The organism is Roseiconus nitratireducens, assembly GCF_008629675.1.
In the GTDB taxonomy this organism is placed as follows: Bacteria; Planctomycetota; Planctomycetia; order Pirellulales; family Pirellulaceae; genus Stieleria; species Stieleria nitratireducens.
In genome coordinates this window covers 57,672-173,014 of sequence record NZ_VWOX01000008.1, presented here as the reverse complement: position 1 = coordinate 173,014, position 115,343 = coordinate 57,672, and the positions used below count along the sequence as shown (strand labels likewise).

At 58.8% G+C, this 115,343-nt stretch carries 62 protein-coding genes and 1 tRNA gene (2 of these 63 cut by a window edge); 29 read left to right on the top strand and 34 right to left on the bottom strand.

Annotated features, from left to right (window positions below; translation table 11 throughout):
- A protein-coding gene (locus tag FYK55_RS15350) for an arylsulfatase (protein WP_150077321.1) crosses the window boundary here: on the top strand, positions 1 to 1,115 show its 3' portion. Its footprint begins 454 nt before the window's first position; only the last 1,115 of its 1,569 coding nucleotides appear in the window; its start codon lies beyond the left edge, outside the window; its stop codon occupies positions 1,113 to 1,115.
- Positions 1,116 to 1,289: 174 nt separating this feature from the next.
- On the opposite strand, the gene FYK55_RS15345 is transcribed toward FYK55_RS15350, so the two are convergent.
- Positions 1,290 to 2,069, bottom strand: a complete 780-nt coding sequence (locus FYK55_RS15345) for a helix-turn-helix domain-containing protein (protein ID WP_235908718.1) — start codon at positions 2,067 to 2,069, stop codon at positions 1,290 to 1,292.
- On the opposite strand from FYK55_RS15345, the gene tdh reads away from it, so the two are divergent.
- Positions 2,053 to 3,084, top strand: coding sequence for an L-threonine 3-dehydrogenase (gene tdh / locus FYK55_RS15340; RefSeq protein ID WP_150077319.1), 1,032 nt, complete (start codon positions 2,053 to 2,055; stop codon positions 3,082 to 3,084). The genes FYK55_RS15345 and tdh overlap by 17 nt on opposite strands.
- 63 nt (positions 3,085 to 3,147) lie before the next feature.
- The gene (gene kbl / locus FYK55_RS15335) at positions 3,148 to 4,332 is read left to right on the top strand and encodes a glycine C-acetyltransferase (RefSeq protein WP_150077318.1); all 1,185 of its coding nucleotides are present in this window, start codon (positions 3,148 to 3,150) and stop codon (positions 4,330 to 4,332) included.
- A gap of 121 nt (positions 4,333 to 4,453) precedes the next feature.
- Here the strand turns inward: kbl and FYK55_RS15330 are convergent, their stop codons facing one another.
- On the bottom strand, positions 4,454 to 7,990 hold the full coding sequence (locus FYK55_RS15330) for an efflux RND transporter permease subunit (RefSeq protein ID WP_150077317.1): 3,537 nt from the start codon (positions 7,988 to 7,990) through the stop codon (positions 4,454 to 4,456).
- A 14-nt stretch (positions 7,991 to 8,004) separates the two neighbouring features.
- Positions 8,005 to 9,312 carry an efflux RND transporter periplasmic adaptor subunit gene (locus FYK55_RS15325; RefSeq protein ID WP_150077316.1) on the bottom strand — a complete coding sequence of 436 codons (1,308 nt, stop codon included), beginning with the start codon at positions 9,310 to 9,312 and terminating at the stop codon, positions 8,005 to 8,007.
- A gap of 250 nt (positions 9,313 to 9,562) precedes the next feature.
- Between FYK55_RS15325 and FYK55_RS15320 the strand changes: the two genes are divergently transcribed.
- The 3 genes from FYK55_RS15320 to FYK55_RS15310 all read left to right on the top strand — a co-directional run bounded on the left by FYK55_RS15320 (position 9,563) and on the right by FYK55_RS15310 (position 15,001).
- Positions 9,563 to 11,143: a family 16 glycoside hydrolase gene (locus FYK55_RS15320; RefSeq protein ID WP_235908716.1), complete on the top strand. Its 1,581-nt coding sequence runs from the start codon at positions 9,563 to 9,565 to the stop codon at positions 11,141 to 11,143.
- Between the two features lie 1,191 nt (positions 11,144 to 12,334).
- A complete protein-coding gene (locus tag FYK55_RS15315; protein WP_150077315.1) occupies positions 12,335 to 14,686 on the top strand; it encodes an alpha/beta hydrolase family protein in 2,352 nt (783 codons plus the stop codon).
- Between the two features lie 241 nt (positions 14,687 to 14,927).
- Positions 14,928 to 15,001, top strand: a tRNA-Arg gene (locus FYK55_RS15310).
- 196 nt (positions 15,002 to 15,197) lie between these two features.
- Here FYK55_RS15310 and FYK55_RS15305 read toward each other — a convergent pair.
- The 3 genes from FYK55_RS15305 to FYK55_RS15295 form a co-directional block, all read right to left on the bottom strand.
- Positions 15,198 to 17,423: an HTTM domain-containing protein gene (locus FYK55_RS15305; protein WP_150077314.1), complete on the bottom strand. Its 2,226-nt coding sequence runs from the start codon at positions 17,421 to 17,423 to the stop codon at positions 15,198 to 15,200.
- A 350-nt stretch (positions 17,424 to 17,773) separates the two neighbouring features.
- Positions 17,774 to 18,826 (bottom strand): Lpg1974 family pore-forming outer membrane protein, encoded by a 1,053-nt coding sequence (locus FYK55_RS15300; protein ID WP_150077313.1) that lies wholly within the window; start codon positions 18,824 to 18,826, stop codon positions 17,774 to 17,776.
- 396 nt (positions 18,827 to 19,222) lie between these two features.
- The gene (locus FYK55_RS15295; protein ID WP_150077312.1) at positions 19,223 to 19,534 is read right to left on the bottom strand and encodes a transposase; all 312 of its coding nucleotides are present in this window, start codon (positions 19,532 to 19,534) and stop codon (positions 19,223 to 19,225) included.
- A gap of 505 nt (positions 19,535 to 20,039) precedes the next feature.
- Here FYK55_RS15295 and rfbF point away from each other — a divergent pair.
- The 4 genes from rfbF to FYK55_RS15275 are packed head-to-tail and all read left to right on the top strand — an operon-like array spanning position 20,040 to position 24,387.
- Positions 20,040 to 20,816, top strand: coding sequence for a glucose-1-phosphate cytidylyltransferase (rfbF, locus tag FYK55_RS15290; protein ID WP_150077311.1), 777 nt, complete (start codon positions 20,040 to 20,042; stop codon positions 20,814 to 20,816).
- On the top strand, positions 20,817 to 21,914 hold the full coding sequence (gene rfbG, locus FYK55_RS15285) for a CDP-glucose 4,6-dehydratase (protein ID WP_201743724.1): 1,098 nt from the start codon (positions 20,817 to 20,819) through the stop codon (positions 21,912 to 21,914). It begins immediately after the preceding gene.
- Positions 21,915 to 21,970: 56 nt separating this feature from the next.
- Positions 21,971 to 23,248 carry a class I SAM-dependent methyltransferase gene (locus FYK55_RS15280; RefSeq protein ID WP_150077310.1) on the top strand — a complete coding sequence of 426 codons (1,278 nt, stop codon included), beginning with the start codon at positions 21,971 to 21,973 and terminating at the stop codon, positions 23,246 to 23,248.
- A 17-nt stretch (positions 23,249 to 23,265) separates the two neighbouring features.
- Complete coding sequence (locus tag FYK55_RS15275; protein ID WP_150077309.1) at positions 23,266 to 24,387, top strand: Gfo/Idh/MocA family oxidoreductase; 1,122 nt, start codon at positions 23,266 to 23,268, stop codon at positions 24,385 to 24,387.
- On the opposite strand, the gene FYK55_RS15270 is transcribed toward FYK55_RS15275, so the two are convergent.
- A complete protein-coding gene (locus tag FYK55_RS15270) occupies positions 24,363 to 25,484 on the bottom strand; it encodes a glycosyltransferase family 2 protein (protein ID WP_150077308.1) in 1,122 nt (373 codons plus the stop codon). The two genes, FYK55_RS15275 and FYK55_RS15270, sit on opposite strands and share 25 nt — an antisense overlap.
- A gap of 434 nt (positions 25,485 to 25,918) precedes the next feature.
- Here FYK55_RS15270 and pap point away from each other — a divergent pair, with 434 nt between their 5' ends.
- On the top strand, positions 25,919 to 27,397 hold the full coding sequence (pap, locus tag FYK55_RS15265) for a polyphosphate:AMP phosphotransferase (RefSeq protein WP_150077307.1): 1,479 nt from the start codon (positions 25,919 to 25,921) through the stop codon (positions 27,395 to 27,397).
- A 127-nt stretch (positions 27,398 to 27,524) separates the two neighbouring features.
- On the opposite strand, the gene FYK55_RS15260 is transcribed toward pap, so the two are convergent.
- From FYK55_RS15260 to FYK55_RS15220, 9 genes are all read right to left on the bottom strand, one after another.
- Positions 27,525 to 27,974 carry a VOC family protein gene (locus FYK55_RS15260; protein WP_150077306.1) on the bottom strand — a complete coding sequence of 150 codons (450 nt, stop codon included), beginning with the start codon at positions 27,972 to 27,974 and terminating at the stop codon, positions 27,525 to 27,527.
- A 174-nt stretch (positions 27,975 to 28,148) separates the two neighbouring features.
- A complete protein-coding gene (locus FYK55_RS15255) occupies positions 28,149 to 28,769 on the bottom strand; it encodes a YdeI/OmpD-associated family protein (RefSeq protein WP_150077305.1) in 621 nt (206 codons plus the stop codon).
- Between the two features lie 365 nt (positions 28,770 to 29,134).
- A complete protein-coding gene (locus FYK55_RS15250; protein WP_150077304.1) occupies positions 29,135 to 29,554 on the bottom strand; it encodes a hypothetical protein in 420 nt (139 codons plus the stop codon).
- A 124-nt stretch (positions 29,555 to 29,678) separates the two neighbouring features.
- Positions 29,679 to 31,694 (bottom strand): multiheme c-type cytochrome, encoded by a 2,016-nt coding sequence (locus FYK55_RS15245; RefSeq protein ID WP_150077303.1) that lies wholly within the window; start codon positions 31,692 to 31,694, stop codon positions 29,679 to 29,681.
- A gap of 198 nt (positions 31,695 to 31,892) precedes the next feature.
- A complete protein-coding gene (locus tag FYK55_RS15240) occupies positions 31,893 to 32,891 on the bottom strand; it encodes an SGNH/GDSL hydrolase family protein (protein ID WP_161604527.1) in 999 nt (332 codons plus the stop codon).
- 543 nt (positions 32,892 to 33,434) lie between these two features.
- Entirely contained in the window at positions 33,435 to 34,706 is a 1,272-nt protein-coding gene (locus FYK55_RS15235) for a DUF1559 domain-containing protein (protein WP_150077301.1), read from the bottom strand.
- Positions 34,707 to 35,124: 418 nt separating this feature from the next.
- The gene (locus FYK55_RS15230; protein WP_150077300.1) at positions 35,125 to 36,396 is read right to left on the bottom strand and encodes a DUF1559 domain-containing protein; all 1,272 of its coding nucleotides are present in this window, start codon (positions 36,394 to 36,396) and stop codon (positions 35,125 to 35,127) included.
- 219 nt (positions 36,397 to 36,615) lie between these two features.
- Positions 36,616 to 38,220, bottom strand: coding sequence for a tetratricopeptide repeat protein (locus FYK55_RS15225; RefSeq protein ID WP_235908715.1), 1,605 nt, complete (start codon positions 38,218 to 38,220; stop codon positions 36,616 to 36,618).
- Positions 38,221 to 38,417: 197 nt separating this feature from the next.
- Entirely contained in the window at positions 38,418 to 38,597 is a 180-nt protein-coding gene (locus FYK55_RS15220; RefSeq protein WP_150077298.1) for a hypothetical protein, read from the bottom strand.
- Between the two features lie 433 nt (positions 38,598 to 39,030).
- Between FYK55_RS15220 and FYK55_RS15215 the strand changes: the two genes are divergently transcribed.
- The gene (locus FYK55_RS15215) at positions 39,031 to 39,768 is read left to right on the top strand and encodes a class I SAM-dependent methyltransferase (protein WP_161604526.1); all 738 of its coding nucleotides are present in this window, start codon (positions 39,031 to 39,033) and stop codon (positions 39,766 to 39,768) included.
- A 250-nt stretch (positions 39,769 to 40,018) separates the two neighbouring features.
- Here the strand turns inward: FYK55_RS15215 and FYK55_RS15210 are convergent, their stop codons facing one another.
- From FYK55_RS15210 to FYK55_RS15185, 6 genes are all read right to left on the bottom strand, one after another.
- Positions 40,019 to 41,419: a sialidase family protein gene (locus tag FYK55_RS15210; protein WP_150077296.1), complete on the bottom strand. Its 1,401-nt coding sequence runs from the start codon at positions 41,417 to 41,419 to the stop codon at positions 40,019 to 40,021.
- 100 nt (positions 41,420 to 41,519) lie between these two features.
- Positions 41,520 to 42,983 carry a PQQ-binding-like beta-propeller repeat protein gene (locus FYK55_RS15205; protein WP_161604525.1) on the bottom strand — a complete coding sequence of 488 codons (1,464 nt, stop codon included), beginning with the start codon at positions 42,981 to 42,983 and terminating at the stop codon, positions 41,520 to 41,522.
- A 415-nt stretch (positions 42,984 to 43,398) separates the two neighbouring features.
- Entirely contained in the window at positions 43,399 to 44,334 is a 936-nt protein-coding gene (locus FYK55_RS15200) for a hypothetical protein (protein ID WP_150077294.1), read from the bottom strand.
- Between the two features lie 415 nt (positions 44,335 to 44,749).
- Positions 44,750 to 45,271, bottom strand: a complete 522-nt coding sequence (locus FYK55_RS15195; protein ID WP_150077293.1) for a transposase — start codon at positions 45,269 to 45,271, stop codon at positions 44,750 to 44,752.
- A 191-nt stretch (positions 45,272 to 45,462) separates the two neighbouring features.
- Positions 45,463 to 46,803: a carbon-nitrogen hydrolase family protein gene (locus FYK55_RS15190; protein ID WP_150077292.1), complete on the bottom strand. Its 1,341-nt coding sequence runs from the start codon at positions 46,801 to 46,803 to the stop codon at positions 45,463 to 45,465.
- Between the two features lie 109 nt (positions 46,804 to 46,912).
- The gene (locus FYK55_RS15185) at positions 46,913 to 47,719 is read right to left on the bottom strand and encodes a hydroxypyruvate isomerase family protein (RefSeq protein ID WP_235908714.1); all 807 of its coding nucleotides are present in this window, start codon (positions 47,717 to 47,719) and stop codon (positions 46,913 to 46,915) included.
- Positions 47,720 to 48,194: 475 nt separating this feature from the next.
- Between FYK55_RS15185 and FYK55_RS15180 the strand changes: the two genes are divergently transcribed.
- The gene (locus tag FYK55_RS15180; RefSeq protein WP_150077290.1) at positions 48,195 to 50,195 is read left to right on the top strand and encodes a DUF1592 domain-containing protein; all 2,001 of its coding nucleotides are present in this window, start codon (positions 48,195 to 48,197) and stop codon (positions 50,193 to 50,195) included.
- Between the two features lie 120 nt (positions 50,196 to 50,315).
- On the top strand, positions 50,316 to 51,707 hold the full coding sequence (locus FYK55_RS15175; RefSeq protein ID WP_150077289.1) for a DUF1552 domain-containing protein: 1,392 nt from the start codon (positions 50,316 to 50,318) through the stop codon (positions 51,705 to 51,707).
- A gap of 55 nt (positions 51,708 to 51,762) precedes the next feature.
- On the opposite strand, the gene FYK55_RS15170 is transcribed toward FYK55_RS15175, so the two are convergent.
- Positions 51,763 to 52,218, bottom strand: a complete 456-nt coding sequence (locus FYK55_RS15170) for a TfoX/Sxy family protein (RefSeq protein WP_150077288.1) — start codon at positions 52,216 to 52,218, stop codon at positions 51,763 to 51,765.
- A gap of 529 nt (positions 52,219 to 52,747) precedes the next feature.
- On the opposite strand from FYK55_RS15170, the gene FYK55_RS15165 reads away from it, so the two are divergent.
- Positions 52,748 to 84,193 carry a CARDB domain-containing protein gene (locus FYK55_RS15165; protein WP_161604524.1) on the top strand — a complete coding sequence of 10,482 codons (31,446 nt, stop codon included), beginning with the start codon at positions 52,748 to 52,750 and terminating at the stop codon, positions 84,191 to 84,193.
- Between the two features lie 145 nt (positions 84,194 to 84,338).
- Here FYK55_RS15165 and FYK55_RS15160 read toward each other — a convergent pair whose 3' ends face one another.
- Positions 84,339 to 84,530 carry a hypothetical protein gene (locus FYK55_RS15160; protein ID WP_150077286.1) on the bottom strand — a complete coding sequence of 64 codons (192 nt, stop codon included), beginning with the start codon at positions 84,528 to 84,530 and terminating at the stop codon, positions 84,339 to 84,341.
- A gap of 217 nt (positions 84,531 to 84,747) precedes the next feature.
- On the opposite strand from FYK55_RS15160, the gene FYK55_RS15155 reads away from it, so the two are divergent.
- The 3 genes from FYK55_RS15155 to FYK55_RS15145 all read left to right on the top strand — a co-directional run bounded on the left by FYK55_RS15155 (position 84,748) and on the right by FYK55_RS15145 (position 87,665).
- On the top strand, positions 84,748 to 84,969 hold the full coding sequence (locus FYK55_RS15155; protein ID WP_150077285.1) for a hypothetical protein: 222 nt from the start codon (positions 84,748 to 84,750) through the stop codon (positions 84,967 to 84,969).
- Between the two features lie 3 nt (positions 84,970 to 84,972).
- A complete protein-coding gene (locus FYK55_RS15150; RefSeq protein WP_150077284.1) occupies positions 84,973 to 87,303 on the top strand; it encodes an arylsulfatase in 2,331 nt (776 codons plus the stop codon).
- Between the two features lie 155 nt (positions 87,304 to 87,458).
- Entirely contained in the window at positions 87,459 to 87,665 is a 207-nt protein-coding gene (locus FYK55_RS15145; protein WP_150077283.1) for a DUF1049 domain-containing protein, read from the top strand.
- Positions 87,666 to 87,739: 74 nt separating this feature from the next.
- On the opposite strand, the gene FYK55_RS15140 is transcribed toward FYK55_RS15145, so the two are convergent.
- From FYK55_RS15140 to FYK55_RS15120, 5 genes are all read right to left on the bottom strand, one after another.
- Positions 87,740 to 90,403 (bottom strand): DEAD/DEAH box helicase, encoded by a 2,664-nt coding sequence (locus FYK55_RS15140; RefSeq protein WP_235908713.1) that lies wholly within the window; start codon positions 90,401 to 90,403, stop codon positions 87,740 to 87,742.
- A 907-nt stretch (positions 90,404 to 91,310) separates the two neighbouring features.
- Complete coding sequence (locus tag FYK55_RS15135) at positions 91,311 to 93,788, bottom strand: patatin-like phospholipase family protein (RefSeq protein ID WP_150077281.1); 2,478 nt, start codon at positions 93,786 to 93,788, stop codon at positions 91,311 to 91,313.
- 285 nt (positions 93,789 to 94,073) lie between these two features.
- Positions 94,074 to 95,528 carry a basic secretory protein-like protein gene (locus FYK55_RS15130; protein ID WP_150077280.1) on the bottom strand — a complete coding sequence of 485 codons (1,455 nt, stop codon included), beginning with the start codon at positions 95,526 to 95,528 and terminating at the stop codon, positions 94,074 to 94,076.
- 53 nt (positions 95,529 to 95,581) lie between these two features.
- Positions 95,582 to 96,463, bottom strand: coding sequence for an alpha/beta hydrolase (locus FYK55_RS15125; RefSeq protein WP_150077279.1), 882 nt, complete (start codon positions 96,461 to 96,463; stop codon positions 95,582 to 95,584).
- Between the two features lie 98 nt (positions 96,464 to 96,561).
- Entirely contained in the window at positions 96,562 to 97,842 is a 1,281-nt protein-coding gene (locus tag FYK55_RS15120) for a polysaccharide pyruvyl transferase family protein (RefSeq protein WP_150077278.1), read from the bottom strand.
- A gap of 378 nt (positions 97,843 to 98,220) precedes the next feature.
- Between FYK55_RS15120 and FYK55_RS15115 the strand changes: the two genes are divergently transcribed.
- Complete coding sequence (locus tag FYK55_RS15115; RefSeq protein ID WP_150077277.1) at positions 98,221 to 99,495, top strand: NAD(P)/FAD-dependent oxidoreductase; 1,275 nt, start codon at positions 98,221 to 98,223, stop codon at positions 99,493 to 99,495.
- Between the two features lie 69 nt (positions 99,496 to 99,564).
- Here FYK55_RS15115 and FYK55_RS15110 read toward each other — a convergent pair whose 3' ends face one another.
- Entirely contained in the window at positions 99,565 to 100,380 is an 816-nt protein-coding gene (locus tag FYK55_RS15110) for a hypothetical protein (RefSeq protein ID WP_150077276.1), read from the bottom strand.
- Positions 100,381 to 100,678: 298 nt separating this feature from the next.
- Here FYK55_RS15110 and FYK55_RS15105 point away from each other — a divergent pair, with 298 nt between their 5' ends.
- The 4 genes from FYK55_RS15105 to FYK55_RS15090 all read left to right on the top strand — a co-directional run bounded on the left by FYK55_RS15105 (position 100,679) and on the right by FYK55_RS15090 (position 105,179).
- Positions 100,679 to 101,665: an NAD(P)H-quinone oxidoreductase gene (locus FYK55_RS15105; RefSeq protein WP_150077275.1), complete on the top strand. Its 987-nt coding sequence runs from the start codon at positions 100,679 to 100,681 to the stop codon at positions 101,663 to 101,665.
- Between the two features lie 90 nt (positions 101,666 to 101,755).
- Positions 101,756 to 103,270, top strand: coding sequence for a sulfatase family protein (locus tag FYK55_RS15100; RefSeq protein ID WP_150077274.1), 1,515 nt, complete (start codon positions 101,756 to 101,758; stop codon positions 103,268 to 103,270).
- A gap of 68 nt (positions 103,271 to 103,338) precedes the next feature.
- On the top strand, positions 103,339 to 103,860 hold the full coding sequence (locus FYK55_RS15095; protein WP_150077273.1) for a hypothetical protein: 522 nt from the start codon (positions 103,339 to 103,341) through the stop codon (positions 103,858 to 103,860).
- A gap of 257 nt (positions 103,861 to 104,117) precedes the next feature.
- Positions 104,118 to 105,179, top strand: a complete 1,062-nt coding sequence (locus FYK55_RS15090) for a YheT family hydrolase (RefSeq protein WP_161604523.1) — start codon at positions 104,118 to 104,120, stop codon at positions 105,177 to 105,179.
- A 9-nt stretch (positions 105,180 to 105,188) separates the two neighbouring features.
- Here FYK55_RS15090 and FYK55_RS30055 read toward each other — a convergent pair whose 3' ends face one another.
- Entirely contained in the window at positions 105,189 to 105,704 is a 516-nt protein-coding gene (locus FYK55_RS30055) for a serine O-acetyltransferase (RefSeq protein WP_150077271.1), read from the bottom strand.
- 344 nt (positions 105,705 to 106,048) lie between these two features.
- Here FYK55_RS30055 and FYK55_RS15080 point away from each other — a divergent pair, with 344 nt between their 5' ends.
- The 3 genes from FYK55_RS15080 to FYK55_RS15070 all read left to right on the top strand — a co-directional run bounded on the left by FYK55_RS15080 (position 106,049) and on the right by FYK55_RS15070 (position 108,828).
- Entirely contained in the window at positions 106,049 to 106,594 is a 546-nt protein-coding gene (locus FYK55_RS15080; RefSeq protein WP_150077270.1) for a hypothetical protein, read from the top strand.
- A gap of 98 nt (positions 106,595 to 106,692) precedes the next feature.
- On the top strand, positions 106,693 to 107,805 hold the full coding sequence (locus FYK55_RS15075; RefSeq protein ID WP_150077269.1) for a hypothetical protein: 1,113 nt from the start codon (positions 106,693 to 106,695) through the stop codon (positions 107,803 to 107,805).
- A gap of 21 nt (positions 107,806 to 107,826) precedes the next feature.
- Positions 107,827 to 108,828: a hypothetical protein gene (locus FYK55_RS15070; RefSeq protein ID WP_150077268.1), complete on the top strand. Its 1,002-nt coding sequence runs from the start codon at positions 107,827 to 107,829 to the stop codon at positions 108,826 to 108,828.
- 128 nt (positions 108,829 to 108,956) lie between these two features.
- Here FYK55_RS15070 and FYK55_RS15065 read toward each other — a convergent pair whose 3' ends face one another.
- A complete protein-coding gene (locus tag FYK55_RS15065; protein WP_150077267.1) occupies positions 108,957 to 110,093 on the bottom strand; it encodes a hypothetical protein in 1,137 nt (378 codons plus the stop codon).
- A 643-nt stretch (positions 110,094 to 110,736) separates the two neighbouring features.
- On the opposite strand from FYK55_RS15065, the gene FYK55_RS15060 reads away from it, so the two are divergent.
- Both FYK55_RS15060 and FYK55_RS15055 read left to right on the top strand, forming a co-directional pair.
- Positions 110,737 to 111,828 (top strand): hypothetical protein, encoded by a 1,092-nt coding sequence (locus FYK55_RS15060; RefSeq protein WP_150077266.1) that lies wholly within the window; start codon positions 110,737 to 110,739, stop codon positions 111,826 to 111,828.
- A 57-nt stretch (positions 111,829 to 111,885) separates the two neighbouring features.
- Positions 111,886 to 112,518, top strand: coding sequence for an NfeD family protein (locus FYK55_RS15055; RefSeq protein WP_150077265.1), 633 nt, complete (start codon positions 111,886 to 111,888; stop codon positions 112,516 to 112,518).
- Between the two features lie 31 nt (positions 112,519 to 112,549).
- Here FYK55_RS15055 and FYK55_RS15050 read toward each other — a convergent pair whose 3' ends face one another.
- Together FYK55_RS15050 and FYK55_RS15045 are read right to left on the bottom strand one after the other, a co-directional pair.
- Positions 112,550 to 112,927, bottom strand: coding sequence for a PH domain-containing protein (locus tag FYK55_RS15050; RefSeq protein ID WP_150077264.1), 378 nt, complete (start codon positions 112,925 to 112,927; stop codon positions 112,550 to 112,552).
- A 120-nt stretch (positions 112,928 to 113,047) separates the two neighbouring features.
- The gene (locus FYK55_RS15045; RefSeq protein ID WP_150077263.1) at positions 113,048 to 114,445 is read right to left on the bottom strand and encodes a sulfatase; all 1,398 of its coding nucleotides are present in this window, start codon (positions 114,443 to 114,445) and stop codon (positions 113,048 to 113,050) included.
- 360 nt (positions 114,446 to 114,805) lie between these two features.
- On the opposite strand from FYK55_RS15045, the gene FYK55_RS15040 reads away from it, so the two are divergent.
- Positions 114,806 to 115,343, top strand: partial view of a TlpA family protein disulfide reductase gene (locus FYK55_RS15040; RefSeq protein WP_161604522.1) — the 5' end (the start) only. The gene runs 677 nt beyond the window's last position; 538 of the gene's 1,215 nt are visible here — the first part of the coding sequence; its start codon is at positions 114,806 to 114,808; the stop codon falls past the right edge of the window.

Genomic DNA, 115,343 nt, shown 5'->3' with positions numbered 1-115,343 from the left:
GTTATGCCACGGGGGCGTTCGGCAAATGGGGATTGGGGCCTTCCAACACGACCGGCTCACCGATCAAGCAGGGGTTCGACCGGTACTTCGGCTACAACTGTCAACGCAACGCACACAGCTATTACCCGCTGTTCTTGGACAGCAATGAACGCGAGGTGATGATCAACAAGTACCCGATCCCCGGTCACGACCAAAAGCCCGAAGGCCAAGTGCGCGCCGAAGACTATCGGGCGGAAAACTACGGTCCGGACCTGATCCTTGATGAAGCCGTCAAGTTTCTGAAGCAGAACGGCAACCGGCCCTTCTTTCTGTACCTGCCGTTTGTCGAACCGCACGTCGCCATGCAGCCGCCGCAGGAGTGGATCGACCGTTATCCCAAGGAATGGGACGACGACCATGGTCCTTACCGCGGTGAGAACGGCTACCTGCCGCATCCACGTCCCCGCGCCGCCTATGCGGCGATGATCTCCGACTTGGACGAACACGTTGGCACCATCCTGCAACAATTGGACGCACAAGGTTTGACCGACAACACGTTGGTCGTGTTCACCTCTGACAACGGTCCCACCCATGGAAGCCGCAATCCGGAATTCCACGTCGGGGGTGCGGCATGCAAGTTCTTTGATTCCAACGCGGGGCTGAACGGCTACAAGGGCAGTTGTTACGAGGGCGGTATTCGGGTGCCCTGCATCGTCCGTTGGCCCGGCAAAGTGGCCGAGGGTAGCAGCACGGATTTCCCGTCGTATTTTCCGGACTGGTTCCCCACCTTGACCTCTGTCGCCGGCGGCGCGCTGCCGTCATCGCAGACCATCGACGGTGTCGACCTCAGCGGGCTGATTGTCGGGCAAGACCCGCCGCAGCGGGATCAGCCGTTGATCTGGAGCTTTGCCGGTTACGGAGGGATCATCGCGGTCCGGCAGGGCGACTGGAAAGCCATCCGTCGAGACGTCAATCGAAAGTCGCCCCAGCCCTGGGAGCTGTATCAGTTGGCCGACGATCCGGCGGAGTCGAAGGACTTGGCCGCGGACCATCCGGAGATCGTCCAGCGATTGGAACAAGCCTTTCGCCAGCAGCGAACTTCCGAGCCAGATTTCCCGATGCCGTTGTACGATTGAGCCACGCGGGGTCGAACGGATCGGCTTTGACTAACAATCGTCGCGACGCTCGCCAGAGCTTGGCGTTCCACCGTCGGCCGACAGTGGCTACATCGACTTTGTGATCCACGGGCGTCCCGCTACAAGCGTCGCTGTCGATCGAAACGATTGACCGAGTCAGTCCGTTCGTTCTCGTCATTGATAAACGACCACCAGGTAGATCGTGGCCTCGCCTTTGCCGCGGTTGACGATCGCGTGCGGTTGATCGGCAAAATAATTGGCCGAATCGCCGGCCCTCAACGTTTCGGTGGACGCGTCCGATTCGACTTGGACGTTGCCCTTGATCACCGTCAGGAACTCACGCGTTCCCTCGAAGTGGGCGGAACTGCGAAGTGCACCACCGCGAGCGAGCTTCACCTCATAGATTTCGACATCCTTCTCCCGCTGCAGCGGCGAGAGCGTTCGCACCTCGCATTCCTCGTCGCGGCGGAATTGATAGTGGGGATCGTTCCCTCGAATGACTTCGATTCGCGATCGTGGCGAATCGGAATCGACCAGTTCGTCCAAGGTGATTTCGAAGGCTTGGGCAATCCGTAACGCGACCGCCAGCGTGGGATTGGCTCGCCCGCGTTCAATCTCGCTCAACATCGATCGACTGACCCGACAGCGGCTGGAAAGTTCATCCAACGACCAGTCACGCTGGGCACGCAGTTGGCGGACGCGTCGGCACGCATTGGCGGTCAGGTCTTCGATCGAGGACACGGCAGGGTGGTCGGGCTGGAGGGGCGAAATCCGCGTGATTCGGCGGGCCGTGCGGCGACGGTTGCGTCCCGGCGGCGTGTCTACTATAACGGAAATGAGTTCAGAATACAGGATTTCGCGGGCTTGCCGGTCGGCCGTGTCGGTGAGCCGCGAGGTCGATTCCGCTGCCGCGTTTGGGACGAGGTCTCCGCCGTTGATGAAGGCATTGGTCAAACAGTACGACCGACCCGGGCTGTGGTTGCAGGACGTTCCCGTTCCGGACATCGGCATCAATGACGTGTTGATCCGGGTCGAGCGGACGGGGATCTGCGGCACCGACGTCCACATCTACCAGTGGGACGCGTGGGCGCAGAAAACCATTCCCGTGCCCATGGTCGTCGGTCACGAGTTTGTCGGATCGGTCGTCAAAGTCGGGTCCAACGTTTCCGATTTCCGGCCGGGTGACCTGGTCAGCGGCGAAGGACACGTCGTCTGTGGGCGTTGCCGGAACTGTTTTGCCGGCCGCCGGCACTACTGCGCCGACACGAAAGGCGTCGGTGTCAATCGCCCGGGTGCGTTTGCTGAATACGTCGCTTTGCCGATGACGAATGTGTGGATCCACGACGAAGGGATCGACCACGACGTCGCCGCAATTTTTGACCCGTTCGGCAATGCCGTCCACACCGCACTGACCTTCCCGGTGCTGGGGGAGGATGTGTTGATCACCGGTGCCGGTCCGATCGGTTGCATGGCGGCATCGGTGGTGCGTCACGCCGGCGCCCGTCACGTGGTGGTGACCGACGTGAACCCCTGGCGGTTGGATCTGGCAAAGCAGATGGGCGCGACCCGAGTCGTCGATGTCCGGAACACCGATCTGGCCGATGTTCAGCATGAGTTGGACATGCACGAGGGGTTCGATGTCGGGTTGGAAATGTCAGGCAATCCGGCCGCGCTGCGTCAAATGATCGCCAGCATGTGTCACGGCGGAAAGATTGCCATGCTGGGGATCCCCAGTGAAAACATCGCCATCGATTGGAACAAAGTCGTGTTCAACATGCTGACCATCAAGGGAGTTTACGGGCGCGAAATGTACGAAACCTGGTACAAGATGGCCGTGTTGGTGCAAAGCGGTCTGGATCTCAATCCGGTCATCACACACCGGTTTCATTACACCGAATTTGAACAGGGATTCGACGTCATGATGTCGGGGCAATCGGGAAAAGTGATCCTGAATTGGCAACAAGATTGACGTCCCGTGCGGTTCGCGCCGCACGGCCAGCGTTCAACCACTTCCCACCAACCATAGCGATCGATGTACGGAAAGTTTCAAAACCATCTGGCAACACAATTGGACGAGATTCGCCAAGCCGGTCTGTACAAGACCGAGCGGATCATCACGACGCCGCAGGATGCGATGATCGGCGTTCGTGACGGCGGTTCGGTGTTGAACATGTGCGCCAACAATTACCTGGGTCTGTCGGAGAATCCCGAGATCGTGCAAGCGGCGGCGGAGGGCCTGCAGAAATGGGGATTCGGTCTGTCCTCGGTGCGATTCATTTGCGGGACCCAGGCGATTCATCGTGACTTGGAGATGCGGCTCAGCGAGTTTCTGCAAACCGAAGAGACGATCCTTTATTCGTCGTGCTTTGACGCCAACGGAGGGCTGTTCGAAACACTGCTGACGGCGGACGATGCGATCATCAGCGATGAACTCAACCACGCCTCGATCATCGACGGCATTCGGCTTTGCAAGGCGAAGCGTTTTCGTTATCGCAACAACGACATGTCCGATCTGGAGGACAAGCTGAAGGAGGCTTCGTCGGCGCGCTTTCGAATGATCGCGACCGACGGCGTGTTCTCGATGGACGGGACGATTGCCGATCTCGCCGGGATCTGCGAGTTGGCCGACAAGTACGACGCGCTGTTGATGGTCGACGACTGTCACGCCACCGGATTCCTGGGGCCACAGGGACGCGGCACCCACGAGTACCGGGATGTGATGGGGCGGATCGACATTCTGACCGGAACGCTTGGCAAAGCTTTGGGTGGCGCCAGCGGTGGCTACACCAGTGGTCGCAAGGAGATCGTGGAAATGTTGCGCCAGCGGTCGCGGCCTTACCTGTTTTCCAATTCGATCGCGCCACCGATCGTGACCGCGGCCATTCGGGCACTGGAACTGTTGACCGCATCAACCGAACTGCGAGACCGGTTGGAAGCCAACACGCGATTCTTCCGCGAAGGGATGACCCGGCTGGGATTCGACCTCCTGCCCGGGGAACACCCGATCGTCCCGATCATGTTGGGCGATGCCACGCTGGCTGGGAAGTTCGCCGATCTGATGCTGGAAAAAGGCGTCTACGTCGTCGGCTTTTCCTACCCGGTGGTCCCCCAAGGAAAAGCCCGGATTCGAACCCAAATCTCGGCCGCCCACACCCGGGACAACCTGCAATTCGCAATCGACCGGTTCGCCGAGGCAAAACAGGAACTCGGCCTGTAGCTGCGTTGGTGTGGAGGCTTCAGCCGACCGAACGCTGATGTTGGTGTGGAGGCTTTAGCCGACCGATCGCATGTCAGCGAGCCGCAATCCAGGTCGGCTGAAGCCTCCACACCAACCGCGATCAATGCGTTTCGCTGATGAACCGCGTTTTCAGGTCCATGAACAGACGGAACAGCGTGGGCACAAACACCAGCGTGAAAATGGTTGAAACCAGCAGTCCGCCCAGCAGCACGCTTCCCAGCCCTCGGTACAACTCGCTTCCCGAGCCGGGGAACAGCACCAGCGGACACAGGCCCAACACCGTCGTGGCGGTGGTCATCAGGATCGGCCGCACTCGGGTTCGCACACTTTCCAGAATGGCGTCGTTCGCCGTGTAGCCTTCGTCGCGGATCAGGTTCAACGCCTGGTGGACAATCAAAATCGCGTTGTTCACCACCGTCCCGATCAGGATCACGAAGCCCAGCATCGTCAACACGTCCAACGGTTGCGGAGGCCGGTTCTGCATCTCCAGGTAGATTCCCAAGGCCCGCAAACCCAGGATTCCGCCCACCGCTCCCAGCGGCACGCTCATGATGATCACGAACGGATAGCTCCAGCTCTCGAACAGGGCGGCCATCAACAGGTACGTGATCATCAACGCCAGCAGGACGTTCCAACGCAACGCCAGCCAAGTGTCGCGGAGTTTGTCGGCGGTGCCCGAAAGGCTGATCCGGTATCCGCCGTCCAATTGACCGGATTCCTCCAGCGGCGTGACGACTTGTTCGTCGATCAACGTCAACGCCTCCTCCAAGGGCATCGTTTCCGGCGGCGAAACTTCGATGGTCACCGCGCGTTGGCGCTCGCGGTGATTGACCTGTTCGGGGCCGCTGGAAATCTTGATCCGGGCCAGCCCTTCCAGCGGCACCAGTTGTCCACCGGGCGTGGCGATCGGCAGTGCCGCCAGGTCTTGCGAGTAGGAAACGGTATTGGGATCGCCGATGATCGTCAGGTCGATCTTGTCGCCTTCCAGGTAGTAGTCGCTCGCATAGGCTCCATCGACCAACGCATTGACCGCGTAGCCCAGCGACGTCGCATCCACACCCATTTGTTCGTTCTTGAGCACCAGCGGTGTGACGTGCACCTCCGGGTTGATCAGGTCCAGGCTGGGCACGGGCCGGGCCTGGGCGTTTGCGATCAGCGGTGCTTTTCCGCCGCCCATGATCTGGCCCATGATTTGGCCGCCGATCTGAGTCAGCTTTTGCAATTCCGGCCCGGTGATCTCGATGTCGATGGTCCGCCCCGCGGTCAGTCCCTGTTCGAACAGGCTGGATTGCTTCGCCACGATGATCGTCCCCGGCAACTGGGATCCGACCTGTTGAATCAGCGGGATCAGCTCACCGCTGCGCGTCGGATCGACGCTGCGAACACCCAGAAACACGGAACGCCCGCGGGCGACAAAGAAGAAGTCGTAGATCGCGGGGAATTCCAGTGCGGCCGCTTCGGGGCTGTCCGGGTCAACGTCCCAGTACGGCTTCAAATGCTCCTCGACCACTTCGCCCATTCGCGTCAGTTCGTTCATGTTGTAGCCCGGCGGGGGCAACACGATTCCGAACACCAGGTTGCGGTTCCCGGTGGGCAGGTACTCGACCTTGGGCCAAAGTGCGTACGCGATTGCGAAGGTGGCGGTCAAAAGCACCGCGACCAATCCGATTTGACGCAGTCGGCTGGACTGGACCCAACGGTTCAGCGCCACCACACCCAAGACAAACCGTTTGGACACATTGAACAGCGGCGCGACGATGCTTCGGGCCGCACCCGCCAGGCGTCCCGGGGGCGGGTTGGGCGACGGAGGCGACGTCGCTGCGGACGGGTCACCGTACGCCAATTGGCCCTCGACCGGGTTCCGAGCGTCCGCCTCGTTGCGTTTGGGCAGCAAGCGGGCGGTCAGTGTCGGGATCAGCGTGATACTGACCAGCAAGGACAATCCGACCGCGGCACTGATCGCCAACGCGATGTCGCGAAACAGTTGTCCGGCCTCCTCCTCGACAAACAGCACCGGCAGGAACACCGCCAGAGTTGTCAGGGTCGATGCCAGCACGGCTCCCCAGACTTCCTTGGTTCCCCGCACCGCTGCCTCAAACCGAGGTTCGCCGTTTTGGTAGTGGCGGAAGATGTTCTCCAGCACAACCACCGCATTGTCGACCAGCATGCCGACGGCAAAGGCCATCCCGGCCAGGCTGACGACGTTCAGCGAACGTCCCCACAGGTTCAACATCAAGAACGTGCCGATGATGCTGATCGGGATGGCCAAACCGACCACCAGCGCACCTCGGGCAAACCAGAATCCGGCGATCACGATCAGCACCAGGGTGATCACGAAGAACCAGGGATTGATGAGCGCCGCGGCGATTGACGATGCAATCACCAAAGGCACGAACAGGATCGTGCGGACCTGCAAGTGAAGGAACAGCATCAGCACCAACATCGTCAGCGTTCCGCCCACCATGATGTTCTGGTTGACCAGACTGACCGATGCGTTGATGTATTCCGATTCGTCGTAGACCTGCGTCAGTTGCAGACCCCGCTTGTTCAGGATCTCCTCATTCAATTCCTTGAGCGCGGTTTTCAGATCGTCCATCACATCCAGCACGTTCGTGCCGGTTTCGCGGATCACGTTGCAAGCGATCGAGGAGTCGCCAAAGCGTCGGACGACCCCGTCGGGCTTCTTGAATCCCAAGCTGATGTCGGCAACGTCGCTCAACAGGACGGGAGCGTTGTTGCGGGTGGCCAGAACTTGCTGTCCCACCTGCTCGGGCGTCTCGAACTGGCTGAGGGTCCGCACCACGTAACGGCGTTTGGATTCCCAGAAATCCCCTGCCGAAGTGTCCTGGTTCTGATTGCGGAGGACGCGCCGGACGTCGTCGATTGTCAGTTGTCGCGCGGCCAGTCGTTGCGGGTCGATGATGACCTGCATTTCTTCTTCCAATCCGCCCAGCACGTTGGAGTTGGAAACGCCGGAGACTCGCTCGAATCGCGATTCGATGGTGTCTTCGGCGAAGCGTCGCATCCCGGGGACGTTCAGGTCCGGCGGCAACAGGTCGGCCAGCTCCGGGTGCTTCTTGGCGGCGTTGCGTAGCCGGTACAGCCGCAGTCCGGGGTTGTCCGTTCGCAGCGTCGGCTCCAAGGCCTCCGACAGTTCGGGATGCTGCTGGGCGAAGTCGACGATCGCTTCTCGCGACGGTTGAATCGCGCTCAGGATGAACCAGGCGATCGGACGGTCCGAAGCGCTGCTGGTCGCAATCACCGGCTCGTCCGAATCCTCCGGGTATTCGGGGACCTGTTGCAGCCGGCTATTGACCTTCAACAGCGCCTCTTCCATGTTCGTCCCAACCAGGAACTCCAGCGTGATGCGACCGGTCGAGTCCATCGACTCGCTGGTCATCTTGCGGACGCCTTCGACGCTTTGCAGTTGTTCTTCCTGTTCCTGGACGATCTCGCGTTCCACTTCCTGCGGGCTGGCACCGGGCCACCGCGTTTCCACGGTGATCACCGGGGTTTGCACCTCCGGGATCAATTGCATCGGCATGCGGAACAGGGCGATAAAACCGAACAGGACCAGCAAGATCGCTCCAACGGCGACCTTCACGGGATTCCGGACACAAGCTTCGATGGGGTGCATAGGGCTGTTGGGATTCAGCGCGAATGAGAGGGTTGCTTCGGCGGTTCGTCTTCGCCGATGACCTTGACCGGTTGGCCGGGGCGCAGACGTTCGTTGCCTTGCGTGACGACCTTGTCGGCGGTCGACAGGGAACCGGGTTCGACCGGGGTGACCGCGATCCAGCTGCCCATCGCGGGTCCCAGGTTGACCGCAACCTGTTGCGTCCCCTCACCGCTGAGCTTGAAGACCATCGAAGCGCTGGCCGTGGAAATCACGGCATCCTTGGCAACCAGCAGCTGCGACTCCGGATCTCCGGTCGGCAACGAAACTCGAGCCAGCATGCCCGGCAGCAGCCGACGATTGATCGCTTCCGCATCGTTGGGCACCGTGACGCGGACCGGGAACGTTCGCGAACGGTTGTCCGCTTGGGGAATGATTTGATCGACGGTCCCGTCAAAGGATTCACCGGGCAGTCCTTCCGCGATGACCTGGCACGACGTCCCGGTCTTGACGAATCGAATGCTGGATTCGGGCACGTAGACTTCCACTTCCACCGGATCGATTTCGATCACCTCGGCCACCAGGTCACCCTGGCTCAGCCAGGCACCGACCTCGGTCAGCTCGTCGGTCACGTATCCGGCGAACGGCGACTTGATCGTGTACTTCTCTTTGCGGTCTTTCAGCTCTTCAACGATCTTCTCCTGCATCACCAGTTTTGCCCGTGCTTGAGCAATCCGTTCCTGACGCGGCCCTTCTTCCACCAGGTTCAGGGAACTTTGCGCTTCTTGCAACCTCGCGAGAGTCGTCAACGCTTCGCTGTTGGCTGCTTCAAATTCATCCTGTGAGAACCCGGCCGAGGAGCGGTACAGGCGTTCGGCCCGTTTGAGCTTGGCTTTGGCATAATCGTTGGCGGCCTTGGCGGCCGACAGTGTCGCCTGGGCAAGTTCGATCTCCGCCTTCCGCGACCCGTTCTCAAGTTCTTCCAACTCGGCGCGACGCAGTTCCAACTCGGCCTCGGCACCACCGATCTGGATGTCGATCGTGGCAATCCTCAAATCGGCCAACGCCTCACCCTTGTCGACCCATTGGCCGGCATCGACGTTGAACGATTCGACGCGGCCATCGACGGCACTGCCGATCACGCTCTTGCGGTGCGGACGGACGGTTGCCACAAAGGCTTGGCTCGGTGACACCTCGTCTTGGATCACCGGAGCGACGACGACGGGCGCCGGCCCGCGGCCCTGCGCTGCCGCCGGCGACGCGTGCAGGAGGAGCCCCAGGGTGGACAGCAGGACAGACAGACAGGTGCCCGCGCGGTCACGGGGAATGGCGTTTGAAAGCATGGAGGTAGGCAGGCATTCAGGTGGGAAGCGGTCGCTGGTCACAGAGTATAGCTCAGGAAAGAATCTTGACTTCCCGGCGCCGAGGACACCGCCGTCTGAACGGAAAGATCCCGGTGACTCGCGGCGGTGGATCGGCGGCACAACCCGCGGTCGTCCGGGGGAGCGGTTTGTCAGGTTCGGATTGGAGCGGTTTTGTCTGCTATGCTGCTAGGTTGTGCTGCCGACCGTCGCCGCGCCCGATCCCGTTGTCGTGTGTCCAGCATTCGTCGTTCTGGCGTTCGCCTGTCCGACTCTTGCGTTCCGGTTCGCCGTGCAGACCTCCCTGTCCCCGCTTGATCCCGCCTTCGTCGACTCCTTCCTCTCGACCACCATGCGCTACCCTCTCCGCTACCGAGTGAAAGCCCCGATCGTACGCATCCTCGTGGGCATCTTGCTGGTCCTGGCCGCCAGCAATGTTGCTCAGTCAGAAGATGACTTTCAACCGCTGTTGACCGACAGTCCGCTTACAGGATGGGTTCGGACCAATACCCCGGACAGCACCTGGAAATTCGAAGACGGGGTGCTGTACTGCACAGGGAAGCCGATTGGAGAGATCCGTACCGCCAAGATGTATCAAAACTTTGTGATGGAACTCCAGTGGCGGCACATGGTTCCTCGCGGCAACGCCGGAATCTTTGTTTGGGCAGATGACATCACCTCGCGCGGCGTGCCGTTTCATCGTGGGATTGAAGTCCAGGTGTTGGAAAACGACTACGGGAATAACCAAAGCCACACCACGCATGGTGACATCTTTCCGATCCACGGGGCGACGATGACGCCTTTCAACGGTCGCGGCGGCAGTCGGGCTTTCCCGACCGAGTTCCGTTCCAAGCCGGCCGGGCAATGGAATCACTATCGGATCGAATGTCGTGACGGAGAAGTCTCGCTCGCGGTCAACGGCAAGGTCGTGACTCGAGGCAAGGACTGCGTGCCCCGCAAAGGTTACATCTGTCTGGAATCCGAAGGCGGCGTCGTCGAGTATCGAGACGTGAAGATTCGCGAGTTGCCGGCGACCGAAATCGCCCCGGAACACATCGCCATCGCCGATCGTGGGTATGAATCGCTGTACTCGGGGCTGGACCTGGAGGGCTGGTCAGCAGAACAACCGCAAGCTTGGCAAAGCAACGATTGGGTGCTGGCGTATCAGGGGACCGCTGGACAGCGAGGAAAACTGACGTCGGCGCAATCGTTCGGCGACCTCAGCTTTGTCGTCGACGTCCGTTTGAAGGATCCTGCCAGCACGGTCGCCATCCACGCCGGACCCGTGTTTCAAATCGACTTGCAGGATCCGCGGTGGCGTTCCCAATTGCAACCCGAAGGGCGTTGGAATCGGATCGAAGCCGTTTCCCGAGGTGGCAAGCACAGCGTGGTGATCAACGGACATGAGACGCCGTTCGACGGCGGCGCAAGCGGCGAATCCGCGCCATTGGTTTTGATGCCCACCGGACCGGTGGACTTTTGCAACGTCTACGCTTCCACCCGGCAACCACCCGACCCCGAGGGGCAACGATGCCCGATGAAATCAGTTTCTTCCCCGTTCCCGATTCTCACCGGAGTCAATCATGAGACACACGCGATCGATTCTGTACCTGATACCCCTGCTGGTCGCTACCACGGTGGCCTCCGCCTCGGAAATCGACGATCTGCGCAAGCAGGCCCTGCAGATGCAGCGGCAGTCGCAGGAGCTTGCCGCGAAGGGGCAAAAACTGGAGGCTGTCAATCTGAAGAAAGCGGCGGCCGCCATGTTGGAGGAAGCCAAGCGTTTGTCTCAGCGGGCCCAGCAGCGTCCTGAACGGGAGGCGGCCACGGTCCGCACGGGCAACGCTAGCGAACCGTCGGCAAAGGTGGCGTTGCAAGCCATCGAAGAACGGCTGGTCCAGCAGCAACGCGACCGCGAACAGCTCAAACGTGAAGTCGCCATGCAGATCGAAGCGATCCAGCGGGCCGTCCGAGAGCAGTTTGAACGCGTCCAAAAGGAGCAGATCGAGCAAGCGAAACGCGAACAGCTGCAACGCGAGCAGGCCGAACGCGAACGGGTCGAACAGGAAGCCCGAGAGCGTGCCGATCGGGAACGAAGGGAACGCCAAGAACGCGAAGAAATGGAGCGGCGGGAACGTCAGGAAATGCAGCAGCGGGAAGAAATCGAACGCCGCGAGCGCGAGGAATTGGAACGCCGAGAAGAGATGGAACGACGCGAGCGTGAGCGGATGGAGCGTGAAGGAAGGGATCGCGGCGAACGACGCCGCATCGATCGGGAAGGTTTGGAAGGCCCCGGACGGGGTCGATCCGCGCGAGCTTTCCGACGTCCGTCCGGACCGCCGCGCGGCAACGAGGACCGTCGAGGGCCGCAACCGCCCCGCCGGCCCGGCCCGCCGCCGCACCCACCGAACGCTCCCGCGGCACCCGGCCCAGAACATCACGGTCCAGAACATCACGGTCCAGAACATCACGGTCCAGAACATCACGGCCCAGAACATCACGGCCCAGAACATCGCGGCATGGAACCCCATCACCCGCCACACCCCGGTCCGCCTGGCCGCCCGCCGCACGAACCGCATGACGGCATCGGTCAGCGGTTGGAGCATCTTCGCGCTGCTGAAGAACACCTGCGCGCGGCCGGTCTTCACGACATGGCCGAACAGATCGCCGATCAGGCCCGCGCGACCGAGCAGGAGATGCACGGACATCAGCCTCCGCGGGAACTGCAAACGCAGATCGAAGACCTGCGGCGGCAGCTCGATGAATTGCGTCGAGAAATGCACGAGCGTCGGTAGCACTCAATTCGCCGTTCTGAAATTCAACGGCATGACCTCCAGTCGCAATGCGACGGCAGCGCGCTGCCGTCGGCGTCAGCCGACGGAAACGGCTGCCCAAAATACGCACCAGCCGCGAAGTGGCGACAGCAACGTCTCCTCCACGAGAAGAGAGTCAAGCCTCCCCTCCCTGACGTACGCCCTCTCCCGCCTCACCCGTACCTCCCGCCATGCCCCGTCCTGCTCTCGCCGTACTGGCAATCGTCTTCCTCCCTCGGCTATCCTTCGCCGACTCGCCCGAGTTGTCCTACACCATCGACCGCACGGTGGCGCACCAAGGTTTTGACGGCCAGAAGTGTTGGGTACATGCCCGTGCCGGCGCAATTCCGCCAGGCATGCCGGGCAACGCGACCGAGACGCCGCGGGTGATCCTGACGATGCAAAAGCTGCTGCTCACCGGATCCGACGTGTTCTATGCCCTGCATCAAACTCGGTCGGACGATGGAGGGAATACGTGGAGCGATCCGGTGCAGCTGGATCCCTTCGTCCGCCAAACCTTTTCCGGCAAGGGCAATCCCCCGACCGGCGCCTCGATCGCACCAGATTTGCTTCAGCCGGGCGATCAGACGACGGTCTGTGACTTCACGCCGAAGTGGCACGCTGCTAGCCAACGATTGCTGGGGACCGGACAAACGGTTTGGTACCGCGACAATCATGTGATGAAGGTGCGGCCACGCGGCGTCGCCTATTCGGTGTACGAACCAGGCCGGGAGCGGTGGCGGGATTGGAAGACGTTGGAGTTGCCCGACGAGCCCAAGTTTCGCTCGGCCGGGTCGGGAAGTGTTCAGCGGGTGGATCTGTTGGGCGGCGACGTGTTGCTACCGATCTACTTCAAGCGGCCCGAATCAACACAATATTCGGTCACCGTGTGTCGCTGTCGTTTTGACGGTCGCGATTTGTATTACCTGCGGCATGGAACCGAGTTGTCCGTTCCGGTGAAACGCGGATTGTACGAGCCGTCGCTGACGCATTTCCGCGGACGTTATTACTTGACGATGCGCAACGACGATCACGGGTATGTCAGCGTCAGCGACGACGGGCTGCACTTCGATCCGCCGCGACGCTGGACGTTTGACGACGGCAGCGATTTGGGGAACTACAACACCCAGCAACACTGGGTCACGCATCGCGACGGGTTGTACCTGGTCTACACGCGCCGGGGTGCTGACAACGATCACGTCTTCCGGCATCGTGCCCCGCTGTTCATGGCCCGTGTCGATCCGGACACCTTGCAGGTTCGCCGATCGACCGAGCAGGTCTTGGTGCCCGAACGCGGAGCGCGTCTGGGGAACTTCGGTGTCGTCGATGTTTCGCCGGAAGAGACCTGGGTGACGGTGACCGAATGGATGCAGCCGGCGGGAGTGGAAAAGTATGGAAGCGACAATCGCGTTCATGTCGCGCGACTGCGATGGAGCAAGCCCAACGGGCCGGCGCAAGCAGTGTCGCCGCGGACGTCCGATCTTTCGGACCCGCAGCGGTGGGAATCGATCGCCGACTACTTTCAACCGCCACGCGTGTATCAAGACGACCTGGGCGAATACCGATCGCCTTTGCAGTTCGATGACGGGCGGCAGGTGAAAACAGCGGGCGACTGGCAACGGCGCCGTCGTGAAATCCTTCAAACGTGGGAGCAGGCGTTGGGGCCGTGGCCGGAATTGATCACCGAACCGCAGGTGGAGATCCTGCAGACCGAGTCGCGCGACGGTTTCACGCAGCATCGCATTCGATTCGATTGGACGCCGAACGAGTCCACGACGGGATATTTACTGGTGCCCGAAAGCCCGGGGCCGCACCCGGCGGTGGTGACGGTCTACTACGAACCGGAGACCGCAATCGGACAGGGAAAATCTTATCGGGACTTTGCGCTGCAACTGGCCCGCCGCGGATTCGTCACGCTTTCGATCGGAACCACCGAGGCGACCGAAGCAAAGTCCTATTCGCTTTACTATCCCAGTCTGGCGGATGCGAAGGTCCAGCCGCTTTCGATGTTGGCGTGTGCCGCGGCCAACGCCTGGCACGTGTTGGCCGCGCGTCCGGAAGTGGATTCCAAACGCATCGGCATCGTGGGTCATTCCTTCGGTGGCAAGTGGGCGATGTTTTCTGCGTGCCTGTTTGACAAATTCGCCTGCGGGGCCTGGTCGGACCCGGGGATCGTGTTTGATGAAACGCGTCCGAACGTCAATTACTGGGAGCCCTGGTACTTGGGGTACCATCCCAAACCATGGCGAAAGCGGGGCGTGATCACCGTCGACAATCCGGCGCGGGGGCTATACCCGCGTTGGCGTGCGGCGGGACATGACTTGCACGAGTTGCACGCGTTGATGGCGCCGCGGCCGTTTTTGGTTTCCGGCGGAGCGGAGGATCCGCCCAGTCGCTGGCAGGCACTCAACCATTCGGTTCAAGTCAATCGCATCCTGGGCCACGAAGACCGGGTCGCGATGACGAACCGCCCGGACCATGGACCGAACGCGGATTCCAACGAAGTGATCTATCGATTCTTCGAACACTTCCTGCGTCCCTGAGCGGGCCCCGGGGCTCCCGGGCCACCCTGGTTCCAAGGCTCCCGCCTTGGAACCCACTGTCTTCCAGGCTCCGCCTGTCCCCGTCCACACACGCTCCAGGCACTTTGCCAGCAACGGCCCAAGCTCGCATCCTCCGCCCGCACAGCGACCAGCGAAGCCGCAAATTCCGGCATTCACCTCACGAAGCAAGCGTCTTGCAAAACCGCGTCGGTGGCGACATACTCTCCGCACCAACAGCCAAGCACCCGTAGCTCAACTGGATAGAGCATCGGTCTTCGGAACCGAGGGTTGGGGGTTCGAATCCCTCCGGGTGTACTTTTGCAAGTCATTGCCATTGCGTCACTTGCAACTTCTTATGCGTCTCCGACTCGCTATGAGTCGATGTGCTGGCAGCGAGCGAACTCGCTTGAGTTCGGTGCGAGATGCGCGGCCCGGTTGCATTGCGTTTTTCTGGGTGCCCGGAGATTCGCCAGGCACGACCACACCCCAAGACTGACTCGGCAAGTCCGCGTTACCGACGCATGCCGTTGCTCGGTGTTTGGATTTTGCTGACGTTGATTCGTTCGGTCGATCGCGGCAAGATCCACTGGTTGTGCTTGAATGGCAGGTACGTCACCGCTGCCAGATCGACCTGCGGATCGACCAGCGGACGAGGAAAGTGATAATTCAACATGATGTAGCTGGTGGCTCGAACCTCGGGGCGCCGGCCCGTGGCCGTCTGCCACTGGTCTGCAACATGTCGAGCGTATTGCTGGATGAGCCTCGGCCGGACCGTGAATTGTTCTAACTGGTGAGAATTCATTTCGTGAAAGTGGTTCCACATCACGTGCAGGTTTCGATCTTCGAAAGTAACGAATGACCGCGGCAAACCTCGCCAATCCACAGGTCTCAAACGCGAAAAATCAACCCAAACGACATACGGTTCGCCACCGGATAGCTTCAACAAGGATGACCGATCCAAGCTGGTCTTTGACTCGGAGTCACTCAGCACCAAAAAACGCTCGCCGGTAAAGTCGGCACCCTGCAGCAGGAACGGGTGCAATCGACCAAAGATCGGTTGCAGGTCGGGGAACAACAAAGATTGGTAAAGTTGATGCAGTCGGTTTGTCAGGGCAACTTGCGTCACTTCCGATGGCTTCGACGATTGGTCTCGTTCGACGAGCATTTGCTCGAGCTCGGAGACCAATGAGAGCACCGCCTCGACCGACGATTTGCCAAAACGCTCTGCAGTGTCGGCTTCACGCACGCGCTCGCGAGTCGACTGCAATGCTTCGGCAAGAGAGATGGTCTGCTCGATTTCCGGTTCCCGTCCGAACGCGGATCGCCAGAGTTTCGACAGACTCTCTCGTTCGGTACTCAGCGATTGTTCATTCGCTTCGCTGGTGTTCGGTGAATTGTAGACGACACGTGTGCCGAGCGAGGGCTCATAGGTGACGGCAAGTCCCGGATGATGATCCCATCGAAAAAGGTGACTGTCGATCGATGTGTACACCGCTTTGGGAACATCATCGGAGCATGCTTGCCAATCCACCTGGGATCGTCCCCGCCCGTCGATGATCTGCACCTCGGGATCCACCACGCGATACGTCAAGTAACCCGCTGCTTTGGAACGCAGCATCATTCGCCAACTGAAATCTTGCGCTTCCTCTGTCCAATTCGCGTCACCCGAGATGAAATGGTGTCGCAGCGGCCAAACACTCTGCCATGTTAAGAACAGACAGACCAGTGCGAAGGCATAGCCGGGCATTGGGAATGCATGGGGAGTCACCTTTGCGGAGTCCGAGGGCTCTCTCGCCCGCCACGCAAAGCCCCCAAGTCGTTTGGTCAATCGCAGCGGCCAATCGGGTGAAAAGTAGATCAGGGATGCCGTGAACGCCATCGTTGGAAACACACCGATGGGGAACATGAAATGGTTGTGAAAGTGAAACAAAAACGTCAGTGTGATTGCCAGCCAGCGGGTGCGTTTCCAGAGCAGCAGGAATCCAATCGCCAAATCAAAGATCAGCCCCCCCCAGGCCAACAGCAAACAAAAATGGATGGTCTGCACGTTGTCGGGTAAGCCGACCAGGCGATCCGCCGTCAATCGAAGCTGATCGCCGATGGCAAATAACGGTTCTCCCGTCAGCCAATCGGTATTGAGTTTTGCGAGCCCACCAAAGAAATACACAATGAAGATCTGGAATCGCAGCAGGAACACCGGCCAAAATGGAATCATGCCCTCTGCCCACTCGCTGGCAGGTGCCTGGTTCCCTCGCGGATGAAAACCAATCAAGTTGTCGATTGAAAAACGCGTCGCAGCCGGCATGCAGAGGAGCAGGAATGCCAGCAAACACATCAGATAGTAGTGATTGTTGTAGTTGGTCGCTTCCAGCAGGAAGATGTAGCCGTAGCTGAGAAACAAAGTCGTCGCTGCAGCCCGATAGAAAAGCCCCGCTGCGACCAGCAAAGCCGAAATCACCGCGACACCGAAATGGATCGACAACCAGGGTTCGGCCCAGGGGCGGACCCATTCGAACCCGAGGTAAGTGAAATGCCAGGGCGGATTGACGTAGTACAGATCCAGTGGACGTACGCCATCGGTGGGGATCAGGAACTTGCCAATGTGCCACGCCATGACGAGGCCAAAGCAAATTCGGAATGCCGCGAGAGAAGCTCCATCGACGGGGGTGCTGAGCAGTGCCTTGAACTCCGCCACATAGTCTCGAGCACGCTTTTGTGGGGCACGTTTACGGGGCATTGCGGAGGAGCGTCGATCGAAAGGCTAGCTGTGGGGCAATACAAATCCTGCCACGTTCCAACTATCAGGCCCGGAGATGCACGTCAAGGTAAATCTCCATCGAACACGCGGCCGCGCAGCTGCGTCTCGCGGTGTTTGATCATCGGCGCTCCGTTGGACGCTCACTGGACAGCGTCCACTTTCAATCAAAACACCGGGATTTGAAGTGCGACGGGCGGCATGGCGCTAGCCTCCGATCGATGCGAGAGAACCCGCGGATAGCGCCACGCGGCTCACCCAAAGTGGCGCTTTCCAGCAAAGCCCGATCCTCTCGCATTCCTGACTTCCGTAGCCACCAAGGCTCTCCCAGGTCAGAACACAAACCCTGCTTCCAGCATCAGGCCGATGAAACCCAAGTCCTCATTCCGCGGGTCATCCGAGTTTGCTTCGTCGGAGTCGTCCGTGTAGATGGCGGACGGATTGGGACTGCCGACATTCGCCCAGTACTGAGTTTCCACTCCAGTTCGGAAATAGAGCCCCTTGGCGAATCGGTATTCACCTCCCAGTTGAAGCTCGAGCGAGGTGGCGAGATGACCATCACTTTCGATCAGCAGAATCTCTCCTCCGTCATCGTCGGTGGCACGAAAGTTCTGGTTGCCGAACAAGAGCGATCCACGACTGTTGCAAAAGAGCGCAAAACCCGACTTGCGAACCGGCATGACGAGCTCGCTTGCAAGGGTCGGACCGACGCCTTCAAACTCGATGTCGCCAATCGCGATGCCTGCATCCGTCTCTGCAAGGAATCCTTGTGAGATTTTGGCGTACCTCACCCCGCCGCTAATCTTCAGCGGTTTGGCAAGTTGGCGTTGCAGTTCCAAATCAAAGACATCCGTCTCGATGCTTTGAGTCATTGTCGCCGTATCCACATCCACCAAGCCAATGATGGTGTCGCCGTCGTCCGTTGAAGTCCAGATGATAGCGCCTTCATCTTGGACCAGTCCAGCATTTGAGTCGACGTCAAACGACGTGCTGCTGTCGAACTGCCAGTATCGAGCACGCCAGCCAAAACCGTCGGTTCCGCCAAGGTATCCGACTTCGACACGATAAGAATCTTCCAGATCCCATTCAAAATCTAAATGCTCGATGACGGGATCGTTTTGTGCAATGATCCCGGTCGAATTGGTCTGAAAGGGCGCGACAAACACGAGCTCGCCCATGCCGTAGAATCCCTTTTGGCCGGTATCACAGCAACACGTTCTGGGCGCAGTTCGATGAACGGGAGCTGATGCGTTCTGTTCCAGTCTTTCAACGCGATCCAGCAGGTTGTCGTAGGAGCCGAGCTCAATCTCTTGTGCGTAGCTGGCGGAGTGACTGCCGATTGTGAAGGCGATGACAGCGCCTAGCAAGATATGTTTTGGACCCATCCCTGGTCTCCATTGCGAGAGAGTTGAAATTGATTGGAAACCGGACGCTGGCGCTTTCCAGGTGTTCTCGATTCTCCTGATCTCGTTGCTGTATCGGATTTAGACCCCCCGGAGGCGAATTTCCTCGCCGCGACATCGCACACCCAATGCCACCGATCAAATCCTCATGTGCAAACGAACCCCTACAACCGGCACAGATTGACTACACGGCATCCGAGCACGGTTTGATGCACGGCAGTGAACTCGACACGAAGGACGCTCCGAACGATATTCGAGGGAAATCTTGATCAGCGAGACGTGTTCCGTTGTGACTGCGCTTTGGTCTCGATCACACGAAAGAATGAAATTCCTACGATCTCGCTTCTCAACGGAAGGACGCTGCCATCTGACTTCGTTTTATTCCCCCTTTCCCTTGCGTCGGGCATCCGTCGGCTGGCGGGAATGAGGGGCCCAGCCGTAATGTTTGGAGAATTCGACGATCTTGGGATCCAGTTCGGGATCACGCCCCTCAGCCTGATTGACAGCGCACTCGGTGTTGTCGAAGACAATCGAAGGAGGGACTTCGCCGAGCCGCCAGAACACATTCTCCAGAACTCGGATGATGTTCTCGTTGGTCAGTCGAACGACCGCTTCGGTGTAGCCACGAGGCGAAATGGCTGAGAACGAAAAAGCTGCTTTGCTTGACTGAGAATAGTCCGATGACGACAAATGCGGCCCAACTCGCGATTTGCCTCCGACGCGATTGGTTCGGCTGCCGGCGTCGATGGGTCGAGGGCCCGGTACCGCACTCGCGGGTTGGTCGCTTTTGAGGGATGTATTCTCAGGCTATACTCGAGGCACTGGCTTGTTTCCCAAAGAATTGATCCATCGACTATGAACGCGAACCGGCCAAGATGGCGGAAGGAGACTTTCGGAGACATCGGGAGCTTCCACGGTCGGCTTTGTGACGAGTGCCTGTCGCGTGAATCGTTCAGTCTCTTCGCGAAACACGGCCGCGACTCGGTCGGTGGAAACCTTCAGCCACTCCGCCCGCACAGCTCGCTGAATGGGCTTGCCCGTGCCGGGATCGACGCACGACCAACATGATTCTGCAACCCACCCCCTGGTCATCAGCCTGGATCAACTTTCAGGGGCATTCCATTACGATTAGAGTCAATGCCGTGAGATTGAAGGCTATGTGCAACGATCCTTTGGGCTTGCTGCAGGACGCACGATGGTAAAGACGATCATACTTTGTGGAGGACAAGGCACGCGTTTGCGGGAAGAAACCGAATATCGCCCGAAGCCCATGGTGGAGATTGGTGGCAAACCGATCTTGTGGCACATCATGAAACTTTACGCGCACCACGCATTCGATGATTTCATCCTGGCGCTGGGATATCGCGGCCACATGATCAAGGAGTACTTCTTGCAGTACCGTGCGATGAACAGCGACTTTTCAATCCGCGTTGGCTCGGAGCATGACATTCGCTTTCACGATGACGAAAACGAAGAAGTGTTTCAGGCCACACTCGCCGAGACCGGTCTCCACACCATGACGGGGGGGCGCGTGCTGCGAGCGGCCAAGTATGTCGATGACGATACCTTCATGATGACCTACGGCGATGGAGTCGCTGACTTGAACATCGCCGACCTGATGAGGTTTCACAAATCGCACGGCAAGCTGGCAACGATTACGACCATGCGTCCGATGTCGCGGTTAGGCGAATTGGAAATCGACTCAAATGGAATCGTCAACCAGTTTGCAGAAAAGCCACAAAGCAAAGCTTGGGCCAGTGCCGGTTTCTTTGTGTTGAATCGCGGCGTGCTGGATTTGATAGATGGTGACGACTGCGTGTTTGAGAAAGAGCCGCTCGAGCGATTGGCCCGTGATCGGCAGCTTTGCGCTTACCGGCACGAGGGTGCGTTTTACGCCATGGATACGTACAGGGAGTTTATCTTCCTGAATCAATTGTGGGACCAGGGCAAAGCGCCGTGGAAGGTGTGGTAGGTGTCAGAGGAATTGTTCGACGCGTTTCGCGGTCGCCGCGTCTTGGTGACCGGGCACACCGGCTTCAAAGGCTCCTGGCTCGTGTCTTGGCTGTTGCATCGGCGCGCAGAAGTGATGGGATTCGCGCTGGATCCCCCGACGAATCCTTCGCTGTATGCTCAGCTCGGACTCGCATCAAAAATCGAGCAGCGTATCGCCGATATCCGTCACCGCCGGGAGATCTGCGAATGTTTGGTCCGCTGGCAACCCGAAATCATCTTCCATCTTGCCGCACAACCCCTTGTGCGAAAGTCGTACGACGAGCCGATCGAGACGTTCGATGTCAACGTGATGGGAACGCTTCAGTTGCTCGACGCGATCCGAACGCTCAATCGCACATGCGTCGTCGTCGTCGTTACGAGCGACAAGTGTTATCGGAATCATGAGTGGGAATATGCGTATCGGGAGAATGACGCGCTCGGAGGAAAAGACCCTTATAGTTGCAGTAAGGCGATGACTGAGTTGGCAGTCGATTGCTACCGAAATTCGTTCTTGCATGACGCCGGGATTTACGTCGCCAGCGTTCGGGCGGGAAATGTGATCGGCGGCGGGGACTGGGCGGAAGATCGAATCGTTCCGGATGCGATACGCGCGTTGTCGAAAGATCATTCGATTTCCGTTCGCAATCCGCATTCTTCTCGCCCTTGGCAGCACGTACTCGAGCCCCTCCATGGTTACCTTCGATTGGCGGCACGGATCGTTAGCGCGAAGGATGAAGGTGATCGCAATGAACTTTGTTCGGCGTTCAACTTTGGACCACCGCAATCCAGCAACGTTGCGGTTGCCACGTTGATCGATTGCATTGCCAAGACATGGTCTGCATTCAACCCGTCATCGGCACCACGCTGGGAGGATGATTCCGATCCGGACGCACCTCACGAAGCTCGCCTGCTGCATGTCGCATCGGACAAGGCGCACCATCTGCTGGACTGGCGATGCGTATGGAGCCTTCAGCAAACCGTCGAAGAAACGATCTCTTGGTACCATCGAGTGCGTCAGGGGGAGGCTGCCATGTCCGTGACGCTGGAGCAGATTCAGCAATTTGAAAGTCTCGCGTAGGTCGTTTCACGGTCCTTCTGGCAGGTGTGCCTCCGTTCATTCCACCCGTACTGATTATGCCCGCAACATCCAGTAGCGATCGACCGAGACACAACATTCCTTTGGGGCGTGTGACTGCATGCCAGGTCTGCGGGTCGCCGGAACTTCACGAGGTTCTGGACTTAGGTTGCCAGCCGCTGTGTGATTCTTTGTTGACCGCCGAGCAGTTGAGCGAACCAGAAACGTTTTACCCGCTTCGGCAAATGTGGTGCAGCAACTGCACGTTGTCGCAACTTGACTACGTTGTCCCGGGTGACGTTGTCTATCACAATTCGTACCCCTACCGCACCGGCGTGACGCGAGAATTGGTGGAATACCAAGAGCAACTCGCTGCTTCCATCATCTCGCAGCTCCGTTTGCCGGAAGACAGCCTGGTCGTCGATATTGGCTGCAACGATGCCACGCTGCTGCAGCACTTTCGCAATTCCTCGATGCGAGTTGTCGGAGTCGAACCGACGAATATCGCGGAGTATGCGACGGCTGCGGGAGTCGATGTGCTCAATTGTTTTTTCGATCGCGAGGCTGCTCGCCAGATCGTCGAATCGCACGGACACGCCCGGGTCGTCACCGCAACCAACGTGTTCGCTCACATGGCGAGTATTGGCGATGTTATCGACGGTTTGGAGACTCTGGTCGCGGATGATGGCTACTTCGTCCTGGAGAACCATTATTTGGTACCAGTCATGGAACGCATGCAGTTCGACACGATCTACCATGAACACCTTCGGACCTATTCCCTGAAGTCGTTGGTGACTCTCTTTGGATACTACGATTTTCAAGTCGTTCGCGCGGAGAAGGTGAGCCGCTACGGCGGCAACATTCGGGTCTATGTCGCGAAAGGTAAACACCGCACGCCGGATGCGACGGTCAGCGAAATTCTGGCCGAGGAAGAGAAGACACTTACGAATCCAAGTTATTATGAGCGGTTCCGTCGAGAATCGATTCGGCTGAAGAATGAGTTGCTTAAATTCTTGATTGCGGAAGCGGACCGAGGACATCCCGTCATCGGCAACTCCTGCCCGGGGCGTTGCAGCACGCTGTTGAACTTCGCCGGCGTTGGCCCCGATCTGATGCCCTTTCTCTGCGAACAACCGACATCGCTGAAACTAGGGTTGTATCTCCCAGGTCAGCACCTCCCGATCGTCAACAATCAGCGATTGATCGAAGAACAACCGGAATCCGTATTGCTTCTGGCATGGCACTATGCGGAACCGATCGCACGGCAACTGCGGGAACGCGGATTGAGGTCCAAGCTCTACGTGCCGATGCCAAGCCTGCAGCGCCTTGATATTTGACGGTGGATGCGCGAGTGATGCGAACGATTGCTCTGGTCGGTGGCGGGAGGTGGAGCCGTGTGCTCCTGTCCGTGCTTTCTGAGGTGCCTGACGTCGCTCAAGTATTGTGGATCACCCATTACGGCTACGAAGCCGCCGTCGATTGGGTCGCCCAGCACGGCATGCAGAGCGTCCGAGTGTTGCGATCCCTTGACTCACTTGAAGAAGCGGACGCGGCATTGGTGGCGAATAGCCCGCATTCGCACTTTCCATCCGTGAATGCGTTGCTGGATCGAGGCATCCCGTGCCTGTGCGAGAAACCGCTCGTGATGGAGACAAATGAGGCTCGGCAGCTGCTGCAGCGGTCCATTGAGACAGAAACGCTGGTCGGAGTTGACTTGGAATTGAGCCGAGCAAGCTACGCCCTCGACTTCGCTGCGCTCGCCACTTCCCTACCGATTCATACGATCGACATGATCTGGCATGACCCATGGCTGGAAGATCGTTACGGCGAGCGCAAATCTCCATCGGTTCACACGACCTTCGCGCACGACATCCTGCCACACGTCTGGTCGCTGTTGCGCCTGCTGTTGCCTCACGAATCGGCACGCGTTTGTGATGTCGATTATCGACCTGATGCGACACGAATGTTCTATCGCCATCGAGATGCCGAAATCAATGTCTCTGTCAGTCGCCGTTCCGTGAATCGGAAACGACGGATTGTCATCAACCAGGGAGAGGCAGAACTGGACTATTCTCCCGAGCCAGGACGCACCACTTATCGCGGTCGCACGACCGACAACCGGTGGCGGGATCCTCGCCCGTTGGCTGCAGTGATTCATGAATTCCTGGCGGAACTTGATTCGCCGTCCGACGCAACTGATTGGGATTTGGCGATTCAGAATTGTATTGAATCGGTGGATTTCGCCGTTTCGGCCAACCGTCGTTTGGTTGAAGATCAGCAGGCCTGCTGGGACGCGATCCGCATCCAGGGGTTCGATCCGAAGGATCCGCATCAACTGGCCGTCGCCGTCGATCTCCTCGGCCCGCGAGCGGCGGCAATCGGGCATTATCTGCCGTTGGTCGATCCCCGCGACCAGCGTGAATCGGTTTGCCAATGGGTGTCGTTGCTAGATCAGTCATCCGATATCGAGGGTTGAGCAAGCGCCCGACTCAGCATTCGCTTGATCGACATCATCAGGTGGAATGGCGTCGACAGGAGACGGGGAGCATGGGGATGCAGCATCGCGATACAAAATGCTTTGAACAGCAGCCAGGGATAGCGTCCCATGCGGATCGCAAACTTGCCTGCTTCTCGCCATCCCCCGGCACAGTCGCGATTCCATAACAAGTCACCGAGCGCGTCGCCTCGGTCTGTGAGCTGGTAACGATAGTAAGGCCGTAAGACTTCGTGTGGGATTCCGGCGTGTTCGTACATTTCAAATAACGACGTGACGTGCAATAACGCCATTCCTCGGTACTTGGCCCAGCTGAAATCCGAGCTCGGCATCTCGTGAATCATGATCGACGGCTCACCGACAAGCCCGCATCGGGCTCCTGCCAAGTGCTCAGCGATCGTATAGGCACTCGGGTACATGGAACGAACGTCGGTAAACGGTTCGCCCACATACGGCTCGGGGTAGGATTCGACCCACCAGCGACGTCGCATCACTGTCGAGTAAGACGCGGTGAGATCAACAGTCGGGCCCGCGAACAACTCCTCGGCAGGGACAATTGAGGTCTTGTCGCTCTGGCGCAAGGTATAGTTGGGACGATCCGTGATTCCACCTCGCACGTCAAGCGCAGCGGGTCGGGAATCACCTGGACGATAGCCGACATTCAACGCGACCAAATCGACGGTCCGGTTTCGTTCGATGAAGTTAAGGATTCGCTGAACGGCCCCTGCGGTCACGACATCGTCATCACCGATCACCCACACATAGTCGCCCTTGGCAAGTTGGCCAGCGACCTTGGTGATGTTTCCCAGGATTCCGATGTTGTGGTCGTTGCGCGACACTTCAAATGTGAACTCCTGCTGATACTGCCTCAGCAACTCTGACGTCCTGTCGATCGAAGCGTTATCAGAAACGATGCACTCAATTCGTCCGGCATACTGCTGAGTCTGTGGTAGGAGTGATGCAAGACAGGTGTCCAACATTGACACACGGGAGTAGGTCGGTATGCAGATCGAAAGCAGAGGGGCTTGATAGATCACGCTTGTCGTTTGCAATGGGGCATTGGTATCGATACCAGTCATCAACGCGGAATTCAGCTCGCTCGGGAGCGTCGCAGCGGGGCTTGCGACGACGCGGCGAGGCAGTCGAGACACGCATCGTCACGGGTTCAGCCCCCACACCGGAGCCCATTCGCGGCTTCGGCCCTTCCACGCAGGGCAAAGTGATCAGTGTAGATAGCCAGGGCAATAGGGTACAACAACAGGAGTTTTTTCGAGGCCTACAACCGGTACAGATTGACTGCATGGCATCCGAGTATGGTTTGGTGCGCGGCAATGAACTCGACACGAAGGACGCTCCGAATGTCATCCATGGGAAGTGCCGAGATGCGAGGATGTTCTCTGGACCTGAGGCTGTATCGAAGGGATGGGGCAAACGGTGCCGTCGAGACACGATATCGCTAGACTGACAAGCGTGAAATCGCAGAGAGTTCGGAAAACGCGAAGGTAGACCAACGATGAGACTGGCAAGCTTCAAGAATTCGGAAAAGCTTAAGAAACAAGAGTTCGAAGCTCGCTTGCCAGCTCTCCGAGCAGAATTGCTGGAGCTGCAGAATTCGCTACGGCAAGCGGACTTTCCCGTCATTGTGCTCTTCGCGGGCGTGGACGGTGCGGGCAAAAGCGAGATGGTCAATTTGCTGAACGAATGGATGGACCCGAGATGGCTGATCAATCGAGCTTACGATCGGGCAATGGATGAGAATGCGGAACAGGAAAGGCCCGTCTTTCGCCGTTATTGGCATGACTTGCCGCCGCGTGGTCAGATCGGCTTGTTCTTGAGTGCATGGTATTCACAAGTCCTGCTCGGCACCGTGGCACAGCGAGTTTCGGAATATCAGTTCCCACGGCATGTCGAGCGCATTCGGCGATTTGAAAGAACGCTCGCGGCAGACGGCGCATTGATCTTGAAGTTTTGGATGCACTTAGACAAACGCGGACAGAGAAAGCAGTTAAGAAAGCTCGAATCGAATCCGGCCACTGCCTGGCGTGTGACACACACGGATTGGGCGCACTGGGCAATGTACGACCGCTTTGTGGTTGCCGGTGATCAGATCATTGAAGCTACCGATGTTGCACACGCACCTTGGCGAGTGATCGACGGTGCTGACCATCGCTATCGTTCCATGACCATTGCGGAGCATCTACTCGAAGCGATTAAGATTCGCTTGAATAGCCGCCAGCCGACGAGTGAATCGAGAGCGTACACACCCAGCCCCGTGAATTGGCTTTCCAGCGTCGACTTAAAAAAGTCTCTCAGCAAGAAAGACTATCAACGGCGACGCGATCGATCTCAAGGCGACCTCAATCTGCTTTGCCGGCAAGCGAAGTATCAGAAGATCTCCAGCGTTCTGGTCTTCGAAGGCTGGGACGCAGCTGGTAAGGGAGGCGCCATTCGTCGCATCTTGCGGGCCCTTGATCCGAGGACCTATCGGGTGATTCCGATCGCGGCACCAACCGATGAAGAGCACGCGCAGCATTACCTATGGCGTTTCTGGCGTCATTTGCCCAGCTCCGGGAACATTACCTTTTTTGATCGATCGTGGTATGGTCGCGTGTTGGTGGAACGCATCGAAGGCTTTGCTCGGCCGGGTGAGTGGCAAAGGGCTTACCACGAAATCAACGAATTTGAGCAGGAGTTGGCGGAAAGCGGGATCATGATCTGCAAGTTTTGGCTGCATATCGACCAAGATGAGCAACTTCGCCGGTTTGAAGAACGTAAGACGACTCCACACAAGGCTTGGAAGTTGACCGAAGAGGATTGGCGCAATCGGGAAAAGTGGGCTGATTACGAGTCAGCCGTCAACGACATGATCCAACACACGAATACCTCGCATGCGCCTTGGACCATTGTTCCTGCGAACGACAAGTACACCGCCCGCATTCATGTTCTCGAAACCGCTTGTGAACACTTGCGGAATACGATTGGCGGAACGTAGCTGCAGGAGTTGTCAAATGTTAAGGGTTTCGTCGCTTTCCGGCGGTGGACTGCGAGGCGCTTTTGCGATCGGCATGCCGGCCTGTATCGAATGACGGCTCGGCCGACCGCTGACGGACGACAGGCGACTACGTGTTGTCAAACATGGCGGAGAAGCGACGCTGCATTTCCTCGCGCGGGACATCCTCGATCTTGGAGCCCAGGTACCATTCGTGCCCGAAGGGGTCGAGCACCTTCGATGACCGTTCGCCGTGAAATTGATCCGCGGGTTCCATGGTCAACGTCGCACCTGCAGCAACCGCCCGCTGCGTCAGGGCATCCACGTCGTCGACGTGCAGGTGAATCGCGAAGCCGGTTGCTTGACCGGGTTGGGGAGCGTGAATGCCATACTCGGGATACTCATCGGAGATCATGATGGTGGTTTCACCGAATTTCAGTTCTGCGTGCCCAACGCGACCATTGGGCTCCGAAAGCCGAAAGTCTTCGACCGCACCAAAGGCCGCTTGATAGAATTCGATCGCCTTCGCCGCATCTGCGACTCGCAGGTACGAGATGACTTCGTGGATTTGATTTTCCATGATTACCTTGTCGTCAATGCCGGTGTCGAAAATGGTGAATGCTCGTGATCATGTTTGGCGGCTGAAGTACTCGGCATGCCCTTTGGTCGCGAAGGAGCGTTGCGGATCGACAGCCGGTCGAAATCTCCGGGCGGGGTGATTCATTCGAGCGAGCAACCACGGATTTCTCGGGTTTCATCGCTCATTCGCGCCTTTCCCTGAAAGGATCTTATTGCGAAACCTGGCGATCCTCGCGATCCGCGTCTCGGGCTTCTTCGCCGAGTTTAGGTTGATGACGTAGCTTCTCTGACGACCCGAAGAAAGCTTGGCGAATGCCTCGGCGAGCTCGGGGTCAGACGCGATCGCGTCCACAAGCTCAGTCGGCAATTCGATCTGGGCCTTCTTCTTGGCTGGCTTGATGCCGGCTTCGGCGTAGCTCATCGCTTCTTGCAGATAGGACAGAATGATCGATTCCATCTCAGCCACTTGTCCGCTATCGATGAACCGGATCATGTCGGCGTGCTGCGTATTCGGTCCCTGCTTCTCGAGCACGCCGTTGGGGTCCTTCATCAAGGCTGCTTGGAAGAAGCTGAGACGAAAATCGTTGCGTAAAGCTCCCAGAATCGCGATGTTGCGACCGGCGTGCATGTAACACGGGTGCCCCCACTTGGCCGTCTCGTTCAGTCCCGCAAGCAGGCAGATGCGACGAAGTTCTTTGAGTCCTACGTCCCACCGCTTCGTCGAACAGTCCGCGGTCGCAAAGCGATCGCAGCGTCCGCAACCTTTGTCGAAATAGTCGTCGACGTTCTTGATCATGTGACTGAAATTCTCGACATGGATTCTGGCCAATCCGGCGTGACACTGTCAGTTGGTCGCGCGCATTCAATCATCGTTGTTCGCACAAGGCGTCCGGCGACTTACAAGAAGCCGCCGTTCGGGGTCTTGATCTGCCGATTCGAGTGCCCGACGAAGTAAAAAAAGGCCTCTACAGTCTAACCGAGACGAAGTAGCAAACTGCCCCGCCCAGAGTGGGCCAAGTGATCGTTCCCGCAGTTCGGCTCGTTTCAATCTCGCCTAGTTCAACCATCGCGTTGATTAAGTGGATGGCAAGCAGGCCACGAATTTCTTTTTCGAAGAATCTCCGACGCCCGATGATGGTTCATATTCACTTCCGAATCGTTCTAAGCATCCGCCGAAGGCAGCAGCTTGGCCAACGCGCGGGTGGCGATGTCCAATGGGCGCCAGGAATCACGAGGTTCGTCCGGCAGCTTGATGGCTCGATAAGCGGCTGCCGCCAAGATGCCGGCAACGTAGGCCATGGCGAATGCGATGAGCGATCCGAACAAGAAATCGTCCCGGTACCATTCGTTGTAGGTGATCCACAAGAACAGGACTTCAACCACCAGGGCGGCGATCGAGAAGCGTCGATGAAACCCGCGATACTCAAGCACCGCAACCGGAAGCACGCAGAGGACGATGAAGTGAATCCCGAAAATATGAAATGCGAACAGCGTGTCAAATCCAAAGACATTGACGAACGCAAAACACAACGCGCAGTACAGCGTTACCCACAGGATCTTTCTGATGGTGAATTGAAACATTGATTTGCGTTGTTCGGGCGTTGTCGCGGTGCGATGCTGAATGATTGCCCTCCAAACCGTCGCAAGAGATCCGGCGAATCATCAGGGGGGCGACGCACGTCTTTGGCCGCGGCGATTGGAACGTCTATTCAGCCAGATTCATTGGCGTGTCATCGCGCTGCTTCATGATGGCATCAATCTGGCTGGTCTTGACCCGGTTGTTCGGTCCCAGCAGCAACGCCGCATTGGCTTCGTGCGGATCCTGGTCCCAACGAGAGATGATCGACAGAATCGCATCGGCACGTTCGGAGTCGGTTCCCAGGGGTTCGAGCTTCATGTCAGCTAGCCCGGGGAATGTTTGCAACGAACGGCGCGCGATCAACCGAATGGCCAGATACGGATCGTTCAAGACTTGAGCCAGGTAGATCGATTGCCAGTCGTCGCCAGATGCTTCTTGAGCCTCCGACCATCCCATCGTCCAAGCCGCCAGCGCCCGCTGTGCGGCGTTCCCCTTCAGGAGCCAAAGAATCGACGCTGCAATTTCCGATTGGTCCGCATCCAACTTGGGAGGATCGATCGAATACCAATCCTGCAGATGGTCCGCCGTCCATTTCAGCGTCTTGTCCAGGTGGCACTGATTGCACGCATTGGGCCGGTCCGCAGCCAATTCCCGCTTCAGGTCAGGACTGGTGATGGTGTGATTGCGAATCGCCTTGAGCAAGCCATACGCCGTGTGGGGCATGTGGCAGTTGTAACAGTTCGATCCCGATGAATCCGCCAGGTGATGGGTGTGCGCCGTTGAGTACTGCTGCTGATCGTGGCACTGGACACAAGCATCATTTCCGTAGAAGCCCGGCTTCAACTGATCGTTCGCCCATTCCTTTTCGCTGCGTGTGTCATCGGCCGCCTTGTGAAGTTGATGGCATGACAAGCAACTCATTTCACCTTGCTGGAAGCAAGCCGACTGTTCCATCGACGTGTACTCTCGCCCGGCCACGCGCACAATACCGTCCGGATAGAATGTTCCTCGATTGGTGCTGACCACGCGGTCGTGCATCGACTCGTTGTTCAGCAGTTTCTCCATTTCCGGGCTGTGAAGTTGCCAGATGTCGTAGGCCTCCCTCAGGTCGGCGCCCGGTCGGAACGTGCCACCCTGGACGTTGATTTTGACAAGGTCGCCTTTCGGGGTCAGCACCGAATGACATTGGCCGCAGACTTGCGAGGATCGGACATGCGGCAGGTTTTCTGGATTCACGATCGGGTCGCTGGATGGCGATTCGGCCGCGGCCTTTGCTTCAGCAAAATCGCGATGGTAGGCGATGTGTTGTTGGCCAGGGCCGTGGCAGGCTTCGCAGCTGATTCCGAACTCAGCCGTTTGCGTGTCCCATGACAGGTCGGTCATTTCACGTTCTTGCGGGTGCGTGGAATGACACTTACTACAACTGGCGTTCCAGCGTCCGATTTCGTGCGAAACGCCGGCCAGCGTTGGTTTCAAAAACGCGGCCGACCGGGGGATCCATTCCTGCGAATCCTTCAGGAAGACGAACGGCAAAATGGCCAAGGTCCGGCGGGCACCGACTGGGAACCAATAGGCCTGCATGTGATGCGAGCCGGTCGTCATCACGATCGGTCGTTGAACGCGCTTGGACGCTTCGGGGGTACCCGGGATCGCCGCGGGATCGAGCATTTCTACCCAGCACACCCCGTCGGCTTCTCGCAGATGATAGTCCTGTCCGTTGTGCGACAACTTCACGTCATCGAAGTCGCCCAAGACCACCTCGGGATTGGCCACCTGCGTCATGGTCCGATGGTAGGAGTCGAACCAGGTCGCGTGATTCTGGAGATGGCATTCGCGACACGCATCCGAGCCGACATAGCCGTGATCAGAAACCTCGATGGGACGAAATGCCGCGAGCTTGGCTGCCGTCGGTAATTCGTCCTCCTTTGCGGACGCCATCGCTTCGGGTTCCAGCGTCTCCGGCGCTGATGGGGTCGGCGCCGGCACCACCGGCGCGACCGCGGGCGGCAGAGCTAATGCAACAAGGCCGACCACGGCGACGGGCACCAGCAGCGCAGCAAGCAAGGAACGCTTGATCCACCAGACAAGCCCTCCGCACACCAGCCCCACAATGAGACTCAAACCGATGACTGCTCCATTCATGCGTGTATTCTACCTTCTGCCGAAATCGTTGCACCGCTGCTGCGGGGGGGTGCGGCGAGTTTGAAATATCGGGCGAATTGTGCTTCCGAAGTCGCTCTGTTTGAAAACCGGTGCAAGTCGCGTTGCTGCCGTCGCGAGGATTTCTCGGTCACAGTTTGAAACGCCAAGTTCATGCCTCGCCGCGCCCTGTTTCGCGGGCTACTGAATGTTTGGATCGTCCGCCAAGGTACCGGTCGACTCGAGCATCTGAATGATTCTTTTGGTGACGTACAGTTTGCCACCTTGGGACAGGTGGATGTGATCATCGATGAAAAGCTGCTGCTTGTTCATTCCATCCATTTCACTTGCCAAGTCAACGAGTGGGGCGCCACACGCGTTTGCCACTTCGCGGACGATCTGGTTGTAGCTTTGGTGCAACGGAACCAGCGAGCCTGCGTCCGCAACTTCCCCTGACTGAGTCAGATACGGCGGAATGCCGAGGTCGAATGCGTGTGGAGCCGTGAAGTACCAGACGGCGACGTCACGCGATTCGCATTCTTGGCAGATGCGGGCAAGATTCTGGCGATAGTCGTCGGGTTCCACTCGCATCACGTTCCGGTCGTCGCTCGTCACCCCTCCCAAGGCGAACGCCGTCAGCTGGACAACACGAAGTTCTCGCAGCGCATCGACCACCGCAGACGTTTCCGCGTTCTGATTCTTGTCTTGCCTTCCGCGGGCAAGCCAATGATCGTTCCATCCGAAGTACACGGTCACGAGATCGGGGGACCAATTCAGGACTTCGGATTCCAGTAGGCGTCGCCCCTGAAAGGATGTGTATCCGATCACCCCAGCATTGATGACCTCAAACTGACCGGGGGCCATTTCGTCCAGATACACTCGCAGCATGTCTGGATAGGAATCGGGGCCGAAGTGTGTGCACGAATCTCCCAGACAGACGATTCGGAACACGCCCGGCTGCTTCTCCACGTTGAACTCGGGGCCGTAGAAGCCGTGCGAATTGTGGTCCATCACGCCGGCCCGCGGTCGCCAAAACAAGGTGTCGTCGCGAACGAGGAACGGTTGAGGCGCACTTTTGTTGTAGTCATCGATCGGAAAGGTGAACGCCATCCTCTCGACGTTCAAATTGGCTCGGAATCCCGACAGCCGGAGCAAGAGTTCAATCGAGCCAAAAAACAGTAAGACGGTGATTGCGCTCAACAGGATCCTTCGCCGGAGCGGGACTGCACGGCGCGAAGGGGTGCTCTGGGGCGTCTGGTTAGCGGAAGCAGTCGATGGCATGCAACGGATTCGAATCGGGTGCGGAGGAACTCATGATACTGAATTTGGGACGCGGAGCGTCGTGCCGTTTTGCCTCATCCTCCCGCTCGGAGGTCGTGCAGTCTTCCGCGCCAGACAAAGACGTGCTTTTCTGAAATTCACCCGCTCTCCGGGAGGGTCAAAGGCGAGGCACGAGCCTTGGGTGGGCGTCTTGAACAACTGGTGAAATCAATGACTTCGGACGTGCCCTCCCCGCGTCGTCGCAAGCTCCTCCGCGACCCTCCCGGAGGGAGGGTGAAGCAAAGCTGCACGAACGGAAGAGTGAACGTTGTTTGCGAATGTCTGCCTTCCCGCTACCACGAGTCCGTACGGGGGAAGGGAGACTTGGGTTGGGGACATGCCAAAAAAAACCTCGCCCACAGATAGCGGGCGAGGTCGCGAATATCGAAGGGTTGCTTCCAACCTGGCGGTTGGCGGTCAACCTTACTGGTTAAACGATTCCTGGATGGTTTCCGAGGCGTCGCGTGTGCCCAAGGCACCCCACAACCCGTAGGGACTTGCCGTTCCGGGAACAGAAGCGACACCGACCACGTCGGAACGTTGGACACACACCGTCGGCAGCGTGGGATCACCGCCGTCGATGCTTTCCGTGACGAAGACCACGGCACCATCACCCATCAGCACGTGAGCGCCACCGGAGTGGCGGCTACCCGCGGTTGAAATCACGCCGGAGTGGTTCCCGTCGTTGTTGGCATCCACGCAATTCGCATTGTTGGGTGGAAGGATGGTGTGGAACGCGGTGTAGTAGGCCCGCGAATCCGCCCAACGCGAATGCTTGGCTTGCGACAACGATCCACTGACGGTTGCCGTTTCGTCATAAAACGCCGGGCGCTCCGGATCAATGTGAGCGCCTGACTTACACAGAGACGGCTGCAAGATGGTGTTGTTGTTGGCACCAGGAGCCCGCATCTGGATGTTTCGCACGAAGTCCGCTTTGACCTCACGCTTACCGCCCGAAGTACAAACTTCACCGGCAGCCACGGTATTGGAAAGTCCATCCAGAATGTCGCGGAACTTCATCGCATTGCGATTCCAGAAGAATCCACGCTGAGCGGCACGGGCACGTTCCACGGCCCAGTTCTCGTTGAAGGCCGATGCGTCGTTGTTGCCAAATTGTCCAAAGTCATTGACACCGCCATTGTTCGATCGGTCAACGGCATCGCCGAGCGAACACGCGTAGTTCGTTCGAGCGAGTTGACCGGCAGCCTGAGACTTGGCGGGGTCACTGGGGCAACGGAAACCGGGTACCTGCGTCACCCAGGGAATGTAGGTCGTTTGCCAGGGGCAAGGACCCATCGGCTGCCAAACACCGCCTGTCGCTGCCGGGGTTCCACCGTTGGCCGTTGCCTGGCTGGGGTTGGCGATTTGTTCCCACAGCCCTTGCTGTTCCATGTAGGGCAGAATCGGGACCAGCCAACTCAGAAACAGTCGATTGCAGTCGTTGGTTGGGTTGGGGGTCGAGGGCGATCGCTGACTCCCCGTGCCGTTAATCGGCAACTGCTTGTACGAGCTGTGATAGTTATGAATCGCAAGCCCAATTTGCTTGAAATTGTTGCTGCAGGACATTCGCCGAGCAGCTTCGCGAGCCGCCTGAACAGCCGGCAGCAGCAGGCCAACGAGAATGCCGATGATGGCGATGACGACCAGCAGCTCCACCAGTGTGAAACCAGGTCGTGACGAGCGAGCTCTTTGCATGTGAGACTCCTAAGAATAGCGAGGCAACAAATAGTGAGCGGGAATCCGCCACTAGAAGGCAATTAGGGTACCCTTTAATCGGTCTCAAATGGGAGACAAAATACCTCAATTTCGTCCGGCAATGCTCAACCGGGTATTCGGACGGCGTTTAAAGGACGACTTTTCTTTAGCATCGCCGCATTGTCACAAGCTCCTGCGCTAACATGCCCCCCGTAGGTCAGTGAACAGAAGTGCACGGCCTCCATGCGGGAGCCCTGAAGGCTATTCGCCCCGGTTCGCACGGGCGTCGACAGCCGTCCCGGACGACAGAGTCGAGGCTTCGTTTGGGGCATGCCAAAAAAAACCTCGCCCGCAGATAGCGGGCGAGGTCGCAAATATCGAAGGGTTGCTTCCAACCTGAGACGGTTGGTGGTCAACCTTACTGGTTAAACGATTCCTGGATGGTTTCCGATGCGTCGCGTGTGCCTAACGCACCCCACAACCCATACGGGCTTGCCGTTCCAGGGACAGAAGCGACACCGACCACGTCGGAACGCTGGACACACACCGTCGGCTTCGTCGCATCACCGCCATCAATGCTTTCGGTGATGAAGACCACGGCACCGTCGCCCATCAGCACGTGAGCACCTCCTGAGTGGCGGCTACCCGCGGTCGAGATCACACCGGGATGGTTCCCGTCGTTGTTGGCGTCCACGCAGTTGGCATTGTTGGGTGGAAGAATGGTGTGGAACGCGGTGTAGTAGGCCCGCGAATCCGCCCAACGAGAGTGCTTGGCTTGCGACAACGATCCACTGACGGTTGCCGTTTCGTCGTAAAACGCGGGGCGCTGCGGATCAATGTGAGCGCCTGCCTTACACAGAGACGGTTGCAAGATGGTGTTGTTGTTCGCACCAGGAGCCCGCATCTGGATGTTCCGGACGAAGTCCGCTTTGACTTCACGCTTGCCGCCCGAAGTACAAACTTCAGCTGCGGCAACGGTGTTGGAAAGTCCATCCAGAACGTCGCGGAACTTCATCGCATTGCGATTCCAGAAGAATCCACGCTGGGCGGCACGGGCACGTTCCACGGCCCAGTTTTCATTGAAGGCCGCGGCATCGTTGTTGCCAAATTGCCCGAAGTCATTGACGCCGCCGTTGTGAGCCTGGTCCACCGCGTCGCCGAGCGAACATGCGTAGTTCGTTCGAGCGAGTTGACCGGCAGCCTGAGACTTGGCCGGGTCACTGGGGCAACGGAAACCGGGGACTTGCGTCACCCAGGGGATGTAGGTCGTTTGCCAGGGGCAAGGACCCATCGCCTGCCAAACACCGCCGGTCCCTGCCGGAGTTCCACCGTTGGCCGTCTCGCGGCTGGGGTTTGCGATTTGTTCCCACAGACCTTGCTGTTCCATGTAGGGAAGGATCGGAACCAACCAGCTCAGAAACAGTCGGTTGCAGTCGTTGGTGGGGTCAGGCGTCGATGCCCGGCGCGCGCTTCCGGTGCCGTTTTGTGGCAACTGCTTGTAGGAGCTGTGATAGTTGTGAATCGCAAGCCCGATCTGTTTGAAATTGTTGCTGCAGGACATTCGCCGAGCAGCTTCGCGAGCCGCCTGGACAGCCGGCAGCAGCAGGCCCACGAGGATGCCAATGATGGCGATGACGACCAGCAGCTCCACCAATGTGAAACCAGGTCGCGACGAACGAACTCTTTGCATGTGAGACTCCTGAGAATAGATAAACATCAATACGTCAAATTGAGAGCGGAAACCCGCCACTAGAACGCTATTAGGATACCCATGGACCGGTTTTAAGCGGGAGAGAAAAAACCTCAATTTCGTCCGGGAATGCTCACTCGGGTGGGGCCGTGTAGTTCACTCGAGGGGGTGGTCTCGAGTTGGTTCTACAGGGCTAGTTTTGTCCACTTGCCCGGTGTCTCATTGGAGCCGGTTCAATGCCTCGGCGGCTCGTGCATCCGCGGGGTTAATTGTTAAAGCCCGCTGGTACTGCTCGATCGCCTGCTGACGCTTGCCGGAGTACTCCAGCGCCTCACCAAGCTGGTAGTGGATGCCCATCAGGCGGGGATCCAGGATCAGGGCATTCTGGAAGCATTGGGCGGCAAGATCGGGCTGTCGGTTCATCATGTAGGCCCGGCCAAGATTGACGTAGCCTTCGGCCATTTCCGGAAACTCGTCAATGGCATGCTGCAACATCCGGATCCCAGCTGGAAGGTCGCCCGCCTTGCAGGCGGAGATCCCCATGTTCATGTAGCAGCTGGCTTGCAGTGAGCGTTCTTCGTGAACGTGGATATTGCAAAAGATGCCGGACAGCAGCAGGACCACCGCAGCGCTGATCAATCGTCGCCGCTCTCTCACGCAGGCGATCAGGTCGGCGACACCGGCCGCGGCAAACGGGATGAGCAGAATCGCGATCGGGTTGCGGTATCGACCTAGGATAAAAAACAGCACCACCGCGGCGATCATCGTTACCAGGAGCAGGTAGAATAGCCACAGCTGTCGCCAGTTTCTCCGAGTCGCGATCAGTCCCCAAATCCCCAGCGGGCACAGCGTGCCAAAGTGCCAAATTCGGCTCAACTTCAACGGGCCGGAGTACTCGCGAAAGATGTACATGCTTTCGACATCGGGTACTTCGTAGCGATTGAAGACCATGAACGTCTTTGCGACCATCAGTTGCACCCAGCGGCCCGGAGCCTGTCGGATGTCTTCCCAGGCGCGCGACATCCAAAACTTGGAGACTTCGCGAGCGGATAGTTCGTGGCCCACCGTTTGTTCGGCCAAACGTTCCGCATCGGCCCGTTCGTACATCGGTGTTCCGCGACCGGGAATCAAGGGCACGTAGATGCCGTTGGCTTGTCGGTTGTTGCCGATGTAGAAATTGGGGCCCGCTTGAAAGGTGGTTGGCGACCACTCGCCGCCAAGTGACGCGTTTCGCGCCGCGACGGGCAGCAGGATCACGGCAAGGCCACCCGCGTAACAACCGACCAGTGTCCATCGGCGCCATTTCGCGTCGCGCAGCCCCAGCAAGATCCAAAGCGGAATGATCGGGGTCCACAGCAACGCATTCTCTCGCGTCAGCACCAGCATGCCCAGGGAGACCCCCGCCAACACGGCGTGCCACCAGCGTGGGTCCTTTTGCAGATAAGCGCAGGCAGTGAGCACGAGGCACAACAGGAAAGTCGCCAGGGCGGCTTTTTGAATGATGCCGTCGTAGTAGATGGCCGGCGGATAGGCGGCCAGCATGAGTGCGGAAACCAAGCCGACTTTCTCGGAAAACAGTTTCCGACCCGTCAGTCCGATCAAGGCGACGCCGGCAACGCCCAGTATCATCTGAACCAACCGGATCCCGGTGACGCTGGGGCCGAAGATCTTGATCAGGACGGCCAGGAAATAGGGGTACAGCGGAGCCTGGTAGAAGGTCTCGGTGCCATACCAATTGCCGTCGCTGATTCTGACGGCCCAGTCAAAGTACCCCCTGGCGTCCCCCAACAACCGAATCAGTGTCGGGACTTCAATCGTCTGCAAGACGTGGATGAAGCGCAGAAAAAAAGCGAGCCCACAAATGCTCGCTAGGAGAATCGCAAAAGAAAAGCGATTTGGAATTGCCGTGTCCGCCGAGGCGACCTCCGGATTCGTTGGCGCTTGACGGGCTGTGTGCAATCGATTCTTGCGTCTAGCCATCAAAGCGCCATGCGTTTTACGCAACCATCAGCGATGGCCGACTACTGCTGGATTTCCTCAACTGCGTTCATTTGCTCTTCGTAATCTTCCATTTCTTGTTGGATCTCGGCGTCCGTCCGAGTGTCTTCGATGACTTCGTTCTCAGAGCCGCAGCCGACGACGGAAATCGAAAGGACGAAAAGGCTGAAAGCAAACATGACTGAGCCGACCAAACGTGACATTGCAATTGCTCGTTCGTGGAAGAAAGGGGGGCAAATCAGCAGGAACGCGATATTCTTTCTCAACTCGGCCCGCCACGCAAGTAGCTCGAGCTCAATTTGCTCCTCAAACGGCCTCGGTCGATAGGCCCGCTGCGGCTCTCTCCGCGGTCGCATCTTGGGCTTCCGCCAACGGCTCGACGCGGGACAGTATTGGTGCTTTCGCATGTCACCCGGTCAGTGCCTCGGTTCCTCCGACGAATCACCGACACGGCCGAGACGCCCAGGGGCGGATCGAGGGCGATCCCGGCAGGGGTGGGGCGACGCGCATCAAAGTCTCTTTTGGAGGAATCAGCGGCGTGTTGTCTGCCAGAAGCAACGGCGTCGCTTGTCATCCAAAAGGGAAGCGGGTCAATTACGGTGGTCCGAGCATCCGGCTGTGCCCTCAATCCGAAGCATGCAAGGGATCGCGATGGGAATCGTTTACAAATCGATGAAGTCGGTCTGGCGTCGTTTCTTTCCCGATGCATTGCATGGCTACGTCTTCGGCGGTCACAACTTCTTCTCTCGGCAGTTGCTTGCCGCGAAAGTTCGGCTCGAGCGGACCGCTTCCCACAACGAGCTATACGACGAGGTGTACTACCGACGCCAGGATCGGGCGATGCTTGTTTCGGCTTCTGGAATCGCCGATTCACTGGTCGAGCATTTTTCCGTCGATTCCGTTTTGGATGTCGGTTGCGGCAGCGGTGCGGTGATGGCAGCCCTGCGTGCCAACGGGGTTCGGACGATCGGGTTGGAGTACTCACAGGCGGCGATCAAGATCTGTCATGAGAAGGGGCTCGAGGTGCATGAATTCGACATCGAGGGTGCACCCCCGCGAGACCTTGGAGAATTCGGTTTGGTATTGAGCACCGAAGTTGCTGAACACCTGCCCGAGGACTGCGCCGATCGATACATCCGTCTTCTGGCCGGGTACTCTTCGCGGTGGATGGTGATCACCGCAGCAACCCCGGGTCAGGGCGGAACGGATCATGTCAACGAGCAACCTCATTCGTATTGGATCGAAAAGTTTGAACAGGCGAACGCAAGATTCTGCCCGGAGCTCACAGAAACGTTGCGTGCGGATTGGCAGCAGCGAAGCGTCGATCGTCACCGGGCCAGCAATGTGATGGTGTTCGAGCTTTTGAAACCTTGAATCGCTGGACAACGCCACGTTGGGTGAGCCACGTTGGGTGAGCCGCGTGCCGCTAGCCGCGGGTTTTCTCGCCTCAATCGGCGGCTATCGCCTTGCCGCTCATTGCACTGCGAATCACGCTGCTTTTGGCTGAAAGTAACGCTGTTCAGTTAATCCCTGCAAGTTCGAGCCGATGATCCGAATGGTCGCAACGACGGATGCGGGGCGGATGGAGTTGGTTTGTTCGAATGCGGAACTGTCGATCTCGATGCTAGATGCTGTCGCCTTCGCGGCGCCCGCCGCCTTGGTCGCCGGGGCGGCTGACGATGTTGTTCAGGAAGCTGTCTTTGTTGACAGGTTTGCCTGAAAGGATGTCCTGTTCGGTGATCTTGGACAAAAAGATAGTGTGCTGGCCGATGACGCCACGCCCTTGGTCGTAGACGATGTAGATGGAACCGTCTTTACCGAGCGTTGCCGAAGGGTAACTGATTTGGCCGTCGTCACACAAAAGCATTCGGTGTGGAAACGTCTTGCCATCGTCTTCGCTCAAGAAAGCCGTCATGCGCGTGCGAGTCGTCTTGTGCTTCGTGAGCTCGCGTTCGTTGCCGTGCTCGTCGGTGAAGTAGTATTCTTTCTTGCCGCTTTCCTCTTTCATTTGGACATCGTTTGCGACAAGCAACACCCTTCCCGATGGAAGTGTCTTGAGAATGCATTTGGTGTTGATCGAAAACTGCATCGGGTAGTATCCGCCCAGCTTCCATGATTTGCCGCCATCAAACGATTCGGCGAACTTTTGTCCTTTCCTGGCGCGGTAGAAGGTGAACAGACTGCCGTCTCTTCTGAGGATGGGCATCTGCTCCGCAAAGACCGCGTCATTATCGACCGGAAATTCGGAAACGAAGATTGGCTTGCCGTCAACGTCTTCCTTCAGAAAGCGGATTCTCACCTTGTCAGGTTGTCCGACAAGTTTGAAGTCGTCCATCGAACGCATGATCGTCCCGTCAGGAAAGACCAGTGGCTTCATGACGGAAATGTTCTTGTTTCCCAGCAGTCGCGGTTCGGTCCAGGCGGTGTGCTCGTTCTCCGGGTCCACCATGGTGAACTCCCACGCCGAGGTGGCAAATTCGTCTTTGCCTTTGAAGTCGATGTTCCTGAGGCCGATGAAACGAATGTTTCCCTGGGGATCTTTCCACAGCATCGGGTCGGAGGCGCCTCCGCCGAGAAGCTCACTGGGGTCAAAGACAAAGACTTCTTTCCAAGTCTTGCCGTCGTCCGCCGAGGTCGAGATGACCGAGAATTGATCCTTGTGGTACGGCGCGCGTTCGGCTTGGACGTTGGATCCGAACCAAGTCGCCCAAAGTCTGCCGCCCTCGGAGATCTCCACCTGGGGGCAGCCCTGAAAAAGTCTCAGATTGATGCGATGCTTGTGGTAAGGCGGCTGTCCCTGGAAATTGATCTTGGTCAAGGACGGCGGCGTCTTGCCGGTGATTCCATAAGGAAAAGTTTGCGACACGTCATCGGAGGACGGCATCGTTGTGTCGCCCAGCACGGATTCCGGGTCCACGGTTTGGGCGAGAAGACTTCCAGCCGCTCCGAACAGCCAGCTGGTGATCAGGCCGCAAGCAATGAAAGTAGCGGCCATGCGGCGGATGTGCTCAAGTTGTTTCTGCATGATGATTCATTTTCTTGCCGACGGCGGGGGCTGTCGGCGTCGCGACTGGAGTCATGGGTGGGGTGTGGCCGGTGTCGCAAACCACCAGCCTCATTCGCGTCTAATTCGATTCGGCGTCGTCCTTGCGAAGGTCGTAGCACACGAGTGCGTCATTGAGTCGAATGACCAAACGTCCCCGGCTGAATGCCGGAGTGCTGCAGCGCAACGGACCGGAAAGGATCGCATTCTTCTGCCAGACCTTCTCAGCCTTCGCACGGCCATCCTCTTCCTGCTCCAAGGCGTCCATTTGCAGCTTTTCCCGCAAGTCCGTTTCCGTGATCAAGCGACCGTCGGAATCGATTTTGGCTTCGTACAGCTTTTGATCGTCTTTCGAGTCGGCCGCAAACGCCAACACGCCCTCCCAGGCAAAGAGCAGTTGATCGCCGACCACGATCGGCGACGTGTACTTGGGCGTGGAAATCCGCAGGGTGGTCTGCCAAATGCGGTCACCGTCGTCCAACGCGACCTTTGCTAAACGCTTCTCGCCTTGAACAAAAACGTTGCCCTTGGAAACAACCGGAGTCGACCCCGAGTCTGCCGCGCCGCGAAACTGCCAGAGCTGCTTCGGTGCGGCGTCGGTGTTCAGCTGGAACGCGGTCAACCCATTTTTGCGGGATCCGCCGTAGGTCAGCAGGATGTCTCCTGCGACAATCGGAGAGCTCCGCTCAACACCCGTCTTTAGCTCCCACAATAGCCGGCCGTCGGCCAGCGAGTAGCCGACCGTCCGTCCGCCGGCGGTGTTGCAGACGGCGACGGAGTGTTGACCGTGCTGCCAAACGGCTGGGCTGCTGTGCGACGGGAAATCCGCTTCCGCCTGGCCGTTCCACAGGATCTCTCCGTCGCTGAGCGACAGAGCGAAGAGCGGACCGCATGCGATCAAAGCGACGCGGTCGTGAACCGCAAAGGAGCTGGCGAAGAACTCGTCGTTGAACTCGCCCGGCAAACGCTGTTGCCAAAGCAGTTCACCCGTCGTCGCGTCGTAGCAACAGGCGATGCGCCCCGATCCAAGAATCAAGACCTTGCCTTCGGCGACGCATGGAGTTCCGGACTGGGTGAAACGGGTGTAGTCGCCAGATGATTTCTGCTCCCAGGCGAGTTCTCCCGTTTCCAAATCCAGGCACACCAGCCGCTGTTCGAACTGAAACGCGTTGGCCCGCCGTCGATCTTCGGCCCGGCGCTTTTCCTCATAGGCCTCGTATTCGGCATCGCTCATTCCGGTGCGATTCTCGGGTGACAGCCAAGGGTACTTCTTCTCGCCCGGATCGGCGGTTTTTTCTTTGGTGTGGGCATACACAAAGACCTTGCCATCGCTGATCACGGGCGATCCCCAACCGCCGGAATTCCCGCCCGGCAACCCATCGAACCTCCACTCGGGTTCCAGGCCATCGCGTGGCAAGGATGCAACCAATTCATCGGACTCGATGGCTCCCAGTCGATTTGGGCCGCGCCACTGAGGCCAGTCGGCGTGAGCAGAGAAAACGGCCGGCAGAGCGAGACAGCCAGCCAGAACAACTCTCGTCAGCATGATTAGAAATCCGATAGCGCCATGGTGGGGGGAGCGTGATGTGCCAAAGATCCTGGCGCAAAGAATCTTACTAAACTGCCCCGCGGGTCGCACAGAATTGCACCTTCCGAGTCTTGTTTCCATCAGAATGTGGGGCCTTGCTGCGAGAGCTGGCGATCATCCTCGATCAAGAACAGCGGGCGGATTTGAATTAGCAGGACATCGCCACCTTTAAACAAACACCTTCAAACCAAAACACGGTGATTTGCAGTGCAAAGGGCGGCACGACGCTGGCCGCCGGTGGAGGCGAGAAGACCCGCGGTTAGCGCCACGCGGATCACCCAAAGTGGCGCTGTCCAGCAAACCGGTTCCTGGCTCCTTACGCGACGCCCGCTGCGGCGTTCTCGGATCGGATGTTCGGCCGCCGGCTGTGCCGTCAGTAGCGCCAGCCGGCCTGGATCAAGAAGGCGTCGCCGAAATCGATGTCTTGGTCGTCACGCTCGTATTCCAGACGTCGTCCCAACGCGATGCCGGTTTCGGCGAAGCAGCGGCCGCCTCCGTCGACCAATCGCTCGACGCCCATCAGCAGCCGGTAGTCCCGGAGCGAGAGTTCGTCCGGCTGGCCGTTTGCCCGCGTCACGGACCATGTGTTGCCGCCCAGCCCGCCGGATGCGTAGGCCCAGATTTCGCTCCGCCCGCCATCTTTTGCAAGACGATAGCAGCAGCGGGCGAGTGGAAATCGCAGATCAAGTTTGCTGCGCGGCGTCGGCGTCCAAACCACCCCAAAAGCCGGCAGCACCGGAAGGTCCGCGCGCCCCAACGCGACGGCTCCGGCGGACAGCGTCAGCCGCTGCGGGACGCATTCCCAATTCAACAACGCCAGGGCAAACACGCGAACGGCGTCCTCACTTGTCGTCAAATCACTGCGGTAGGAAGGAGACACGACGGTCAAGAACGACAGCCGCTGACGGATCGGGCGGCGGTAAAAGAATTGGCACTGAAAGTCGTACAGCGATTCGGGAACGTCCAGTGAATCGATGGCGTCGATCCAGTCGACGCGAACGCGCGGTTCGATTCCCAGGATCGAATCAAACCCGCCCAGCGGAATCCCCGTTCCGACAGACAGTTCCAGAAACGACTGGTTCAACGTCCGGTCGTCGAACTCGAAGATCGCACCGCCCCCGATGGAAACGTTTTGCAATGCCTGCTTTTTAAAACGTTGCAGTTCGATTTCTTCGGCCTGCTGCTGATCGATCGCCGGCATGGTGGGGCGGGGCGGATTCGTCAGGCGCTGAGAAACGAGCGCGGGGTCGTCCGCGGCGTGGAGCGAACGGGAAACCAGCAACAGGATGGAAAAGATAGCGGCGCGCATGGCGGAAAATGCAAGTTCAATCGGAGCTGAGCCTGCTCCGGGTGTGCAAACAGGACCCGTTGGAGTTGCCGGCATTCCTAGCATTTTCTCCGCGCTGGTCGCAAGCGAACCGGTGAAACCCAGCGTGAAACATCCGACCGAGTCGACCTGCAAGAGCAGTCCCTGAGACGCAAGGCGTTTGCGGAGGTCGGACCGGCATGTGGCGCGCGCCGCTGATCGGGGGCGGTCATTGGTGGGAATCGTGAGGTCCAGGTGTCGCTTGTAAGACCGGCGGCTAGCGCCTTGCCGCTGACAGGAGGCGGTCTTCTGAGCGCCTCGCCGCTGACCGGGGTCGGTCTTGTGAACGTCGTGCCGCTGACCCGGGGGCGGTGTTGTGAGCGGCAAGGCGCTAGCCGCCGGTGAAGTGGCGTGAATGTCACTTGCCGCGGTCCATTCGGTCTTGAGCTTCCATGACGTACGTCACTGCTCGCTGCAGATCATCATCCCGGTCAATCAAGATGATGTCTCCCCCTTTCGTCCAGACGCGTTGCCGCGTCATGGGGTCTCGCATTCGTCGCAATGCGGTGGTTGCATTCGCCTTGAATTGATCTCGCACGCGTTTGGGGGTGACGCAAGCGGTGACGACAACGTGCACGTGATTGGACCGAACGGAAACGGCGTGCAATTCCCAGTTGCGAATGGCAGCATGCTGTCGGATCCGGTCGTTAACCGCGATTCGCTGGCGAGGATCCAGGAATACTGCAGGTTCCTTGAGCCGATTGCGACACCAATCCGCTAACAACGGCTGTGGCGGTTGCTCGCCGGTTTTCCGTTTTCGCCATCCGCGGTAATCACCCGGCAGCCAGGTGCCATAGGTCGTCCAAGTGATGAAGAGCGTGAAGGGGTCGCTGTTCATCGGACCGGCGGCTAGCGCCTTGCCGCTGACTGGATTGGCCATCGGCAACTCCTGGGTTATTGCACTTGTTCGGTCATTGGTGGGAATCGTGAGGGCAGGTGCTGCTGGTAAGACCGGCGGCTAGCGCCTTGCCGCTGACACGAGGCGGTCTTCTGAGCGCCTTGCCGATGACAGAGGGCGGTCTTGTGAGCGGGGCTAGCCGCCGGTGATTCCTTGTTGTTGCGTGGCGTCAATCATTCGACGGGGTCCAGCACGGGACGGTGGGCCGGGATTTGGGATCGAAAGTCTCCCAGACTTTGCCAGTGCAGGGGCTGATTCAAATCGACCTCGGCGATCGCAACGGTTCCCCAGGTCTCGGCGCGGGCCAACACTTTCCCGCTGCGGCTATAGATTGCCGACAACATCCAGTCGGCGCTGACATCGGTGTAGGTGCTCGAAACCAGGCACACGTGGTTTTCGCAAGCGCGAGCGGCGGCCAGCAGCGGGTTGCATCCCCAGACCGGCCAGGCAATGACCTCGGCGCCGCGGTTGGAGAGTTCACGGGCCACTTCGGGAAAGAAGCCGTCGTAGCAAACCATCATGCCGACCTTGCCGAAGCGGGTGTTGAACACCGGGTATTCATGTCCCGGCATGATCCCGCCTTCGATTTCGCCCCTTGGTAAAGCGACCTTGCGGTATTTCCCGATCAATTCACCCTCGGGCCCCAGCAGCACCGCGACGTTGTAGATCAGGTGCCGATCGCGTTCGAGCAGGCCGGCGACGATGTAGGTGTCGTGCTGCTTTGCCAACTGGGCGAAGTAGTCGCTCGTCGGCCCCGGAATCGGTTCGGCCGCATCGGCGTACGTGCCACCGGATCCGTAGTACGTCAACGTTTCCGGTAGCACGATCAAATCAGCGTCCTGCTGGGCCGCTTTCGCAATCAGCGGGGCAAACTGCTCGCGTTTTTCCTTGGGGGTTTTGCCTTCGGTCGGACGCAAGTGAACCGTTGCCAAGCGAACCGGACGGGGCGGTCGAGTTTCGGCAGCGGTCAGTGTGGGGAGCGTCCAGCGCACCGATGAGCCGGGAGCACCCCAGCGGAAATGCAGTTCGATCGTTGCCTGGGTGGCATCGGGTGGCGACTCATAGACGCCTTCCAGTTGGTCCCAGCCGTCCTCGGATGATGTCACGGTCGGAAACTCGGGCTCGGCGCGGGGGCGTTCCCCGCTTCGATACGAAAGATCGCTCGGCCGAGCGCGTCGGACTTTCTGTCCGGCGTCGTTCAACCAAATGATCCGGGCAATCGCCGTCCTTCGGGGCAGCTCAATGCCGTCTGTCTTTCGGTTCACTGCAAAGCGGTACGTTGTTCCGCCCTGAATGGGGAGGGTTTTGTTCCAAGACCCCGACAAGCCCTGGCGATCGTCGGCCTGGATGATCAGCAAACCATCCGCGGATGCTTCACCCGGTTCCCACGCGAACTGCGGCCGAATCTCCTCGCGAGGTGACACGGCGGTCCATCCCGGCGGAGCTTTGATGTGGGCGGCAACCGCGGCCGACTGACAAAACACCGTCGCAGCAAACAGCAATCCCCATTTCATCTCGACGAGTCTCCGTATTGGAAAGGCGGTGGCAAATGGATGCGTGCTGGAACATCGTCCTGGGCGGCACGCGTTGGAATCAACCTGTTGGGACGGCATCCGACATCCGTCAAACAGGATCCACCGCGCGGTACGCTTCGATTACGGCACGTTCGCCCTCCGGGCCGGGCATCGAATTTCCGTGCTCCATCCCCATGATTCCCCGATAGCCTTTTTCGGCGATGTGGGCGAAGACGTTCCGGTAATGGATCTCGCCGGTCCCCGGTTCCTTGCGTCCCGGGTTGTCACCGCATTGGAAATAGGCGATCTGTTCCCAACATCGATCGATGTTGGGAATCAGATTGCCCTCGGTGATCTGTTGGTGATAAATGTCAAACAGGATCTTGCAAGATGGACGTCCGACGGCCCGGCAAAGCTGGTAGGCGTGAGGCGATTCCGACAGCAGCACTCCCGGATGATTTGTCTTGGTGTTCAGCGGTTCGAGCACCATGACCAAGCCATGCGGCTCGACGGCATCACAGCAGCGTTTGAGGAGTTCGACGCAATTGGCGGTCTGGTAAGCGAGCGGCAACTTTGGGTCTCGGAGACCGGGGACGACGGTCAAGTAGGTCGCGTTGACGCGTTTCGCCGTCTCAACCACGTTGCCCATGGCCGCCACGATGCCGTCACGCACCTCCGAGTCGTCGCCCGCGAAGTTCACCGCATTCCACACTCCGCGAAGTGCCGAGATGACGCCCATCCTCATTTCCAGACGCTCCATCTCTTGGGCGATTCGCCGTTGTTCTTCGATGCTTCGATCCTTCATCGCGTTGTCTTCCCAGGCGCGGAAGCCGTGGTCGGCGGCGAAGCGGAGCTGGTCCAACAGATCTTTTCCGGCCGTCTTGGCAAACATCCCAAAGTGGGGTGCGAAATTCATCGAAAAGGGTTCGGAAGTGTCGACGCCTGAATTGGGCTGAGCGATGCTTGGTGAGGCAAGTAACGAGCTTCCGGCGAAGCTTCCGGTCAAAGCAAAAAAGTCACGTCGTCTCATGGTGGGCGTTCTCGATTCGTGGTCGTGCGGTTTTGCTTGACCCGCCTGTGCGGGAGGGACGCTCGCAATTGAGAGCAGGAGCTGCGAAGCTGGTGTCGGTCGGGTTCGACAGGCTGCCTGCCAGCGTTTAACGTAGTCTAATGGTGCATCTAGCGGTCAATGTTATGCAAAGGCACTTCACCCGCCCGCGAGCGGGCGGGTGAAGATTGTTCGGACTTGCGTGGGAGTGAATTGCTGAGATGACATTTAGCAAGGGACCCACCACTGTTGAGGGCGGCACCCGGCCGCCCCGCAAGCATGCCATCGGCACGATGTCTTACAAGCAAAGGCGACAATGAGCGGTTACGGCGAAGAGTTTCGGATGCGAATTTCAGTGACGGGCGCCGGTCAGCGTGTTCTCGCTCGCGTGCTTTTCGTGTTGGTCTTGGTCCTGCAGGGAATACCGGCCAGACCTCTCGCGGCCCAGTCGCCCGAGAGCCAGTCGCCCGAGAGCCAGTCGCCCGAGAGCCAGTCACCCGAGAGCCAGTCACCTGAGATTGGGACGCTGGCGGAACGCAAAGCGGACGCCGAGACGTTCTTTCGTAAACGTGTCACTCCGTTTATCAAGACCTACTGCCTGGAGTGCCACCAGAACCGGCGGCCGACGGAGGCCGGCGTCAATTTCTCTCCCGCCCTGAAGAGTCCGGGGCATGCTGCTTTCAGCGAGCAGTGGAAAAAAGCGGCCGCCAGGGTGAAGGCTTACGACATGCCGCCGGACGGGATCGAGCCGCCGTCCGATGAAGAGCGGCAGATGTTTTTGCAGTGGCTGGGCAAGGTGAAGTACCTCAGCCCCAAAGATCCGGGGCCGTTTGTCATCCGGCGGTTGACCAAAACGGAATACGGCAACACGCTGCATGATCTGTTCGGTGTCGATCCGGCGATCACCGACACGCTGCCAGACGAAGTCAGCGGCGAGGGGTATCTCAATTCACTCTCACCGCTTCAGCTGGAGCAATATCTTTCGATCGCCGATGACGTTTTGGATCAAGTACTCGCAGCGGAAGACGCGCCGCCCACGGAGCTCCAACAGCGATTGTTTGGCGAATCGCCGGTGCCCGGGGCTGACCCTCGCACGGCGGCGCGAAAGGTTGCCCGGTCGTTGACTCGAAAGGTTTACCGTCGCCCGGCATCCGAAACCGAAGTCGATGTGCTGGTGGACGTGTTCGACCTGGGTCGACGAAACGACCTGTCCTATCCGGCGTCCTTGCGTTTGATGCTCAAGGCCATGCTCGTTTCTCCGCAATTCCTGTTCATCACTCCGGCTGAAGAACCTGCGGCACAGGACGAGATTGTTTCGCTGGACGATCATCAACTTGCCTCGCGTTTGTCCTACCTGCTATGGGCGACGATGCCCGATGAAGAGCTGATGGGGCTGGCCGATTCCGGCAAGCTGCACGAGCCGCAGGTCCTTGAGTCGCAAGTGAAACGCATGCTGCAGGATCCTCGTTCCCGCGCTCTGTTTGACGGTTTTGGTGCCCAGTGGCTTGGGCTCGGGGATTTGCAAAGCAAGACCTTTGACGCGGCAAAGTTCCCGCAGATAACCGGTTCACTGCGTTCGGCGATGTATGACGAAGCGCGTCTGTTCTTCGAGAGTGTGGTGCGGGAAAATCGCAGCATCGCCGAATTGATCGACAGCGATTACACGTTTCTCAACCAGGAACTCGCGGCAATCTACGGGCTGGAAGAGACGGTCGCTGGAAACGAGATGCGAAAAGTTCAGCTGGCCGATCGAAATCGCGGCGGGATTCTGGGGATGCCCGGAGTCCTTGCGGCAACTTCCTTTCCCAATCGCACCAGCCCCGTCAATCGTGGCGTGTGGGTCCTCCAGCAGGTACTGGGAGACAATGTGCCGGCGGCCCCACCGAATGTTCCTGCACTGGATAAACAGGATTCCCAGTCCGTCGAGAATCTGACGCTTCGCGAACGCACCGAATTGCACCGCAGCGATCCCGTTTGTGCCAACTGTCATCAGTTGCTCGACCCGATCGGGTTCGGACTGGAGAATTTCGATGCCATCGGCCGTTGGCGTGATCGGGATGACAACGGTGAGTCGATCGACGCCACGGGGGAACTTCCGGGCGGCACGCGTTTCTCCAGTCCCGAAGAACTGAAGGCCATGATCGCCGGACGGCTGGATGACTTTTCTCGCAATCTGGTGGAGGAGTTGTTAGCCTATGCTTTGTGCCGAAAGCTGGAGGGTTATGACGAGATCGTCGTGGATGAATTGATGCAAGATCTCGTCCAGGACGAGTATCGCATGCAGACGCTGATCACCGCCGTGGTGACCAGCTATCCCTTCACGCATCGTCGGCACGCGGAGTAGTTCGAGACGTGGCAGACACGCCCGTGTCCGCCCAGACGACTCCGACCTCACCGCACGCTCCCCACCGCATCCACCGACCGCCGGTCTCGACTGGTGGCCGCCCACCTGCAAGGCCCACCCATGAGCAAACGACTTTTCATTGATCGTCGAACCTGTCTGAAAGGCGTGGGGGCTGCGCTCGCCTTGCCGCTTTTGGACGGCATGGGTTGGGCGGAAACAACGGGGGGACCCGCGTCCAAGCCGCCGGTTCGCTTGGGTTTCATGTACATGCCGCACGGCGTCATCATGGATCAATTCTGGCCCGCCGATGCGGCCAGTTTTCTGGCCGCGCCGCCACCGGCACTGGAATCTTTGCGGCCCGTGATCGATCAGTGTCTGCTGATGAAAGGTATTTCGGGTGTTCCGATCTCACCGTTCAATGGCGCACCGCACGCCCTCGAGTTGTCGACCTGGCTGACAGCGACGTTGCCGGACCCGGACAAGCGGGATGAGGTCAGCATCGCAATTTCCGCCGATCAGATCGCCGCCAATTACGTGGGGGCGTTCACGACGTTGCCGTCGTTGGAACTGGCGACGATGCCGCAGACATGGAAGGAGAACCAGGAAGGGCTGAACGAAGCCTATTATTCCCATTGCAGCTTCCGCTCCCCCACCCAGGCGGTCCCCGCCGAAATCAACCCACGCAACGTCCTGAAGCGTTTGTTCAACAAACAGGATCAACGCGGCGGCGGTAACGCATCGACCGAAATGAGTTCCTTGGACCGGAACATGTTGGATTTGGTGCTTGGCGGAGCTCGGGAGCTGCGCCGCACCCTGTCGGTGCCGGACCAGCGAAAATTGGACGAGTATTTGGATAGCGTTCGCTCGGTCGAACGGCGGATCGCAGCCATCGAGATGCGTCAGAAAGAGGCTGCGTTGGAGAAGGCCGGGGTCCGACCCAGCCGGCGTCGCGATTCGGATTCTCCGCCGATCGAGATCAAGATTCCGGAAGGCGACCGACGCAGCGAGTACATGCAGGTGATGTGTGACCTGAGTGTGCTGGCGTTTCAGACCGACACGACCCGCGTCTGCACTTACATCGGATCGACGCCGAACGGCGTGTCGTATCCGGAGCTCGGATTCAACGACCAGCACCACTCGCAGACGCACCACAACCACCAGGCGGAGAAGGTCCGGAAAGTGGCCGCCATCACGGCGTTCAACATCGAACAGTTTGCGTACATGGTGAAGAAGATGCACAGCTTGCGTGAGGGCGACGGGACGCTGCTGGACAACTGCATCATGATGTGGGGATCGGGCCTGGAAGACGGCAACAAGCACACCCGGGAAAACCTGCCCTTCATCCTGGCTGGACGCGGCGGCGGCTCCATCAACACGGGCCGATTCTTGCCGGACGTCAAGGGAAACCAGGGAGACCTGCTCACCACCTTGCTGACGTGCGCCGGAATTCCGCTGGACCGTCCTGTCGGCATCGCAACGAAACAGATCACGGAGATCGCCTCGAGCGCTTGAGCCTTCGGCGAACCTCCAGTCGTTGCCGCCTTGAACCGGACGCTTGCATTTCGCCCTATCGCATTTCCTCAAGCAGTTTGTTTTTCTCGGCATCGGTCAGGTCACGCCAGTCTTTGCCCTGCAAGCCTGCGGCCAACGCCCAAAGCAGATTCAGGCTGGCGTTTTGGTGGCTGCGTTTGACTTGTTCGTAGGCGAAAACGGGGCCAAAGTCTTGCAAATCGGCAACGGTTCGAATTCCCGACGCCCGCAGCCAGCCGGCGCTCACGCTTCCGAGGTTGCGCAGATTCTCGATCGGCTCGGGCAAGTCCACGTCGCCGCTTGAGCAACCCACGTCGGCGAACAGACGCTCGAGTTCCGACAGATGTTCGCCGGTCGCGGTGTGAATGACCAGCGCTTGATTCTTGCCGGCGCTTTGGATCTTTCGGACCCCATGCCCAAACCTCTTCAGACGTTTCCGAGTCTGGGAAGCGCTCAGGTTGACGAAGAGGAAATCGCCTTTCGGATCTGCCATGGATCAGATCCCCCCGGATGTTCCAAGATCCTGAATGGCGCCCGGTGACAGAGCCGGGAAAACTCGAACGCCACTCTAATGTAGCGTCGTTCGACAAAACGTGGGTCCCCGCGCTGTGGCGACGGCAGCTTTGGGCGGGACGGACCTTTTCGACCAAGTTCGGATGCTGCGACAAAACAAGGGTGGCTCGTGTTCGAGCGTCTGCACGAAGCTTGTGTCTCAGGGCTTGTGTCTCAGGGCTTGTGTCTCAGGGCTTGTGTCTCAGGGCTTGTGTCTCAGGGCTTGTGTCTCAGGCGTGATCTCGGAGGGGGGGCCCTGTGTGAAATAATCGCCCAGGTAGTGCTAATTTGCACACCATCCTGGCGGCCGGTGAATATCATGTGCCGCAGGGTGGATTCGGCCTACTTCCGGCGTTTCTGTGGAGAGCACAGAGACTTCTTCCGGACGCGTCACGACGTCCGATCATCAGTCTGAGTGAGTCATGGTGGCGAAAGCGATTTTGGAGCGGCTTGCCAATCGAAGCGGAAGCTTGGCGCGTCGCAAAGCTGGCAATGAAAAACGTCAATCTCATCGGATTCGCCACCGCCGGAGGATCCTGGCGGAGAAGCTGGAAGATCGACGTCTGCTGGCACGGGAGGTCGCGGGGACGTTGACCACCGACGATGTTTGGAGTGGGACAATCCATGCCACCGGTGACGTGATTGTCCCGGATGGTGTCAGTCTTCGAATTGAACCGGGAACCGTGGTCAAATTCGATCCGTCTCACTGGATGTCGGCTGCGGGATCGGTCGACGTCGTTGGCAGCGAGGCGGACCCGGTGATTTTCACCAGCGTCAACGACGACACGGTCGGGGAAGACTTGACTGCCGAAGCCACGGCCGCCGCCGCCGGTGATTGGCGTGCATTGTTCGCCTACAGCGGTGACTGGGAGATGAGCCATGCGGAAATCCGCTATGCCGGCGGCGGTGCTGAGGGCGCTCTTTGGATCCAGGAGTCGATCGATCTGACCCCGAGCGGCAACGGAGGTCGATTCGATCACGTGACCATCTTGGACAGCGACGACTACGGAGTCGAAATCGTCAACGGCACCCCGTCGTTGAGCAACGTTGAAATCGTGGGAAGCTCGGGTCCGGCGATCACGCAACTGAGCGCTGCGAATCCGACGTACGCGTCACTCACCGCGTTCGACAACCAGGGCGACCATGTCGAAGTTCAAGCGACCACGGTTACCAGTGATCGCACCTGGGATTTTGGTGGTTTGCCGGCGCACGTCGTCGGAAACATTTTGATCAATGGCGCGGACACCGCGTTGACGATTGCGCCGGGAAGCGTGATCAAGATGGCGCCGAACAGGTACGTTTCGTCAAGCGCATCGGGAACCACTCGCGGTGCGTTGCTCGCATCCGGCACGGCGGATCAACCGATTGTCTTCACATCGGTGTTCGACGATTCCGTCGGCGGCGATTCCAATTCCGACGGTGAGGCGACTTCGCCGCAGCCTGACGACTGGAACGCCATCTATCTCCACAGCGGAGACTCCGTGTTGTCGCATGTCGAAGTGCATTTCGGAGGCAGCGGTAATTACGGAAGTCTCTGGGTTTCCGAGTCGACGCCCGGCACCGCTGGACGGCACGTCGAATTGTCCGACGTGCTGGTTTCGCATAGCGGATCGGAGGGCATTCAAATCGATGGCGGGAGTCCGTCCTTGGTCAACGTGACGGTGACCGACAGTCTGAATGTTGCGATCGAAGAGGCCGGGGTCGCAAGGGCGACGTATTTCAATCTGGTGGCTGAAGACAATCAGGCGGGTGATCACATCGAGTATTGGTCACGTTCGATTGACCAGGACTTCACCTGGGACTTCGGCGGCTTACCGGTGCACGTCACCGGTGACATCAACCTGAATGGTTCGGGCACGACGCTTACGGTCGTTCCGGGCACCGTGGTCAAAATGGGGCCGAACGCACACATCGCGTCATCATCGGTGGGGGCTTCCCGTGGCGCGCTTCACGCCGTCGGTACCGCGGAGCAGCCAATCATTTTTACCTCCGTCAAGGACGACCGCTTTGGTGGTGACTCGAATGCGGACGGAGATGCAAGTCTGCCGTCACACGGAGATTGGGCGGGGCTCTACCTGTATCACGGAGATTCGCGGCTCTCTCATGTCGAGGTTCACTACGGAGGCAGTGACAACTCTGGCGGTATCAGCATCAATCAACTCACCGCCGGTACCGACGGAGCTCAGATCACGCTGTCGGAGGTGATCGTCACTCACAGCCAAGGCGAAGGCATTGAAATTTTCGCGGGCCAGCCCGTACTCTCCGATGTTTCGATTCTAGACAGCACCAACGTTGCGATTGAGGAGGGCGGTCTGGCCAGGGCACGCTATTCCAATATCACGGCCAGCGGCAACGCTGCCGGGGACCACATTCGGTACAACGCGCGTGTCATTTCCGAAGATGTTACCTGGGACTTTGGAGGATTGGTCGCGCACATTGCGGGTGACATCAACATCAACGGCGCGGGGACCACGTTGACGATCGTTCCCGGAAGCATCATCAAGTTCGAGAACAACCACCATCTCGCAGCGTCAACAAGCGTTATCAACAATCGCGGCGCTCTCGTCGCCGAGGGAACGCCCGACCAGCCCATTGTTTTTACTTCCATCCATGACGACTCGGTCGGCGGAGATACCAATGCGAACGCGGACGCGACGGCACCCGCGCCCGGAAACTGGGCCGGGCTGTATCTCTACCATGGTGACTCGCGATTGACCCACGTTGAAGTTCGATACAGCGGTGGCGACAATTCCGGGGGGATCAGCATTGATGCTCGGACCCCGGGGACGGATGGATCCGAGACGACACTCCGGAACGTTTTGGTTCTTCAAAGCCAGGGTGAAGGGATAGAGATTTTTGACGGCGCGCCGGCGCTGGTCGATGTCGCGATCGTGGGTAGCACGAACGTTGCCATCGAGGAACGCGCCAACGCGCGTCCCACCTACACTCGGATCTCCGCGCGAGACAACCAGGCCGGCGACCATGTTCAATACAATTCCCGAACCATCACGGAAAGTACCACCTGGGATTTTGGTGGACTGCCGGTTCATGTTGACGGCGACATTAATCTCAATGGTGCAACGACGACGTTGACCGTGGTGCCCGGCACGGTCGCCAAAATGGCGTCCAACGCTCACATCGGCACATCGACTACTCTTGCCTCCAATCGAGGAGCCCTCCATGCGGTCGGCACCGTGGACCAGCCGATCGTCTTTACGTCCGTTCACGACGACAGTGTCGGTGGAGATTCCAATGCGAACGGAAGTGCCAGCAGTCCGAGTCCGGACGCCTGGGCCGGGCTGTACCTCTACCACGACGATTCCCGGCTGCAGAATGTCGAGGTGCGGTACGGCGGTAGCGACAATCGCGGAGGCGTGACGATCGTCAGTGGTACCCCAGGAGTTCCCGGTTCCGAAATCGCCCTGGTCGACGTGATCATCGCGCAAAGCGGCAGCGAGGGGATCGAGATCGAAGGTGGGAATCCGGCGCTGCGGAACGTGTCGCTCGTGGGAAATCTGGGGGTCGCAATCAATCAAGGTTTCGCAACCAATCCCGACTACGACGGCGTCGTGGCTCAAAACAATGCGGGTGGCGATCACGTCGCGATGACCGGTGGGACGGTTGCGTCAGACCGTGTCTTCGATTTTGGCGGTTTGCCCGTTCACGTCTCGAGCGACATCAACGTCAACGGAGCAGGGACGACGTTGACGATCGTTCCCGGCAGCATCATCAAGTTGGGCAACAATGTCGCGATCGGGACGAGTACCGCCAACGTTGCTGACCGTGGAGCGATTGTCGCCGAAGGAACTCCTGATCAACCGATTGTCTTTACCACGATTCATGACGATTCCGTCGGCGGTGACTCGGGGGCAAATGGCGACGCAACAACACCCTCGCGAGGTTCCTGGGCCGGTCTATACCTGTACCACGGTGACTCGCGATTGAGCCATGTCGAGGTGAGGTACGGTGGTGGTGATCGAGCGGGAGCGGTCGGAATTGATGAGCGAACGGCTGGGACCAATGGATCTCATGCGACGCTTTCCAACGTGCTCGTTCGCGATTCTCGCGGTGAAGGCATCGAGCTTTACTACGGTAGCCCCAGCATCAACGTTGTGTCCATTTTCGATAGTGAGCAGGAAGCGATTTTCGAACATGGCACTGCCCGTCCCACCTACTCCAACTTGACCGCGGCCGGAAACGACGGCGGTGATCACATCGGATACGGATCGCGAACGTTCACGTCGGATGCAACGTGGGATTTTGGCGGGCTGCCCATTCATACCACGGGCGACATCAACATCAACGGTGCCGGGACGACACTGACCGTCGTGCCGGGCACCATCGTCAAGATGGGGATCAACCACGCGATCGGGACGAACACCGCCGATATCACCGATCGAGGGGCGCTGGTTGCCGAAGGAACACCGACGCAGCCGATCATCTTCACAACGATCCGAGATGATTCGGTGGGCGGTGATTCAAATGCCGACGGCGACGCAACGACTCCAAGTCCGGGCGATTGGGCGGGACTCTATCTGTACCACGGCGATTCCCGACTGACGCATGTTGAGGTGCGATACGGTGGTGGTGATCGGCTCGGCGGGATTGGGATCGATTCACGGACCGCCGGAACCGCTAGTTCGCAGATTGAATTGTCGGACGTGGCTGTTCACGGCAGCTTCGCCGAAGGCATCGAGTTGTTTGCCGGGCAGGTCGTCATCGACGGCTATCTGGCCAGCGGCAACCTGGATTCTCACCTGGAGGTTTCTTCGGCCGGTTCGGCCATCGTCACAAGCTCTGACTTCATCGGAGGCAACGAGGGAATTCGCGTCAATAACGGGGGGGCCCTCGTCGTGACCGGTTCCAGTTTTGTCGGCCAATCGGCGTTCGCCGTTCACCACCTCGGGACCGACGTCGGCAACGCGCTCGCCGGAGGCAACTACTGGGGCGATGCCGCGGGACCGAATGATCCGTCCGATGCCGATGGTGTCGTCAATCTGAACGTGGCCGGAACTGCGGTGACGGACTACGTGGACTACAGCAATTTTTTGACAGCCGCGGACCGCCCGCTGGGACCGCAGGTTGCGCGAATCGCCAAGATTGCCGAACTGCCGGCGTCGCTTCATCATCGTTACCTCGCCGAAGGAAACGGCAACGACGAATCGGGGCAACGCAACGGCGCGGTGCTTGGCAACACATCCTTTGCGCTGGGCCACGATGGCGGCCAAGCCTTTTTGTTCGATGGCGTCGGAGACTATGTCGACCTGGGCCAGTGGGCGCCAGCGGCCGATTGGACGGTCGCGGCTTGGGTCAATCCGAGCTCCGTCCCTGGTGCGGGCCGGATCGGCATCGCGGGTGGCGAGGCCAGCAGTCGGGATTGGTCCATCGCCGTTCGCGATGGCAACTATGGTGCGCACTACAAGAACGGAAGCTTCCTTGACTCCGGTGTCGCAGCGGTCCCGGGTACATGGGCCCACGTCGCGGCAACGCTCAATGGAAGCGAGCTAAGGGTTTTCATCGATGGGGCGCTTCGTAATAGCGTCGACATTGGTGCCTCCTACGTGCCGGCGGCGGACGGAGTGCGGCTCGGGAGTACGACCTACAACAATGCTGGCTTTTTTGATGGCCGCATCGACGACGTGTCGATTATCGATCGCGGCGTCAGCAATGCGGACGTCATCGAAATCCGCGACGGCCAGCCGATCGAAATGGACTCCGCGCGGGATCGTTTTCGAATCTATTTCACTCAGCAAGTCGACGCGGGCTCAATTCAATTGAGTGACTTCGGATACTCCGGCCCCTCGGCTGCCAACTTGGAGTCGATCCACCCGGTCACGGACCAAATTGTTGACGTCACACTCGATCGAACTCTCGACATCGGTGGCGACCACGCGATCTCCGTCGGGCCGCAGATTTTCAACACCGGCGGTATCCCGATGGATCAGGATCAAGACGGCATTGCCGGCGAGGCGACGGAAGACGTCTTTGTTGGCACGATATTCAACGACGTCACCGGGCCAAGGGTCGTCACTCACGATCCGAGTGGGACAACATCATCGGTTTTAGAGTTTGTCGACCTGACCTTCGATGAACCGGTCGATCCCATGACCCTCACCCGAGGATCGGTCTCGCTGTTTGATGCCGCGTCAAAGGCTTTGCTGGATGCCTACGACCCGCAGTCGATCATTGACGGTTTCACGGTGCGTGCCATTCAATCGACGGATTCGCTTTCCAATTTGGATGCCGCGATCCGGACTTCGGTGTTCGAGTCGCTGCAAGCGCGGGTTGCTGACGCCAATGAGGAAACCATCAATTTCGGTCCGTCCGTCGGCAATTATGGCTCGGGCCATGGTGTTCCTTTGCCCGAATCGGTCACGACCGATTACTTGCTCGATGCGGCGGCAACGATCACGATTCCAGCCGCCGGCAAATGGACGTTCGCGGCGTCAAGCGATGACGGCTACCGGCTGACAATCGGTTCGCTGAGCGGACAGTACGCTGCCTCTCGGGGATTCGCCACCGATCTGCACGTGTTCGATTTTCCCGCGGCTGGCGACTATCCAATTCGAATGCTGATGTTCCAGCGCAGCGGTGGTTCGGCGTTCGAGTTGTCGGCCGTGCAGGGCGAAGCAGATGAATTTGATTCGGCATTGTTCAAGCTGGTGGGCGCTGCCGACGGATTGACGGTCAAGACAAATCCAGTCGAACCCAAGTCCGACATCGAGACCCAGGCGATCACGCCACTCGACGAGACGAACCGGCGGTTTCGCGTTTTCTTCCAGCGTCAGATCGTCGACGCCACCTACGAAGTTCGCGTTGATCCGACCGTGCGCGATGCGGACGGCAACTTGATGGACCAGAACCGTGATCACGTCGGCGGCACCCCCGAGGATGTTTTTGCTGCGTCCATCACCGTCGATCGTGATCCCCTGGCCATTGTCTCGCAATTCCCGTCCGGAGCCATCAGCGGTGCGCTCGAACAGATTGATGTCATCTTCAATGTGCCAATCAATCAGGGCTCGTTTTCGACCGCTGATGTGCGTGTCCAGGGACCCGCGGGTGTTGTCGACGTCTTGGGGGTTCGACGTCTTGGCGATCTTACCTATCGGATCGATCTGGATCGCAGTACTGCAGATGGCGAGTATCGAATCCAGATCGGTCCTGGAATCACCGACTTGGCCGGTGAGAGAATGAATCGTGACGGGGACACCGTTCCCGGTGAATTGGAAGATCGCTACGAGGCCAGTTTGACGCTGTCCGGCGCCGGGCCATTTGTCGAAAGCTTTGCACCCACCGGAACCCTGGTGGACACGGTCGACTCCGTTGAGTTGACGTTTAGTGAACCGCTGAATCTATCCTCCTTTACCCCCGACGACGTGACCGTCACGGGGCCCAACGGTGCGATCGCGATCACGTCGATTTCGCGGATCTCGCCTCGTCAGTTCCGACTCGGGTTTCCCTCACAAAGCACTGGAGGCGACTACACGTTCGCCATCGGGCCAGACATCCTTGATCTCGGCGGCGTCGCCATGGATCAGGATGGCGACGGCATTGCGGGCGAATCGACACAGGATGTTTTCGTTCGTGGTTTTCGAATCGATGCCGGGGGGCCGCGGGTCTTTCGGGTCTCGCCGTCGGCCCCAAGCCAACCATTTGACTACTTCGAAATTGAGTTTGACGAACCCATCAATCCGCAAACGCTTTCCATTGCGGACATCGAGCTCTCCGGTCCCCAGGGTGTGATTCCGATCAGCCAATTGGTTTACCGAGATGTGGACCTGGTGCGCGTGCGGTTTGCCACGCAAACCATTCCCGGGGACTACGTGCTGCTGGTTGGTCCCGAGATCAACGATTTGGTCGGAAACCCGATGAACCAAGACGGCGATGCGGTGTTTGGCGAAGCCGCGGAAGACCGATTCACCGGGATCATCACCCTCGCCAGCCCGGATCTTGTGATCGAATCCATCGATGCGTCGGGCGCGTTCGAGAACGGGGGGATGGTACAGGTCAGTTGGGTCGGCAGGAACGACGGAACGCCGCTGGACGCGACCTGGTCGGATCGTGTGGTGCTGTCAACGGATCGCTTCTACGGCAATGCGGACGATCTCACACTGGCCAACGTCTCCGTCAGTGAATCGCTGGCGACAGGGCAGACGTATGCTGCGTCAACACAAATCGACATTCCCTATGGGCTGTCGGGGAACGTCTACTTGTTTGTCGCTGCTGACACCGGCGATGACGTCTTCGAGTTCGCTTCTCTAAACAACGCGAATTCAGAAACCGTCCATGTCGATTTTGTCAGCAGTCCCGTGGACTTGATGGCTGAAGCCGTCACGGTGCCGCCCGGGCTGGGCCGGGGGGCAAGCTATGACGTCACGTACCGGGTGCGCAACGTCGGAACGGCAACCACCGAGAACGTTCAATGGGTCGATCGGCTGTACCTGAGTCAAGATGACATTCTTGATGGCAACGACACGGCGATCGGTGCCTTCGTCCGCACCGGTGCGCTCGGCCCCGGAGAATCGTACACGACGACACAATCGATTTCAGTCCCCGCTTCGGTTGCCAATGGCGACTACCGTGTCTTGGTCGCCACCGACGTCGGTGACAACGTGGACGAGCCCGGCGGCGAAGGGAACAACGTTTTTGCCAGTGCCACGACGACGGTCACCAACCTTCCGTTGCCGGATCTAGTTGCCCGGTCAGTTTCCGTGAACGTTGGTGCCGGTGCGGTCAGTGGCGGTTCGGTGACCGTTGAGTACACGATCAGCAACGACGGCAGTTCCCGATTGGAAGGGCAGTGGACTGACGCGATCTATTTCTCCTTGGATACACAGCTGGATGTGTCCGATCAAAAGATTGCTGCCTGGCCGGAAGGAGGGGTGCTGGAAGTCGATGATCAGTATTCCCGTTCTCGAGCGGTGACGTTGCCCGATGGCATCGCTGTGACGGGTTATCTGATCGTGGTACCCGATGATCTCGATGCGATTCCCGAAGGTGATGGTGAGATGCTCGGCAAACTTGCCAGCGATCCATTTGCGGTGAGCTCGTATCCCTACGCGGATCTGACGGTAAGCGAGATCGATGCTCCGTCATTGATTGTGGGCAGCCCCGTCGAATTGCCGGTCACGTGGACGGTGTCCAACGTCGGCCAAGGAGTTGGACGCGTCAATCGTTGGACCGACGCAATCGTGCTCAGCCGCGACGCAGTCATTGGAAACGGAGACGACATCGAGGTGGCGCGTTTCTCCCACACGGGCGCCCTGCCGGTGTCGGCCAGCTACACGCGCACGGAGCGGGTCACCCTTCCGGCCAGTTCCACCGGTCGCTTTACGCTGTTTGTTCGTACCGATGTCGGTGATCAGGTCTTTGAATTGGGGACGGCCGACAACGATGTAGCCCTCGCCAATCCGCTCGACGTTGCACCGAGGACGTACTCAGACTTGGTCGTCGATTCCGTCATCGCCCCTCAGAATGCGACCGGATCCGAAACCATCGATGTGACTTGGACTGTGAGCAACTTGGGCATCGATGCGACCGACAGGACCAGTTGGCCGGACCGGATCTATCTGGCCGATGACGCATCCGGCCTCAACGGTCGTGTTTACCTGGGGCAGTTTTCGCGGCTGGGTGCGTTGCCGTCCGGTGGCAGTTACACCCGGACCGCGCAAGTTACGATTCCCAGAACCGCTGACGGTCAAAAGTACCTGGTCGTCGAAACCGGCGGACCCTACGAGTTCATCTTCAATGATGTCAACAACCGCCGAGTCTCCGATCCCATCCAGCTGACCGGATTGCCGCCTCTCGAGTATGACCTGACGGTGACTTCGGTTGTCGCGCCGGCGGCGGCGGAGGACACTCGAAGCATTGAAGTCTCTTGGACCGTCGAAAACCAGGGTTTGGATGAGATCCCCGGGGCGTGGCGAGACTATGTCTATCTGTCTCCGATCGATAACCCGAATCAGCAGATTCCTCTGGGGGCATTTGATCGAATCGATCCGCTGCCGCCGGGGCGATCCTATACGCGAAGTGAGTTGGTCCGGTTGCCGGGACTGTTGGGCGGTTACCGTGTCAGCGTGCAAACCGATTCCCGGAACCGTGTCTCGGAAACAAACGAGGCCAACAACATTGGCTCCGCTCAAGCGCTGACGATTTCGGCTCAGCCCAGACCCGATCTACAGATTCGAGAATTGACGGGACCGGACATGGTGACCGCCGGAACGGTCATCGACGTCAGTTTTATCGTCGAGAACTTGGGCGCAAGGGAGACGCCCACCGGTGGTTCGCGTTGGAGTGACCGCGTGTACCTTTCGCTCGACGGAGCGACGCTGGGAGGAGGTGACATCCCGCTGCGTCCAATCGACGGTTCCAGCACCTATCTGGACAACGGAGGCAAACTGGGAAGCGGTGAGAACTACCAGACGTTCGCCACCTTTACGTTGCCACGCGAAGTGTCCGGGAACGCGTTTTTGATTGTCTCGACCGACGACCGCAATCAAGTCAGCGAAGCCGCTAATTCTTCGCTCGGGGCGGAGAACAACAACACGCTTGCGATTCCGATTTCGATCGACGCGGTTCCGGTTCCCCCACCGGATCTGGTGATGTCCAACGTCGTCGCTCCGTTGGAGACCTTTGACGACAACACCATCACCGTTCGCTACCGCGTGACCAACAGGGGCGTCGGGCCCACCGATCCGGATTATTGGCGGGATGAAATCTGGTTGGCCCGAGACGTCGATCGCCCAAATCCGGCGCGAGGTGATGTTCGTTTGAAGTCCATCAGCCGCTACGGCAATCTGGACGTCGATGAGTTCTACGAGAATGCGGCCCAGGTCAATCTGCCCGCGGGGATCGAAGGACAGTTCTTTATCACCGTCTGGTCCAACGCAAACGATGCGGTCTTTGAAAACCAGTTCGCGACCAACCTGAATCCCGATGCGCCCAACGATATCGATGGGAACAATTTCCGGGCGACTCCGATAACCGTGTTGTTGACACCGCCGGCCGATTTGCAGGTCAACGACGTCGTTGCACCCGCGTCGGCAATCGGTGGCGAAGAAGTCACGATTTCGTGGCGGGTCGAGAATCGCGGTGCGACCGTTACCGACCGAGGACGCTGGGCGGACGGAATCTATTTGTCCGACGACGACGTTTTCGACAACACCGACACATTGGTTTTTGCGTTGCCGCACGACGGCGCGCTGGACGTCGGAGAGGAATACGAGCAAGCGGCGACCTTCACGCTACCACCGTCGGCTTCCGGTTCGCATTTCATCGTCACCACCAATTTGAACCCGAATCTGGCGATCACCAGCCAGCCGTCGCTTTTGGAGGAGGTGGAAGCCATCCTGAAACGCGTGGAGTCAGCGACGGGAAAGCCGCTATTGGAAGTTTCCTTGGCGGATCTGAATCAGTTCTCGTCAAATGAGCTTCGAGCGATCCTGGCAGGTCCAACCAGCCAACTGGAAACGGTTTTTGAAGGACCGTTTACCGACAACAATTCCCGCGCCGCAGCATCGGCAGTCACCGATGCCTTCATCGACTTGCAAGTCACTTCGATGTCGGTGGACCCCGGCATGCAGTTCAGCGGCGAACCGGTGACTTTGTCCTACACGGTGTCGAATCTGGGAACGTCTCCCACGTCGTCCGTGACGCAACGCTGGCAGGATCTGATCTACATCTCTCAGTCCCCAGAATTTGACTACCGCGCCGCCCGACGTGTCGCGACGTATGACCACGATGCCATCGCCTATCCCCTGGGCGTCGGAGGAAGCTACACGGCCAACGTTGAATTCCCGGTGCCGGTGGGCGCTGACGGGACGTATTTCATTCATGTGCTGACCGATTTGTCCGTCGGTCGCTACGGTCCTTACTACGCGTCGCCAAGTGAAGGCAGCTTCCCCAATTGGCCCAAAACGTTCCTGGACAGCAATTGGGAGCGGCGCGACAAGCGGAACAATGTTTCCGAACCGCTTGAAATCGATATCGTCTATCGGGAAGCCGACTTGGGGGTATCCCAGTTGCGGGTGGATTCGCCGGTCGACTCCGGTGGATTCACCGACGTCAACTTCCGCGTGACCAACAACGGTACTCGCAGGACGCGGACGGGATTCTGGAACGACGTCGTTTACATCTCAACCGATCCGACGTTGGACCCCTACGATTTGCCTTTGGCAGAGCTGCGGCATGACGGCGGTTTGGGCGTCGGAGAATCCTACGTGGTTGAGGCAAGTGTGCAGCTGCCTGACAACATCAGCGGAGAGTTCTATTTTCTCGTCGCAACGGACTCCGTCTACACGCGGTCGTTCAATCAGCACGGTGGAAATGTTGAACCCTATCCATCCAGCGTCGGGTTTCCGCGGATTCACCAGATCAGCGAATTCGGAGCCGTTGCCGAGTTTGCCGACGAAATCGACAACGTCAGCTCGATCCCCGTGTCGGTCAATTTGGTGCAGCAGCCCAACCTGACCGTGACCGACTTGATTGTTCCGGAGCGATTAGAAGCCGGTTTGCCGATCCCGATTTCGGTTGAACTTTCCAACACCGGCGGAGGTGATGTCCCCGAACGCGAACTTCCTTTCACGGTGCAGATCTACCTCTCTCGAGACGTCTCTCTCGATCCGCGCAGTGACCGATTGCTGGAACAGATCGACTACGAAGATTTGATTTTGTCGGGCGGCGCCGTCACCACCGAGATCTTGCCTCGGATGCCGGCTGGATTGTCCGGGCCCTACTACGTGATCGCGCGAGTCGATCCGATGCGGTCACTCCGGCCGTATGGAAACGTTCAAGAATCCAATGAGTCGGACAACCGAACCGTTTCCGCCGATCCGATTCTGATCGAATTGCCGCCGCCGGCCGACTTGGTTGTCGAAAGCGTTTCGTTCGATCCGGTTTCCGTCGCGTCCGATGGTCGCGTTACGGTCACGTGGACGGTCAGGAATGCCAGCGATGACCAAGTCGTCCGGGGCATCTGGGATGACGCCTTTTATCTCTCCACCGATGCGGAGATCGGATTTGGCGACCGTCTTTTGGGACGAACCGGAGTGGACGATCCGACGCCGTCTCGCACGCTTCAGCCAGGTGAATTCTATACCGGTTCGTTGACGGTCGCGTTGCCGCCGGTTTTGCCAGGACCCTATTCGGTTGTCGCCCGCACCGATGTGTTCGATGACATCCATGAAGGCAGTTTGCGACTGAATAACGACACGGTTTCCGCGCAAACCCTGAACATCGTCACGCCCGAATTGCTGTTGGATGTGCCCGAGGTGTTCACGCTCGGTGATTCGGGTGCGGTTGTGTATTCAATCAACGTGCCGCCCGGTGAGACATTGGAAGTGACCGCGGACGCGACGTCGGCATCGTTAGAGCTGTACGCGGCATTCGAACGCGTTCCGAGCTCCTCCGATTTTGATGGCAAGTTCGCGGGGGCGCTCTCGGAGTCGCAGCGTTTGCTGGTGCCGCGAACTCGCGGAGGGAACTACTACATCCTTGTCCGCGGGCGATCGGCTGGCGACATTCGGTTGCGTGCCAGATTGCTGCCTTTGCACGTCGCGTCGGTTTCGACGGATCGGCTCGGCGATTCCGCGTACGCAACGATCGATCTGGGGGGGGCGGATTTTGATCCGCTCGCGACGGTCAAACTGGTTCGTCCTCAGTTCGATGAGCACCTCCCCATTGATTACGAAGTGGTCGATGCGACACGGATCGTCGCGACGTTCGACCTGACCGGCGCTGAATTGGGGTTGTACGACCTGGTCGTCACCAATCCCGACGGTCAATCGGCTATCGTTCCGCATCGCGTGTTGATTGAAGCCGAGATGGAGTTGGACAGCGATGTCGGGATGGGCGGACCTAGCTTGATTGGGTTGGGCGAAACGGGGCTTTATAACGTGACGGCCGCCAGTCTGACCAATATCGATAGTCCTTACGTGCAGTGGTCGATCCACGTACCTCGGATCAAGAATCCGCAGCAAGATCTGATTCCCGGTGAAGCCATCCGCGTCACGGGCAATTTGGGCATCGACTTCGGAAGGTTTGACACGGGGCAGAATCTGGATCCGGTTGTCAACGTCAACGGCGTTTATGTCAGTGAAGCGTTCGTGATCGATTTGCCGACCGCCGCGATAGCATCGAACACATTTTTGGTTGAGATCTATCCGGAGTTGCCGAGACTGCTGGAGGAAGACCCCGACTTTTTGAAGTCACTTCGCCCCGACGAGCTGCAAGCCCTGTCTTTTGACTTCTATGTCCATTCATCGGTCACACCGATGTCGGCGGAAGATTACATCGCTTTTCAGTCCGAAGTTGCGCAAGCAGCTCGACAGACATTGCTCGATACCGCCGACTTGCGGAGCGATTTGCGAAGTGCCATTCTGGACGAAGCATCCTGGGTCGACAGCTATCTTCTGGCCCTGCGCGACTCCGGCTTGCTGCGTCAACAGGACGTTCCACCGGAACTGGTGATTGATCGTCAGATCGTGGGCGCACTTCCCGGGATCTACACGGCGCTTGCCGAAGGCGCGTTCCGGGATGCGTTCAGTGCAGTGCGTTCGAGCGGTAGTTTTGTCGACGAAGAAACGCTTGCCCAAGACCTGGTCGCCCTGGTGCGTGGAATCGTTGGGGAAACGCCAGACGCTTTCGGCGGAGGCGAGATCCCGGCCGAGGACGTTTTTGATTTGGGAAGTCGATTGGCAACGCGTCAGGTCGCCTTCCGGGTCCGCGCGGGATTTCCGGAAGTGGTTGGCATCTTGCCGGTCGATTCCCCCGATCTTCAGCAGTTTTTCGTCGGGACGGCGGGGTCTTCGCAAACCGTCGCGATCGACGGACCGAGCGGTCAAAGTGATGCAAATTTTCTTCCGGCCGATACCCCGCTTCCGTTTTCAGTCACGGTGGACCAGCCGATCAGCGCTGGAGAGTCGGTCAACGAATTGCGGATCGTCCAAAGCATCGATCCCGCATTGGACATTCGCACGTTTCAGTTATCCGATCTTCGCGTGGGAGACCTGCAAATCGACATCCCCGGCGCGCGCGCCGCGTTTTCCGGAGAGTTCGATTTTTCGGCCGACGGCTTCACTTTGCAGGTGACCGCAGGTGTCGATGCGACGACCAGAACAGCGGTGTGGTTGCTCCGCGCCGTGGACCCGGCCACCGGATTGCCGGTTCAGGATCCCAGTGTCGGATTCTTGCGTCCCGGACAAACGGCGACGGTCGGTTACTGGTTGCTCGCCGAACGGGAGATCCCGACCGGCACCCAAACGTCTGCGCTGGCTCGCGTCTTTGTCAATCAAGCGGATCCCGTCGAAACGGCGCTGTACGCTGCGACCCTGGACACGGTGCCGCCGACGACCACCTTGGTTACCACACCGCTGGCTGGTGATCGTTATCGCGTCGAGTGGTCGGCCACCGACGATCCAGGCGGATCAGGTGTGGCGGATTCTTCCGTTTACGTTTCTCGCGACGGCGGAGCCTATTTGGCGATTCAGCGGCGAACGTTCGACCGATCGTTGATCTTTCAGGCAGACCCTGGTGAGATCGTCAGATTCATCGTTGTGTCATCGGACCTTGCGGGAAACGTGGAAAGCGCGCCCAGCGGAGTCTTTCTGCCGGCTTACAACCCGAACATCAATCTTGGGACGCCTCCTGAATTCTCCGGAACGAATGAGAACCCGCTGCCGCCGGATTCCGTCCCCTCCGATGAACCGGGAAGTTTGGTGTTTCAGCAGTTGCGCGACCAGATCCCGAATCCCAGCGTTCCGCTGCGTGCCAGCCGGTTCGCGACAGCGTACGAGCCCTTTGTGGCTGCGGCCCTCGTAACCGGTTTTGCCGATAGCGGCGCCGGGATTGGACCGATGGGAGTGCTGGTCGATCCATCGGGCGAGTCGATTTGGGTCACCGGGGGTGCCGGACGCAATGTGCTGTCTCAGTTTCCCACGACAGGTGGCGATCTAAGTGATGCGATTCGGACCTTCACGCTGTCGACACCGATCTACGACCTGGTGATGGACAGCCGCGGCACGTTGTGGGCGACAACCGGCGGAGGTCCGCTGATCTCGATCGATCCGGCAACCGGAGCGGTAAGTGATGGGGGATTGCGAGCCGCCAAGACGATCACGGCCACGTTGGGGCTGGAGATTTCTCCCGATGGAGATCAGCTTTACGTCGCGACTCACGACGGCATTAGCATCCTGGATCTGATCACCGGTACGGTTGCTCCATTCACCGGCGTCCGCGTCGACGGGATGCGGTTTGATGACAATGGTGACCTGTGGGCGACGCAATGGCCGCAGAACGACCCGCAAGACGGCGGGGGCAATGTTCTTCGATTCAATGAGCGAGGCATTGTCGTCGAACGCATCGCGGTCGAAACTCCGCCGGAAGACATCGTTTTCGGCCCCGCGGATTCGCCGCTGGCGGGGCTGATGATCGTCAGTACCGAGTCCAGCATCTACGGTGAAGCGGGCGACCTGATCGCGATCGATTTGCAATCGCGTCAACAGACCCCGCTGGCGGTCGATGGGGCGAGGGGAGAATTCCTTGCGGTGCATCCCGACGGCACGCTGTATCTCTCGCAAAGTGGGCAAATCGATACTTTGGCTCCGACCGCGGTCCCGTTGGTCATCGCCAGTACGCCGGTCGATGGGGGCGCGGGGTCACCCCAATCACGACGGGCATCGATCACATTCAACGTTGACATGGTGACCGGCAAGGGCGGAGTGGATGACGTCACGACGTATCGATTGATTGACACTCAGAACGGGCAAACGATCCCGGTCGGTGCGGCGAATTACGACGTTGCCCGTCGACGGGTGACCTTGCTGCATGCGCCGTTGGCGGCCGGTCGGTACGAGTTGTCCATCGTCGGAGACCCGCAAAGCGTCAACGGGGATCCGCTGGGAGCATCCTTTGCGGCGGAGTTTGATGTGTTGATCGATGTGACCGCGGACGCGCAAATCGCGATTTCCCGGACACAGCTGAATCGCAAGGATGGCACCGTCCTGTTTGAGGCGACGGTCACGAACCGCTCGGCCACCGCGCTGGTCGACGACATCCGACTTTCACTTGACGGGATTACCGATGCGGACGGAGTTCGCCTGATCAACTCTGCTCCCGGCGACGCAGAAACGGTGGTCATCGAGCTCGGTGGTGAAATGTTGCCGGTCGGCCAGTCGGTGACGCGGACCATCACGGTTGCCAACCCGCTCAATGAGGACCTGGAGTTTCGAAACCGACTTTCGGCGACAGCAGTGCCAAACCAGCGACCGAGTTTCGATTCCAGTCCTCCGACCTCGATCGCCCTCGGGCAGACGTTTAGCTACGACGTCATTGCGACGGACCCCGACGGTCCCGCACCCGCCATCGTGCTGATTGACGGACCCGAGGGGGCGGCCATCCAGCCGGGGACGAATCGGTTGCGGTTCCAAACCGACTCGGCAGCGGAATCGGAGTCCTTTCGAGTTCGGGCGATCGACGCGTTGGGCGGGTTTACCGAACAAGTTTTTGAGCTGCAGGTCGTCGGAGGCAATCAGCGGCCGGTGATCGTCTCGCTCGACGACATTCGACTGGTCGAAGGCGAATCGCTTGCAGTGCCGATCGCCGCGTATGACCCGGAAGGAGCTCCCGTCACGCTATCGCTGCAGAACTTGCCGCCGGGAGCATTTTTCGACGCGCAGCGAAGCACATTGTTCTGGCAGACCACTGCCGAATCGGCGGGACGTTATCGTGACGTCACGGTCACCGCGGACGACGGGATTTCGCTGGCGACGGCCTCCGTTGATATCGTGGTCATCAATCAAAACCAGCCGCCGGTCGTGTCCAAGCTGGTCGATCGTGAAGTCCGCGAGGGCGACTCGCTTTCCTTCTCGATTTCGGCGTTCGATCCGGATTCGGACGGCCTGACGTTCGGGGCCGTGGCGCTTCCGAAGGGAGCATCAATTCATCCGGTAACCGGGCGATTCAGTTGGACACCGCGATATGACCAAAACGGGTCGTACGGGTTGACGATCGCGGTCTCCGATGGTGAGTCGACCGCGTCGATGCCGCTGGCGATTGAGGTCACCAACGTCAACGGGCCGGTCGCAATCGCTCCGACGGCGCGTCGTGTGGTCTATGAAGGTCAGCCGCTTGAGATCTTCATCGACGCGGTGGATCCCGACAATCCGTTTGCCCCGCCGATCGCTGCCCCCGACGGTACGTTCGACCTCGGAAGCTATGACGCCCCTCCGATTCACTTCGCTTTCGGTAACTTTCCCAATGATGCGGAATTCATTGCCGAGGCACAACTGATTCGTTGGCAGCCAAGCTTTCAGGCGGCAGGACGCTATGAGATCTCGGTCACCGTTACCGACGATGGCGACGGCAACATGGCAGCGACCACCGCAACGTCAATCATCGTGATCGATGTATTGGATCAAAACGCACCACCGGTCGTCGCGCCGATTCCCTCGCAATCAGTTTCGGGGGGCGCCGTGTTGTCGATCCCAATTTCGGCGACGGATACCGACGGGAATTCGATCCGCTTGACGGCGGGGTTGGCCGATCCGGTGGTCGGGCAACTCTCACCGCTTCCGGCTTTCATGACGTTCGTCGACAACGGCGACGGAACCGGGCGGTTGGAGGCCAGTCCGGAAATCGTCCACCGTGGCGACTATGCCGTTGCGGTGACCGCGACCGATGACGGGAACGGAAATGCGGACAACCTTGCTTCGGGAGCGTACACATTCAATCTTTCGGTCGAGGCGGTCAACGCGCCGCCGATCATTGATCCGATTCCTGCTCTGGTTGCTGTTGTGGATCGACCGTTCACGTACGCGATCAACGTCGAAGATCTGGATCAGGACCCGATCGCATTGGAAGCAACCGGATTGCCAGGCGGCGTGACCCTGATTCCGTCGCCGCGGTACGGAGAAGCGATTCTCGGCTTCACGCCAACCGCCGATCAAGTCGGTACTTATCAGATCACCGTGTCAGCTTTCGACTCAGGCAACGGGGTGTCCGGTGAAGGGCTGACCGATACGTTGACATTCGATCTGGTGGTTCGGGAAAACAACCAAGCCCCGACCATCGTTCCAAGCAGCATTCCCACCGTCGCCGAAGGAGACACGCTGATTGCGACTCTGGTTGCGACCGATGCTGACGGCGACGTGCCACATTTCGTCGCGACCGGCTTGCCTCCGGGAGCAGAAGTTGACCCGATATCCGGTGTGCTGCGTTGGAAAACGGGATTTGAAGACGCCGGCAACTATCCGTTCACGATCACGGCGAGCGACGGCGCGGATTCCCAGTCGGCGACCATGATGTTTCAAGTGACCCCGACGAACCGTGCACCGCTGTTAACCAAGGTTCCGCCGATCGCGGCATTGGAGGGACGGGAGTTGCTGGTGTCGTTCGGTGCGGCGGATCCTGACGGAGACTCTTTGGTTGTCATTGCTGAAGGTTTGCCTGATGGAGCCGCGTTGGTTCTGGAAGACGGCGGTTTGGCTACCTTGCGTTGGCAAGTCGGATTCGGCGACGCGGGTTCCTACGACGTGACGATTCGTGCAACCGATCCTTCGGGGCTCGTCGCGACGACCCCGGTCCAGATCACCGTCTCCGAGATCAATCGCGCTCCCAAGGTGGTTCCAACCGGCGGACGCGTCGCGGTGGTCGGAGAAACGACGAATATCGCGATCGTTGCGAGCGACGCCGACGGCGATCCGCTGACGTTCAGTCCCCGGAATCTGCCCGCGGGCGCGACGTTCGGTCCGACCGGTGTCTTCAGCTGGACGCCGACGTCGTTGGATATCGGAGAATACAACGTCTTGGTGGACGTCGGCGACGGAACAGATTCTGTCCTGGAATCGTTGCGGGTCGTGGTGGCCCCGGACCCGATCCCGCCCACGGTTCGGGTCGAGATGACACCCAGTTTTCCGGCATTGCCGGGCCAAGTCGTTGCGCTCCAACCGGTTGGGTCAGGAGTCGCTCCGATCGAATCGTTTTCCGTTTTGGTCGATGGAACCGAATTGCCGCTTGATACGCTGGGCCGCGGCTTCTTCACTCCTCCGCACCCGGGACGCTATGAGGTCGTCGCTGAAGCAACCGACGTTCAAGGTCGCACCACGGTCATCACGACAGCCGTTTTGGTTCGCGATCCGACGGATAATGTTCCGCCGCAAGTCAGTATCAATCTGGTGGCCGCCGCGACGATTGTGAGTTCGCAGAGTGTGTCCATTGATGTGCATGATCGAAATCTCGATTCTTGGGCACTGACGCTGAAGAACCTGCGTGACGGCACAACGCGTTCCATTGGATCAGGGGTCTCGACTGGGCAATCGCTTGACGGCGGAGTGATTCCCGCGTCACAGCTGTCGGCAGGCGTTTACGAATTGACCCTGTCGGCGGCCGACATCAGCGGACGCCGTTCGCGAACGAGCAAGCGAATTCAGGTTCTTCCCGATTCGCATGACGGAATCTATGCGTTCGACGCGATCGACCGGTTGCTCGACTTTGGCGACATTCAGGTTCCGCTGTTGCTACGTTATCGAAGTTCTGATGGAGCGTTGGGCGAAGATTTTGGTGAGGGCTGGTCGTGGCCGATGTTGAATGCCGCACCGATCAGCTTGACCGCTGCACCGGTCGGCGGCGAAACCGAGACGTTGCGGGAGGGTAGTCTTCTGCATTTGATTGCCCCCGACGGATCGGACCTGGTCTATGAGTTTCGACCGACTCAAGTCGCCGGCACCGGCGGCGACGGTGCGGTGTTCCTGCCGCGTTGGGTGCAAGCGGAGGGCACCGGTTGGACGCTCCAAACCGCACCGATGGTTTTGCAGCAAGCCGATGGTGCCTACTACGACGTCGCGGCCGGCTTGCCATTCTCGACCGAAAACTTTGGCGGGGGCGGTTCGGCGATCCGTTTGACCGATGGCTCGGGCCAGACTTATCACTACGCAGCCGATGGCGGATTGACGGGAATCAGCAACGGCACGGACCACATCGATTGGTTTGGCGGAGAAGCGGTCTCCGATGACGGTTCACGTTTGACCATTCGTCGCGACGATTCCGGACGGATCACTTCGTTGCTTGGAATCGATTCCGTTGCGACGAATTTACGATACGACGCGCTGGGACACCTGGCGGCCCTGGGCGATGGTGCGATACGCACTGTGTTCGAATACGAGGGCAAGCTGACAAGGATTCTGTCGGAACAATCCGGGCAGAGTCAGCTGGTGCGGTATGACACTTCTGGCGCTCTCGAATCGACTCGTTCGGTCAGCGCTTTCCTGGGAGGGCTTCGTAGCGCGCTGCTCTCGGCGGAGTCGGGAGATTTGGGTGCGGGTGAAAGCGATGCCGTCGCATGGTTCTTGACGGCTGAAGAACTGGCCACCAGCAATTCCGGGGTGGTGTTGGTCGGCGTCGCGATCGCCGGTAGCGGCGGGCTAGATCCGTCACCGCCGGTCGGGTTGGGGACCGCGGGACAGCAATTGCAACAGCGGTCCGGTTTTGCCTCTTCCCTTTTTGCGATCGGTTCCGAGAATTCGTTCGTGGTGGAATTGGCTGGACTCGACTCAACCGGTGGCTACGCCATCGACGTCTACCTGGCAGGCGACTTGGATGATGACGGCGACGTCGACGCAACGGATATCGCAACGATGGGCGGCCAGTTGGGACGTGTTCCCGGTGACCCGGGTTATCGCGTCGCTGCGGACGTTAATCGCGATGGTGTCATCGATCAAACGGACGTGCAATTGCAGCAGGCCAATTTTGGATTCGTCGCGGATGCACCGCCGGAGGTATTCCACCAAGCGGTTGTGACACTTCCCTCCGTTCCGATCGAGATCGACCTCCGCGGGCTCGTCAACGATCCGGAAGGCTCTCCGTTGGATTACCAGATCCTTTCGGTCAGCGGCGGAACGGCTCAACTACTTGCCAACGGATCGACCGTGTGGTTCGATCCGGACGACGGATCGGGAGGAGTGATTCAGTACACCGCCCAGGATTTGTTGGGACGCTCCAACGTCGGAGAGATCACAATCTCCGTTGATTCCCGCGAGGTGACGGAGTTGTCAATTCGCAGTGGCGACATTTCCATCGCTGTTGGTGATGCTTCGTCGGTCGAAGTCGTTGCGATCCTTGAGGACGGAACGGAGTTCGATCTACCTGCAACGTCAGTGTTCTACGACGTTTCGGGGGCCTTTGCGGTCGTGACCCCCAACGGTGCGGTGGGCGGGTTGGAAGTCGGTACGGGGTTCCTGGCCGCGACCGCGTTCGGGATCACGGCTGCAACAAGTCTTCGCGTCGGCGTCAGTGATGCCTTGACGACCTTTGACATCTACCCCACCCGCTACGCGTTAGAACTTGGGCAAACGAGACAATTCTTTGTCCGGGAGCGTCTGCCCGATGGCAGCGTGGCCGACCGCGCGGCCGATCCCGACACCCACTACGTTGTTGCTGATCCGACGATCGGCAGCATCAACTCGGACGGACTGTTCACCCCAAGTGCCGCGGGAACGACGCAAGTGACCGTGATTCGCAATGGTGTGTCGCTGGTCGCTCAGATTCTGGTCGACACGCCGTCCTTGGGGCCGACGATCGTCGATCAAGCGGGAGGGTTGGTCGCGACCGATGACGGACAAATCATCGTCGGCGTCGGCCCAAATGTTTTCTCCGAAGCCACGGCCGTTGCGGTGACGGAAGTCGGTGCGGGTGAGTTCTTCGACGAAGCACCGGAAGGCTTCGGGATGAGTCTTGGCTTCCGCCTGGAACTGGATGGAAACGACCCGGCCGCCGGATTGTCGTTGAGCACGCCCGCGGCGCCCGGCACCGATCCGGGCGACTCCATGTTCTTGTTCCGGGAAAGCCAGTTTTACAATCTAGAGACGCAATCGTTTGAAACCGCCTGGCAGCTGATTGATTCGATGGTGGTCGGCGAGGACGGGAGAGCGTATTCAACGAGTCCTCCGAATCCTGCGATCAACGCCACCGGGTTGTTTCTCGTCAGTGCGGGGCTGGGATCGGGGACGATTGCCGGTGCCGCGATCGGAATCACGACGGCGCTGGGGCTCTCCGAGTCTCGGGGACGTTACGTGGAAGTCGAGCCGGCCAGCGGGCGACCTTTCTATGCGGTTCCCGGCTTGATCGGCGACATCTTTTTGCCGATACCGGCTCCGGATTATTCCGTCAGTATTCGCAGCTTCGATTCGCCCTTGTCGTTTGAAACGACGGTGTTCGGAGCTCCCTACTCTCCCGGCAGTGTCTCCAGCCAGGTCATCGAGACGAATCCGCCCGCGGCCTCCAGCCGACAGGCAGTCGTGGATTCCATTTCGTACGATTTTGCCGCGGTATCCGACAACGTCTACGCCCCCGTGTTGACCCTGCGCGGCGAGCGGTTCGAGCAGGTTGCCGAAAGAAATCGCGTCGTCTTTTTAGACGATCGATTGGACGAATCTGATCCGGGGTCACTCGGCAATCGGCTGGGCACGATCCTGTCCGCCTCGGAAACAGAGCTTCGGGTGATTCCCCCCGCGGGGATCGCGGTGGGCGGGGCCTCGATTCGGGTGGATGCGTCTCGCAGTGTGCTGCTGCCGGTGCCGGGTGGAGACATGGTGATCGTCAACGAAGTTGTCAAAGGGCAAGCGACGCTCGTTGAACTGGATTCGCCGTACTTCGGCGCCGTGGCGAATACGCAGAGCGACACCGTTTCGATTCTGGATGTGCAATTTAGCGGTCGGGTTCCCGAGAACCGTCGGATCGATTTTGCAGCCTACAACCGCGAATTGATCGAGTTGAACGTGACGCAGGAGCGTCGCGAGCAACGTCAAGGTGGTGTGGTCGTTCCGCCGATCGTGGAGAGCACGACGTTGTTGAACCCGATCGTGGCGCAGATCCCGGTCGGCAAGAATCCTTCCGATGTGGCCATTACCCCCGACGGCAGGCTGGCCTTTGTTGCGAATACCGGCGATGGCACAATCTCGGTGATTGATCTGCTGACATTGCAAGAAGTCGACAACGACCCAAACGCTCCGGGGTTGCAGCGGATTTCCCCGGCAGTGCAACTTTCCACCGGTCAGACGCTCAGTTCGTTCCGACCCTATTACATCGCGATTCACCCGGTGCTTCCACTCGGCATCGCCACCGATCGATCCGGTGCGAACATCGCCTGGTTCAACACGGACACGACGAAGCCGGACTCGAGGTATGTCGAGCAATCACTCGACCCGGAAGATTCACTTCTCGCCAGGATCGGTGGGGCCGGTCCCATTCGCGCGCTCACCGATGCCGAGTTTAGTGAAGACGGTCGGTACCTGGTCATCAACACACCGGGAGAATCGTCCTGGGCGGGAGCGGATTTTGGAGCGCCCGTCGGCGGCAGCATCATCATCGATCTGGGCAACGACTACGTTCGGGAATTCCAAGTCTTTGGGCTCCCCCGATTTGAATCGGAAGATGTCAACATCGTGCAGACGGATCCCAAACCCTTTGGGATTGAGAACATCGGTGCGGCAACATTCGCAATCGCGGCTCGTGGGGGTGAATCGGTGCAGTATGTCGACGCGAGGCGAGCGACGGTATCCAAGCGTGTGCCGACCGAGTTGAGACCCAACGAAGGAGTCTTGCCTCCGGACGTCAACTTCTCGATCGGAGGACGCGATGCCGCGTTCCGATTCATCCAACAGTCGCTGTTCTCGATCGATTCACCCGAAGATTTCACGATGGCTCCGCCGCTGGGAGAGCCGATCCCGATCGCGGGAACGGGCAAGGTGATTCATGAATTGGCGTTTGTTCTGATGAACCAAACCTACAACGGCCCACAAGCGATTGCGAGTTCACCGGAGTTCGGTGGCGGTGGCAACATCGGAATCCTGGCCAACCCCAAGAGCAGTGAGCCGTTTTTTGTCGGTGCGACTCAGAAGGTTCCCTACTCTTGGCCCGATCAAATCGAGATGGGATCCGATAACAACACGATCCTGGCAACCTTCAAGGGCGTTCATCAAGTCTTGGTCTATGACTACGGCATCCTGCTGGCGGGGCTGAGAATTCTTGCCGGATCGAATCCGGGAGCGCTGGTGCAACCCGTGCAGCCAATGGAGACCCTGATCGAAGGGATTCTCAGAAACCCAACGGATGCCCGGAATTCGACACTGGGTGCCGCCGGCAATGAGGCCGCACGCGATCGATTGCTGGAAGAGTTCACGATTCAGGAGGTCCGGCTGTCAACCGGCAACTTCCTTCGCGGATCCATTCCCACCGGAAAACTTCCCTCGGGATTGGACGGCGGACCCACTCAACCGGCCGATTTGATCGCGCAGCACGTCAATCAAACCGATGCCATCGATGATTTGTTGGATGGCATCCAGATTCACTACACCATTCGCGGCGAAGAGGCCAAGCCGTTTCAAATCACTTTGGTAGCTTCGGACGACGATCAATTCGATGTTTCCGGACCAAGCGGGATGCTGCCGGACGTCGTCATCGAAACCTTCTTCATCAATGATTCGAGTCGTCTGTCACCGACCGACCACACGATCCGTTTGGCAATTCCTCACGCGTCGCTCGAGCAACTCGATCAGCGGCCATTTTTCGTCATCCACATCGATTCCTCCGATACGAACGATGAGGAGCGTAGTGAGAGCAACAATTTTGCATCGTTCAAGCCGACGCTGGTTGATTTGGTTGCCGAATACGATGGCAACGAAGACCCGCTCGTTTTTGGCCAGTACATCGAAGATGTTGTCTTCATTCAAACCTTCACGCTGAACACCAGTCGAATTCGCGGCCGCGTGGACTACGCAAAATTGTTCGTCACGCCGCACGGACTTTCGCTGGAGGAAGCCGGCGCTGCGGCACGCGAGACGCCGTTTGAGCGGTTGGGCACGAGTGTCTTTGAGGCGAAGCTTGCCGATTTGGCATTCCTTGAAGACCCAACGCTTCATGTGCTGATCGGGACGGCCGACGGAAACGAAACCTCGTTTGAGTACTCGGTGGAAACCATTCCGCTACCGCCTTGGTTGCAAGAAAACGACAAGGTTCGGACGAAAGTCAGTTTCGACGTCTTGATCGATAAGTACGTGATTTCGCGTCACGAAGAGTTCTACGGCGATTCTTTCCAAATGCCGGCGAACGTTCCGATCTTCAATAGCGAGTCGATCGGGTTTTCCACGGGCGTCGCGACTGCCTTTGCATTTGATCTCAAGGGCGTCTCATCGGAATGGCGAAGTGGTCCCTACATGTCAACGACCCTGTTCGATTTTCTGCCTGACTATCTCTCTAGCAAGTTCGGCGATATCGATCTGATGGTCCCGATGGATGTCGATCAGCAGTTGAGCGGTAAGGTGTTTAACTTTATCAACACGTTGTTCCTGAGCCAGATCAGCGTGGGGCAATATCAGGGCAGTTCGAGTGCCCCCAGCCCGACGAGGGCTGATACCAATCTGTACAAGTCGGCGGGACAAACGCTTCGCGTCAATCTCACGCGGTCGACGGACCCGGGCACCGGGACCGGATTTTTCGATACCGACCCGCAGCTGAATCAGTCGATTGAGAACATCATCAGCGATGGCAAGGCGGTCTTCAATCATGAGGTGAACTCTGCACTCAAGTTGGGAGAAGAGGTCGTGCGGACGGTTTCGCCGGGCGTCGGTGGAACCGCTGTCGACTACACGAAAGATCTGTTCTCTCGGACCCGGTCGCCCGACGATAGCCGGATCAAGAAGACCGTTCAGGGGATCCGGGACTTTGCCGAATCGGATCGAGGAAAACAGTTCGGTGCGCATTACTTGAGAACGGGTCCGCTGAAAGGACCGGTTGGATTCCTGGACGGATTGACCGGTGCGAGCGGCGAGAAATTGAAGTACGGCAAGATCAAGCCGAAGACACAATTCAAAGTCACACCGTTCGAGACCAATTCCGATCTGACCTTGAAAGATGTTGGCGGCATGGCGGTCAACATCGAAGTGCCGATTACGCTCACCGGTGAAGTCAGCAAGACGATCGCCGGCGGCTTTTGGGGGCCGATTCCGGTCACTGCGGATTTGGTTGGTTCGGTTGCCGCGGTGGTCAAGCCGAACGTGGAATTTGCGTACAGCGTGTTGAACGGAATGCCTCAATTGCAATCCCCAAAGTTTGCTCTGGACCTGGAGTTCCAGATCAGCGGGGGATTGGTCGGGTCGCTTGCCTTCGGCGCGGCGACTCTGGGCGCGGATCTGCAGGCTCAGTTGGCTGGCCGGCTATTTGAATCGGGTGAAAATGTCCAGTTGCCGCCCGTTTCGCTCGCAATCGGCGCCACGGGCACACTGATCGTCCTGAATCGGCCGTTCAACCTGATCAACGTTCCGATTGTCCAGGCATCAAATATTCTTGATACGGAAAGCTACAAGTTTGTCCTGCTGGACAAAGTTCGATCGGCATTGGGCATTGCCCTGACGTCGGAACCAGGCAATGAAGGAGAGAGACAAACGCTGGCAACTAGTGGATGGGCCGATCCGTTCGTCGACACTTCCGATGATCATGACGGTACTTATTCTCCCGACGATGCGACGGAACCCGCTTACCGTGCGGATCAATTGGCGTTGACGGCAATCGAAGAAACTTTCAACTACATCGGCAGTTCTGCTTCCCCAATTCACTACCAAGGGTCGATTGATCCCAACGCGGTCGACTCGATCGATTCTCTCGATCTGGTGCGTTTTCATCAGGTTGCTGAAGCGACCGACGAGCATTCGGTCGTCTTTCGGCCAGAGAGCGGGCAAATCGATTGGGCGATCTCGTTGCTCGGAGTCAACGACCTGGTGCTGGCAACCGTTCAGGGTCAGGGCGAGTTGACGATTCCCTTGGCCGGTATCGAAGCCGGTTCATTTGGTATCGTCATCCACGGAAATGCTGAAGATCCTAAGACTCCCGTCGACAACGGCGGTTTCGAACTGGAGGTTACAGGTCCGGATAGCCTTGGGCCCGATCTGATCGTCGATCTGCACGACATCGAGTCTTTTGTTTACACCGATCAGAAAACGATCATTACTTACACGGTGACCAACGCGGGAGACCAGCCGACCGCTGAGACGATTGCTCGCACCGTCATGTCTCGCGACGCGCAGATCGATCTGTCGGATGCAATGCTCGCACCCGTTGCAACAATTCCCGCCCTCGCTCCCGGGGAACGTCACACCGTGACGGTTGTGGGCGAAGTTGGCAGCAAGTCGCTCGACAGTTTTGCGGTGGGGGTGATCGTTGATCCGTATCGTCGCGTGCCCCAGACCAACCGGGACAACGACACGACATTCAAAACGATCGAAGTGGGGCTGCTTCCCGATCCGCTTGAGCCCAACGACTCGATCACGGGATCAGTCCATCTGCTCAAGCCGAATCCGAACTCGGTGGTCAGCGATCTCAACATCAGCCGAGCGGGTGACGATGATTTTTATCGTTTTTATCATGACGGCGAATTCGAGAGTCTGGTCGCAACCGGCTTCGACGGTGTTGCACCGACGATCCAATTGATTGATGACGCCGGCGACGTGATCCGACGCGCGTTTCCGACAACCAGTCGTGGAGTCCCGGAAACCGCCCTTTCGCTCGAGGGAATCCCGGCAAACGAATATACGATCCATCTGTATGGAGACCGAGCGGGTGAGTATGAGTTGAAATTCGTCGGCGGACGGAAGTCGACCGCGCCAATTCTCTCACTCACGCCTCCGGCACGCGGAGTTCCCGTTTACCCGGAGATTGACTATCCGATGCCGATCCAAGTGTTGAATTTTGGATCCGACGCAGAGGCAATCAAAGCGACGGTGACCATTTCGGTCGACGGGCAAAGCGTGTCGCAGCAGCAGCAAGATCTCGGCCCGGTCAAGGGAGCGACGGTTTTGGAAACGCAGTTGGCCATCGAAATCCCTCAAGAAATTGCGAATCAATTCGCCGACATTGAAATCGAACTTGTTGCAACCGGCGCGAACGGGGCACAGCACACCGTGGTCGAAACATTCTATGTGGCGGTGCTTCCCAAGGCCGATGCCTTGGAACAACGCGAACGTCTCAACCAACTGAACGACCTGGGGCGGCTCACGTCGCCCGGAGAGCTGAGCGGCGTTTCGATTTCCTCTCCCCTCGATTTTGATCTCTTTGCGTTCAATCTTCCCTCCGACCCGGATGCGGGCACGTCGATCTCAGTGGTCGGGAATCAAGTTGATTTGCTCTTCGTGGATTTGATCGATGCTTCCGGGACGATCGTCGATCGCTTGACTAGCGGGCCAGATCGGTTCATCGATCTGAGCGGGCGTCCCGCGGGAGATTACCTGTTGCAGATCAGTACCAGCCCAAACCGCTTGAAGGATTCAGTTGACGACTCCTTCGCGGGTGTGAATTACCGAATCCGGTGGGACGCTCGTTCATCCATTGGCCCTAATCTGATCGCGAATCCGCCCGGTCTCTCACAGGAGCTGTACGCAAGCGGCGATCCGGTGAGCTCTTTCGTACGCGTCAACAATTCTGGGGAGGCCGACGCGGGAGCGACGCAGATGATCGTGCACGTTTCCTCCGTGGAGGAAGCCGGATCGGATCGGTTGGACATCACCGTCGATGTCCCCGCGATTGCGGCGGGCGACTATGCGGAGGTTCCCGTCGACTTCTTCATTCCGGAAAATTTTCCAGGTGGAATCTACCAGATCTCCGCAACGGTCGACTCCGCGTCATTGTTGGGCGAAACGGCTGAATCTGATAATCTCTCCGCGGCAACCCGTTTTTACATTGCTCCGGCGGCGGATGCATTCGAGCCCAATGACGCGGTCGTCACAGCCGAGTCGGTTCCAATGGATCAGTCGGTCGTCAACTATTCCGGTCTGACGATGTCCGGGGACGACATTGACGTCTTCAAGATTGACTTGTTCGCGCTGGGCACGTCTCGAGATTCCGTGGAGATCGCCTACGACTTTGATGAAGGCGATCTAGAACTTGTCCTGTTCGATTCCGACGAGTTTTTGGTGCGGTCCAGCGCGTCGACTCGGGATGGAAAGGCGCTGTCACTGGCCGCGCTGCCGGCGGGAGAATACTTTGTAGCCGTGCTCGGCGCCACCCGCTTGGCTTACAGCACCGGTTACGATTTGGAGATACGACGTCAGTTCGTCGCGGGCACCGGATTGCAGAGTTCACCGGAATCGACCGCTGAAAGTATTCCCGTCCCTGCGTCGACGCCTGCGACGGCTGAACTCACGCAGGCGACATTGGATCAGATGCTCGCCGCAGCCGTGGGCCGTTTCGATGTTTCTTTCGATATCCCTGAGATCACTATTCAGACACGTGATTTGCCGATCGGATATCTGGGGACCGCGGATATTACCGCGTGGAGCGATGACGGTGTGCCGGTCGCCGGTACGATCACGGTCGACATCGATGCGGATGGACACGGATGGTTCGTCGACGAGACTCCGGATGAAGACTCCGAATTCACGCGAGTCTACAACGACGGTCAGGCGCTCGGACGACCGGGAGAATCTCGCTACGACCTGCTAACGTTATTGATGCACGAAGTCGGGCACCTGTCCGGATTCACGGATAACTTTGCCGGGTTTGCGTCTCTGATCGATTTCGATTCGGGTAACGCAACCATCTCGACCAGCGAAGGACCGATCCGGTTGCAGAATGATTTGGATCACGTCGCAACCGGAGATCGGCCATTTGATCTTCTTAATCCGGTGCTGCGTCCCGGGTTACGCAAGGTTCCCAGCCGGATCGATTTGGAGATTCTGCGGGCCGCGCACGACGCGCACGCCACCGGCATGGTCGGCGGCGAATTGCTTCCACTTTCCGCCAACCAAGGATTCGTGGCTATCACCAGCGGTGCATCGACCACCATTGCAGCGGGGCTGTCCGCGGGAATCACCAACCAGGATTTCCAGGTCGGCGACGCGACCGATTCGGGATTCGGATGGCGCACCGTGGGAGATGTGACAATCAACGATGGTGTCGCAACAATCCACGAAACTGTCGGCTTGATTGGTGACCTTTCGCAAACCTTTATCGTTCCGCACGGGGCCACAAGCATTGAGTTCACCCTCGGTGGCATCAACTTGGACATCGCAAATGGGCTTCATCCGTCCGAAGCGTTCGAAGTTGCGCTGCTGACGAGCGAGTTCGCGTCGATTGATCAGGCAGCGGACGGGCTCACCGGTGGTGATTTTTTGCTGAATGTTCAAGCCGACGGCACCGTTTACTTCTCGTCGCGAGTAAGCATCGAGGGGGTCAGCAGCGGGCAGATCATCGATCTTTCGCAACCGATTGATGTCACGATTTCACTTCCCGCCGATCTGTCGCGACAAACGACGACCCTCGCATTCGACTTGATCGGATTTGGCGACGACAATAGCCAAGTCAAGATAAGCAACTTGAATCTGGATGCCGGATTGCCCGCGAGCTGGCAGAACCCGGTCAATCGTTTTGATGTCAATGATTCCGGTACCGTGTCGCCACTTGACGCACTTGTCGTAATCAATCAACTCGGCAACCCGACCGTGCACGTTGCCGAAACAGGCTTGTTGTACAACATCACGTCCACGGTCCGACCACCGTTCTATTTTGACGTCAATGGTGACGGGGTGGTTTCGCCGATTGACGCGTTGCAGGTGATCAATCGATTGGCCGCCTTGGCGGAGTTGGAAGGTGAAATGATGACAACCCAGTTTTCGTCGGGAACTCCCTCTTCCGTGACCGGCAATTTGGATTCGCCCCGCAGTCCGCATTCCGTTTTGCCCCTCTCCGACTCGTCGTCCGACCAAAAGACATCCTGGTTGGTTCCCGCCGACGCATCGCCAGAAGACCTGAATGACATTTGGTCGGATCAACTTGCCAGTGCCCACGTCAGGTCCGACATCGTGCGGTCGCGTGTCCGGCTGTTCGAAGCAAACGACGAAGCGATCAGGGAGCTTGCGGGAGGGGAACGCAAGCTGTTCTGAATTCTTCCTTTCTCCAATCCAGTCCAGTGCGGATCGAGCAAATCGGAACCGGACTGAATGCGTAGAAAACGACGTGCGGCTTTGGCTCGCTGAAGTCAATGTCTTGGCGAAGGTGCAGGTTCCGTGCCTGCATCGCACGCTGGACTCAAGAATCGTCTGCTCGTTCTTCGCGATTCTGCTTCCACTGGGCAAGGGCATACATCCCCAATCCCATCGCGGCTCCGCCAACGAATGCGATCGACCAGGAAAATTCGCCGTGTTTGAAATAACTGACGGCAAGAGTCGCGACCGACCAGCCCGTGAAACTGGCGACGCCGGCGGTGATGGGCTTGTTCATGTGGGGTTCTCGATGAATCAATGGGGCGATCCGCATCCAAAACGACGCGGACAATCAGGTCGAGGAGGCGACGCCGTTCCGTTAACACGGTGTGTCCCACCGAGCGTCCGGTCCAAGTCGGCAATTGGTGGTTAGAGCCCGTCGTCGACAACTGCTTCGTTTTTTTTGCGGTGCAAGTGCTATCTCACGTGGCGCGAACGCCAAGTGAGATGAATGCATGATGAATTCCACCGGAAACTGGACATTTCGGTTGGGGACGCTGCCCGGTAACCATAGGATACTTGGCATCCCGGCGTTGTGTGTCGGATGGCATGCCAGAGCTTCGCGGACCGACGGCGGGCGATGCGGCATCGGCTTCACGGTCGGTGCCTCGATGGACGAAGTGGTTCGGGCCGGCCAACTCTATTGGGATTCCAGCTTCCTCCAACAAGGTGCTTGATCGATGCCACGTTTTGCTGTGTCCATCCTGTTTGGGTGTGTCGCCCTTGCCGCGTTCGGATTCGCCCAGAGTCCTGATCGTGAGAAGCTTCCGATGCCGTTGACGCCGTTCGAAGGCAAGATCGGAGAAACCTACAAAGAATCGAAAGCGGACTGGCAGGGTCCGGTTGCCGCTCCCGAGGGCGCGCCCAACGTGATCGTGATCCTGCTGGATGACGTCGGGTTCGGCCAGACGTCGACCTTCGGCGGACTGATCCCGACACCGAATCTTGACAAATTGGCATCGGAAGGGCTGAAGTACAACCGTTTCCACACCACGGCCATTTGCGGTCCGTCTCGGGCGGCGTTGCTGACGGGCCGGAATCACCACGAGTGCGGAAACGGTTTTCTGATGGAGTGGGCCACGGGGTTCCCCAACTACTCCACGATGCTTCCCAGGTCGACCGCCACGATCGGTCAGATTCTGAAGGACAACGGCTACAACACCTGGTGGTACGGCAAGAACCACAACACGCCCGACTGGGAAACCACCGTTGCTGGTCCTTTCGACCGTTGGCCGACCGGAATGGGCTTTGAATACTTTTACGGTTTCAATGCCGGCGAGACGCACCAGTACTATCCGGTGATCTTCGAGAACACGACGCCGGTCGAACCGGAGAAAACTCCCGAAGAAGGCTACCACTTCATGACCGATATGACCGACAAGGCCATTGCGCGGATGAAGTTTTCCAAATCGGTTGCACCCAACAAGCCGTTCTTCATGTACTTCGCCCCGGGTGCAATGCACGCCCCGCACCACGTGACCGCGAAGTGGCGGGAGCCCTTCAAAGGAAAGTTCGACATGGGCTGGGAAAAGTACCGGGAGCAGGTTTTTCAAAACCAACTGGACCGGGGCATCATCCCCGAGGGGACCAAGCTCACCGCGCGACCCGACTGGGTGCCGGAGTGGGAAGGTTTGAGCGACGACCAAAAGCGAGTTTACACCGCGTTGTTTGAAAACTTTGCGGGCTATTTTGCGTTCACCGACCACGAGGTGGGGCGACTTCTGGATGCGGTCAAGCAGTTGCCGGATGCCGACAACACGCTGATTCTCTACATCGTCGGCGACAACGGTGCATCGGCCGAGGGCGGCCCGGACGGGACGCTGAACGAGATCAAGAACTTGAACGGTCTGGCGACGGATCTGGACGAAGTGCTGGCGAATCTGGATAAGCTTGGCGGTCCCGAATCGGAGCCCCACTATCCGCTCGGTTGGGCCTGGGCGGGGAACACACCGTTCCAGTGGGTCAAACAAGTCGCCTCGCACTTGGGCGGGACGCGTAATCCGATGGTGGTTTCATGGCCGGCCAAGATCAAACCGGATGCACAGCCGCGCGACGCGTTCCTGCATCTGGTGGATGTCGTGCCCACGATTCTGGAAGCGGCCAACGTTCCGATGCCGGAAGAGGTCAACGGCTTCAAGCAAAAGCCGCTGGCAGGCAAGTCGTTCCTGGCGAGTTTTGACGACCCGGAGTTTAAAGGACGCGACGCGCAGTACTTTGAAGTCTTCAGCAACCGTTCGTTCTACGACAACGGTTGGAAGGCAAATGCCCAGCACACGCGACCCTGGCGCCAAGACATCGCGCCGGGCAACTGGGACCAGGACCGTTGGGAACTCTATCACCTTGAGGAAGACTTTTCGGAGGCCAACGACCTGGCGGCGGAAATGCCCGAAAAACTGGAAGCGTTAAAACGCGAGTTCAAAAAGGCCGCCGAGGAGCACGACATTTATCCGCTGGATGACCGGGGATCAGCGCGACTAGCGATTCCGAAGCCGCCCGTTCCCGGTTCCAACGAAGATTCATCCACCTACACCTACTTTGCCGGCGCCACCCGGATCGCCGAACCGGCCGCGCCGCCCATGAAGAACAACAGTTGGACGTTGACCGCAAAGGTGAACACCGAAGGCGGAAAGGCCGAGGGAGTGATCATGGGATTCGGCGGTGTGGCGGCTGGGATCGTGCTGTACCTGGATCAGGGTGTTCCCGTGTTCGACTACAACTATTTTGAAAAACACACCGTGGTCAAAGGCCAACAGCCCGTTCCCTCGGGAGACGCGACCATCACGGTTCATTTCGATTACGCCGGAGGCGGCGCGGGCAAGGGAGCCACGATCAAGCTGGATGTCAACGGCCAGACGGTCGCGGACGGGCAAATGGATGCGACCGTGGGCGGACGGTTTGGGATCGACACGTTCGGTGTCGGCGAGGACACGGGACAACCGGTCACCGATGCATATCAAGCACCGTTCCCCTTCACCGGCAAGATCGACAACGTGGTCGTGGAAATCAAGTGACTTGCGAGCACGCGCGGGCTTGAAGTCCGAGGTGCCAGGGCGTTTGCGTGTGAGCTCCGCCGGAGATCGTCGCTGACGGGATCTTGAAATGCAGCAAGATTGCGGCGACGATTCAGGTCGGCGGATGGAGTGGAACCACAACCCCAGAGAACCCTATGCATTACGTGACAACGGGACTGGCCGTGATTGCCCTTTTGGCGATCGTGATTTTTGCGGTCCAGAATTTGGCGGGGGTCGAAGTCACTTTTCTGGTCTGGTCGGCGACGATTTCCAAGTGCATCGTCATCATCGGTGCCTACGTCCTAGGCATGATCACCGGATGGGGATTGGTGGGACTGTTCAGGAAGTCGTTGCAGAAATAGCGTGTCGGCGGCACATCGAGGTGCCGCCGCGGGCTCGGGCCAGTCGACCCCGCAGGAATGCGTTTCGCTGAGTCTCAGTCCGCTGTCGGCTGAGTGTTGGTGTGATCCGGTGCGCGCGTCGAGGAGGCCAGCAGGGAGGCCAAGGTCGATGCCAGTGAGCGAAGGGCCGTTTCGTCTTCCAGTGTGATCGTCAATTGCGGTCGATCTTGCGCATCGCGGTCGACGGAATCGGACAATTGGCGCGTCAGGTCATCCACGGTTCGTTCATCGACGGGAGTGTCACCGGGTCCGCCCAACAGATTGCCGGCTAGCGACAACGCGGCGGTGACGAGGTCGCCGGTTGCTTTGGAAACGTTCCTGCGTCGCTCCGCGATGCGTTGTGATTCGGCGGTGACGTTCGCCCGTTTGCTTTCGTCAACGGGGGCCGCAAACTGCGGAAGCTTCATTTTCTCCAGCCGCTTGCGAAGATCGTCCGTGCCACTGGAAACGGCAACGGCGTGAGTTTCACTGTCAAAGTTCAGTGATGCATCGGCGAGTTCCTGCTTGGATGCCAGCGTGTCAAGCAGGCCTTCTTCGATTGTATCGGTTGTGACCAGATTGTAGACGTGCACCGGGTTCTTTTGTCCCATGCGATGGGCCCGGGCGATGCGTTGCTCCAGCACGGCGGGGTTCCAGGGCAGGTCGCAGTTGACGACGACATTGGCGGATTGCAGATTCAACCCCGTGCTTCCCGCGTTGGTCATCAGGATCACGCGGCATTCCGGATCATCTTGAAACGCCGAGACAATCGCCGGACGTTTTTTCTGCGTCACGCTGCCGTCCAGTCGGACATAGTCGCAGCCGATCTGGTCGAGTCGTGATTCGACGCGATCGAGCATTCGCTTCCATTCCGAGAACAGGACAATCTTTCGGCTGGGATCCGCGAGCAGACTTTCCAACAGTTCGCTCAGTCGTTCCAGCTTGCTGCTGTATTCGGGCTCCTGTTGCGTGACCAGATAGGTGCTGTCGCACGCCATTCGAGCGATCGCCAAGGCACGTCGGAGCCGCAGCAAATCCATCTCGGTGAGGAACTTCTTGCCGGTGATTTGAGCGACGATTCTCATTTGTCCGTTGTGGATTTCCAGTTGCTCGTCGGTCGGTGTCACGCGAATAATCTGGTCGATCCGGTTGGGCAATTGTTTCGCGACTTCGCCGCGCGTGCGGCGAAGCAAGATCGGCTTCATCCGCTCACGCAGCAGATCAAGATGCTGGTAGCCGATCGTTTTGCCTTTGTCGTCGACGACACGGTGCCGGTTGAAGAACTTGAAAGCGGAGCCGAGACGGTGTTCGTCCACAAATCGGGTCACCGTGAACAGTTCACCCAGATTGTTTTCCAACGGTGTGCCGGAAAGTACCAATCGGAACGGGCTGCTGATTGAACGGATCATGTTGCTGGTCTTCGACTCCCAGTTCTTGATTCGTTGACCTTCGTCCAGGATGACTAAATCCCAATCCACCGATTCGATCGGTTCCAGGTCGCGGAGCACCTGCTCGTAATTGCAGACGGTGAAGAACGTGTCGCTCTGGTACTGCTCGATCCGCTCCGGGGCGGTTCCCATCACCAATTGGACGCTCCGACCGCTAAATCGTGCGACCTCGTCGCGCCACTGGCTTTTCAGCGATGCCGGGCAAATCACCAACACGCGACGAATGCCTGCCCAACGCGACAGCAACTCTGCCGTTCCGATGCCCTGGATGGTTTTGCCCAGCCCCATGTCGTCGGCGAGGATCGCTCGACCGGAGGCGGTAGCGAATGCGATTCCGTCTAATTGGTAGGGCAGCAATTTGGCGGTCAGCAACTTTTCGCGGAGCGGGTGCCCTTCCGGATCTCGTCGGATCTCTTCGCACTTGTCCGCAAGCTGCTTGCGAATCAGCTCTCGCTGGATGAATTCTTCCGCGTCGGGGAAGATTTGCAGGTCTCGCCCCTTGGCTTCCAGGGCCTCGATGCGCTGCATCACGTCGTGGGCATCCGTCGTCGACTGGTCGACAAGATCGCCGACAATTTCGAGAACCGAAGGGTTCTTCCGCGTTGGCACATTGAAGCGGAGTCCAAAGTCTTGGCCATAGTGCATCCGCAACGAAATGTGTTTTCGAGTGTACGGTTCAGCAAGACGAGCGGCGCTGAATCGCTTTTGAACTTTCTCCGCAACATTCAGAACGTGCTTGCAGGTGCCCAACCCGTTGGTGCGGAAATCAGGACATGAGCAATACGATTGATGTGGCTCAGTCCCCCGCAGGGCGACCCGGTAAGATTTTCCGGTGTTGTGGCTGGTCACCACGTAATCGGCCCAGGGGATCGATGCGTCCATGCTGCGCACACGCATCGGCTCTTCTGCGGCACGTTTGCGACGTTCATCAAGAGCTCGGTCGAACGCCTCTTTCTCCGTGAGGTGTTCAAGCGGGACGGATTCGTCTGGGGGAACCGCCAATCCAAGAACCGATTTGGAATCCAGCAGGTAATCCAGCGTGACGGCCACGTGGTGACAGGGCATGTCGCAGGAGTCACAGTTGGTTTGGATCTGTTTTGCCCGTGCCGACTGCAATGTCAGCGTTACGATCACCGTTCCATCGGCCAACTCCGGAGGAGTGTCAGGCCCATGAAACTTTTCGCCCACGTCTGCGACTTTGGCACGCAGCAGGTCGCCGCCGAGGAAGACGTCGTCCGGGTTGATTTCAGAGAACCGGTCTCCCAGTCGCATCAGTTTTGCGCCATCGTCACCAAGCAATTGGATTGCCTGATGGAAGGTAAGCGATCCGAGTCGCTGATGAAAAACATTCCCTCTCTTTTGACGCGGCGACCGAGGCTTTGAAGAAGGCTTTGACGGGCGTTTTGTGTACGACCCGGAAGTCTGAGAATTCTTGGTCTTGGACGTCATGATCCGTCCCTCCTTGTTCGCTTCGATCGTCGCTGCGGTTGATGAAGGCCCTATTGAAAGGGATTCTCGACTTGCGGGCAATCTTGGTTGAACGCCCCTTATTCGGTCGTCAACGATCCTGTTGACGGCGCCGGCTAGCTGAACAGCGCCACTTTGGGTGAGCCGCGTGGCGCTCGCCGTGGGATTTCTCGCCTCAACCGGCGGCGAGCGTCTTGCCATTCATTGCACCGTAAATCACGGTGTTTTTGATTGACAGTGAGGCTGTCCAGTTCGCTGGACCGCAGGGCTTTGGAGCCGAAAGTCGGTGCATCGCTCGTCAACCGAGCCGCCGTCGCCAAGCGGTGGCAGGGGCCGCGTTTTACGCGTTCTCGCGGAATCTGAGTCGAAACGGATGCGTCGCGCTGCACGGGGCCGACCCCCCGCTAGAATGGCCGTGCTCAACACGACGTGCGCTGCACGCCAGCACGTTGTTCAACCATTTCGACGCTTGATGGCAGGACAACAACGCTAGTCGATGCCTCGGGAAGCGGCAAACACCCGCTGGGCTGGCGCGGCAACCAACTCGCCCCGGGCTACTGAGAGCGATTGTCGCCTCTTGTCCCGCGGAACTGCGACGGGCGCCTACATTCGAGGAACGGAACGCGACAGTGCATCCCACGCCCGAAGCTGTCGGGAAGGTGTGACGCTGCGCACGCCCGTGGCGATGCAGCCCGTTTGCCCGTCATTCACGTCAGGTCCAGCGACATTCGTAGGTGTTTTCCTCTCGGGGTGCCACCAGCATCCAGCCGAAGAGAGAACCGTCCGCCATTTGGAACTCGTACGTCGGAGAAATCGATTCCACGTTGACCGGCGCCTTGGAGTCGTAACCGATCAGTTTGAAACTTCGATAGGGTCTGCCCTCGGGAAGAAATACCCACATCGAAGCCACATCGGTTGGGGCGAAGATTGGAAACAGGATTCGATTGAGGGGCTCGACGCGTCCCTGAATTCCAGTGTCGGTGACTTCGAATCCAATGTCAAAATCCTGTCCTTCGGGTACCGACGAGAGGTCAAACTCTATTTCGTAAATGAACCCTTTCTGCCCCATTTCATTGACCGCGGGTGTGAATCGCAGGACTGGTTTTAGTTCCGGAGCGTTGCACCGGACAAAAGCCTGGCTGCTCAAGGTAAACTGTCGCAGACGAAATCTGTTGAAGTCTTGGACCGCGTCTTCGCTCGCGGTCTCTGGGGGCAGTGCGATTCTGCGAACCTGCATCCGACGATACACCACGGTTCGTTGCGGCATGTCCGAAGCGTCCGATTCCCACGCACGCATGTCGAAAACACGGGGGTCGGTGATCATCCGGAAGCCTTCGACGTCCACCGGTTTAAGTTCTTTCACCTCCTCCGCGACCAACGGAGTCCATTCGCCGGGAGTCGATCGCTGGCGGGCAAGTTGCAGCACATGCTGGAAATCAGGATTGCTGAAGGTGATCGCGTCGACAATCATCTCGGAACGGTGCGCCCTTTGGTACGCCTTGTAGGCCAGAATCGGGCCTCCGATCAGGATTGCCAGCACCAGGGGCAGATACAGGTAGGACGGCCAATCGCGAAACGAGAAGAGATGCGAAAATAGTTGGCGCTGGGCGGAATCGTGGAGACTCCGCGCCTGCCGTGTGACGGGGCTGGTTGCGTTGCTTGCTTTTACGGTTTCCGCGGAACGGATTTGCGTCGGATCCCACGGAGGACCTTCAGGCCCGCTGGTTCCAAAGACATCGGGGCGACTGCGGCAGACGCTCCGCATCACGCCGTAGCCGTGTCGGACCAGCCCGCTGATTTCCAGTTCGCTGAAACGATCCAGGTCGGTGCGAATGTCCGCGACCTGGCTCTGGATCTCCGGATGCAGGGCCGTCGGATCCTCGGCCAGGCTGACCGTTTCGGAAATCGGCGCGAACAGAAAGTCCGGCTCGGCATGGAACGTGTCACATTCCAATTCCCAGACACGATCCATCAGAATATCGCTGGCCCGAAGCGCGACACCGACCAGGCCGCCCGCTTTGGTTCGTCGTGTGACCGCGAGCTGGCGACCGGCGTCACTGACGATGACCGCATCGAAGTGATTGCGAGTTGCGTGAAAGAGTTGTCCCTGACCGGCTGAGGCAAACGCGGCCTGCATCAGCGAACGGTTCAGCCACAGGTGGTCTCCGAACTCCAGTTCACGGTCACGCTTGGCAAATCGCAGCAAGTCCGCGACTTGATCGTCGTCCACGTTGAGATCCGCGAATGCCGGATCGTTGTACAACTGTTTGTCGACGATGATGCTCCAGAGCCGTTCGGGCAGTTTGTCCGCAAACGTTTGGTGATCAGCGGCGGCGTCCTGGTGGACGTCGCATCGGGCCAAGCTGGCGAGACGTGCGAGGGCGTCAGGTCTCGATGCCCCTGCACCGGCAAGAGTCTTCGCGGCAGCTTGCAAGTCGACAAAATCGTGAGCACACAACGGCGTGTCGTGCCCGATCCAAGAGTTTTGGATGTGCCGAAACATCCGCACGCCCAGGTTGTCATACACGCCGCCATCAGTGAACAAGTGCGGCGGAAACTTGCCTTCGGCAAATCCGACATCGTTGGCGGTAATCGGTAGCGGCGGGAAGAAGCCTGGAAACGCCGACGACGCCGCGACGGCCATCGGCACGGTCGCCATCCTCGTCGGCAACAATTCAAATTGGCCTCCGTGTCCCGGTTGTCGCTTTTCAACCAGCAGTCCTCGTCGGGTGAACGAGCAAAGTCGGCCTTCGTTGATGTTGGTCGCCAGCATGTGAAGTTGCGGCAACGCGGGCAACTCGTACAAGCATTTGTCTCCGAAGAGATGTTTCTCGTACTCCTTCTCCAGCAGGCCTGGCCTGCTCCACTGTCGTTTACGGCCTTGGCCGGTCACCTGCCGGACACCGTTTCCGACCAGGGCTAGCGGAAATCGTCGCACGATCCGGTTGCGGACGTCCGTTCGTATGAAATCGAGCAATTCTTCGGCCGCTTCATCGAACTGTTCCTCCGAACCGGTGTAGCGGTCCCAATTCAAGACGAAGTGCGCCGCGGCGATGCTGCCGCCCGAGACGGACGTCAGGTGGCTGACGCGTGAAAGCTGGTTCGCGTCGCGGAGATAGCGGATGATGCCCAGGTGGAACAGCGTGGCGCGGAAACCGCCCCCGGAAAGTGCCAGACCGATAGTACTCATTGATTTCCCGCGTGCTCTAGCGTTCGCATGACGTGCTTTCTTGGCGATCGACCTCCCCCTGCACAGTTTAGGTCGATATTAGGCATGTTCATCCATTATGGTCGCCCGGACCGCGAGATGGCCTTCCGTTAGCTGCGGCGACGCTGGTGAACGGATTGGGAATCGCGACGGGGCCTCCGCCTCTCATCGCCTGATCTTCTGGTGCCGGGACCGCCGTCGAGGGTGGGGGGCCGGACCGGGAGTTCGGGAGACGTCACTGGCAACCGGACGGCCGGAGCGGAGAAGTCAGTCAGCCGGTTGAGCCGCTTTTCGGGCTTCCGCCCAAATTGCCTCGGCCGACTTGCCATAGCGAAGTTGCCAATAGTTCTCCCGGTAGCGGCCGTGACGACAGTCGGCGTTGATTTGCCGGATCGCATCGGGATCCATGTTCTGGACGATGTAATCCAGAAACGTTGCCGACGGAAAGTAGGCGTCGTCAAAATCGGCACGCTCCCAATTGATCCGCCGACGGTTTTCCGGTGGTTCGAACTGGTACCAACGGATGTGATCGGCGATCCCTTCGACCAACCAGCCCGGAGGACGTCGGTCACCGGCAAGCCCGTATTGCTGGACGACGTGAACCAATTCGTGGACGACGCTTCCGGTCGCCTCCGTTTCCAGGTTGGCCTGGTACCAGTCACCGGCGCAGTAAATGTTCTGCCCACTCGTGTAAGCCACGCCGCGCATTCCATCGCGAAAGACGATGCGGAAGTCTGTCGGCGGAGCGAAACCCTTGCTGGGCAGCGAAGAAACAATTCGTGGATACCACTTCTGGCAAGCGGGCATCAGCGTTGTCTGGACCCAGGGGCGAAGCGCCGGCACCTCCGTGGTGTCAAAGTGAATGGTGAATTGTTCATTGATCACCAAGTGATCGATGCATTTCTCGGGAGCATTCTGCGGAGCGGCCGGGTGGGTCTGACCATCAACGAAATCAATTTCGGAAAAGAACGTTTGGCAAAATCGCTTTCCGGCATCCGTCGGTTTGATCGCCAGCAACACGTACTGCGTGGTCGCGATGACACCTCCATCCGACGACGTGACGGAAGCACCCACCTGCGTCGCAGACGCATCCTCAGTTCGGGAGTCGACCACCGTGATGCTTTCCCAGCGGGAATCGAGGGTGGACGCTGCCGAGGTTTCTCTCGCTTCGGAGGGTTTCAAGTCACCGGTCGGGATAAAGATCTCGTACCGTTGGTCGGCTCGCGAATCGGTGTGCCACGAGTAACTATTGATCTGCCGCAGTTCGATGGGTTTGCCAAAATCGAAAAGCAGTCGGCCCGGTGCGTTGCCGGCCAGGAAGAAATTGGCATCGGGTTGGTCTTGGTGCGATGGCAATGCGCCGTCTTGCAGCACAAAAGCTCGACCGCCATTTCGATCCTGCATTCCACGCACCAGCATCGGTGTCGCCAAATTGCCGGCGTCGGTTGCGGATGGGGCGGGGACTCGCGAAAAAGTAAATGCAGGCGAAGCTTCCGCAGGTGTCCGGCGCTCGACTTGGACATTAGTTTCCGCGATCGCCTTCGAGTCGCCCGCGGCTGGCAATGCGACCAAGTACATTGCCGCGGCGAATGCTACGCGTCGTGCCCAAATGCCTTCCGTCGGCATCAATCTGGAAGGCGTGTTCGTTTCTGATTCTCGCGATGTGCCGGGCATGTTGTGATTTGAGTCGTGTTTGGATTGCGTTTCAGGACGCGTGGTCATTCGGTCGTTCAACCCAACCGGTCGGCCAGGCGACCGTTGCGAACGCCAAGGTTTCACGGTGACTCGGGTGATGATTGTCCGCCGGAAAGCTGCTGCCCCAGAAACGTCGTCATGGTTTCGCCCGCCCGATCGTAGTATTGGCTCAAGTTGTGGGATGTCGATTCAAGCGTGACCACTTGATGCGAGATTCCGATCGAGTCGAGTGTTTTCTTTAGCGGCGCGAATCCTTCGGGGTGGTCTTGATCTCCGTTGACGGTCAACAGGGCGAAGTGATTCTGTTTCAGCGTTTCGGCGGCGGCGATCGCCGCGGGAAGGAGCGGGCTGTCTTCACCGCTGCCGCGGCGGGACAGTGCGCCTCCCAAACTTCCCGCGGCGCAGAACAGGTTCGGATGGGAAATCGATAGATGCACGGCACCCGCTCCGCCCATGGAAAACCCCGCGACGGCTCGCCCGGTCGCATCCGCTTTCGTGCGAAACTCCTTGTCGATCAGCGGGATCAATTCATCAATGATCATCGCTTCCACCGGGCCGCGGTATCCGCTGAGCCCGCCGTTGGGAAACACGCAGATCGCTTGTGGAAACTTTCCACGACGGATCGCGGACGCGACGAGTGACGAGAACCCGCCGGAATCGGATGCCTCGGTTCCGCCGGCACCGTGCAGAAAATAGACGACGGGGTAGCGAGCTTCTTGCGATTGTTCGTAGCCCGCGGGGACCCACACGGCGTATCCGACGTCGTGACCGAGCGACTCGCTGGCGAGCACTTTGTGTTGCAGTCCCGGGACCTTCGCAATCTCGGGATCGACCCACTGGATCTGACGCTCGGGTCGCCGTGGGCCATCGGCACGCTCAGGGCGCTCGGGAGGCTGCGCCGACGCGTCGATGGCGAGCGTCAAGACAACAACACCTATGGCAAAAGCCAAAATCTGACGCATGATGCAATCCGGGGATGAGTGGTAGGTAGGCAGTTGGTCGGCGGACGGCGATCGATTTAGGTGGGACCGGCGCACCCGGCGTGCGCACCTCGCGGCGGCTAGGCGGTACGCTGCAGTTGGTCTCGCAGCACATCCATCGTTTCGGCTTGTCGCTGCTGCACGCGACGGCGAGCGGCTTCGGCCTTCGCCTTCGCCGCGGCGGGATCCTGGGCAATTTGAAGCACGGTCGGAACGACTTCCTGCACTTCCTCCGGAACGTCCAGGTTGAACAGCCAGTCGTCCAGGCCGATATCTTCCCACATGTAGCCTTTCGACGTTTGTTCCTCCCAACGACAGACGACCGCTGGAACACCGTGACCGATGCACATGATCGGGGAATGCATTTCGTTACCGAATAAGCCGGCGCTGCGGACGTAGGTGCTGATGGCTTCGCCGGTCAGCCAATAGTTCGGACGCCAGACGACGCGTTGCTTGACAGCTTCGGGAAGCGGGTCGAACAGCAGTTCCTTGCCGACTTTCATCTGCGTTTGATCCTCGGGGCAGACCAAGACTTTCATCTCGGTGGTCTTGACGATCTGGATAATGGCCCGGCGGAGCGGGGCGTGGTCGTGCTCCTTCATCTGTTCGTTGCGAGCATGCTTGACCGGATCGAAGGGGCGGTCTTTGATGGTCCAGTAGGGCGTGTACCGAAGTCGTGGGATGCAACACAGGAACTGGCCTTCGACCAGCTGATGACTCCGCAGGAATTCAGTGGCTTTAGCATCATCGCGAAGATCGCAGCCGAACGCTCCGTCGGGACCGAACGCCATGACCGGCGCCGAGCAGCCTTTGCGTTTCGCCAACGCCAACGAATGAGAGTCACGGAAGAAAACGAACTCGGCGGCACTCAAGATGCGGATCGTTTCCGCCATCGCTTCGTCACTTGTCGGTTCCGTGGACGACGACTTTTTGGGTGGCAGCGTGATGCCGTAGATGCCGAAAGGCTTTTGCGTTTCGCGGTGCCAGCGTTCGACGTCACGCTGCGCCACCAGAGACGCACCCGATCCGTGCAACAAGAAGTCACAGGATTCGAACGCCGTTTTCAGTTCGCCCGGCTCTTTCGCAATCGTCAGCTTCGGAAATCGCGTCAACAACAATTCTTCCACACCGTTGTCAACCTTGCTGGGCCACAGGGTGACTTCAACGTCGGGCAAATGTTCTTCCAGAATTCGCAGCACGCCGGGCGTATGGGCGATGTCGCCGATATTGACGGTTTGCCACGAGGATCGCAGCAAGATCCGCTTCCGCTGGTCGGTGCCCGCGTTCAAATCGCTGCCGAACGCGGCGGCCAGCCCCGAAAGCAGCAAGGCTTCGCGGCGATTCAAGGGGGACGCGTTCACTGGTTCTCGCTCCGAGTCTTGGGAGTTGGGTGATTTCGCGGTTGTCTTTCGGTCGGCACTGGACGCCGAAACCAGCGCGACAGTGTAGCCGAACACGGTTTGCGGGGTGCATGACGCTTCAATGGAGAGACGAAGCGATGGATCGGGCGCGTTTCGATGTCGTCTCCCGTCCGGGGGAACTGATTTCCGCTAGTGAGCGGTTGCGTCGGAGGCCGGCGTTGTTGGTTGGTGAATCGAACGGCCGGGTCGCGCTCGGCTGGGAAGCTGCCGTTGTGCGAACGGTTCGATCTGAGACGCTATTGATCGGACGACGTCGTTATGCCGCGCGATAGCGACCGTACCCTTCTCCTTCTGGAAGAGTGGCGAGACAATGCCGGAATGAGTCAGAAGCATGTCGTCGTCGTTGGGGGTGGATTCGCCGGATTGCAGGCCGCCCGTCGGTTGGGCAAGCAGAAAGAGGTGCGCGTGACACTGATCGATCGCCGCAATCATCACCTGTTTCAACCCTTGCTGTACCAGGTCGCGATGGCTGGACTCAGTCCGGCGGATATTGCGGGGCCGATCCGCAACATGCTGTCAAAGTACCGTTCGATTCGCGTTGTCTGCGGCGAAGTGACATCGGTCGATTGTGATCGACAGACGGTGACCACCAGCTACGGCGAGGAAAGCTACGACTACCTGTTGCTTGCCTGCGGCGCGATCCATGGCTATTTCGGGAACGAGAACTGGGAGCCGTACGCACCCGGTTTGAAGACGATCGAGCAGGCGACCGAGATTCGCCGCCGCGTCTTGAACTCATTCGAGCTGGCAGAGCTTTCCGATGACCCCGATGTCCGTAAACGAGAGTTGACGTTCGTCATCGTCGGTGGCGGACCGACCGGAGTGGAGTTGGCCGGTGCAATTGGTGAAATGAGCCGTTTCACCTTGGCCCAGGATTTTCGCAACATCGATGCTTCCTCGGCACGCGTGATCCTGATCGAGGCCGGGCCACGCATCCTGCCGATGTTTGACGCGTCCCTGTCGACCAAGGCGATGCGATTTCTGGAACAGCTTGGCGTCCAGATTTGGACCTCCTGCCGGGTCACGAAGATCGATCAGGCTGGAGTCCAACTGGGCGAAGAACGCATCGGCGCAGCGACGGTGCTGTGGGCCGCCGGTGTCAAAGCGTCCGGTCTGGGATCGAAGTCGAATCTTCCGTGCGATCGCGCCGGCCGCATCATTGTTCAGGAAGACCTTTCCGTCGAAGGGTATCCCAACGTCTTTGTCGCAGGCGACCAGTGCGCCTTTGTCGACCCGAAGACCAATCGTCAACTGCCGGGACAGGCTCCCGTCGCCGTGCAGGAGGGCCGGTTCGTGGCCAAGATGATCGCCAACGACTTGGCGGGTCAGCCGAGGGAGCCGTTTTCGTTTCGCGACAAGGGTCAGATGGCAACGATCGGTCGCAGCCGCGCAATCGTCGAAATTGGGTCGTTCCGATTTGCGGGGTTCTTCGCGTGGATTGTCTGGTTGGTCGTCCACATCTTTTTCTTGACCGGATTTCGCAATCGTCTGTTTGTCGTGCTCAGTTGGGCCTGGTCCTTCCTGACTTTCCGCCGTGGTGCCCGGCTGATCGTGCAGAAAGAATGGCAGTCGTATCCGGCCGACGTCGATTGAAATCCTCGATGGGTCCCGCTGTCACTGTCCCCCGTGGAACTTCCATCGGCGCCTTGAAGTGGCGGTGGTTCAACCGGCGAGGAAAAGTGAAGCGAGCAAGAAGACCAGCAGTCCGATTGGGTACACGAAGCCCACATTGGCCATGTTCGAACCGGTCAGGTTGTCCAGAGCTTCCTGCGTGTCGTGGAGCTCGTGTTGCCGACCCTCGCGGCGCGAGGCGGCATAGACGGCAAAGAAGCTGACCATTTCGGGGATGCTGGTCACGACGCCCAGGATCCAACCCGCGATCGCGGGTCGCACGCCCATCTGTTCCACGACCTCGGCCGTGGCGTTGCCCAAAAACGTGCCGGCGATTGCAATCGCAATCAGTGCCGAAAGGCCCAGGATCAGCCCCAGGGGAAGGTTGCCCACGGCTTCCATGGATTTTGAATCGGATTGCGATCGATTGACGCGCCGGTCAACCACCTGATAAATGGCAAAGAACAGGAGCAGCAGCGGAACAAGGTACCACTGCATGTCCATGTCCCAGCGCATCAGGACAATGGGGACGAAGACCGCGAGTGCGGCGAATGTCACCTCGTCAATGAAACGTTTGTTGAACAGTTCTGAGAACTGCCCGTGAAAAGACGCCGCGAACATCATCAATGCGGCGTTGATGATGTTGGAGCTGGCAATGTTCCAAAGACCGGCCGTCCACACGCCGGCCAGGCCCGCCGAAACCAGGCACACCAGTTCGGGCACGGACGTGGCGTAACCGGTCAATTGGCCGCGCAGTTTTGCATCCCACTTCATCGCGTTTGCGATGTTGTCGATTCCCCGGAGCAGGCCGAACTTCACCAGCAAAATGATCGTTGCAGCCGACGCGATCATGATCAAAGCTGACATTCCTTTTCCTCCCGGTCCCTGATCCGGCACAAGGTTGTTTCATCTCCCCGCTTGTCGGGGCGTTGAAACGCGTTTGTCTCACTCGCTGCAACGGATGCTGGTAAATTAACGCACTCGGCGACGTTGGGGGAGACGACCGATCGAACGGGAAACGCCTGCCCATGGACCGGAGAATCATTGGCGGGCGGGTTGGTTGCGGGAAACCGGTCACCGTTGCTGCGAATCTGCCACACCGCGGTGGGTTTTTGAAGGCGCGGATTGCCCGCGGTCGACGGACACGGCTTCAGGAGAACATTGGATGCGAGCGGTCGAGATTACCAAGCCCGGCGGACCGGAGGTGCTGCAATTGTGTGAACGCCCGGTGCCGGTGGCCGGTGCGGGCCAGGTTGTTCTGCGTGTTGCCTACGCGGGAGTGAATCGACCTGACGCGATGCAGCGAGCCGGAAACTATGCTCCGCCGCCCACGGCGAGCGACCTGCCGGGGCTGGAAGCTTCGGGCGAAATCGTGCAGGTCGGCGAGGGCGTTGACGGCTGGAATCCGGGAGATCGCGTTTGCGCGCTTCTGCCCGGTGGCGGGTATGCCGACTACGCGGTCACGAGTGCCGGACATTGCTTGCCGATTCCCCGCACAATGGATCTTCGGTCGGCGGCATGTTTGCCCGAAACCTTTTTCACCGTCTGGTCAAATGTTTTCATGCGGGGATCGCTCCAGCCGGGAGAACGTTTCTTGGTCCACGGCGGCGCCGGAGGGATCGGGACGACCGCCATCCAATTGGCGAAGGCGTTCGGTAGCACGGTATTCGCCACCGCGGGATCCGATCAGAAGTGCCAGGTTTGCTTGAAACTCGGGGCGGACCACGCCATCAACTATCGTCAAAGCGATTTTGTGTCGGTCGTGAAGGCGTCCGGTGGCGCCGACGTGATTTTGGACATGGTCGGTGGCGATTATTTTCAACGCAACCTCAATGCGCTGGCAGAGGACGGCCGGCTGGTGCAAATCGCTTTCCTCAAAGGTGCGAAGGCCGACGTCAATTTTTCCCGACTTCTGTTTCGGCGTCTGACCATCACCGGAAGCACGCTCCGCCCGCAGTCGGACGATGCGAAATCGCAGATTGCCGAGGGGCTTTTACGACGGGTATGGCCGATGCTGGACGCCGGCAGGATTGCACCGGTCTTGGACCAGGAGTTCGAATTGGAACAGGCGGTCCGGGCGCACCAGAGGATCGAGAGCAATGAACACATCGGGAAGATTGTTTTGAAGGTGCACGGCGACGTGCCGTCGTGAGGCGACGCGTTCGACGAGGCGGTCGCTTTTTCCACTCAACGTTTTGTTCGTCAAGTTCGGTCGTCCAGTTTCCTCGTTGTCAAACGTCAGATGAAACCTTTTCTATTCGCCTTAACGATCATCGTGGCTTGTCTGCACGTCGGGAATCCGTCACGGGTGGAGGCCGCGGAGCGGGACGCTCGAGCACTTCCAAACATCGTGTTCATTCTCACGGACAATCAGGGCGCGTGGCAGTTGGGATGCTACGGCAATCCGGACTTTCAAACGCCCCACATTGATCGCTTGGCCGCCGGCGGTGTGCGATTCGCCCAGGCATTTGCCAACAATCCGGTCTGTTCACCGACGCGGGCCACGTATCTGACCGGGCTCACGCCCAGCCAGCACGGCGTGCACCGGTACTTGGCGGCGGGGCGACTTCAAATCGGTCCCAATGCCGAATACACGTTGAAGGAATTCACGACGTTGCCGGAGGTGCTTCATCAGGCCGGATACGTTTGCGGGCTTTCAGGCAAGTGGCACCTGGGTGACAACCTGAATCCGCAGGACGGGTTCACCTTTTGGGTGACGAAACCGCACGGACACACCACCGGGTTCCTGAATCAGGAGGTGATCGAGGACGGCACTTCAAAGAAGATCAAGCAGCATCTGACTGAATACTGGACCGATCGCGGGATCGAGTTCGTGTTGGAAACGCAACGCGAGGAACCCGACAAGCCGTTCTTTTTGTTTCTCGCCTACAACGGCCCCTACTCGCTTTCGGGATCGATGCGGGAGAAAGTTCCGTCGCCATGGTCAGACCCGTATCAAGACAGCCAACTCCCTTCGTTTCCCAGGCCGGACAAGATTCATCCCTGGCAACACAATCAGCACGATTTGATTGGTAACTTGGAAGTCGGCCGAAATCTGGCCGGCCAAGTCACCGCGGTCGATGCAGGCGTGGGGCGGGTTCTGGACATGCTTCGACGGCAGGGAATCGAAAACGACACCCTGGTGATCTACGCTGCCGACCAAGGTGTGGCCGCGGGACACGCCGGATTCTGGGGAATGGGAGATCATTCTCGACCGTTGCACGTGCGCGATCGATCGATGCAGGTCCCGATGATCTTCTCCTGGCCCGGGACCATTGTTTCCGGCCGTCAGGAGGACCATCTGGTCAGTAACTATGACTTCATGCCCAGCTTGCTTCAGCTGATCGGTTTGCCGATGCCGGAGCAACACGGTCAATCCGGCGTGACGCTTGTCTCCCCGGGACGTGACTTTTCCGCGACATTGCGCGGAAACGATTTGGAGAGCTGGCGGGACGAGGTTTTTTTTGAGTTTGAAAACGTGCGGGCGATCCGCACCTCGCGTTGGAAATACGTCGAGCGCCTGGGAGAGGCGCCCGGGGTTGAACTTTACGATGTCCGGCGGGATCCCGAAGAACTGGAGAATCTGGCAAGCGTCGCGGCGCTGAACGAAGTGCAATCTGACCTCCGGGAGCGGCTACACGGTTGGTTTACCCGTCACAGTGATCCCCGTTGGAACCTTTGGCAGGGCGGCGCCAGCAAGACCCAGCTCCCGACGGCACGACAGATCCAAGCCGGAATTGAAAGTCGGTCCAAATAAGCTTTCGGGGTTGGTCTTGAGACATTGAGATGACAGACGGGCGTGGAATGGCGGATGGGGATCGAGTGATGAGATCGAAACTGAAGCAGATTCTTGAAACCATCCTGGACGGTTATGCGTTGCCCATCGACGGCGATCACGGCGTCGCGCACTGGGCCAGAGTTCTCGAGAATGGCCTTCGCCTGGGGGACGAGACCGGCGCGGATTTGGACGTCGTCGCGTTGTTTGCGATCTTCCACGATTCGCGGCGCGTCAACGAAGTGACTGATCCCAACCACGGGCTTCGTGGGGCGGAACTTGCAGCCCAGCTTCGCGGAACCGGATTTCAATTGGACGACCATGCGTTCGGTTTGTTGTACCGCGCCTGCGAAGGTCACACGGACGAGAGGACGCATCCGGATGTCACGGTCCAGACCTGTTGGGATGCGGATCGGTTGGATCTGGGACGGGTGGGGATCACACCGCATCCCAGTCGCCTCTGCACCGCAGTGGCGAAACGTCCTCAGACCATCAAATGGGCCGATGGACGGGCCAGATTCGCCGTGGTTCCGGAGTTTGTCAGGACGGACTGGGGAATCCGCCTGCCCTAGAAATGCCGTGTCGGTTGCGGGGACTGGCGCAGGATTTGCCCTTGGGCGGATTGTCTTTGCGCGGTTTGTCTTCTTCGTCAGTTGGGGAACCGACCGGCGTGTAAGCATTGGGGGCGGCCCTCCCGTCATCCATCGATGGCGGACAGAACGCGGCAGAGCGAATCGCAGCGGTGTTCGTTGGAGATGCGTCGCCGTGGAGAGAATCGATGCGGTGAAAACAGTTGGGAGTACGCCCGTGATCAATGAGGACCGTCGACGTGAACGACGCCGAAACATTCTTAGCCAATCTGCCGCCGCGTCGTCTGCGGTGGTCTGGCTTGCCCGTCAGCGGGCACTATCACACGGCCGCGGCGGTGCTCTCCGGTGTCGGAAGCGACCTCAGCGAATTTCCATCGGCCGATCTGCGGATACCGACCTCCGATGACACCGGCGATGTCTTGACGGCCAAGTGGCTGCGTCCTCGCGGATTCAGCCTGGACCAAGAGCCCCAGTGTCCCTTGATCGTATTGCTTCACGGATTGGGCGGCCACGCAGGCAGCTCTTACATTCGGCGTTCCGCGTCCTGGTTGCTGGAGAACCAGCGTGATGTGCTACTGTTCAATTTTCGCGGAGCGGGCGACTCGTGTGACTTGTGTCGCAAGCACAATCATCCCGGGCGCACCGAGGATCTGCGGGACCTGTTTCGGTGGATCGAGCGGAACACGGAGCCCAACGTTGTTCGCTGTGGTGCGGTACCCGTGGGGTTCTCATTGGGCGGCAACATCCTGTTGAAGTTCTTGGCGGAGAACGAACAGACCGGGCCGGTACGAGCAGCGGTGACGGTATCCGCACCGATGGACCTGGAGGAAACTTCCAGACGACTGAGTCGGTGGAAGAACCTGCCGTATCGGCTGTATTTGTTGCACAAACTGCGGAATCGCGTGTTGGACGAAACCGGGTTCCTGTCCAAGAAAGAGAAGCAGCGTGTCCGTTGGACAAAATCGGTGTGGGAGTTTGACAAGCAGTTCACGGCACCACGCAACGGCTATGAGAGCGTGGAGGCCTACTACGCGGACAATTCGGCGATCCCGAGTTTGCCCAAGATCGAAGTTCCGACGTTGTTGGTTTACGCGCGGGACGATCCCTTCGTCCCGTCCAAGACGTACGAGGAGTTCGCATGGGACGACCATCCGAATCTATTGCCGGCGATCTCGGACGCGGGCGGTCACGTCGGATTCGTCGGCTCCGATCACGATAGTTTGTGGCACAACCGCTGCATCCTCTACGCGGCCGAAAACATCGACACACTGTCCGCAACGGCGGTTGGAAGTGAACGGTGACGCCCGCAATCAATCTTCTTCATTTGTTGGGCTTTCCCCCACGACTCGCGCGGGGATTCCTACGACGGTGGCTCCGGCGGGGACGTCTCGGGTCACCACCGCGTTGGCTCCGATGCGGGCGTGATCGCCGATGGTGATCGGGCCGAGCACCTTGGCGCCGGCTCCAATGTCGACGTGTCCGCCGATCGTGGGCGGTCCGCTCGCATCCCGGCAGCCGATCGTGACCTGTTGGAATATCAAGCAATTGACCCCGATGTCCGCGCCCGGGTGGATCACGATGCCGTTGGGGTGAGGGATCATCAATCCGATTCCAATGTTGGAATTCAGCGGGATGTCCGCACCGCAAACCGCTGACCAGAACCGATGGCGAAGCACGCACATCCGGCGGCGAAACGTGGCGATCATGCCCCGGCGAGACTCCAGCGACTGGTAATCGCGGAGGGCGCGAAGCAGTCGGCGGCCGGGGTCCCAAAGACCTCGGCATTTCTCGCGGGCCGGTTCGGCGACGCTCGCTGAGACCGTCATCTACAGTCTTCGTCTTAAGGGGTGATTCGAGAATCCGGATGGACCGGGGCATTGTGACGGGACCGCTATGTAGCTGCAATCCGCTGCCTGAGGCCTCGTCTTGTTCGCCTCTCGGGGGGACGCCGCACGCCGAAACGTGTCCAGGTTGGGTGACCAGCGAGATGGCCGTCGGAAACTGCGGCACTCCTTCGTCGCGGACGGTACTCGCATTCTCTGTGCGACGGGCCCGATCCTTTTTTGGGCCTGATGTCGATTGCACCGAATTCCGTTCGACCAAGGGGTGATGTGACTTGATCGGCGGTCGAGCCGCCGGAAGAACAACTTTCCCAACTGAGGAACCAACGATGATTCGAGCTCTTACCTTTGGTGTTTTGGTGCTTCTCTCCATGCACACCGGATGGGGTGACGAGAAACAGGACACGCACGCGGAGCACCATTCAACTGCCGCGGAGAATCCCACGATGGCCACGCTGACAAAACTGGTGGGCACCTGGGTCGCGGCTGACGACAAGAATCAGCCCACCGATCAGGTCGTCTCCGTGATCAAATTGACCGCGGGAGGCAGCGTGTTGCATGAGACTCTGTTCCCCGGACAGGACCAGGAGATGGTGTCGATCTATACCGTTGACGGTGAGGACGTCGTGATGACGCACTACTGCATGCTGGGAAATCAGCCGCGGATGAAAGCATCCGGGCAATCGACCGACAACACGATCAAATGGGCGTTCGCCGGCGGATCGAATCTGGACCCCGCCAAGGACAAGCACATGCATGGAGCGACCTTGACCATCCTGGATCCTGACCACATCAAGATCGAAGGCGTCGCCTGGGATAACGGCAAGCCGGCTGAGGAGATGTGCGGGACCATGAACCTGGTACGTCAGAAGTAGGTGCGAAGGATCTGCTGGGATCGTTAGCGATAGGAACGTTGGGGTCGGCGGCGGAAAACCGCTTGCTTGGAGAGCGACAAGATCCCCGCTGGGCTAGAATGGAAGCTCCCAGCGAGGAGTTCATGGTGTCCGATCCCCATCAAGAATTGAATGACCAGCTGTCTCGGGCGAGTGTCTCAAAGATCGTCTATTCGCTGGTCATGCCCGAAACCGAATCCGTCATTGACAGCGTGTTCGATGGAGAGCCTGGTTGTCAGGGGCGCGAAGCCTTTCACGATTTGTTTCGGGAGGCATGGACGCAGAAACAAGACGCCGTCCATGAATCGTTCTTTGCCGTTTGGAAGCAGTGGTCAGAACTGATCGTCGATTTCGATGCTGCGGAGTTCCCGTTTGTCTATCCGACCGGTGGGGCGAGCGAGGCCATCCGTGAGGCGATTCACGCCTACGGCGTCGATGCGCGACGCCGGGCGGACGTTCCCAAGATTCACGTGTTTGATGGCGAATACGAAGGGTTTCATGCCTACGCGGATGCGGCGGGCATCGAAGTCCAATCGCATAACCGCCGTGACTGGCCGCGGGCGGTGGAATCGATGGGCAATCGTGACCAGTTCTACCTTAGCCAGCCCTCGGCGATCGACGGAATGGTTTGGGAGAACTACGAAGCGTTCCTGGGGTTGATGCAGGATCGCCGGCCGGAGGCGCAGCTGATGTTGGATCTGACATACGTCGGCTGCGTCGGCAAGGAATTTCGGGTCAACGCCGGGCACCCGGCGGTCGCAGCGATTTTCTTTTCGCTCAGCAAACCCGCGGGCGTGTACTATCACCGTGTCGGCGGCATGTGGTCTCGGCGAGCCTACCCGGGATTGTTCGGCAACAAATGGTTCAAGAACCTGACATCGCTTCGTATCGGAACGGTGTTCATGCAGCGGCACGCCGCTGGGGAATTGCCACGCAAGTACCGCCCGATTCAGGAACGGGTCACGCGAGAAGTCAATCGGCAGCTCGATTTGTCGCTCGAGCCGGCGGACGTCATGCTGCTCGCGACAGGAAGGCCGTCGTCAAAACACTCGCCATTGCAGCAGTTTCTGTTGCGGGGTTCCGAAGGAGAACGGAGAGTCCGCGTCTGTTTGACACCAAGAATGGCCCACGCGATCGATCCCGCTCTGACCCCCACCGTGTCGGCACGCGCCTACGAGCGGCTGGATCAATAGCGATTATTCCACGGATGCCCGATGCGAAACATCATCAAGCTTGTCACGGCAAACGAGATCTGCAGCTACGTGCGCGATCAACTGCTGCAAACGGAAGTGCTCCGACGCTCTTACGATCAGGGAGGCCTGGTTGCTTCGGTGCTGCGGCGGTTCGCGCGGCTGCCAAGGTTTTTTTACCAACCCTCTGCAGACACCATCACCGTCGCCGATGAAGGCGGCGGAGAAGTGACCGAGTTCATCGAATCACCGCACTTTTCGCCCTGGTGGGGCGGGATTCAATTGCGTGATTACGAGAACAAGCTCGTTCAGGACCTGTATTACCTGCATGAGATCGAACACGCCGGGACGATGCCGTACGGACCCGACACCCGGCACAGCTTGCGCGATCCCGTGACGTTCAAGAACAAGATCCGGGACAACGAGCATGAGGCCAGCACGTTGTCGGAAATGACCATTTATTGTGAATTTCCCGAGCTGCGGAAGCATTCCTTCGCTCATGAAATATTCGTCGATCGGTTTCTATTCTGCGACGGTGACTTTGACCGCGTGAACGTGCGAATGTTGCAGCGTTGGCGTGATGAGCCGGATTTGGTCAAGAAAGAAATGATGTATGCACGTGCCGCCGTTTTGACGGGACCCAAGGTGAGCTCCGACGATCTTGCCGCTTATTGGTTGAAGCGGTTTTATTCCCAGGGAAGGGAGTGGACAAAGATTTGGACGAACCCCAAAGGTGAGTCGAAGCAGTTGCCCCGCGGCGGCCGATTCGCCCTGGTCGAGTCCGCGATGGTGCGGTTTCGTGAGCAATGCGAAGCAGCCGGACGGGAGGCGGCGCTGGACGAGCATCTGGGCTGGTTGAGGTCATCGGACGTGACCGGCGGAACCGAAGTTCCGTTTTTCGACGAAGCCCGCGCATTTTGCGAAAGCTACCTGCGTCACAAATTGCGATACTTCGAAAGCTTGCGAAACATCGGTAAGCAGACGGAGACTCATTACACCGCGGCCAAAGCCGGTTCGTCGATCTGACGTTCAGCACAGTGACGTCGAGAGCTGAAAACAGTGATCGCCAGCAGTGTGACGTTAAACACATCGGCCCGCACCGAGCACTCGCGAAAGAGGTTCGCATGCGGGCCGGAAATCGGTGTCACCGCCGGTTACTGAAGGCGGTTGAGCGTGATGGTTTGCCCCGCCAGATTAACGCGGTTGGCCATCAGGACTCGATAGTTTCCCGACCGAACCGGGATGCCCCGGACCGTCACCTTCGTCGAAGGTTCAATCTCCGCTTTGTATTGGTCGGTCGGACCCATGTCGACTAGCTGACGCTCGCCATCGACGTCCACGACTGCCAAGTAGTGATTGCTCGAATCGACTTTCGTGGTTTTGACCGAGACGATTTCGCCGGTCCATTCGTCCCCACTTTGCCGGTTGATCTCCATCGCGGAACCTCCATCGATTTGGACGCGTTCGGCGATCAACAGATTCTTGTCTCCAATCGATTCCATGGCTCCGGTTGCGGTGATCGAAGTGCCGACTTCGAAACCTTTTCCTTGCATTCCATCAGCCGGGCCGAGGTCGATCGGCTGGCTCTTGTTGTTGTCGGTTGTGACGGCGACAATCAAGTTCTTGTTGCCGTTGACCTGAGCCATCTTCGTTTGCTTGATCTGCCCGCTGACGGTGTATTGTCGAGCATCCTCGGGGCCGACGTAGCGGTTGGAATCGTTTTGGTTTTGCGATTCGGCTTCGACGCGCGTCCGGGCTCGATCGGTTTCCGCTGATCGACCCTCGACCGCGTCCGCGGAATAGAAGTCATAGCGGTCATATTCGTCATAGCGACCGTCGTCATCCGAATCCCGGTACCGCGCCCGCGAATCAAAGACGCCGTCCCCGTCGGGATCATAGTAGCGAATCGCGCTCGCATACCGGTTGTTGCTGGGAGTCGTGTAATAGGTCGGCGAGTACGAGTAGTAATCGTAGAACCATGCGTTGGGTGCGGACTGGTCGCGATAACCATACTGGCCATCTCCAATTCGGGTTGCCGCATCAACGGTTTGTCGGACGGCGTTGGCCGTGCGTCCCAGCGGCGTAACGCCGTACTGCTGAATCCACGGATTGAGCTGCTGCCAGGATTGATTGGTGTAATAGTCGGCGCGGTTGATTTGCCGCTGCAGCTGACGAGCGCCGCGCCGGGCTTGTCGTTCCAGCGCGCCGGGCAACTGAGCCTCGGCTGGCAGCGATGATGAAACCACGACAAGAGGTAAAGCCAGAATGGTTGCTTTCTTGAAAAGATTCATTGGGAGTTCCTGATTGGGAATCGAGATCGAGGCACGCACAAATCAACCTGCGAACGCTGGGTAAATGGACCGGCCTCGGTGATTTGAGTGGTCTGCCATAGGCAAACCCTATGCCAAGGGGCGGATTTCCAAACGACTTGGCGTTTGATCAAGTTTTTTGCGTCAGCACTGCCCGATCGGCGACCCGGGCGGTCTCCGTGCAGCCACGTCGATTGGACGTTCGTGATCCGAAAGAGTTTGCTAGCGCGTTTCCGTCGTGGGAGATCCGGATGGAGATGCCAAGGTGCTTGGTGTGGACCCCGGCCGATGCAGCCCATGCAGTCGGGTTAGGCCGCTGCCGACGACAGGCTTCCGTGACGTGAACGGGGAGGATGCTTCGCCCCGAGACGCTGTGCGTTCGTCCAGCAATCCGCCGCGAAAGAAAACGTTCATTTCGAGCGACTTCGCGGTGAAGATCGGATAGAATCAGGCGGGTTGGTCAACCAGGCCAATCGGCGAGTTCCAGCTGATTCACTGGGATCCGCCTTGGGTTTTTCGCTCGGGGTTTTTCTGCGCCTTGTCAAAGCCGGTTTTCGGCCTGCCAGGAATGCCGCCGATGGTTTCGGTTTGGGTCCATTCAACAAGTTTTGCGAGGAGCAACGCGATGGCTATCGAAGTTCAAGTTCCCCCAAGCCAACGACAAACAGGCCAACGACAGGCTGCGAATCGCGTTCGACCCTCCACGGTGGATCCGGCCACCGCCAAGCCGTTCACGCTGCAACAGGAGCTTGAACCGTTCGGCACCTGGACGAGTGAACCGATCTGGGTGCCGCCGAAGGACTGCAGCCAGCTGCTCGCGGAAACGATGTTGCACCAGTCCGGTTTGATGACCTCCAAGGAGGAGAGCTGGTCGGGCGTATTTCAGTCGCACCGTGACCGATTCACGCAGGTCCGTGAAATCGAGTTGACCAAGGCGTCGATTCGGCTCCCCAAGGCAAAGTTGTTTGTCACGGTCACCGAACAGAAGGACTTTGGCAGCATCACGGATTCGATTCCGGCTTGTGTACAAACACGATTGGATGAATTCCTGGAAGGGCCGGGAAAGCGACGCGGCGTCAAGGTTTACTACCTCAAACCGTTGTGCATTGAGGTGGACGACGAATTGATCTTCACGTCTCAGGATGACCTGATGGCGGCAATCGACAAGATTCAGCAAGAAGTGTTTTCGGAGTATCGGCGGCTGTATTTATTTCGGCGTCCCAAGCACGTCACGCGGGCGGTCGTGGACCGGTCGCTGGCGGTGCCCCGCGCGATTTTCAAACGGGCGATGGCACGTCGCCAGCGAGCGCTCGACGCCTACCAGGCCAAACTGGAATTCCAACGTCGCAAGACCGCGCTGCGGGCCGCGAAGACCCATAAGAGATTCCGAACCGACGGTTGTACGTTTGATGAAATGTTGGCGTTGACCAACCCGCTTCAACGCACCGATGTGATCGAACAGTTTGGTATTGAACGCAATCTTTCACGCGCCAAGCGAGACCAAATGATTCGGATGGCGGCCGGACATTTGCCTTGGTTTGTCGCCCTCTCGTTGACGGCGTCCTACCTCTCCACGATCGCCATCAGCATCACCTTGACGCCTCCGGTGCTAGTTTGCGATCCGGTTTTCGTCGCGGAACTGCCCGGATCCAAAGGCACCGTGTTGAAGATCGGTCATTTCGATGAAATTGCCGGGGTGAAACACGTCGAGATTTGAGGTCCTAAGCTGGCGGACGCCTTTCAACTCAATTCGCAGAGGAGCGTCTGCTTCAACATGTCGGCCCCGATCCACATTGGTGACACGGCAAAAACGGTCGGTCCGCTGAAGCCCACCGGCCGTATTCAGATCCACGACCGTTTGTTCGATGCTCGCTCCGAAGGGGAGTGGATCGAAAGCAACACCGAGGTCGTGGTTGTTGGCGGTGACCACTCCAGCATTCTCATCCGGCCTCGCGCCGAAGTGACGGAGCCGCTTGCCCGAGAGGGTGAACCTTTGTCGGCGCGGGCTGCATCGGAAGAGACGCCGCTTCAGGCTCCCGCGGGACGGATTGAGCGGATCAACGCGGTCGCGATTGGTGGCCTTGTCGGTTTGATCCTGCTTGCCCTGCTGTGGTGGTCTGGGACCAAGGTCACCTGGCAGGCCGTGCTAGTTCCCTTGGCCGGAACGATTGCGGGAGCCCTGTTTCAGCTTTTCGTCAGGACCGCCAGCGATTTTGCCGGTCCAAGAAGCGATCACCGCCCCGCCGCGATCGGGATCGGATGCGTGGTGCTTGTCGGGACGATGCTCGGTTCCGTCGTTGGGTGGAATGTCGGAGCCGGTTTCGTTGAGCTCAGTGTCGGCCTGGTGACGGGGACCCTGCTAGCCGGCGTCTTGGCCTACGCCGCCCTGATGTTTGCGTCGGTCTGACGCCTCGTCCGCACAGTGTTCGGTGGCAATCTTAGCGGCAAGTGTGGGTGGTCAAAATCTTGACGATATCGGCAACATGCCCGGTCTTTCGGAAATCGAACGTCAACGGGTCGGCATGGCTGGAAAGCCACAGCTTGAGTTCCGAATCCAGATCAAACGTGCCGGCGCTCTCGATGGAGTATCGGACCACACTTCGGTAAGGAATCGACATGTATTCCGTTTTTCGCCCGGTAACGCCCTGTTTATCGATGACGATGATTCGTTTGTCGGTCAACACGATCAGGTCGCGAATCAGTTGGTAGCCGCGTTCGACCGTTTCGCCCTCGATCAGGATGGATCCGATTTGCTTCTCCACCTTTTCCAGGTCCGCCTCGGAAGCGGTCCCCATGATGCCCGAAAGAAGTCCCATCGATTGATTCCCAGTTGAGTGTTGGATCCGAGTGTCTGCGTCCTTTTCAGTTTAGCGGGCTGCGTCGCGTCTCAACCACCGCATCACGCGCGACGCGATGTGCTCCAGGGGTGAAGTGCATCATTTACCGGCGGCATTCACGTGATGCAGTTCATTGGTCAGTTGTTCGACGGTTTCGATTTGCTGCGGTTGGTCAGCGAGATTGACGTTTTCGTTCGGATCCAACTGGTGGTTGTAAAGCATCCGAGACAGCAGTTTGCCTTTCGCAGCGGTGTATTCGGTGAACCGGAAACCGTCTGTCCGAATGGTGTCTCCGTCGCGGAAACGCCCGACCGCCGCCGATTTCCAGGTCGAGCCGGCGTCCCGCATGACCCCCACGAAACTGTCGCCCTGCAGGTGAGACGGTTGTTCCAAACCCGCCAGATCGCAAAGCGAAGGATAGATGTCGATCGACTCGATCAAATGGTCGCGGCGTTGATCACCCTGGATGCCGGGGGCTTTGACGATCAATGGGATTCGCATGGAGGTTTCGAAACAGCAGTGTTTGCACCACAGCGTGTGTTCACCCAGGTTCCAGCCGTGATCTCCCCACAGCACCACGATCGTATCGTCGGCGATCCCCAGACGGTCAAGCTCGTCCAGCAGTTTTCCGATCTGGGCGTCGGTGTAACTGACGCAGGCGTAGTAACCGTGGATCAGGTTTCTTGCCATTTCGTCGGTGACCGGACCCTTGGGCGGAACGCCGTGATAAGCGCGGAGCTCCCCAAAATTGTGGATTGCTTCGCTCGGTGCGTTCTCCGGTACAGAATAGTTCTGTGGAAGTTCGATCCGGTCGTGGTCGTAAAGGTCCCAGTATCGCTGGGGAGCGACAAAGGGCAGGTGTGGTTTGAAGAACCCGACGGCCAGGAAAAATGGCTGGTCGCCATCGGCGAGGCTCTGCAATTGTTCGAGCGCCTTTTCTGCCAGCACACCGTCGGCGTAGGCGTCGTCCGAAACATCGGCAGCTTCGAATGGTGGGCCCCGTTTCGGATTTCGCTTCTTTTTCGAATTCTGCGCATGCAGCTTCTGGTTTTCTTCCAGACGATACGTTTGCACTCCGCGTGGACGCCAAGCCGGTTCGGACCATCCGTCGCCGTTGTCCTGCGGATGATGAAAGATCTTTCCCAATGAAAGCGTGCGGTACCCGTTGTTCTGGAAATGCGTGTTCATCGTCGTGACGTCCGGAGCATCTCGTTCGGCCCAGGTCAGGTAGTTGACGAAGCGGTCCCGTGCCGGGCGAATTCCCGTCAACATGCTGGCACGGGACGCCCCGCACGTTGGCACCATGCAGAAGGCGCGGTTGAACTGCACGCCGTTGCGTGCCAATCGATCGATATTGGGGGACTGGATCTGCGTTTGGCCGTAACAGCCGAGCTGCGGACGCAGGTCGTCGACCGCAATGAACAGCACATTGGGGCGGGCGGCATCGGCCGTCGTGACGCCGATCCCAAGCAGGAGACACAAAAGAATTCGATGCATCGCTGGAGAATCCAAGACAGAAATGGAGGCAATTAGGGACCGCGCATCATAGCAGCCTCAAAATCGCTCCGCGATCATCCTCCAACCATCGTGTTGCAGAGTGGTCCGAGGATGCGTTGCTCGCTGACCGGGAAACAAACCTGGACAGCGATTGCGACCCGCGGTTCGGTTGAACCGCGTCAGGGGGGCGGCGATACTGGGGCAATCAGAGCAATGTATCAAGCTGCCACCCTGGGGGCGTTTATCGTGATGAGATCGATCTGGCTGATAGGATTTTCGTGTGCGCTGCTATCCCCGGCCATGATGTCCGCCGCGGTCGAGCCGCCCGGTATCGAGCCACCCCGTATTCCGAACTACTTTGTGGCCCCCGTTAAAACCGAGGTGCAGCGGACGTTGGTTGCCAACGGCAGTACGGCCTTTGCAACTGTCAACGGCGGATCCCTGGCGGGTGAGGCCGGATTGGAATCCGAATCATTTGACCGAAAGGCGTTTGAATCAGAGCTCCAGCGGGTGGCGTCCACCCATCCGGACCAGTTGAAGCTGGAGATTCGCTATCAGATGCCGCAGCCCGCCGAGGCGACGAGGGCGTCGATCAAGTCCCGGTTGTCCGAAATCGCCCACTCCTGCGGATTCGAACACGTCGGGGCGAGCACGCTTGCTTCGTCAGCTTCATGGGAATCGGTGATGGGCCCGGTCCAGCAGTTTCCAGAATCAGAGGATCCGAGTGAAGCGATTTTCGAAAACGAATTGGCACGCGTGTTCGCATTGCGGACCCGGCTTTCCAAGCTGGTGATCGGGGACGCCGACTGCGTTGTCGAGATCAAACAGCCGTTCGACGGGCGCCAGAAGGAACTGTCCGATCCGTTGCGAGAGTTTATTCGAAAGGCGGTCACGTCCA

Bases quoted from the DNA above. Each gene is read 5' to 3' on its own strand.
- FYK55_RS15275 (WP_150077309.1), top strand. From the start codon at position 23,266: ATGCGAACGATTGCTCTGGTCGGTGGCGGGAGGTGGAGCCGTGTGCTC.
- FYK55_RS15195 (WP_150077293.1), bottom strand. From the start codon at position 45,271: ATGGCCAATCCAGTCAGCGGCAAGGCGCTAGCCGCCGGTCCGATGAAC.
- FYK55_RS15210 (WP_150077296.1), bottom strand. From the start codon at position 41,419: ATGCAGAAACAACTTGAGCACATCCGCCGCATGGCCGCTACTTTCATT.
- FYK55_RS15155 (WP_150077285.1), top strand. From the start codon at position 84,748: ATGATGAATTCCACCGGAAACTGGACATTTCGGTTGGGGACGCTGCCC.
- FYK55_RS15300 (WP_150077313.1), bottom strand. From the start codon at position 18,826: ATGGGTCCAAAACATATCTTGCTAGGCGCTGTCATCGCCTTCACAATC.
- FYK55_RS15105 (WP_150077275.1), top strand. From the start codon at position 100,679: ATGCGAGCGGTCGAGATTACCAAGCCCGGCGGACCGGAGGTGCTGCAA.
- FYK55_RS15250 (WP_150077304.1), bottom strand. From the start codon at position 29,554: ATGTTTCAATTCACCATCAGAAAGATCCTGTGGGTAACGCTGTACTGC.
- FYK55_RS15230 (WP_150077300.1), bottom strand. From the start codon at position 36,396: ATGCAAAGAGTTCGTTCGTCGCGACCTGGTTTCACATTGGTGGAGCTG.
- FYK55_RS15215 (WP_161604526.1), top strand. From the start codon at position 39,031: ATGCAAGGGATCGCGATGGGAATCGTTTACAAATCGATGAAGTCGGTC.
- FYK55_RS15260 (WP_150077306.1), bottom strand. From the start codon at position 27,974: ATGGAAAATCAAATCCACGAAGTCATCTCGTACCTGCGAGTCGCAGAT.
- FYK55_RS15115 (WP_150077277.1), top strand. From the start codon at position 98,221: ATGAGTCAGAAGCATGTCGTCGTCGTTGGGGGTGGATTCGCCGGATTG.
- FYK55_RS15180 (WP_150077290.1), top strand. From the start codon at position 48,195: ATGCGAATTTCAGTGACGGGCGCCGGTCAGCGTGTTCTCGCTCGCGTG.
- FYK55_RS15080 (WP_150077270.1), top strand. From the start codon at position 106,049: ATGATTCGAGCTCTTACCTTTGGTGTTTTGGTGCTTCTCTCCATGCAC.
- FYK55_RS15110 (WP_150077276.1), bottom strand. From the start codon at position 100,380: ATGTCAGCTTTGATCATGATCGCGTCGGCTGCAACGATCATTTTGCTG.
- FYK55_RS15160 (WP_150077286.1), bottom strand. From the start codon at position 84,530: ATGAACAAGCCCATCACCGCCGGCGTCGCCAGTTTCACGGGCTGGTCG.
- FYK55_RS15175 (WP_150077289.1), top strand. From the start codon at position 50,316: ATGAGCAAACGACTTTTCATTGATCGTCGAACCTGTCTGAAAGGCGTG.
- FYK55_RS15065 (WP_150077267.1), bottom strand. From the start codon at position 110,093: ATGAATCTTTTCAAGAAAGCAACCATTCTGGCTTTACCTCTTGTCGTG.
- FYK55_RS15140 (WP_235908713.1), bottom strand. From the start codon at position 90,403: ATGCGACTGGGAGACCGGTTCTCTGAAATCAACCCGGACGACGTCTTC.
- FYK55_RS15205 (WP_161604525.1), bottom strand. From the start codon at position 42,983: ATGCTGACGAGAGTTGTTCTGGCTGGCTGTCTCGCTCTGCCGGCCGTT.
- FYK55_RS15095 (WP_150077273.1), top strand. From the start codon at position 103,339: ATGAGATCGAAACTGAAGCAGATTCTTGAAACCATCCTGGACGGTTAT.
- FYK55_RS15145 (WP_150077283.1), top strand. From the start codon at position 87,459: ATGCATTACGTGACAACGGGACTGGCCGTGATTGCCCTTTTGGCGATC.
- pap (WP_150077307.1), top strand. From the start codon at position 25,919: ATGAGACTGGCAAGCTTCAAGAATTCGGAAAAGCTTAAGAAACAAGAG.
- FYK55_RS15280 (WP_150077310.1), top strand. From the start codon at position 21,971: ATGCCCGCAACATCCAGTAGCGATCGACCGAGACACAACATTCCTTTG.
- FYK55_RS15070 (WP_150077268.1), top strand. From the start codon at position 107,827: ATGCGAAACATCATCAAGCTTGTCACGGCAAACGAGATCTGCAGCTAC.
- FYK55_RS15325 (WP_150077316.1), bottom strand. From the start codon at position 9,312: ATGCTTTCAAACGCCATTCCCCGTGACCGCGCGGGCACCTGTCTGTCT.
- FYK55_RS15220 (WP_150077298.1), bottom strand. From the start codon at position 38,597: ATGTCACGTTTGGTCGGCTCAGTCATGTTTGCTTTCAGCCTTTTCGTC.
- tdh (WP_150077319.1), top strand. From the start codon at position 2,053: ATGAAGGCATTGGTCAAACAGTACGACCGACCCGGGCTGTGGTTGCAG.
- FYK55_RS15055 (WP_150077265.1), top strand. From the start codon at position 111,886: ATGTCGGCCCCGATCCACATTGGTGACACGGCAAAAACGGTCGGTCCG.
- FYK55_RS30055 (WP_150077271.1), bottom strand. From the start codon at position 105,704: ATGACGGTCTCAGCGAGCGTCGCCGAACCGGCCCGCGAGAAATGCCGA.
- kbl (WP_150077318.1), top strand. From the start codon at position 3,148: ATGTACGGAAAGTTTCAAAACCATCTGGCAACACAATTGGACGAGATT.
- FYK55_RS15045 (WP_150077263.1), bottom strand. From the start codon at position 114,445: ATGCATCGAATTCTTTTGTGTCTCCTGCTTGGGATCGGCGTCACGACG.
- FYK55_RS15330 (WP_150077317.1), bottom strand. From the start codon at position 7,990: ATGCACCCCATCGAAGCTTGTGTCCGGAATCCCGTGAAGGTCGCCGTT.
- FYK55_RS15150 (WP_150077284.1), top strand. From the start codon at position 84,973: ATGCCACGTTTTGCTGTGTCCATCCTGTTTGGGTGTGTCGCCCTTGCC.
- FYK55_RS15305 (WP_150077314.1), bottom strand. From the start codon at position 17,423: ATGCCCCGTAAACGTGCCCCACAAAAGCGTGCTCGAGACTATGTGGCG.
- FYK55_RS15170 (WP_150077288.1), bottom strand. From the start codon at position 52,218: ATGGCAGATCCGAAAGGCGATTTCCTCTTCGTCAACCTGAGCGCTTCC.
- FYK55_RS15075 (WP_150077269.1), top strand. From the start codon at position 106,693: ATGGAAGCTCCCAGCGAGGAGTTCATGGTGTCCGATCCCCATCAAGAA.
- FYK55_RS15135 (WP_150077281.1), bottom strand. From the start codon at position 93,788: ATGAGTACTATCGGTCTGGCACTTTCCGGGGGCGGTTTCCGCGCCACG.
- FYK55_RS15130 (WP_150077280.1), bottom strand. From the start codon at position 95,528: ATGACCACGCGTCCTGAAACGCAATCCAAACACGACTCAAATCACAAC.
- FYK55_RS15185 (WP_235908714.1), bottom strand. From the start codon at position 47,719: ATGAATTTCGCACCCCACTTTGGGATGTTTGCCAAGACGGCCGGAAAA.
- FYK55_RS15270 (WP_150077308.1), bottom strand. From the start codon at position 25,484: ATGACTGGTATCGATACCAATGCCCCATTGCAAACGACAAGCGTGATC.
- FYK55_RS15050 (WP_150077264.1), bottom strand. From the start codon at position 112,927: ATGGGACTTCTTTCGGGCATCATGGGGACCGCTTCCGAGGCGGACCTG.
- FYK55_RS15060 (WP_150077266.1), top strand. From the start codon at position 110,737: ATGGCTATCGAAGTTCAAGTTCCCCCAAGCCAACGACAAACAGGCCAA.
- FYK55_RS15200 (WP_150077294.1), bottom strand. From the start codon at position 44,334: ATGCGCGCCGCTATCTTTTCCATCCTGTTGCTGGTTTCCCGTTCGCTC.
- FYK55_RS15315 (WP_150077315.1), top strand. From the start codon at position 12,335: ATGCCCCGTCCTGCTCTCGCCGTACTGGCAATCGTCTTCCTCCCTCGG.
- FYK55_RS15125 (WP_150077279.1), bottom strand. From the start codon at position 96,463: ATGCGTCAGATTTTGGCTTTTGCCATAGGTGTTGTTGTCTTGACGCTC.
- FYK55_RS15245 (WP_150077303.1), bottom strand. From the start codon at position 31,694: ATGAATGGAGCAGTCATCGGTTTGAGTCTCATTGTGGGGCTGGTGTGC.
- FYK55_RS15100 (WP_150077274.1), top strand. From the start codon at position 101,756: ATGAAACCTTTTCTATTCGCCTTAACGATCATCGTGGCTTGTCTGCAC.
- FYK55_RS15255 (WP_150077305.1), bottom strand. From the start codon at position 28,769: ATGATCAAGAACGTCGACGACTATTTCGACAAAGGTTGCGGACGCTGC.
- FYK55_RS15190 (WP_150077292.1), bottom strand. From the start codon at position 46,803: ATGAAATGGGGATTGCTGTTTGCTGCGACGGTGTTTTGTCAGTCGGCC.
- FYK55_RS15235 (WP_150077301.1), bottom strand. From the start codon at position 34,706: ATGCAAAGAGCTCGCTCGTCACGACCTGGTTTCACACTGGTGGAGCTG.
- rfbF (WP_150077311.1), top strand. From the start codon at position 20,040: ATGGTAAAGACGATCATACTTTGTGGAGGACAAGGCACGCGTTTGCGG.